The sequence below is a fragment of the Kitasatospora sp. NPDC022856 genome (assembly GCF_055561235.1).
Map to the genome: position 1 here is coordinate 1 of NZ_JBVHHE010000028.1, position 95,556 is coordinate 95,556.

Here is a 95,556-nt window from a genome sequence, read left to right on the forward strand (position 1 = left end):
TGGGCGTGCGGGACGTCGGGCACGCGCTGGCGGTCACCCGGGCGGCGCTGCCGGAGCGGGCCGCGGTCCTGGGCGCGGACCGGGCGGCGCTGCTGCACGGCCTGGACGCGCTGGCCGAGGGCCGGCCCGCCGCCGCGGTGGTCCGGTCCGCCGTCACCGAGCACGACGGCACCGTCTTCGTCTTCCCGGGCCAGGGCTCGCAGTGGCTCGGGATGGGTGTCGAGCTGCTGGCGGAGTCGGAGGTCTTCCGGGACCGCATGGCGGAGTGCGCCGAGGCGCTGAAGCCCTTCGTCGACTGGGACCTCCTGGACGTCCTGCGGGGCGCGCCCGGAGCGCCGTCGCTGGACCGGATCGACGTCGTCCAGCCTGTGCTGTTCTCCGTCCTGGTGTCGCTGGCGGCGGTCTGGCGCTCCTTCGGGGTGGAACCCTCGGCCGTGGTGGGGCACTCCCAGGGCGAGGTGGCGGCGGCCTGCGTGGCCGGTGTGCTGACGCTCCCGGACGCCGCCCGGCTGGCCGCGCTGCGCAGCCGGGCCCTGGCCCGACTGGCCGGACTCGGTGGGCTGGCCCCGGTGTTCCTGCCGGTGGAGCAGGTGCGCGAACGCCTGCGGGCCTGGGAGGGCCGGCTCTCGGTGGCGGCCGTGAACGGGCCGGGCACCGTGGTGGTGTCGGGGGACCTCGACGCGCTGGGCGCCTTCGTGAAGGACTGCGAGGCGGACGGCGTCCGGGTCCGCCGGGTCCAGGCGGGCGTCGCCTCGCACGGGCCGCAGATCGATCTGGTCCGGGACGAGCTGGCCGGGGTACTGGCGCCGGTCGTGCCGGGCCCGGCCGCGATCCCGTTCTACTCCTCGGTCACCGGGCGGCTGATGGAGGGGCGGGAGCTGGACGCCGCCTACTGGTACGCCAATCTGCGCCGGCCGGTGGAGTTCGAGGCCGCCACCCGGGCGCTGCTCGACGACGACCACCGGGTCTTCGTCGAGGTCAGCCCCCACCCGGTGCTGGCGGCGAGCATCCAGGACACCGTCGAGAGCGCGGAGGCCACGGCGACGGTGACGGGCACGCTGCGCCGCGACGAGGGCGGGCCGGAGCGCTTGCTGGCCTCGGTGGCCGGGCTCTGGGCCGCCGGTGTGCCGGTCGACTGGAGCGCCGCCACCGCCGGCGGGCGCCCGGTCGAGCTGCCCACCTACGCCTTCCAGCGCCGCCGCTACTGGCTCGACGCCGAGCCGGAGGAGGAGCCGGAGCCGGGCGGCCGGCCGCTCGCGGACCAGCCGTTCTGGGCGGCCGTCGAGCAGGGCGACATCGAGGCCCTGGCCCGCGCGCTGGGCGCCGGACCGGACGGCGGGGCGGCCGTCGACGCCCTGGCGCCCGCCCTGCCGCTGCTCGCCGCCTGGCGGCAGCGGCAGCGGACGCTGTCCGTGGTGGACGGCTGGCGGTACGTCATCGACTGGCAGCCGCTCCGCGAGCCGTCCGGGCCGGCCCTGTCCGGCACCTGGCTGGTGGTGGTCCCGGCCGGTGACACCGGTGACCCGTGGGCCGCCGAGGCCGAACGCGCCCTCGCCGAGCACGGCGCCCGGGTGCTGCGGATCGCGCTCGACCCGGCCGCGGACCGCGCCAGGCTGGCCGACCGGCTGCGCGAACTCGCGGGCGGGCCGGAGCCCTTGGCGGGCGTGCTGTCGCTGCTGGCGCAGGCCGGGCAGCCGCACCCCGAGCACCCCGCGCTGTCGGTGGGCCTGGTGCTCACGCTGACCCTGGTGCAGGCGCTCGGTGACGCCGGTGTCGCGGCCCCGCTCTGGTGCGCGACGCGCGGCGCGGTCACGGTCGGCGCCGCCGACCCGCTCGACAGCCCCGGCCAGGCCGCCCTCTGGGGCCTGGGCCGGACGGTCGCCCTGGAGCACCCCGACCGCTGGGGCGGCCTGGTCGACCTGCCCGGGCAGCCGGACGACCGGGCGCGCGCCCGGCTGTGCGGCGTGCTCGCGGGCATCGCCGACGAGGACCAGGTGGCCGTCCGGGCCGGCGGCCTGTACGCGCGCCGGCTGGTCCGCGCGTCGGCCCCGGCCCCCGGGGCGGACGTCGCGGCGGGGGCCGGGGCCGAGCCGGGGACGGCGGCCGAACCGGCCGGCTGGCGGCCGCGCGGCACCGTCCTGCTCACCGGCGCCACCGGGGCGGTCGGCCCCTATCTCGCCCGCTGGCTGGCCCGCAGCGGGGCCGAGCACCTGGTGCTCACCAGCCGCTCCGCCGCCGGCGGTCCGGCCACCGACGCGCTGCGGGCCGAACTCGCGGCCGCCGGTACCAGGTTGACGGTCACCGCGTGCGACGTCGCGGACCGGTCCGCGCTCGCCGCGCTGGTGGCCCGGCTGGCGGCGGACGGCACGCCGGTGCGGGCCGTCGTGCACGCGGCCGCCTTCATCCGGCTGAGTTCGCTGGACGCCACCACCCCGGCGGAGTTCGCCGAGGTGGTCGCGGCCAAGGCGGACGGCGCCCGCCACCTCGACGAGATCTTCGACCGGGACGACCTGGACGCCTTCGTGCTCTTCTCGTCCGTCGCAGGGGTCTGGGGCAGCGGCGACCACGGCGCCTACGCGGTGGCCAACGCCTACCTGGACGCCCTCGCGCAGCAGCGCCGGGCGCGCGGGCTGCGGGCGACCTCGGTCGCCTGGGGGCTCTGGAACACCCCGGACCGCTGGGGCACCGAGGGCCCGTCGAAGGAGGCCGAGCGCCGGCTGTTCCGGCAGGGGCTGCCGCTGATGGACCCCGAACCGGCCGTCGCCGCCCTCCAGCAGGTGCTGGACCGCGACGAGACCTTCGTCGCCCTGGTCGACGTGGCCTGGGACCGCTTCGTGCCGACCTTCGCCTCCGCCCGGCCGCGGCCGCTCCTGGACGCCATCCCCGAGGCCCGCCGGGGCCGCCGGAGCGAGCAGCCGGAGCCCGGGCACGCGGCGGACGCCCTCGCCCGGTGGCGCGACCGCCTGGCGGGCCGCCCGGCGGCGGAGGCCGACCGGGAGCTGCTGGAACTGGTCGCCGGGACGGTGGCGGCGGTGCTCGGCCACGACTCGCCCGAGGCGATCGCGACCGGGCGGCCCTTCCGCGAACTCGGCTTCGAGTCGCTGGCCTCGGTCGACCTGCGCAACCGGCTGAACGCCGCGACCGGCCTGCGGCTGCCGACCACCGTGGTCTTCGACCACCCGACGGTCCGGGCGCTCGCCGACCGGCTGCGGACCGAGATCCTGGGGGAGTCGCCCCAGGTGGCCGAGCACCCGGCGCCCGCCGGTGCCGCGGCCGGGGACGACCCCGTCGCGATCGTGGCGATGAGCTGCCGGCTGCCGGGCGGCGTCCGGACGCCCGAGGACCTCTGGCAGGTGCTCGACGCCGGTACGGACGCCGTCTCCGGGCTGCCCACCGAGCGCGGCTGGGACCTCGCGGGCCTCTACCACCCGCAGCCCGGACGCCCCGACACCACCTGCACGCGGGAGGGCGGATTCCTGCACGACGCCGCCGAGTTCGACCCCGGGTTCTTCGACATCGGCCCGAGCGAGGCGCTGGCGATGGATCCGCAGCAGCGACTGCTGCTGGAGGCCTCCTGGGAGGCCGTCGAGCGGGCCGGCATCGACCCGCACGCCCTGCGCGGCAGCCGAACCGGCGTCTACATCGGCTCCCGCTACCAGGGCTACGGCGCGCGGGCCGAGGTCACCGACGAGCTGTCGGCGCACCTCGGTCTCGGCGACGTGATCAGCATCCTCTCCGGCCGGGTCTCCTACACCCTCGGCCTGGAGGGCCCGGCGGTCACCGTCGACACGGCGTGCTCGTCCTCGATGGTCGCCCTGCACCTGGCCGCCCAGGCGCTGCGCCAGGGCGACTGCTCGCTCGCCCTGGCGGGCGGGGTCACCGTGATGTCCTACCCCTCCGAACTGGTCGGGCTGAGCCGGCTGGGCGAGCTGTCGGCGGACGGCCGCTGCAAGTCCTTCTCGGCGGAGGCCGACGGCATGGGGATGGCCGAGGGCGTCGCCGTCGTCCTGCTGGAGCGGCTGTCGGACGCCCGCCGGCACGGGCACCCGGTGCTGGCCCTGGTCCGCGGCTCGGCCGTCAACCAGGACGGCGCGAGCAACGGGCTCACCGCACCCAACGGTTCGGCGCAGCGGCGGGTGATCCAGCAGGCCCTGGCCAACGCCGACCTGACGCCCGATCAGGTCGACGCGGTGGAGGCGCACGGTACCGGTACGGCGCTGGGCGATCCGATCGAGGCCACCGCGCTGCTGGCCGCCTACGGCGCCGGCCGCTCGCCCGAACGGCCGCTCTGGCTGGGCACCATGAAGTCCAACATCGGCCACACCCAGTCGGCGTCCGGCGTGGCCGGAGTGATCAAGATGGTGCTGGCCATGCGGCACGGCGTGCTGCCCAGGACCTTGCACGCGGACCGGCCGTCACCGCAGGTGGACTGGGACGCCGGCGCGGTCCGGCTGCTGACGCGGGCGCGGTCCTGGCCGGAGACCGGTCGGCCCAGGCGGGCCGGGGTGTCCTCGTTCGGGATGAGCGGCACCAACACCCATGTCGTGCTGGAACACGTGGCCGAGGACGCCCCGGACTCCGGGGGCGCTCCGGCTCGGCAGCACGGGCCGCTGCCCTGGGCACTGTCGGGCCGCACCGCGGCCGGGCTGGCCGCCCAGGCGGCGCGCCTCGCCGCCTTCCTGGAGTCCGGGGCCGAGCCGTCCGCCCTGGACGTCGCCTTCTCGCTGGCCACCGGCCGGGCGGGCCTGGAGCACCGCGCGGTGGTGTTCGCCGCCGACCGGGAGGGGTTCCTCGGCGGGCTCAAGGCGGTGGCCGAGGGGGCGCCGGCCGAGAACGTGATCGACGGCCGGCCGGAGGCGGACACCGCGGCCCCGGCGACCGGGACGGCCGGCGGACTGGAGGCGCTCGCCCGGCGGTGGGTGCGCGGCCAGGACGTCGACTGGCGGACCGCCCTGCCGGGCGGGCGGCGGGTGGACCTGCCCACCTACGCCTTCCAGCGCGAGGCCTTCTGGCTGACGCGCTGACGCGCTGACGCGCTGACCCCCCGGCACCCGCGCGGGCCGGTCCGGACGGGAGCACCGTCCGGACCGGCCCGCGCGGTTCGGCTCAGGTGCGGGCGGCCGTCTGCCGCTCGGCCCAGCCGGCCAGCTCCTCGCGCCCGATCTTCGCGTTGTGCCGGATGTCGACCGGGAACCCCGGGTGCCGCAGGAACTCGCGCAGCCCGGCCGTCAGCGGCCGGTCGGCGCCGAGCCGGCGCAGCTCGGTCAGCAGCTCCGGCCACTGCTCCTCGGAGACGCCGTCCTCGGTCTCCACGCACACCACCGGGCGCTGGGCCCCGAGGGCCCCGATGCCGACCAGCGCGCTGCGCCGGACCAGCGGGTGCGCGTTGAAGACCCCCTCGCAGCGGACGGTGTGCAGGTCGCCCCCGGCGGTGCGCACCCGCTGGGCCCGGCGCCCGCAGAACCAGAGGCGCCCGGCGTCGTCCAGGTAGCCCAGGTCACCGGTCCGGTGCCAGGTCCGCTCGGGACCGTCGGCGGGCCGCTCGCGGATCTTGTAGTGGGCGTTGGCGTCCGCGGTGGCGTGGTAGCGCGGGCTGACCACGTCCCCCGCCACCACGATCTCGCCGATCTCCCCCGCGGGGACCGCCAGGTCGTCCTCCCAGTCCGGCAGCGGGCCGTCGTCGACCCGCACCAGCCGCACCAGCGTCCCGTCGACCGGCCGGCCGACGCAGGTGCCGTCGCCCAGCGCGCCCCGGGCCGCCGTCTCGCCGAGGATCTCGGCGGACTCGATCGAGGAGATCGGCATCGCCTCGGTGGCGCCGTAGGCGACGTGGATCCCGGTCCGCTCGTCCAGCACCCGGCGCAGCGAGGCGACCAGGTCGGGCGGGACGGGTGCGCCGGCGGACACCACGCCGCGCAGCTCGGGCAGCGGGACGCGCTCGCGCTCCAGGTGGGCGGCGAGGACGCGGAACAGCGCCGGGGAGCCGAACACGGTGGACACCCGGAACCGGGTCAGGGCCGCCGTCAGCAGCTCCGGGTCCGCCTGCGCCACCTTGGCCGGCGCGATCGGCGCCAGCACCATGGTCGAGCCGTAGATGAGGTCGAACAGCCCCCAGATCGGGACGGTGACCAGGGATATGTCGTCACGGTCGCGCCCGTGCGCGGCGTGCATCTGGCGGGCCGTCGCGGTGGCCATCCGGTGGACGCTCTCGACGCCCTTGGCGGCCCCGGTGCTCCCGGTGGTGAAGGCGATCATCATCAGGTCGTCGCCGGTCACCGGCCGGGCCGGCGCCGAGCCGGAGCCGCCGAGCAGCCCGTCCAGGGTGTGGCCGCCCCAGAACCAGCGCCGGCCCAGCGTGACCTTGATCCGGACGGTCGCGAAGGTGCGGCGGCCGAGCACTCGGACGGCGTGCGCGACCGAGGGTCCGACGAAGGCCTCCGCGCCCACCGCGCGGTAGCAGTTGAGCATGCGCTTGATGCCCATGCCCGGGTCCACCACCACCGGTACCGCGCCGATCCGCAGCAGCGCGAAGACGAGGATGTACAGATCCGGTCCGGGCTTGGGCATCAGGATGGTCCGCATGCCCGAGGTGATCCCGATCCGGCTGAACCCGGCCGCCAACTCCTCGACCCGGCGTTGCAGTTCGCCGTAGCTGAGCTCGCGGTAGCGGATCGCGCCGTCCGGCTCCCGGCCGTCGGGGTGGATGATCGCGGTCTTCTCGGGGGAGGTGCGGGCGTGCCGTTCCAGGTAGTCGGCGAGACCGGCCTCGGCCTCGAAGGGGTGCCGGGGTGCGACGGTCATCGGCGGGCCGCCCGTCCGGCGGTGGCCTCGACTCCACGGTGGCGCCTGGCAGTCATCACTGGTTCTCACTCCTCGGGGTCCACACGAAGGCGCGCTCCCCGTAGCGCCGCCCTGACATGTCGCACCGGGCGGCACACGGTGCCCGTGCGGCAGCCGGTGCCGGTGGGCCTCGGACGACAGGAGTGACGCTACCGGCCGGGCGATCATCGCGGTCGAGAACCGTCAAAAAGGGTCGTGCGCGGTGCAGATGGACCGCCCGGCCCGGATCACCGGCCGCACGCGAAGCCAATGAGACGATACGTCTCGTCTTGACGAGAAGGCGGAGCGGGAACGATAGTGGAGCCATCAAACGAGACGAACCGTCTCGTCTCTCGCAAGTGGAGGAGTACCGGGTATGCGCACCTCAGCCGCAAGCACCGACCGGGTCTGGTTCATCACGGGCGCCAGCCGGGGCCTCGGCCGCGCCTTCGCGGACGCGGCACTCGCCGCGGGGGACCGGGTCGCGGTCGCCGCGCGCACCACCGGGCCGCTGGAGGAGCTGGCGGCCGCCCACCCCGGGCGGGTGCTGCCCCTCGGGCTGGACGTGACCGACCGCGGCGCCGTCTTCGCGGCGGTCGACGAGGCCGTCGGCCACTTCGGCCGGCTCGACATCGTCGTCAACAACGCCGGGATGCTCTCGATGGGCATGGTCGAGGAGTTCGGCGAGGCCGAGGCCCGGGCCCACCTCGACGTCAACTTCTTCGGCGCGCTCTGGGTGAGCCAGGCGGTGCTGCCCGTGCTGCGCGGGCAGGGCTCCGGGCACCTGGTGCAGATCTCCAGCGTCGCCGCGCTGGGCGGATTCCCGAGCACCGGGCTCTACAGCGCCGGCAAGTTCGCGCTGGAGGGCCTGAGCGAGGCGATCGCGAGGGAGGTGGCGGGCTTCGGCGTGAAGGTGAGCATCGTGCAGCCCGGTGGCTACTGGACCGACCTCTACACGGCGATGCACAGCACCGACACCCTGGACGCCTACGACCCGCTCCGGGCCGAACTGGCGAAGCAGTTCGCCGAGGGCTCGGTCGACAGCGACCCGAAGCTCGCCGCCGAGGCGCTGCTCCGGCTCGTCGACAGCGACGAGCCTCCGCTGCGCCTGCTGCTGGGGAGCATGGTCTACGACCTGGCGTTCGACATCGCGCGGACCAGGATGGAGACCTGGGCCGGCTGGGAGGAGGTCAGCCGTGCGGCGGAGCGCGCGGTGCCCGCGCCCGGCCCGGCCGCCGGGGTGCGGTGACCGCCGGGGCGGCCGCCGGCGCGCGGCGTCAGGCGTCGGTCGGCAGGACCGGGGTGAGGCGGCGCGGTGGCGCCGTGCGCGGCTGGGCGGGGAGCGGGAGGGCGAGGGCGTCGCGGCTGCCGGCCGGCAGCGCCAGCGCGGCCCCGACCTCGGCGGGCAGGTCGCGCAGGCCGAGCAGTCCGGTGCAGAGCCGGGCGGTGGCACGGTGCCAGTCACCGGAGCGCCGGAGGAGGGTGTGACCGCTGCCGACCACGGTGTAGCCGCAGACCCCGGCCCCGGCCGAGCGGGCGCGGGCGGCGAAGGCGCGGGTGTCGGCCGGGCCGGTGACCTTGTCGCGGTCGCCGTGCAGCATCAGGACGCTCCGGCCGGCGAGCTGTTCGCACGGATCCTCCGCCGGGCACCAGGGCGCCAGCGCGACCACGCCGGTGACGTTCGGGTGGCCCGCCGCGCGCAGCGCCGCCCGGCCGCCCATCGAGTGGCCGACCAGCAGGGTCGGCACGTGCCCCAGCTCCTCGGCCAGGTCGCCGAGCGCGGCCCGGGTGTCCCGGGCGGCGTCGGCGCGCTCGCCGTTCCAGCCCTGGTGGCGGTAGCGGACGGTGCCGATCGCGACCCCGGCCCCCGCCGTCTCCCGGCGCAGGGCCCGGACGAAGCCGGTCATCCGCAGACCGGGCAGGTTGACCGGGCCGGGCCGGCCGAGGCCGTGCTCCCGGCCGCCGTGCAGGACCAGCACCGCGGCCACCGGGCGCTCGGGCAGCTCCCGCCAGACCAGCGCCCGGTGGCCGGTCGCACCGCTCTCGCGACCCGCCCGGACCGTGCTCCCCGTGTCGCCGTTCACCCTGTACCGTCCCGCCCCCGCCGTCCGTCCGTTGGACCGCCACTGTACGCGTCGACCCGCCGGCGCCGGGCCCGCCCGGGAGGATCGCCCCGGCCGCGCCCGTCCTCAGCGGGTGAGCAGGCCCTGCTCGCGCACCAGCCAGCAGATCGCGGTCAGCCGGTGCACCGCGAAGTCGTACCCCACCGGCTCCCGCCAGCCGATGTCGATCAGCGCGTCGACGAACTCCGCCGCGTACTGCGACAGCTCCGCGCGGTCCAGCGCCAGGGGCAGCAGCTCCGGGCCCTGCGCGTAGAGCAGCTCGCGCAACTGGGCGACGTGCTGGTCGACCGCGGCGACGAAGCCGGGCTCGAAGGCGAACTCGGCCAGCCGCGGCGTGAAGGCGGCGACGATCCCGGGCAGCGGGCAGCCGGCCGGCTGGTCGGGGGAGTCGCGGTGGGACTCGTCGGGCGTGGCGAACATCCGTCCAAGGTAGGCGAGCGGCGGCGGGGGAGCGGCCGCGCGGGCTGAGACCTTGGCCACCCCGCCGCCCGCGGCCCGGCCGGTCCCGCCCCCCGCCCCGCCGCGTGGCCGAAAGCGCGGATCGCCCGGAAGCACGGGGCGATCTGCCCCAGAATGGACCGCATGGATCTTCGAATCTTCACCGAGCCCCAGCAGGGCGCGAGCTACGACACGCTGCTCCGGGTGGCGCGGACCACCGAGGAGCTCGGCGCCTTCAGTGCCTTCTTCCGCTCCGACCACTACCTCAAGATGGGCGGGGTGAGCGGCCTGCCCGGCCCGACCGACGCCTGGATCACGCTGGCCGGCCTCGCCCGCGACACCAGCACCATCCGCCTGGGCACCCTGATGACCGCCGCCACCTTCCGGCTGCCCGGGGTGCTCGCCATCCAGGTCGCCCAGGTCGACGCGATGAGCGGCGGCCGGGTCGAGTTCGGCCTCGGCGCCGGCTGGTTCGAGGAGGAGCACACCGCCTACGGCATCCCGTTCCCCAAGGAGAAGTTCGGGCGGCTGGAGGAGCAGCTGGCGATCATCACCGGCCTCTGGAACACCAAGGTCGGCGACACCTTCGACTTCGCCGGCGAGTACTACCGGCTGACCGAGTCGCCGGCGCTGCCCAAGCCCGCCCAGGAGAAGATCCCGGTGCTGGTCGGCGGCACGGGCCCGACCCGGACGCCGGCGCTGGCCGCCCGCTTCGCCGACGAGTTCAACCTGCCCTTCGTCTCGGTCGAGCAGAGCGCCGCCCAGTTCGGCCGGGTCCGGGCCGCCGTCGAGCGGGCCGGGCGCCAGGCCGACGACCTGGTGTACTCCAACGCCCTGGTCGCCTGCGTGGGCCGGGACGACGCCGAGGTGGCCCGCCGGGCCGCCGCGATCGGCCGCGACGTGGACGAGCTGAAGGCCAACGGTCTGGCGGGCACCCCCGACGAGGTGGTGGCGGCGATCGGCCGCTACGCCGCCGTCGGCTCCGAGCGCTTCTACCTCCAGATCCTCGACCTGGACGACCTCGACCACCTGGAGCTGATCGCCTCCCGGGTCGCCCCGCAGCTGGGCTGACCCGCCCCGCGACCGTCCGGCTCCCCTGCCCGCCCCTGCCCACCTCCGCCCACCTCCGCCCGCCTGCGCCGCCGGGCGGGGGCGGGCTGGCGGGCGCGGGGGCGGCGCGCTCTGCCCCGGGCAGCCGGGCCGAAACAGCCGGTACGAACGGCCGGGGCGAATGCGTCGGTCCCGAGGGCGTGGTGCGAGGGCGTTGTGCGGGAGGCGCCGCCGCGGCGCGGGAGGGCTCGGCCGCACCGGCGCTGACCACTAGTCTTTACTCTCTCTTGAAGGGGGAAGGTTTCTTCGAGAGGCGGAGGCCGGGGAGCCGGGGCCGCGGAGTCAGGGGGAGTGCCGGTGGTTGAGGTCGGGGTGTCCGGGGCCAAGGTGCCCGTACCGAGATCGGCGTGCGCCGCCGAGGTCCGCCCGGCCGCGGCGGTGCTGCGCCCGCGCGGCCTGCACGACCTGCGCCGGGGGCCCGGCACGGCCGGGTGCCCCGAGGCGGGGGCCGCCGCGGGGCCCGCGCAGGCGCTGCACTACCGCGCCGACGACCTGCTGGTCGTGTCGGGCCTGCCGGGCAGCGGCAAGAGCACCCTGATGCGCCGCTGCGTCCGCGCCCCGCTGGTCGACTCCCAGCAGGTGCGGGAGGAGTACGCGGCCCGGGTCCCCGGCTGGCTGCCCTATGCCGCCTACCGCCCGCTGGTGCGGGCCGCGCACTACCGGCGGCTGCGCCGCGCCGTCCTGGCCGGCGGCCCGCTCGCGGTGCACGACTGCGGCACGCTGCCCTGGGTGCGGTACTGGCTGGGCCGCGCGGCCGCCCGGCAGGGGCGCCGGGTGCACCTGATCGTGCTGGACGCGAGCGCGGAGGAGGCCCGGGACGGCCAGCACGCCCGGGGCCAGCGCGTCTCCGCGTACGCCTTCGCCCGGCACCGCGAGTCCGCCCGGCGGCTGCGCGGGCGGCTGGCCGGGACGGGCGAGCCGCCGGCGGGCTGTGCGTCGGCGGTGGTACTCGACCGGGCCGGTGCGCGCGCCGTGCGGGAGATCGTCTTCGTGGCGTCGTAGTCTCGGCGAGGCGGTGCGGGGCCGCCCACCCGACCGGTCCGGTCGGCCTTCCGAGGCCTGTCCGGCGGACGGAGCGTCAACTTTCGGACAACCCGGGGGCGTTGCCCCGACCGTGCGGCACCGGAAATGCTCCACCTGTGACCGGGGTCACTCGATCGGGCTTCCGGGTTATGTCCGATATGTCGTCAGGACTTTGCGGCCGGAAGAAACCTGACGCGTACACGCGGCCCTGCGTAGCCTAGGCTCGGCGGCCCCCCTCCGCCACCCCCCACAACTCCCCCTCAGGAGCGCAGATGCGTCGTTCTGCCCGCGTACCCTCGCGTGTCCCCCGCAGATTCCTCAGCGCCGCAGCCCTCGTCACGGCCCTCGGGCTCACCCAGTTCGCCGCCCCCTCGGCGTTCTCCACCGCCGCCGCGCAGGCCCCCGGCGCGGTCGCCGCCCCGTGCGTCGGCGGGGAGAGCCAGGACGCCGGGGCCCGCAAGCCCGCCGGCAGCCCGGGCGGCCAGGAGCCCAACGCCGTCACCGAGGCCCAGGCCCAGGCGATGGACGCGGACCTCAGCGCCCGGGTCGCCCAACTGGCCCACTCCTCCCAGGGCAGCGCGCTGCTCGCCCCGGGGACGCTCGCCGCCACCACGACCATCCCGGTGTACGTCCACGTGGTCCACGCCGGATCGACGGGCAAGCTGACCGCGACGGACATCAGCCGGCAGATCTCCGTCCTCAACGCCGCCTACGGCGGCCAGGGCGCGGGCAACACCGCCAGCCAGTTCCAGTTCCAGCTGACCGGCACCGACTACACCGACAACTCGTCCTGGTACAACGGCATCACCCCGGGCTCCTCGGCCGAACGGTCGATGAAGAGCTCGCTGCGCAAGGGCGGTGCCAACGCCCTCAACCTCTACACCGCCAAGCTCGGCCAGTCGCTGCTCGGCTGGGCGACCTTCCCCAGCTCCTACCGGTCGAACCCGAGCGACGACGGCGTGGTCATCCTCGACAGCTCGTTCCCCGGCGGCTCGGCCACCAACTACAACGAGGGCGACACCGTCACCCACGAGGTCGGCCACTGGCTCGGGCTGTACCACACCTTCCAGGGCGGTTGCGGCGGCCAGGGCGACTACGTCTCGGACACCCCGGCCGAGAAGACCGCCGCGTACCAGTGCCCGGCCGGTCGCGACACCTGCACGGCCACCGGCGTCGACCCGATCCACAACTTCATGGACTACACCTACGACTCCTGCATGACCCAGTTCACCCCCGGCCAGGTCGCCAGGATGTCCAACTCCTGGGCGGCCTACCGGGCCTGACGGGCCGTCCGTCCAGGAGACCCTGGCGGGTGCGCGGGCAACGAGGCCCGCGCACCCGCCAGTACCAGTCTCCGCCCCCGGGCCGCCCGTCCGCCGGACCCGCGGGCGCGTCACGCTTCTTGGGTCCCGGGGCGGGACCGCACAGGGTTCGAAAGTGTTCGACGTCTTCGGCGTGGCAATTAGCGGCCATATGCCCGTATTGATCTATGTTTGCCTGGTCAGCGGCAGGTGAAGCCGAGGTAGTCGAACAAGGAGCAGCGGCATGGCCGACAGCGCGGAACCCCTGATCGTCGTCGGCGTGGACGGCTCGCCCGCCTCGGAGCGGGCGCTGCGCTGGGCGATCGACTACGCCAGGCTGGCCGGCGGCGGCGTCCGGGCGGTCGCCGCCTGGGAGTACCCGGCGTTCTACGGCTGGGCCGGGCTCGCTATGCCCCCGGCCGAGGGCTTCAATCCCGAGGAACTGGCCGGGCGGACGCTCTCCGAGACGGTCGCCAAGGTCGCCGGGGCCGACGCCGGGGTCCGGATCGCCGAGACGGTGATGCCCGGCAACGCCGCGCAGGCCCTGCTGGAGGCGGCCCAGGGCGCCGCCCTGCTGGTGGTCGGCAGCCGGGGCCTCGGCGGATTCTCCGGCGCCCTGCTCGGATCCGTCAGCCGCCACCTCACCGAACACGCCCCCTGCCCGGTCGTCGTGGTGCGCGAGAAGTAGGCCCCGCCGACCGTGTCGGCGCCGGCCGGCGGGGGAGGATGGGGGCATGCCTGAAGGTGACTCCGTCTACCGTGTGGCGGCCCGGTTGCACGAGGAACTGGCCGGCCGGGTGCTGACCGCGGCCGATCTGCGGGTGCCCGCGCACGCCACCGCCGATCTGACCGGGCGGCGGGTGCTGGAGGTCGCCCCGCGCGGCAAGCACCTGCTGACCCGGCTCGACGGCGGCCTCACCCTCCACACCCATCTGCGGATGGACGGCCGCTGGGCGGTCTACGGCCCCGGCGAGCGATGGTCGGGCGGACCCGCCTGGCAGATCCGGGCCGTCCTCGGCACCGAGCACAGCACGGCGGTCGGCTACCGGCTGCCCGTCGTCGAGCTGCTGCGCACCGCCGAGGAGGAGCGGGTCGTCGGCCACCTCGGGCCCGACCTGCTCGGCCCCGACTGGGACGCGGGCGAGGCCGTCCGCCGGCTCCTGGCCCAGCCCGGTCGGCCGCTCGCCGAGGCGCTGCTCGACCAGCGCAACCTGGCCGGCATCGGCAACGTCTACGCCAATGAGCTCTGCTTCCTCGCCGGGGTCACCCCGTGGACGCCGGTCGGCGAACTCCCGCGCCCCGAAAGGCTGGTGGAGCGCTCCCAGCAGATCCTCGACGCCAACCGGCTGCGCCCCGGGCACGTCACCACCGGCGACACCCGGCCGGGCCGCCGGCACTGGGTGTACGGCCGGGCCGGGCGGCCGTGCGCACGCTGCGGCACGGTCGTCCGGACGGCGACCCAAGGCACGCCGCCGCAGGAGCGGGTGGCGTTCTGGTGCCCGCACTGCCAGCGCGGGCCGGCCCCCGGGGCGCGGACCGCTACTCGACCAGGGCCGGGTGGCGCGGGTCGTCGACCCGGACGGTGAGGTCGGCCGCCTCGGCGGGGACGGTCTCGGCCGCGTAGCGGGCGAACGCGGGCAGCGTCCACTGCTCCTGGGCCGGAGTGCGGCGGGCCAGCGCGGCCGGGGTGAGCGCCAGGTGGACGGTCAGCTCCAGCGGCAGCCAGCGGCCGAGCAGCAGCGCGCCGTCCAGCAGCAGCACGCCGCCGGGCGGCAGCGGCGTGTACGGCGCGCGGGTCGCCCGGTCGGTGACCGGGTCGCGCAGCGACGGCAGGACGAGGCCGGTGCCGCCGGGCTCCAGCGGGTCCAGCACCTCGCGCAGCAGGGCGCCGTCGTCCAGCCAGAGGTCGTGGTAGGCGTCCGGGTCCTGCTTGCCGTACTCCAGCCGGACCGAGGCCGGGCGGAGGAAGGCGGCCGCCGACACCCGCAGGGTGGGGCGGCCGCGCTCCCGCAGCGGCTCCACCAGCGCGTCGGCGAGTGCGTCGGGCCGGGCGGCCGGGGCGCCGTCCACGGCGACCCGCAGCCACCGCTCACCGGCTCCGGGCAGGGCGGTGACGCGGTCGGCGAGGCGCTCGGCGAGCCGGTCGGGCGAGATCGGGTGTACCTGCACGCCGCCATCCTCCCCCGTCGCCGGGGCGGCGGCGGGACCGGGGCCGCGCAGCGGTGACCGCGGGTCAGGCGAGCGGGAGCGCGTGCAGGACGTCGTCGTGGCCGGCGTACAGGCGGGTCGCGTCGTGGGAGAGCGACCAGACGTCCACCCCGGGGCCGGAGTCGCGGAAGGTCCAGCGCTCCTCGCCGGTGGCGGCGTCCAGGGCGCGGACGCCCGCGGCAGCCGGACCGGGCACGTAGAGGACCGGCCCGGCGAGCAGCGGGCTGCTGCGGCGGTCCAGCCGGAACGGCAGGCGGTGCTCCCAGACCTGGGCCCCGGTGTCCGCGGCGTGGGCGGTGACCAGGCCGTTGTCGCGGAACAGGTGGACCAGGGCGCCACCGGCGACCGGCGGCAGCAGCCGCCACTCGTCGGCCGGCCCCGGGACGACCGACCAGTGCGGACCGCCGTCCGCCACCCGCAGGGCCCGCAGCCCGGCCGGGCCCTGCGGGGCGTAGACGTGCTCCGGATCGGTGACCGCCCAGCCCGTGCCCCTGTCGGTGGGCACCGTCCAGAGCCGCTTGCCGGTGGCGGCCTCCAGCAGGCGCAGGCCGCCGGCCGAGCCGTCGAAGGCCGGCACCCGGCCCCCGGCCGCGGTGAGCGGGGAGAGCGGCCGCTCCCCCTCGGACGGACGGGACCAGAGCACCCGGCGGTCCGTGACGTGCACCGCGAAGAGCCGGCCGTCCCCGGTGAACGGCCGGGGCTGGAACTCGCCGTACACGACGTCGCCCGCGCAGCCGAACAGCGTGACGGTGCCGTTGCCCAGCTCCTCCGGCAGCGGCAGGCTCCACTCGGCGGCCGGGTCGGTGAGGTGGTGGCTGTCGAGGTGGCCGTTGGAGGTGGTGAACACCCGGTCGGGGCCCACCACCACATGGGCGCCCGGCTGCTGCACGTCGTTCGGCCAGTCCGCCTTGGCCGCGGCGAACGACAGCAGCCGCAGCGGCCTGCCGTCGGCCGGGTCGAGCACCTGGAGCCCCTCGCGGGTGAGGAAGACGGGGACGGCCGGGCGGCCGGTCAGCCGCTCGGACGCCATCGCCTCCCGGCCCCGGTACGTCCAGAGCGGCTGCGGTCCGGCGACGCGGGTCGGTAGCGGCCGGGGCGGAGCGGGCGCCGGTCCGTCCGCCGAGCGGGCGAACGCCCAGACCGCGGCGCCCGCCGCGAGCACCCCGGCGCCGGTCAGCAGCCGCCGCCGGGTCAGCCGCGGCCCGCCGCCCGCCTCGGAGCCGCCGCTCAGCACGTCGGCCGGTTCGGCCGGCCGGTCGTCGCTCTCGCCGTCCCACTGCCAGGCGGCGCCGGCCTCCTCGGTCTGCGCCGGTCGGGCACGGTCGGACGGTGCCGGCTGCATGGACGTACTCGTTTCCCCGGGGCGGCCGCTGCGCTGCGCTGTCCGAGTGAGGATATCGAAGCGCGTCCGGACGGTTCGCGGGCGGCCGGTGCCGGGGGCGGCGCCCGGCCACCCGGACGAGGGCCGCCGGCCCCGGCGGGCCGCCTCAGCTGCCGTGGTCGGCCAGGTCGGCGAGCACCTGGGCGTGGCAGGCGAGCGGGACGCACCAGCAGCCGAGCCGGCGGCCGCGCAGCTCCGGCAGCAGGGCGAGCAGGTCCGGCCGGTCCAGCAGGTAGGCGCGGTACTCGACGAGCATCCGCTCCCGGCTGAGGTCCGGTCCGGGCCGGTAGGGGCAGTGCAGCGGGGACTCGTCGAGGTGCCAGCCGCCGCGGTGCATCGCCCGCCCGACGTAGACGACGTCGGCGTAGTCGGGATCGTCGCGATGGCCCTTGAGGTTGACCACGGTGGTGCGGCCCGGATCGGTCGGCATGGTGACCATGCTGGCGCGGTCCGGCCCGGGCGGCACGCGGGGCTCGCCTTGACAGTCCCTTGACCCGGGCGTAGCAAGAGAAGATGCGCCAGGGTGTGCCGGCGGACCGGCCCGGTCCGCATGTGACCGGCGGGACTCGGGCGACGCGACCCGACGCGCGCCGCCCCCGGGAGCGCGATGCCGTGGCCGGGGCGACGCACGAGCGGGACGCGCTGCTCGCGACCGCCGTCCGCAGGGTGCTCGCCGAGACCGACGCGTACGGCGGGATGGTCTACCTGCGGGCCCGGGACCGGCGCTCACTGGTGCTCTGCACCATCGCGGGCGTGCCGCTGTCGATCATCGCCCAGTTCCGGCGGATCGCCGCGGCCGGGCCGATGCCGGTGGCGGTCAGCTTCCGCACCGGCCGGGTGATCGCGCTGGCCGACACCGAGGACACCATGCGGCGCTTCCCGCAGATGGCCGTCGGCATGCCCTACGACTTCGCCTCCGCCTGCGTGCCCGTCAAGGCGGGCAAGGAGACGTACGGGGTGATCGGCGTGCTCTGGGCCGCCTCGGACGAAGGCGTGCCGGCGGGCGCGCAGCGGCACCTGCGGTCGGTGGCCGACGGGCTGGCCGCCGCGCTGGCGGCGCTGGACGGGAACGGGCGGCTGATCGAACCCAATGGCGAGACCGCCGTGGTCGAGCTGGCGCCACCGTCCCCGCCGACCACCAGGGTCGGCCTGTTCGACTGGAACCTGGCCACCGGGGCGCTCGCCGTCGACGAGCCGTTCTGCGAGATCTTCGGGATGTCGCCCGCCGAGTTCGACGGCCGGGCGGCCACCCTGACCACCCGGATCGCCCCCGGCGACCTGCCGGAGCTCCGGGCCGCCGCCCGGGCCGCGCTGGACGAGGGCCGGATGCTGGCCGCCCGGGTCCGGGTGCTCGACCACGACGGCCACCCCTATCCGGTCGAGCTCTGGGGCCGGGTGCCCGAGACGGCCGGGCCGGACGGCCGCACCCACCTGGTCGGCGCCGTGCTGGACACCCGGACCGGCACCGCCGCGGCCGAAGCCGTCGAGCGGCTGCGCGACGGCGTCTTCTCGCTGGACCCGGACGGCCGGATCACCTACGCCAACCGCAGCGTCGAGCTGCTGCTGCACGCCCGCCGCGAGGACCTGGTCGGCCACCACCCGTGGGACGTGCTGCCCTGGCTCTCCGACCCGGTCTACGAGAACCGCTACCGCGCCGCGATGGTCTCCCAGCAGCCCACCGCCTTCCTCGCGGCCCGCCCGCCGGACGGCTGGCTGGCGTTCTCGCTCTACCCGGACACCCACGGCGTCACCGGTCGGGTGGTCGCCGCCGAGCCGCCCGCCGGCGCGCCGGAGCCGCCGGCCGAACCCCCTCCCGGCGCCCGGACCAGCGTCGGGGCCATGTACCACCTGCTCCAGCTGGCCAGCGCGCTGAGCGAGGCCGTCACCGTCCGGGAGGTCTGCCGGGCCGTCGCCGACCAGATCCTGCCGGCCTTCGGCGGCCAGGAGCTCGCCATCTACACCGTCCGCGACAAGCGCCTCCACCTGGTCTCCCAGAGCGGCTACCCGGACGGCTTCCTGGACCGCTTCGAGGGCACCCCGATCGGCGCCCGGGTGCCCGGCGCCGAGGCGCTCAGCTCCGGCACACCGATCTTCTTCGAGTCCGTCCACGAACTCGCCGCCGCCTACCCCGGCATCGCCCTGGACGAGATGCGCGCCTGGGCGTTCCTGCCGCTGATCGCCTCCGGCCACCCGGTCGGCAGCTGCATCATCGGCTTCGACGAGTCCCGCGCCTTCACCCTGGAGGAACGCGGGCTGCTCACCGCCCTCGGCGGCTTCATCGCCCAGGCCCTGGAGCGGGCCCGGCTCTACGACGCCGAGTTCGCCCTCGCCCGCGGCCTCCAGCAGGCCCTGCTGCCGCACCGGCTGCCGCGCCTGGAGAACGTCCGGATCACCGCCCGCTACCTGCCCGGCACCCAGGGAATGGAGATCGGCGGCGACTGGTACGACGCCATCGTCACCGGCCACGACCTCAACCTGGTGATCGGCGACGTCGAGGGCCACAGCGTCGGCGCCGCCGCCACCATGGGCCAGCTGCGCAGCGCGGTCCGGGCCTTCGCCGCCAGCGGCCACCCGCCGGACCAGGTGCTCGCGCAGACCAACCGGCTGCTGCTCGACCTCGACCCCGGGCTGCTCGCCAGCTGCTGCCTGATCCGGCTCACCCCCGCCGACGGCACCGCCAGGATCGCCCGGGCCGGCCACCTCCCGCCGGTGCTGCGCCACCCGGACGGCAGCACCGAGGCGCTGTACGTGGCGGGCGGGCCGCTGCTCGGCGTCGACCACTGGGCCGAGTACCCGGTGAGCGAGTTCCGGATGGCGCCGGGCTCGCTGCTCGCGCTCTACACGGACGGGCTGGTCGAGGACCCCGCGGTGGAGATCGACCACGGCGTGGACCGGCTGCGCGACGCCCTCACCGGACCGGCCGGCGCGGCCGGCGACGCGGAGGACGGGCTGGAACGGCTGGCGGAGCGGCTGCTGCAGGAGGTCGGCTCCACCGACCGGGTGGACGACGTGGCGCTGATGCTCACCGCCTACGGGTGAGCCGGCCGCAGCCGCCGACGGAGCCCGCGACTTTCGTCGGGGCGGGCAACGACGAACGGTGGCGGTGCCCGGGCGGGCCGCTTCGCTAACCTCGCGGCGTGGACGCGATAGCGAAGGCCTGGTCGAGGGCGGTACGAGCGGCGCTGCCCGGGCCCTGGCGGCCCTGGACGGTGGCCCGGGAGGCCGTCGGCGCGCTGCTGGTGGGCGCGCTCGCGGCGCTGATCGAGATGGTCTCCCACACCTGCCTCTGGCCGGTCGTCGGCCTCGGCGCGGCCGTGCTCTTCCTGCTCCGGCGCGCCCTGCCCTCGACCGTGCTGCTGCTCGCGGCCGGCGCCTGCGGCTGGTTCGGCGGGACACTGCCGCTGCTGGTCTTCGCCGGCTGGTCGGCCGGCGCCCGGGTGAAGCGGGTCGGCGTGCTGGCCGGCTCGTTCGCCGGTGCCTTCCTGCTGACGACGGCCGTCAGCGCCGTGAAGGAGGCCGGGTCGACGCCGATCAAGCTGACGATCGGGCTCTCGCTGGGCGGGTTCCTGCTGATCGCCGTGCTGCCCGCGCTCTGGGGCCGCTACCGGGCCCAGCGCCGGGCACTGCTGGACGCGCTGCGCGAGCGCAACGAGCAGCTGCTGCGCGAGCGTGCCATGGTGGCGCACCAGGCCAGGCTGCGCGAGCGGCACCGGATAGCCCAGGACATGCACGACAGCCTGGGCCACCAGCTCGCCCTGATCTCCGTCCACTCCGGCGCGCTGGAGGTCGACCGCACCCTGTCCGACCGGCAGCGGGAGGCGGTCGGCGTGCTGCGGCTGGCCGCCGTCACCGCGATGCGCGAGCTGCGCGAGGTGGTCGGCGTGCTGCACGACGAGTCGAGCGCCCGGGAGCCGGCCCCGGTCGGCGGGCCGGCCGGCGCCACCGTGCGCACCGGTGGCACGGAGGGCATCGAGAAGCTGGTCGAGTCCTCCCGGGCGGCCGGGACGACGGTCTCCTTCGGCGAGGACGGCGAGCGCCGACCCGCGGCCGCCAGCGTCGGCCAGGCCGCGTACCGGATCGTCCAGGAGGCGCTCACCAACGCGCACAAGCACGCCCCCGGCGCGCCCATCTCGGTGGCGCTGCGCTACGAGCCGGACGCCCTGGTGGTCGAGGTGGCCAACCCCCGCGCCCCGGAGCCGGCCGAAGTGCCGGCGGGTGGCCGGGTCGCGCCGGTCAGCGGCGGTCAGGGGCTGACCGGACTGCGTGAGCGGGCCCGGCTGGTCGGCGGGATGGTGCACGCCGGGCCGACCGCCGAGGCCGGGTTCCGGCTCGCCGCGGTGCTCCCCTACGAGGGGGCCGGCGGCGATCCGGCCGCCGCCCCGGGCGCGGCCGGGGAGGAGGAGGCCTGGGTGCGGGACGTGCTGCCGGAGGTCGGGAGCGGGTCCGGCGACCGGCGGCGGCGCAGCCCGGCGATCGGCTGCGCGGTCGGCGGGGTGGTGGTGCTGCTCACCGTGCTCGGCCTGCTGGTCTGGGGTGTGGTGGCCTTCATCGGCGCCGCGGGCGACGCGACCGTGCCGCGCGGGCTGTACGACTCGCTCCAGGAGGGCACTCCCGAGGCCGAGGTGGGGGGCCGCCTCCCGATCGGCAACAGCCTCTTCACCCAGGACTACGAGGGCAGCGGCCCGACCCCGCCGGCCGGTTCCTCCTGCCGCTACTTCGTCTACGGGACCACGGGCGGCCTGGGGAGCGAGGAGGAGGTGGCGCGGTTCTGCTTCAAGGACGGCGTGCTGCTGGAGAAGCAGCACTACCCGGCCCGGTCCTGACGCCTCGCCACCGGGGCCGCCCGGGCCGGTGACCGGTCGGCCCGCGAGATGTGAGGATGGTGGCGAGCAGCGCCACCCGCACCACATCGAGGGGATGACCAGCAGTGATCCGAGTCCTCGTCGCCGACGACGAGCCGCTCATCCGGGCCGGGATCAGGATGATCCTGTCCTCCGCCGACGACATCGACGTGGTCGCCGAGGCCGCGGACGGCCGGCAGGCCCTCGACCTCGCGCTGGCCCACCGGGTCGACGTCGTCCTGCTGGACATCCAGATGCCGGTCATGGACGGGCTGACCGCCCTCGGCGAGCTGCGCCGGGTGGTGCCCGGCGCGCGGGCGCTGATCCTCACCACCTTCGGGGAGCGCGACAACGTCCTGCGCGCCGTCACGGAGGGCGGGGCCGGGTTCCTGCTCAAGGACACCGCGCCGGCCGAGCTGATCCAGGCCGTCCGCGCCGCCGCCACCGGCAACGCCTTCCTCTCTCCCGCCGCGACCAGGTACATCGTGGACTCGCTGGCCGGCGCCCGCAGCGGCCCGGCCGCGGCCCGGGGCGCGTCCGCCCGGCAGCGGCTGGAGGTGCTGACCGCGCGCGAGCTGGAGGTGCTGGCCCTGCTGGGCGAGGGGCTCTCCAACGCCGACGCCGGCGCCCGGATCCACATGAGCGAGGCGACGGTGAAGACGTACGTCAGCCGGATCCTGGCCAAGCTGGGCTGCGAGAACCGGGTGCAGGCGGCGCTGCTGGCGCGCGACGCGGGGCTGGGTGGCGGGATCTGACCCGGCCGGGTGCCCGGTGCCGGGTTCCCGGTCAGCGGGTGGCGATCCGCAGGGCGAGCCGGGTGTTGGAGTGGGCGACACCCGCCTCGTGCTTCAGCCGGCGCAGCAGCTGGTCGAGTCCGGCGGCGTCGGCCACCCGGGCGCGCAGCAGGTAGTCGTACTCGCCGGTGACATGGGCGGCCTCGGTGACGCCGGGCAGTCGTAGCGCGGTGGTCTCGAAGGCGTCGCTGTCCGTCTCCGGGCGCAGCCGGACGTCGACGAAGACGGTCAGGCCCGGACGGGCGGTGTCGGCGGCCGGGTCGACCAGGGCGGTGAAGCCCCGGATCACACCGCTGCGGACCAGCCGGCGGACCCGGTCGGCCGTCGCGTTGGCACTCAGGCCCACCCGGGCGCCGAGGTCGCGGTAGGAGATCCGCGCGTCCGCGCGCAGTTCGCCGATGATTTCGCTGTCGAGGGCATCCATACCGCGATTGTCGCGGCCCTGGCCGGTTTCCGGCCGCCGTTGTCGCGGCGGGTGGGCCACGGTGGCGCCATGACTTTCGGGACGGCCCTCGGGGCCGGGGTGACGGCGACGGACCCGATCCAGGCCGTGGCGGCCGCGGCGGGGCCCGCGGCGGCGGCGCTGGCGGGCGTCGGGGCGGGGCTGGGCGTGGCGGTGCCGCTGGGGGCGGTCGGGGTGCTGCTGCTGGAAGAGGGGCGGCGCGGGCGCGCGGCCGCGGTGAGTGCGGCGTGCGCGGTGGCCTGCGTGGACGCGGCGTACGCGGCGCTCGCCACGGCGCTCGGCTCCCGATGGGCATCTACCTCCGCCGACTGGGAGTCCTGGGCCCGGATCGGCTCGGCGGTGGTGCTGATGGTGGTGGCGGTCCGGGGGCTGCTCGGGCTGCGGCGGGCACCGGGCGGGCCGGCGGGCCCGGGCAGGGCGAACCGGGGCGGCAGGGCGGGCCGGGGCGGCGGGGCCTTCGTGGGCGCGGCGGGCGTGGGTGGGGCGGGGCCGGCGGGCCCTCCGGTCCGGGCTTTCCTGCGGTTCACCGCCCTGACCGCGGTGAATCCGACCACCGCGCTCTACTTCGCCGCCCTGGTCACGGGCGGTAGCGGCCCGCGGGGCGGCCCGGGTGGCGCGGCCTTCGTCGCCGGGGTGCTGGTGGCCTCGCTGCTCTGGCAGCAGGGGCTGGCGGCGGTGGGCGTCTCCGTGGGCGCGCGACTCTCGCCGCGGGCCCGGGCGCTCAGCTACTGCGTCGGGTACGGACTGGTCGTGTGCTACGCGCTGCGCATGGCGTGGCCACGCTGAGTGACAGGTGTGGGCGACGCCACGGGGGCGGCCCGCGGAACCGGGAACTCCGGTGGCGGTGGTGACGGTCCGTCGACCCGCCATCGCTCTGGGTCGACGGCGTGGGAGGCCTCACAGATGGGCAGGTGTGAGCGATGGCACGGAAATTGATCATTCGATCTTGGAAATGCGGTCAAACACGTAAATTTCGGGCACAGTTTCATGATCGATACCGCCGGTAACAGTCAACTGACCTGCGGCGTCCAAGAATTGCTTGAAGCCGCCCCGGGTGGGGCCGTAGCTTCATTGGCGGTGCAACGAGCACCACCCGGGTTCACCCCCGACGCACAGCCCGCCGACTGACCCCCGGCGCGAGGGCCGTGCCCGTTGACGCGACCGGCTCGAACAGGCCGTCGGCGAGCGAGGGTGGCCGGGGCGGCGCGGCACGTCCGACACGTGCCCGGCCGCCCGTCGAGTGAGGTGAGCGCGAAGGCCCTGCCAAGGGTCTGGTTCCGCCTGCCCGCCCGGGGCTTGTCGAGAGGACTTTCATGACGATCCGTAACGAGACCGCCGCTGCCACCACCAACACCACCACCGCCGGGAAGCGCCGCAGCCGTGCCCGTCTGGTGCTGGTCGGCGGGGCCGTCGCGGCCCTCCCGGTGGCCGGCCTCGTCACGGCCACCTCGGCCTCTGCCGCGTCCACCTCGACCTGGGACGCCGTCGCCCAGTGCGAGAGCGGTGGCAACTGGAGCATCAGCACCGGCAACGGCTTCTCCGGCGGACTGCAGTTCACCCCGTCCACCTGGGCCGCGTACGGCGGTACCGCCTACGCCTCGCAGGCCAACCAGGCCACCAAGGCGCAGCAGATCTCGGTCGCCGAGAAGGTGCTCGCCTCGCAGGGTCCCGGCGCCTGGCCGGTCTGCTCGGCGAAGGCCGGTCTGGCCAAGGGCGGCGCCCCGGCGGCCGTCGACACCGCCGCCCAGGCCGCCCCCAAGGCGCAGCAGCCGGCCAAGCCCGCCAAGCCCGCGCAGACCCCGCAGGCGAAGCAGGCCCCGGGCAAGGCCGCGCAGGGCGACCAGGCCCAGAAGTCGCAGAAGACCCAGTCCTGGAAGTCCCAGGACACCGCCAAGCCGGCCAAGCCGGCCGCCGCCGACCGGAACGGCTCCGGCGGCAGCTACACCGTCAAGAGCGGCGACACCCTGAGCGACATCGCGGCCAAGTTCAGCACCGACACCGCGAGCCTGCACGCCAAGAACGTCAAGGCGATCGGCGGCAACCCGGACCTCATCTTCCCGGGTCAGACCCTCAGCGTCTGACGCCCGCCCCGCACCTCGCACCGAGCGGCCGCCCCGTCCAGGGGCGGCCGCTCGGGCGCGTCGGTAGGGTCGACGCCATGCCCCGACTGATCGGTGACGGCGAGTTGACCAGCTCGGACGTGGTCGCCAACAACACCATGAACCGCGAGCGAGGGCTCAGCGGCGTCAACAGCTACACCCGGGAGCTGGGCTTCGACCCGGCCGGGTGGCTGGGCGGCCGCTGCGGCGCCCCCAGCTGGCTGGACCTGTGCAGCGGGGAGGGGCGGGCGCTCGTCGAGGCCGCCCACCGGCTGCCGACCGCGAGCGTGCTGACCGGTGTCGACCTGGTGGGCCCGTCGGCCCCGCCGGCCGCCCTGCCGGCGGGTGCGGCTCGGCTGGAGCTGGTGACGGCGGCGGTGGCGGACTGGGTGCCGGAGCGCGCCTACGACCTGATCACCTGTGTGCACGGACTGCACTACCTCGGCGACCAGCTCGGTGCGATCGCCCGTGCGGCGGCCCGGCTGGTGCCGGACGGGCGGTTCGCCGCGCACTTCGACCCGGATTCGGTGCGCCGGGCGGACGGATCGAGCGCCGCGCGCGCCGTCCTGACGGCGTTGCGCGCGGCTGGGTTCGAGTACCGGGCCCGGCGGCACCTGCTGGTGCTGGACGGTGGGCGGACCGTGCGCCTGCCGTTCGGGTACCTGGGGGCTGACCCGGCGGCCGGTCCGAACTGGACCGGCCAGCCCGCGGTGGCCTCGTACCACCGGGAACAGCCGATTGTTGAAGATTGAACGCGACGTCCGAATACCGCCGGACTCGTGGGCGGCGCCGGTCGAGGATTGAGTCATGTCCGCGAACGAGTCAAGGAGTTCTGACGATATGACGATGACCCAGCTTGCGAAGCTCGACGGCAAGGTGGCCCTGGTGACCGGCGGCAGCCGGGGGATCGGGGAGGCGGTGGCCCTGCGGCCGGCCGAGGACGGCGCCGACGTCGTGGTCACCTACCAGGGCAGTGCGGAGCGGGCCGAGGCGGTCGCGGTCAAGATCACCGGCATGGGCCGGCGCGGCTGGGCCGTCCGGGCGGACAGTGCCGACCCGCAGGCCGTCCGGGCCGTGGTCGAGGCCGTGGCCGAGCGCTTCGGGCGGCTCGACATCCTGGTCAACAACGCCGGCGTCGGCGTGCTCGGCCCGATCGAGGAGCTCACGCTCGACGACGTGGACCGGGTGCTGGAGGTGAACGTCCGGGCGCCGTTCCTCTACGCCCAGGCGGCCTCGGCCCACCTGGCCGAGGGCGGGCGGATCGTCACGATCGGCAGCTGCGTCGCGAAGCACGTGGCCTTCCCCGGTGCCACGCTCTACGGGACGAGCAAGGCCGCCATGATCGGTCTCACCAAGGCGCTCTCGCGCGAGCTGGGCCCGCGGGGGATCACCGCGAACGTCGTCCACCCCGGCCCGATCGACACCGAGCTGAACCCGGCGGACGGTCCGTCGGCGGAGTTCCAGCGCGGGCTGACGGCACTCGGCAGCTACGGCCGGGTCGAGGACGTCGCGGCCACCATCGCGCACCTCGTCGGTGAGGACGGCCGGTACATCACCGGCGCCGAGATCGCCGTGGACGGCGGCCTCGCCGCCTGATCGGGCGTGGTCCGGTCCGGTCGGGCCTGATCGGGCGTGGCCCGGCGTGGCCCGGCGTGGTCCGGCCCGTTCAGGGCGAGCGGTCGGCGGGCCGGTCGAACGGGGGCGACGGGCGGCCCGGCGCGGTGTTGCGCCGGGCCGGTGTCGGTCCCCCCGCTTACGATCGGCCGGTCCGACCGCCCGCCCCGAATCGAAGAGGTGTGCCATGACCGCAACGGAAGACCCGATCGACCTGCTCGCCCGGGCCCTCGCCCAGACCGCCGGGCTGATCGACGGCATCGGTGCCGAGCAGGGCATCCACCCGAGCACCTGCCGCTCCTGGGACGTCACCCAGCTCGTCAGCCACCTCCTGTTCGACCTACGGCAGTTCACCCTCCGGGCCGAGGGCGGCGACCCGGACTGGTCACGGCCCTTCGACCGGGTCGAGGGCGACTGGCTGCACGCCTTCGAGGCCGGCGCCGAAGAGCTGGTGGCCGCCTGGCGCGCGGCCGGCGACCTGGACGGCGTCATCGAACTCCCCGGGGGGAAGCACCTGCCCGCCCGCTTCCCGCTGGACCAGCAGATCGCCGAGTTCGCCGTGCACGGCTGGGACGTGGCCCGCTCCACCGGCCAGTCCACGGCCGGCCTGGACCAGGAGGTCGGGCGGGCCGCGCTCGACTGGGGGCGCGGCGCGCTGCGCCCCGAGTACCGGGGCAGCGAGGAGGAGCACCACTCCTTCGGCCCCGAGGTGGCCGCCCCCGAGGACGCTCCGGTCTACGACCGGTTGGCCGCCTTCTTCGGCCGGGACCCTGAGGCCCGCTGAGCCGCGGGCGGGGTGGCCGGTCGCCGGTGGCCGGCGCCCGGACCAACCGGCTCCGGCTCCCACCCGTACGGAATCCGGCAGGATCCGCTGATGACCCGATCCGCGGTGACTTTGCGCAAGCCCGTGCTCGACGACCGGCAGGCCGTGCACTCCCGGGGCCGGCCTTGAGGAGGCTTGTCGCTACCAGGCCTGGGGGCCGAACACCGAGGACCAGACGCGCGCGTTCGTGCAGACCGCCGTCGACGCCTGGTCGCACGCCCGTCAGCAGCGATACGTCTACGTCGCCCGCTTCGAGGGCGAACTCGTCGGCATGGGCGAGCTGCACATTCGCAGCCGTCGCCATCGGCAGGGCGAAATCGCCTACATCGTGCACCCGAGGGCCTGGGGGCGTGGCGTGGGCACGGCGATCGGACGGGAGCTACTGTCGCGCGGGTTCGGGGAGTTGGGGCTCCACCGGATCTACGCGACCTGTGACCCCCGCAACCTCGCGTCGGCCCGGTTGCTGGCCGGGCTCGGCATGACGTACGAAGGGCGGCATCGGCACACCGCGCTGATCCGGGACGGCTGGCGGGACTCCGAGATGTTCGGCATCCTCGAAGCGGAATGGCGGCCGAACCCCGGCGATGGACGGTGATCTCGCTGGTGCGGGCCCATTCGGGCAAGGGCGCGGCCACCGTTGTCGGCACGGGCCGGGCCGAGACGTTCCGGTTCGGCAGCGGTGTCGCCGGTCCGTCCCGGGCCGGGATCAGGGCGTGGGGCGCGGTGCGGGCCCGGCCGTGGCCGGGGTGGTGAACACGGGTACGAGTCCGGGTGCGAAACCGGTCGTCGCCGTGGGTGCCGGCGCCGCCTGGGCGGCGGCGGCCTTCTTGATCGCCTCGCGGATCCGCGGGTAGGTGCCGCAGCGGCAGATGTTCTGGATCCCGTCGATGTCGGCGTCGGTCGGCGCCGGGGTGCGGCGCAGCAGGGCGACGGCCGTCATGATCTGGCCGGGCTGGCAGAAGCCGCACTGGGCGACGTCGCACTCCAGCCAGGCCTCCTGGACGGGATGCAGGACCTCGCCGTCGGCGAGGCCCTCGATGGTGGTGACCGTCCGTCCGGCGCAGTCCTTGACCGCCGCCGTGCACGGCTGGAACTCCTCGCCGTCCAGGTGGCTGGTGCAGGCGCGGCAGACGCCGACCCCGCAGCCGTACTTGGGGCCGGTGACGCCGAGCTTGTCGCGCAGCACCCAGAGCAGTGGCATGTCGTCCGGCGCCTCGACGGTGACCGGCTGCCCGTTGAGGACGAAGGTGTGGCTGGGCATGGGGAGTCGGGCCCTTCGAAGAGGTCGGTGGCGGCGGCGGACCGGGGCCACCGGGGGAGTGCGGGCGGCGGGTTCAGAAGTCGAGCGGGAAGGAGCGCGGGGCGGTTCCGGTCGCGCGGGCGTAGGCGTTGGCGACCGCGGCCGAGGCCGCCGGGACGCCCAGCTCGCCCGCGCCGCCGGGTGGACCGCTCGGCGGCAGCAGGTGGATCTCGACCGAGGGCGGAGTGTCCCGCTGCCGGGCGTAGCGGAAGTCCGAGAAGCTGCCCTCGCGGACGGCGCCGTGGTCGATGTGGTTGCCGGCCCGGAGGATCACCGAGATGCCGTCGATCAGCGCGCCCGTCAACTGGGCCTCCAGACCACTGGGGTTGATCACGCGGCCCACGTCGGCGGCGATCACCGCCCGGGTGACCCGCGGCCGGCGGGGGTCGGAGGCGTCCAGCTCGACCAGGTAGGCGACCCGGCCGCCGTTCTCGTCGTGGTAGCCGATGCCCTGGGCCTGGCCGGCGGGCATCGGGCGGCCCCACCGGCCGGCCTGGGCGACCTTGTCCAGGACGGCCCGGCCCTGGGCGTCGCGCAGCCGGGCCCGGCGGAAGGCGACCTGGTCCTGGCCGAGCCGCCGGGCCAGTTCGTCCATCATGATCTCGTCGGCGACCCGGACGGTGCCCGAGTAGACCGAGCGCCAGCTGCCGGTGGGCACCTCCAGCGGCACCTCGGAGAGCAACTGGGTCGGGACGCCGACGTTGTACGGGTTCTTCTCACTGAGCAGGAAGAAGGCCTGGGCGAGGCTGATCCCGGCCACCGAGAGGTTGAACCCGGCGGCGGTGAGCGCCTCGCCGAGGCCGTGCCGGAAGTCGGTCCGCACGGTGGCGACCCGGTGTTCGTAGCTGAGCACCTGCCCCAGGCCGTAGGTGGCGCGCACCCGATGGTGGCTGGCGGGGCGCATCCGGCCGTGGCGCATGTCGTCGTTGCGGGTCCACATCAGCTTGACCGGGCGGCCCGCCGCCCGGGAGATCTGGGCGGCCTCCAGTGCGGCGTCGAAGAACAGCCGCCGGCCGAACGAGCCGCCGCCGCGCACCACATGGACGGTGACGGCGTCCTGCGGCAGGCCGAGTTCGGCGGCGATCGTCTGCTGGGCCACGATCGGGGTCTGCGACGCGAACCAGATCTCGGCCCGGTGGGGGCGCACGTCGGCGACGGCGGTCAGCACCTCCATGGGGGCGTGGTTGACGAAGGCGAAGTCGAACTCGCCGTCCACGTACTGGGTGAGCAGCGGCGGGACGAGGAACGGGGCGTGGGCGGCGCGGAGTCGGGCCCGGATGTCGGCGTCGGAGAGCGCCGCGACCGGACCGGGGTTCCAGGACGTGCGGAGCGCGTCGCGGGCCTTGAGCGCCTGGTCGAAGGTTTCTGCCAGGACGGCCACGCCGCTCGGGATCCGCACCACGCCGAGGACGCCGGGCATGGTGCGGGCGGCCGAGGCGTCCAGGGACTTGAGGGTGCCGTTGATGGTGGTCGGGCGGGCGACCACGGTCGGCACCGCGCCGGGGACGGCGAGGTCGCCGGCGTACTTCGCGCGGCCGGTGACGATGGACCGGGCGTCGATCCGCCCGGTCCGCCGGCCCACCAGGCGCTGCTGGTCGGCCGGCTTCGGGGTGGCGGGCACGGCCGGGACGGCCACGGCGGCTGCCTCGGCGGCGAGTTCGCCGTAACCGGCCCGACGGCCGTCGGGGGCGAGGACGGCGGAGTCGGCGGTGCGCAGCGTGTCGGCCGGCAGCGACCAGCGGCGGGCGGCGGCGGTGACCAGCCGGGCACGGGCGGCGGCGGCCGCCGCGCGGACCGGGTCGTACAGCGAGCGCACCGAGTTGGAGGCGCCGGTGAGCTGGTTGAACAGCAGGTCGGGGCGGCCGTCGGAGAGCGGGACGTCGACATCGCCGAGCCGGGCGTCGAGTTCGTCGGCGACGAGCATCGCGATGGTGGTGGTGAGGCCCTGGCCGACCTCCAGCCGGGGGAGGTGGAGCGCGGCGCGACCGCCGGGGGTGATCTCCAGGACCAGCAGGTGGGCGGTGGGCAGTCCGGCCACGATCAGCGCGTCGCCGAGGTCCAGGATGTCGGGGATGCCGGGCAGACCGAGCAACTGCGGTGCCTCGGCGGCCTGTTCGGCGGCGGCGTGGGCGGTGGCGGGTGCGGCGGCGTCGAGTCCGGCCCGGGCGGCGACGGTGAGGGTGGGGGCGGCCAGCAGATAGGTGAGGAAGCGGCGGCGGCCGGTGGGCCTGGCGGCACGGTCGGCGGCGGCCTGGGCGGCGGTGTCCCGCCCGCTGTCCGGGGATGCGGCGGAGGTGCTGATGGCAGGAGCCCTTCGAGCCGGGGTCGGCTCCGGCCGGGCGGCCTCGGCGGCCCCGGCCCCGGTGCCGGATCACGAACGCGGTCGAGCATAGGAGGGGGTTACTGGCCGGTCAACACGGGCACTTCGGGCCGGAACGGGCATCTGCGGGGATGTCGGATGGGGCGGATACGGACGGCACCGCAGGGCGTGGCGGCGGCCGCGGTACCGCTGTCCGGGTGACGGCCGGGCCTTGCCCGTACGGGGGTTCGCCGCTCGGCCGCGGGTCCGGCCCGGGGTGTCCGCGAGTCCGCCGGCGAGCGGGACCGCGAAGCCGCAGGAGGCGCCCGTGCGGGTGGTCGGAGCGGACCGGGGCGGCCCGCTCCGACCACCCGCGGGCGTCAGCCCTCCTCGGGCGCCGGGAACCCGAACCGCGCCAGCAGCTCGGCGGTGTCGAGCAGTTGGACACCGAGCCCGGCGACCTCGACCAGCCCCTGCTCGCTGGTGCGGGAGATCGCGTCGGGCACGGCCACCACCCGGTAGTCCCGCTCGCTGGCCTGGATCAGGGTAGCCCGGGGGCAGTTCGGGAAGTTGCAGCCGACGAGGACGACGGTGTCCACGCCGTGCCCCTCCAGCAGCTCCTGCAGGGGCGTCCGGTAGAACGCGCCCCAGCGCGGTTTGAAGATCGCGTACTCGCTCGGACCCAACTCCTGGGCCCGCCCGGCCAGCAGGAGCTCGGGGTCGAGCGGGGGCGCGCCGAGCGGGGCGAGCGCCGGGGCGAGCCCGCTCCCCTCGGAGCCGGGCGAGACCAGGTCGGTGCCGGAGGCCAGCAGCGTCCGGCGGACCAGGTCGGCGTTGCCGCCGCCCTTCTCGTACAGCCGGACGACGTGGACCACCGGGCGGCCGGCGGCGCGGAAGGCCTCGACCGTCCGGCGTACCTGCGGCAGCACCTCGGTCGTGCCGGGGATGCCGTAGGGGCTTTCGGAGAGGAAGTCCCGCTGCAGGTCGATGGTGACCAGGGCGGAGGACGCCGGGTGCGGGGCGAGGTGCGGGTCGGCCGTCGTCATGCCGCCTCGATCAGGTCGGCGAGGAAGCGCTGCTCGATCCGCTCGACCGTGCGGAAGTCGTCGACGCTGACTTCCTGGAGGTCGATGGTGCGGCCGGAGATGCTCTCCAGCAGGTAGATGAACTCAAGGAAGTCCAGGGAGTCGATGAGGCGGCCCTCGATGAGGTCCTCCTCGCGGTCGATCTCCCGGTCCAGCTCGGGGTTCTTGGCGTTGATCCACTCGATGATCTGCTGCATGACAGCTCCTGGGAGGTTTCGAAGGTGCGCCGGCGACGCGTCCGTGACGGAGTCCGCGGGGACGGCGCCGGCCCGGCAGGCGGTAGGACGGGCGGGCGGTACGGGCGGCGCTCAGGCGGTGGTGCCCCCGGCGCGGCCCACCAGGAGGCGGGCCGACTGCTCGGCGGTGGGCAGCACCTCGATGTCCGACAGCCCGGCCGCCGTCATCAACTCCGCCATCTCGGCGGTGGTGTAGCTGCGGCCGCCGCTCCAGAGGGCGAGGGCGGAGAGGTTGTGCAGGGTGGTGAAGACCGGCGCGGTGCGGGACTCCTCCAGGAAGTGGCCGTGCACCAGGACCCGGCCGCCGGTGCGCAGCGCCGCCGCCGAACGCCGCAGGATGGAGAGGCAGTTCTCCGGGCTCTCCTGGTGCAGCACGTTGGAGAGCAGCACGACGTCGGCGTCGGTGCCGAAGGCGTCCCGGTAGTAGTCGCCGGTCCGGGCGGTGATCCGGTCGGCCAGACCGGCCTCGCCGATCACCTTGCCCGCCAGCTCGGCCACCGGCGCGAGGTCGACCACCTCGGCCCGCAGCCCCTCCCAGACCCGGCAGAACGCGATGCTGTAGCTGCCCGCGCCGCCGCCGACGTCGATCAGCCGCCGGGCGTCCTCGGGCGGCAGCGCCCGGGCGACGGCCTCCGCCGTCCGGGAGTTGTACTCGTGCATGCCGAGGATGAAGTCCTCGACGTACGCCGGGTCGTCGGTGAGCCGGCCGCTGCGGTCCTCGACCGCGCGGCCCTGCTCCAGGGCCTGGCCGAGCCGGCCCCAGGGCTGGTACCAGCGGCCCATCACCCGGACCCAGCGCACCAGCGACTCCGGCGAGCCGGTGGTGAGCAGGCGCTCGGCGGTGCGGGTGTTGCGGTACCCGCCGTCGGGGTCCCGGGTCAGCAGCCGCAGGGCGGTCGCGGCGTCGAGCAGCCGCAGCGCGGAGTCCGCGGGGACGGCGCAGCGCTCGGCGACCTCGTCGACGCCCAGCGGGCCGTCGGCGAGTGCGTCGAACACCGCGAGCTCGACCGCGGCGATCAGTACCTGGGAGTGCCAGTAGCCGAACGCCAGCTGGCTGACCTGGGTCAGTCCGAGGTCCAGGGCCATGGGGTCACGTCCTTTCGGAGGGTCGGAGGGAGTCGGGGACCGCGTCGCCGGTGAGGGCGGCGTCGCCGGCGAGGGCGGCCCGGAACTCCTCGCGGAGCCGGGCGACCACCCGCCCGGCGGGCTCGACGGCCGTGATCCGCCCGCTGCCGAGGCCGGCGTAGCGGGCCATGGCGTCGATCCGGCCCTCGGCCTCGACGGTGGGGGCGGCCGCGGAGCCGCGCGGCACCGGACGGCGGACCCCCATCACGGTGGTCCAGGCGATCAGGGTGGCCGGCGGCGGCTCGGGCGAATCGGTGACCGGCCCGCGCAGGACCCGGTGCGGACGGCCGGGCCAGCCGATCGAGAAGCGGTCGGTGATCAGGGTGTCCGCGCCGGTCGCCGCGACGACGGCCGTCTTGTAGTCGTCGTGCGCGGCGGACTCCGCGGTGGTCACGAAGACCGTGCCGCACAGCGCCCCGCTCGCCCCGGCCCGGAGCGCGGCCAGCAGGCCGGCGCCGTCGGTGACGGCGCCGGACGCCAGCGCGGGCGGCTCCTGGTCGTAGGCGGCCAGCAGCTCGGCGAGCGGCCGGGTGCCGAGGTGGTGGCCGCCGGCCTCGGTGCCCTGCAGCACGACGGCGTGGGCGCCCAACGCCGCGGCGGCGGCCGCGTCCTCGGGCGTGCCGACCTGGACGACCAGCCGGTGGCCGGCGTCGAGCACCCGGCGGGCCTCGGCCTCCGGCGGCAGGCCGTAGCTGTTGAGCACGAGCTGCCGGTCGGCCGCCTCGATCAGCGCGCCGATCTGCTCCGGGAGCAGCCGGCCCGACACCTCGGGGATCAGATTGACGCCGAAGGTGCGCGCCGTGCGGCGGGCGGTGTCGCCGATCAGCTCGACGGCCAGCGCCCGGTCGCCCTTGTAGAGCGCGACCGTGCCCAGCGCGCCCGCCTCGCTGACGGCGGCCGCCAGGGCCGGTCCGGCGATGCCGCCCATACCGGCCTGCACCAGGGGGAACTCCACGCCGAGGGCGGCGGCGCCGCGCTCGGCCGCGGCGAGCACCCGGGCCCGCTCCCCGGTGTCAGGCGCGGACATCGCGCACCCGGGCCAGGGCCTTCTCGGCGGTGCCGTGGGCGAGGAGCATCGCGTGCACCCAGCGCTCGACGCCGAACGCGGTGCAGCTGCTGTGCGCGGTCTCGCCGCCCGAGGTGATGCCGAGCCGCTCGCCGAAGAAGTTGCGGTGGCGGTTGACCGAGGCGATCGCGGTGCCGTCGGTGGCGACGAACTCGTACTTCACCGGGTCCAGGGCCATCAGCTTCGCCCGGGAGCCGGTCCGGTCGTAGAACGGGTCGTTGGCGGGCTGGTACGACAGCTCGACGCCGAGGCGCCCGGCCAGCTCCTCGACGAAGACCCGGGAGGTGGCGAGGTGGTCGCGGGCACCGTCGGCCGAGCCGAAGTACACGACCTCGCGCATGTGGAAGCCCCAGAGCCGGCGCAGGCCGTCGTAGTGGTCCTCGTTGCGGAAGCAGCGGCCGACGGCGGTCAGCCGCAGCTCCTCGCCGACCTCCTGGCCCTCCAGCGAGAGCAGCACGCCGTAGCAGGTGGCCGAGGGCAGCACGTAGCCGGTGGGCTCGACGGGCTGCCGGCCGGCCTCCGCACCGGCCGCCAGCTCGTCGACGGCCTGCTCGGACAGGCGGGCCGCGAGCACCCCGAGGTGGGGGAAGTTCCGGAAGTAGTCGAGCTTGGCCAGGCCCTCGACGGGCAGCAGCGGCGGGCCCACCACGGCGGGCGCGGCGACCTGGTCGGCCAGGCCGGTGAAGAGCGCGTCGAGCTCCAGCAGCAGCGCGGCCCGGTCGGGGTCGAGGGCGACCAGGCCGGGGCCGGGGTCGCGCAGCCGGACGGCGGCGGGCTCTACGGTCGATGTCATGCGAGCGGTACCTCGTTCTCGTGGATGGGGCCGGAGGGCTGGTGGTTCCGGTGGTTCTGGCGGTTCTCGTGTGCCGGTGGTCCCGGCGGGGCCGAGGGCTCAGGCGGCCTTCGGTGCGAGCACGCCGATCCGGCGGTAGAAGGCGGTGGTGCGGCTGACGATCGCGTCGTGGACCGGCCCCCGGGCCGGGTCGGCCAGCAGGCGGGTGCGGAAGGCGAACGGGTCGGGGATGCCGGCGTCCCGGTAGACGTCCACGCTGTAGAGCTGCTGGATCGAGGCGTTGATGTACTTCTCGATGTACTGCCGGGCGGCGCTCAGCTCCTGCTCGTCGCCGGCCTCGCGCAGCCGGTCCCAGAGCGCCCGGACCAGCTGGGCGCCGAACGCGATGTGCCGGGACTCGTCCTGGTGGTGGACCCGGTTGATCGCCCGGATCGTCTCCGGCAGCGCGGTGTCACCGGCCATCTTGCTGTTGAAGTGGTCCACGATCTGCTCGAAGATCAGGATCCGGCTGAACACGATGAAGTTGTCGAACAGCGCGGAGTGCTTCCGGTCGCCGAAGCTCATCGCCCGGTTGGGGTAGAGCTTCCCGCCGTAGCGCAGGCAGAACTCGGCGAAGAACCACATGTGTTCGTTCTCCTCCCCCAGGAAGTGGTGGAAGAACGGCGTGGGGATCTCGTAGCCCGGGGCGTGGATGCGCGCCACGACCTCCTGCATCAGCTCGCGGATGCCGTGCACGTTCAGGCTGTAGAAGTTGACGCTCTCCCACTTGGCCAGCGTCAGGTACTGCTCGCGGGTGAGTTCGGCGGCCGCGTCGGTGCCGTGGACCGTCATCAGGTCCTCGCTCATCCACAGGGCGCCCTCGGGGATGCTCTCCGGCCAGTCGAAGGTCTGGTACGGGTTGTAGTACTCGTTCTCGGCGGCGGTGGTCAGGCGCTCGACGGCGGCGCTGACCTCCTCGTCCCAGATGGCGGGTGCGGTGCTGCTCATGGGTGCGTGCTCCTGTGCGACGGATGGCTTCTGGGGTACTTCGGGCGTACTCGGGCGTACTCGGGCGTACTCGGGCGTACTTCGGCCGGGCGTACTTGGGCGAACGTCGGGCGCGGTCCGAGGTACGTGGACGTACTTCGGGCGTGACCGGACCTACGCCGGGCGTACTTCGGCCGGGCGTACTTCGGTGGTGTGGGGAGGGAGGTCGGGTCAGGAGCCGGCGACCGGGAGGGTGTCCAGGCCCGGCAGGCCGGCCGCGCTCTCCACGAGTAGCCGCTCGAAGGCGCGCAGCAGGCGCTCGATCTCCGGACGGGGGATCAGCGCGGTGTCGGCCATCAGGTACAGCAGGCAGGTGTCCGGCTCGTAGGTGGTGTGCACGAAGAAGTCGGCGTCCTGGCGCTCCCAGGTGCCGATCAGCGAGACCTCGGTCTTCCCGGTGAGCGCCTGCAGCTGCTCCGCGGAGCCGTCGGTGGCCGGCAGCCGCTCCCAACGGTCGTGCAGGCGGACGTCGTTGAAGAAGGACGCGAGCCGCAGGGCGCCGCCGCTCGCCTCCCGGGCCGCGTCGATCACCCCGTCGACCACCAGCGGGTCGTACTGCGCGAAACGGTAGGCGTTCATGCCGGCGAGGAAGGTGGCGCGGATGACCTCCTCGAAGGTCGGCCGGGCCACGTCCAGCGAGAACAACGCGTTGGCGGTCATCGCGGCCACCAGACGGCGGCTGCGCTCGTCGTGCCGGTTGACGGCGATCAACTGCAGGACGGCGGTGCTGTTCCCGGTGTACGCGCCGAGCAGCGCGGCCGTCCCGGCGAGCAGGACGGTACCGGTGCTGACCCCGCAGCGGTCGGCGAGCGCACTGGCGGCCACCGCTGTGGCGGGCGAGTCCATGCGCAGCCGGACGAACCGCTCGGCGGCGTCCGTGACCGGGGAGGCCTCGCCCGCGACCGGCGGGAACCGTGCGGCCGGGAACATCGTGGGCGGCAGGCCCGCGAGGCTCCGGCGCCAGTAGTCGACCGAGGCGGCGCCGCGGGCGGCGCCCGGGCCCTCGGTCTCGAACCCCGCCTGGTCCAGCGGCTGCCAGGCCGGCGGCTCCGGGTCCTGCCCGGCGAGCAGGTCGCGCAGGTCCTGCTCGACCTGCTGCACGCCCCAGAAGTCGACGCCCAGGTGCGAGAAGACCAGCGCGACCTGGACCGGCTCGCCCTGCTCCGTCACCACGGCGCAGCGGAACGGCCACTCCTCGCGGTGCCGGAAGGGTTCGGCCGCCAGCGCCCGGGACACCTCGTCGGCGACCGTCGCGCCCTCGCCCGGCGGGGCCTCGTGGACGGGGACGGCCAGCTCGCCGGAGGCCGACACGTGCTGCACCGGCCCCTGCCCGGTCTGCTCGAACCGGGTGCGCAGTGCCTCATGGCGCGAGAGCAACCGGCCCAGTGCGTCTTCAATCTGATGGAGCGTCAGACTCGTTGGTGCGGACACGACCCGGGGGATGTTGTAGTAGTGGGCGCCTTCGTCGAGCCACTGGATGGACTTCCAGATGGCGCGCTGACCCCAGGTCATCGGGGCGCTCCCGGTCCGGTCCCCGTGGAACCGGAGGGAGCCGACACGACGTTGTTCCATGCCTATGCCTCTCGGGGCTGCGCCGCGTCAGCGGCGCGGTCGGTTGACGGCGTGGTGCGGTGCGGTGATGCGGTGGGGCTGCCGCGTCCTCGGCCGGGCGCCACGGCAGTGGGGCGCCTCGGGGGTGCGGTGCATCGCTCGGGGACGTGCGGGCGGGCCCGGTCGACCGCCGTACGCGGCCGGCCCGGCGGAACGCGAGGCGGGAGCGGTGCGGCGTGAAGTCCGGTGGAGGGTGGGACGCCGCGGAGGGTGGGGCTGGCTGTGGGCCTCGCCCTCGGTCCGGCTTCCAGAGGTGCGGGGCCACCGATCGGGCGGCGGCCCACGTCGACCCCGGTCCGAGGTGAAGGACGGAGACACCGACCCGGCCGGCCGGTTTGCTCCCTTCCGCTTCGGACCCTAGCGACCACCGCTTCGGGTTGTCCAGCATCTTCCGGCGGCCCGCGCCGCCCCTCGGCCGGGCGGGCCGAACCACCCGGCCCGCCCGGAACCGGCAGTTCCACGAATTCCTTGACGTGACCACTGGTCTAGTCCAAGCTGATCGCGGCGCACGATCATGAGCAGCAGCGGAACAAAATCGGTTGTCACCCACGCCCGCCGCTCCGCCGACCGCCCGGGTACCCCGTGGCTCCTGCTCGCGCCGAACCGCACAGCCGCCGGTCCTGCTTCGGGGTGTCTTCCAGCACCGGTACGAACGACCGCGGTCGACGACGCGTCACGCGTCCGCTCCCTTCCTCGCCGGCCCGGCAGTCCGCCGGTTCCGTCCGTCCTTCCGGTCCACGTCCTGTCGTTCGCCCTGCACGTCGTTCGCCCGGCTCGTCGGGCCGGTGCCTCACCGGTCCGCCGGCTTCGTCAGCACACTTGTCCACGGGGGTTTTCAAGGTGTCGTCATCCGTTCCGTCTGCCGACGCCGGCTGGCTCGGCAGCCGCGTCAGGCGCTGGCGCGCCGTCGTCGAGCTGCTGCGCCATGCCGGCGCCGGCCTGCTCGTGTCGGGCGCCGTGGTCCACCTCGTGGTCGGGCTGCTGCCGATCGCGTTCATCGCCTGGACCAGCCGGGTCATCGCGGACATCCCGGCCGCCGCGGCGGCCGGGGGCACCACGGGAGCGGACTGGGAGAAGGTCGCCGCGGCGCTCGGCATCGCCGTCGGGGCGTTCGTGCTGCAGCAGTTGCTGACCCCGTTCCAGACCGTGGTCAGCGAGGTGGTCACCCGCCGGGTGGACGGCGCCTGCATCGGCCGGCTGATGGACGGCGCGCTGAACGACCTGCCCGCGGCGGAGCTGGAGCGGCAGGACGTGCTCGACCTGCTCTCGGACGCCCGCAGCGCCTTCGACCGGGCCCGGCCCACCCCGGGCGACGCCGCCGCCGGAGCCCTGGCGCTGATCGCCCGCTACGCCCAACTGGCGGGCGCCGCCGTGATGGTGGCGGTCACGCTGGGTGTCCTCCCCGGGGTCATGGTGGCCCTCACCGCCCTGGTCATCCGCTTCGGCCAGCGCGGCTCGCTGGGCCGCTTCGCCACCCTGCTGGGCTCGCTGGCCGGCCCGCGCCGCCAGGTCGGCTATCTGCGGCGGGCCGCCGGCGGGCCCGAACTCGCCAAGGAGACGCGGATGCTGGGGCTGCTGCCCTGGCTGCTCTGCCGTCACGAGCGGGAGGCCCGCGAATACCTCGAACCGCTCTGGACCGGGCGCCGCCGGCTGCTCTTCTGGCCCTTCGTCGGCCTCGCGGTGGTCGGTCTGCTCGGCGGCGGCACCGCGCTCGTGGTCCTGGCCCGCAGCGGGGTCGACGGCGCGCTGTCGCTGCTCCAGCTCTCGGTGGCGCTCCAGGCCGTGCTGATCCCGATGCGCTTCGGTGTCTACTTCCCGGAGAGCGACGTCCAGACCCAGTACGGGCTGGCGGCCTACGACTCCCTGGTCCGCTTCGAGGCCCTGGCCCGCGCCCGCGTGCCCGCGCGGCCCGGCGTCGGCCCCGCGTCGGACTCCGCCGGGGCCTCGCCCGCCGGGACCTCGCCCGCCGGTATGTCGCCCACCGGGGCCTCGCCCGCGATCGACGGTCCGATCCGCTTCGAGAACGTCGCCTTCCGCTACCAGGAGGACGGCCCCGACGTGCTGCGCGGCCTGGAGCTGGAGCTGCGGCCGGGCCGGTCGACCGCGATCGTCGGCCTCAACGGCTCCGGCAAGACCACCCTGGTCAAGCTGCTGGCCGGGCTCCACGAGCCGACCGAGGGCCGGGTCACCGCCGGCGGCACCGACCTCGCCGGGCTGCCCGCCGAGGCGTGGCAGCGCCGGATCGCCGTCATCTTCCAGGACTTCACGCGCTACCAGCTCACCGCCGCGGAGAACATCGGGATGGGCCGGCCGGAGCTGCTCGGCGACCGCGAGGCACTGCTCGCCGCCGCCGAACGGGCCGGAGCGGCCGAGATCGTCGCGCGGCTCCCGAAGGGCCTGGACACCGTCCTGTCCACCCAGTACGAGGGCGGCAGCGACCTCTCCGGCGGGCAGTGGCAGCGCATCGCGCTGTCCCGCGCCCTGCTCGCGGTGGACGCCGGCGCCTCGCTGCTGATCCTCGACGAGCCCACCGCGCAGCTCGACGTGCGGGCCGAAGCGGCCTTCTTCGACCGCTTCCTGGAGATGACCGAGGGCATCACCAGCGTGATCATCGCCCACCGGTTCTCCAGCGTGCGCCGCGCGGACCGGATCGTCGTGCTGGCCGACGGCGGCGTGGCGGAGAGCGGCACCCACGAGCAGCTGATGGAACTCGACGGCCGCTACGCCGAGCTGTTCAGGATCCAGGCGGAGCGGTTCGCGCGCGACGAGGAATCCGGCGACGGCCCGACCGACGCGCAGGACCCGGACGGACAGGAAGAGGACCGCACCATGCGCCCGGTGGGTGCCCGATGACCACACTGTTCCACGCCGTGCGCCGGCTGCTGAGGCTCGCCGTGCACTGCGATTCCCGCCGGCTGACCCACGCCGTTCTGCTGATGACCGTCGGCTACCTGGCCACACCGCTGATCGCGGTCAGCCTCAAGGAGCTGACCACGGCCGCGATCGACGGCACCGGCTCGGCCGCCACCTGGCTGGCGCTGACCACGGCGCTCCTGCTGGTCGTCGAACTGACGATGAATCACTTCGCCCACCTCTCCTACTTCGAGCTGGGTGAGCTGGAGGAGCTCAGCCTGCAGGCCGAGGTGATCTCGCTCGCCCACGGCGACCGCGGCCTGGAGAAGCTGGACCGCGCCGACGTCGCCGACGCCCTGACCCTGATCCGCGAGGAGCTGCCGCGCACCCGCGCCGCGCTCGAAGCCGTACTCCAACTCGGCGGCCTGGGGCTTCAGATGGCCGTCACCGCCGTCCTGCTCGGACTGCTCAACCCGTGGCTGCTGCTGCTCCCGCTGTTTGCCGTGGTGCCCGTGCTGGTCGGCAACCGGGCCCAACTCCTGGTCGATCGGGGCAAGGAGGCCACCGCGCCGGAGAACCGGCTGGGCCGGCACCTGCTCGAACTCGCCACCACCCACGCCTCCGTGAAGGAGGTGCGGCTGTCCGGCGCCGCGTCGGTGCTCATCGAGCGCCACGGCCGCGACTGGCGGCGCGCCACCGGCACTCTGGCCCGCGCCCACGCCAAGGCCGGACTGCTGCGCGCGATAGGGCAGTTGGCCTTCGCCGCCGCGTACGGTGGTGCGATCTACCTGGTCGCCCGGCAGACCGTGAACAGCGGCGCCGGCGCCGGCATCGGCGACGTCATCCTGGTCATCACGCTGGCCGCGCAGGTCAGCCTGCAGGTCTCCAGCGCGCTCACGCTGCTCTCGGTGCTCCAGGGCGCCGGCCGCACCCTGCAGCGGCTGGACGGGCTCCGCGAGCCGCGCCGGGAGGAGGCGGCGGGCGGCGCCGTCCCCGAGGCCATGACGGCCGGCATCCGCCTGGAGGGCGTCACCTTCCGGTACCCCGGCCAGCAGCGGGCCGTCCTGGACGACGTCACCCTGGACATCCCGGCGGGCGCGGCGCTCGCCGTGGTCGGCGAGAACGGCGCCGGCAAGAGCACCCTGGTCAAGCTGCTGTGCGGCCTCTACCGGCCCACCTCCGGCCGGATCCTGATCGACGGCGTCGACCTGGAGGAGTGCGACCCGCAGCTCTGGCAGCGCCGGGTGGCCACGCTGTTCCAGGACTTCGCCCGGCTGGAGCTGAGGCTGCGGGACAACGTGGGCATCGGGGACCTGGAGCGGCTGGACGACGACGCGGCGCTCACCCGGGTTCTGGAGAGCGCCGACTGCGGCCCGGCGCTGGCCCGGGTCGACGGCGACCTCGACGGGCTGCTCGGCCGCGGCTACGGCGACGGGGCCGAACTCTCCGGCGGCCAGTGGCAGAAGCTCGGCCTGGCCCGGGCCCTGCTGCGCCGCCGCCCGCTGCTGGTGGCGCTCGACGAACCGGCCTCCGCCCTGGACGCCACCGCCGAGCACGCGCTGTTCGAGCACTTCGCCGACCTCGCGGCCCAGGCCCGGGCGGACACCGGAGCGGTCACCCTGCTGGTGTCGCACCGCTTCTCGACGGTGCGGATGGCGGACCTGATCGTGGTGTTGGAGGGCGGCCGGGTCTCGCAGGTCGGCAGCCATGCCGAACTCGCCGCCGCGGAGGGCCTGTACGCGGAGCTCTACCGTCTGCAGGCCCGCGTCTACCGCTGAGCTCTGCCGTCGGCGGGTCCGAGTTCGCCGCTGGGCTCTGCCGTCGGCGGGTCCGCGTTCGCCGCTGGGCCGACGGCCCGGTCCCGCCCGCTTCGCCGGGGCCGGGGCCGGGGCCGGACCGGCCCCGGCGGCGAAGTGGCCCACTCCTGTGCCATACCACTGGCCCTGTTGGCCGGTCCACCCGCTCCCTAGCATTGATCCTGTCAGTGCGACCGAGCGGCCGACGGCCGCCCGACCCGGGAGAGCTGTGTCGATTCGATCCGTCCCACCGGCAGGGGCCCGGCGGACCCTCGCCGCCGCCCAGTTGATCAGCTCGATCGGCGACGGCGCGTACTTCACCTGCTCGGCGCTGTACTTCACCCACGTCGTCGGCCTCTCGCCCGCCCGGCTCGGCCTCGGCCTGGCCGTCGCCTGGGCGATCGGCTCGCTGGCGGGAGTCCCGCTCGGCCACCTCGCCGACCGGCGCGGGGCGCGGGGCACGGCGGTGCTGCTGGCCCTGGCCACCGGTGCGGCCGTCGCCTCCTTCCTGGTCGTCCACTCCTTCGCGGCGTTCCTGCTAGCCGCCTCCGTGTACGCCACGACGCAGTCCGGGCTCACGGCCGCGCGCCAGGCGCTGGTCGGCGGCCTCGTTGCGCGCGAGGAGCGCACCGAACTGCTCGCCCGGCTGCAGTCCACCCTCAACGCGGGACTGGCGCTCGGCGCGGCCCTCGGTGGCGTCGTCCTGACCGTCGGCACGCGGACGGCCTTCCTCGCCGCCTTCCTGGTGACCGCGCTGGGCTTCCTGGGCGCCGGACTGATGATGCTGCGACTGCCCGCGGTGGCGCCCGGCCGGGACCGGACCGGCGCCGCACCCCGGCTGGAGGTGCTCTCGGACCGGCCGTTCGCGGTGGTGACCCTGCTCAACACCGTCCTGCTGCTGCGGATGCCCCTGCTCAGCCTGGTGATCCCGCTCTGGATCGCCGAACGGGCGCCCGGGCTCGGCTGGTTGGGATCGGGCCTGTTCGTCCTCAACACGGTCGGGGTGATGCTCTTCCAGGTGCGGGTGGCCCGCCGGGTCACCGGACTGCGGACCGCCTCGCGGGCCGTGCGCGAGGCCGGCGTGGTCCTGCTCGTCTCCTGCGTGGTCTTCGCCGTGGCCGCCGCCGCGGGCCTGCCGCCCTGGGCGCTGGGCGGGCTGCTGGTCGCCGCCGCGGCGCTCCAGGTGGCCGGTGAGCTGCGGCAGTCGGCCGGCTCCTGGCAGATCGCCTTCGACCTGGCGCCGGCCCATCAGACCGGCCAGTACCAGGGGTTCTTCGGCTCGGGTGTGGCCGTGGCACGCACGGTCGGGCCGCTGCTGCTCACCACGCTGCTGCTGAGCTGGGGCACGCCGGGCTGGCTGCTGCTGGGCGCACTGTTCGCGGCGGCCGGTTGGGCGATGGGGCCGGCGGTGCGTTGGGCGGAGCACCGCCGCCCGGGAGCGGTGGCGGCGCCACCGGCGGCGCGGGCGCTACCCGCGCGAATCTGACGGGACATCACCAGCGGGCGGGCGCTGTCCGGATGGTGAGGGGGTGCGGACGGCCCGCGGCGGATTTTGCGCCAGATCCTGTTCCGATAACGGAAATTGCCGGACAGATGGCGTCGCACCAGAAGAATCCACGGTGGTACGTGGTCTTCCCCTCCCGAGGAGCGGCTGCCAGGCTGACCGGGTTTGCAGAACCGGAGGAGGTTACGTGTCCCGTATCACCAGTCTCGCGCTGGCGGTCGCCAGCGCGTTCGCGCTCGTCGCCGGCACCACCGCCGCCGCCTCGGCGGCACCCGACCCGGTCGCGGCGGCCGCCGAGGCCCGGGTCGACCCGGTCGCCTGGGCACCGTGCAATCCCGACCCGTCCAAGCCGGACCCCGGGATATACGACTGCGCCGTCTACCCGGTGCCGCTGGACTACGCGCACCCGTCCGGCGAGAAGATCGGCATCGCCATGATGCGCCGGCGCGCGGGTGACCCGGCGAAGCGGATCGGCTCACTGTTCCTCAACCCCGGCGGCCCGGGCGGCAGCGGCTACCTCTGGGCGACCACGACCCGCTTCGAGCCCGAGGTCCAGGCCCGGTTCGACCTGATCGGCTTCGATCCGCGCGGCGTCGGCCTGAGCAACCCGCTGAAGTGCTTCGGCACCGACGAGGAGGCCAACGGCGTCTTCGACCGGCTGACCGGGGTGCCCGTCACCAAGGCCGAGATCGACGGCACGCTGGCCGCCACCCGGGACTACACCGACGCCTGCGACCGCAACGCCGGACCGCTGATCGAGCACATGTCGACCGAGAACGTGGTCCGTGACCTCGACCGGATGCGCCGCGGGGTCGGCGACCGCCAACTCTCCTTCGCCGGCTTCTCCTACGGCACGCTGATCGGCGCCACCTACGCCAACATGTACCCCGACAAGGTCCGCGCGGTGATCATCGACGGCAACGTCGACCCGAACCTGCGGCTGCACGACGGCCTGGAGTACGACCGGCAGCGCGCGAACGGCTTCGAACTCGCCCTGGACGAGTACCTGAAGCGCTGCGAGGCGGCCGGTGCGCCGCGCTGCGCCTTCGGCGCGGGCGACACCCGGGCGAAGTTCGACGCGATCCGCGACCACCTGCGCACCTCCCCGGTCACCCTGCCGAACGGCACCCGGGTGACGCTGTCCAGCTTCACCAGCCAGGTCGCCAACGCGCTCTACGCGCAGAGCCGGCAGGCCCCGCTGGCCACCTCGCTGCAGGCGCTGGACGACGTGCTCCGCCAGCAGAAGGCCCCGTCCCTGGCCGTCCCGAAGAACGCGGCCGACGCCGACCCGCTGGCGGTGACCGTGCCCGCCGCGCTGCGCGAGGCCCCGGCGGACACCCCGTACTCGGCGGACGACTCCTACTACGGCGTCAACTGCCAGGACAAGCCGTACCCGTCCAACCCGCGGGCCTTCGTCAACGCGGCCCGCTCCTGGGAGCGCGACGCGCCGACCTTCGGGCGCTACCAGGCCTTCGACGCGCCCGCCTGCGCGACCTGGCCGGCCCCGGCGCGCGACGTCGAGCGGTACACCGGCCCGTGGAACCGGCGCACCGCCACCCCGGTGATGGTGATCGGCAACCTCTACGACCCGGCCACCCAGTACACCTTCGCCAAGCGCATGCAGCGCCAGCTCGGCAGCGCCGTCCTGGTCAGCGTCGACGTGATCGAGCACTGCGCGGTCGGCCGGAGCAAGGAACTGAACAAGCTGGTCACCTCCTACCTGGTGAGCCGGCAGGTGCCGGCTCCCGGCCAGCTCCTCAAGCCGGACGCCGAGGCCTTCCCGCCGGTGGCCTGACCCCGCCGGGTCGGCAGGCAGCCGACGGGCGACCGGCCCCCCGTCCGTGCGGCGGGGGGCCGGTGCGCGGTCCGGCCCCGGCCCGGGGGAGGGGCCGGTGCTCGGGCCGGCTCGGGCATGGCGTAGGTTTCCCTTCGGAACTGAGTCAGTACTGAAAGGGAACTCGCGATGACCACGGAGACCGGCCGGCCGACCCCGCAGCAGACCTGGACCGCCGTCGACGGCTACTTCAACGGCCTACTGGTCGAGGAGGACGCCGCCCTGCTCGCCGCCGTCGCCGACAGCGAGGCGGCCGGGCTGCCCCCGCACCAGGTGGCACCCAACCAGGGCAAGCTGCTCGCCCTGCTGGCCCGCGTGCACGGCGCCCGCCGGGTGCTGGAGATCGGCACCCTCGGCGGCTACAGCACCATCTGGCTCGCCCGCGCGCTGCCCGAGGGCGGCCGGGTGGTCACCCTGGAGGCCGACGAGCGGTGCGCCGCCGTCGCCACCCGCAACCTCGAACGGGCCGGGCTCGCACCGGTCGTGGACCTGCGCACCGGCCCGGCGCTGGACACCCTGCCGCAACTGGAGCAGGAGGGTGCCGAGCCCTTCGACCTGGTCTTCATCGACGCCGACAAGCCCAGCAACCCCGACTACCTGGAGTGGGCGCTACGGCTCACCCGGCCCGGCAGCCTGATCATCGGCGACAACGTGGTCCGCGACGGCGCCGTCACCGACGGGACCAGCACGGACCCCCGCGTCCAGGGCGTGCGCCGCTTCACCGAGCTGATCGCCGCGCACCCCCGGCTGACCGCCACCGCCGTCCAGACCGTGGGGGAGAAGGGCTACGACGGCTTCGTCGTCGCGCTGGTCACCGCCTGACCGGCGGGGCCCGTCCGGACGCGCGGGGGTCTCCCCCGGCGGCCCGTGGTTTGACAGGGTGGGGTCGGCGCGGCCGCCGCCCGGGACCGGCCCGGACGGACCGGCCCCAGGAGAGGACGGCGACCGGTCATGACGGGGCAGCAGTTCGGGGACTACCAGAACGAGATCTACTTCGACGCGCTGTTCGGCAGGCAGCCGAAGCTCCCGATGGCCTTCGCCGAGCTGGCGGCGCGTGCCGAGGCCGCGCTGCCGCCGACGCTGCTGTCCTACGTGGCCGGCGGCGCCGGTGACGAGCGGACCCAGCGCGCCAACGCGGCCGCCTTCGACCGGTGGGGCCTGGTGCCCCGGATGATGGTCGGCGCCGCGCGGCGCGACCTGTCGGTGGACCTCCTCGGAATGCGGTGGCCCGCACCGCTGTTCCTGGCGCCGATCGGCGTGATCGGCCTCTGCGCCCAGGACGGCCACGGCGACCTCGCCGCCGCCCGGGCCGCCGCGCGCACCGGCGTGCCGATGGTGGCCTCCACCCTCTCGGTCGACCCGCTGGAGCAGGTCGCCGCCCAACTCGGCGACACCCCGGGCCTGTTCCAGCTCTACACCCCCACCGACCGGGCGCTCGCCGAGAGCCTGGTGCGCCGAGCCGAGGAGGCCGGCTACCGGGGCATCGTGGTCACCCTGGACACCTGGGTGACCGGCTGGCGCCCGCGCGACCTCGCCACCGGCAACTTCCCCCAGCTGCGCGGGCACTGCCTGGCCAACTACACCTCCGACCCGGTCTTCCGGGCCCGCCTCGCCAAGGCCCCGGAGGAGGACCCGGGCGCCGCCGTGCTGGAGTGGGCGGGTGTCTTCGGCAACCCGCTCACCTGGGCCGACCTGCCCTGGCTGCGCTCGCTCACCGAGCTGCCGCTGATCCTCAAGGGCCTCTGTCACCCGGAGGACGTCCGCCGCGCCCGGGACGGCGGCGTGGACGGCGTCTACTGCTCCAACCACGGTGGCCGGCAGGCCAACGGCGGCCTGCCGGCGCTGGACGCGCTACCCGGCGTGGTCGAGGCCGCCGACGGCCTGCCCGTGCTCTTCGACTCCGGTGTGCGCAGCGGCGCCGACGTGGTCAAGGCACTCGCCCTCGGCGCCACGGCGGTCGGCGTCGGCCGCCCGTACGCCTACGGCCTGGCCCTCGGTGGCGAGGACGGCGTGGTGCACGTGCTGCGCTCGCTGCTCGCCGAGGCCGACCTGATCATGGCGGTGGACGGCTACCCGACGCTCGCCGACCTGCGTGCCGAGGACGCCCTGCGCCGGGTGTGGAGCTGACGACGAGCCGCCGGGCCGTGGAGGGGGGCCAGGATCGGCAGGGCCCGCTGCTCGTCCTGGCGGACACGGTGGCGCTCGGCAAGGGAGTGCGGCCGGCGAAGGTGGTTCGCACCGGTGTGAGGCGACGCGAATCGTGTACTATGTCATCCCTATGATGACAAGCATCCAGTCATCGAAAGGGTGACAAGATGGACGGCCAGGACACCGGCGCGGCCGGGGTGGGGCCGGCCTCGTTCCTGGCCGCCGCCGCCGCGCTGGGCACGATGGACGCCGCCGCCCGCACCGCCCGCCACGCACCTCCGGACGACACCGGACAAAACGATCCGCAGCAGGCCCTTTCCGCACTCCTGCTGCTGCGCCACCTGCGCGCGGAGCTCGCCGACTGGGAGTCCGGCCTGATCGAGACCGCCCGCGACGCGGGCGCCACCTGGGCCGAGCTCGCCGAACCGCTGGGCGTCCAGAGCCGCCAGGCCGCCGAACGCCGCTACCTGCGCCTGCGCCCCAACGCTGACGCCGGCACCGAGGCGGGCAGCACCGGCGAGCAGCGCGTCCAGGCCACGCGCAGCCAGCGCGCCGCCGACCGCGCGGTGGCCACCTGGGCCCGCGACAACGCCGCCGACCTGCGCCGCCTCGCCGGACAGATCGGCGCCCTGGACGGCCTCGGCCCCCAGGCAGCCCCCGCCGTCGAACGCCTCCTGGAGGCACTGGGCCACCACGACCCTGCCCGTCTGCTCGCCCCGCTCGCCGAGACCCGGCCCCTCCTGGAGGCGGCCCACCCGAAGCTCACCGACCGCCTCGATCAGCTCACCGCCCGCGCCGACCAGCTGCGGGACGACAGCGCTCGGCAGCGCCGCACACCGCCAGCCGGCCCGTGACCGCGCCGGGCAGGCCGCTGCCGGTCCGCGACCCGCACGCCAGTGGCCCCGCGCCCACCGTCACCACCGGCGACGGCGACGGCGGCGTGGTGGTGCCGGACCTGACGGGCTCGTCGGTTCCGGTGGCCCTCGTCGAGCAGGCCCTGGCCGCCGCCGCCGTCGCCGCCGTCGCGGCCGACGACGCGGCCGGCGGGATCGTGCGCGTCGACCGGTACAGCACGCGCCCGGACCCGCCCGTGGTCCGCTACGGCGCGACGCTGGAGTGCCGAGACGGCTGGAAACTCTTCCTGTCCTGCGACGGCATCGCCCGGCCCGGCCACACCCGCCCCGAGCAGCCCTACCAGCCCCTCAGCCACATCTGAACACCCCGGGGCCGGCCACGCGGTACACCCGCCGGCCCCGGGGGCCTGACCGGATACGAACCCTTTCCACCACTCGAAGGAGAAGCCTCCCGTGGCCAGTCCGACCCAGACGCTGGAGTTCCAGGCGGAGACCCGCCAGCTGCTGCAGCTGGTGATCCACTCGATCTACTCCAACAAGGACATCTTCCTGCGCGAGCTGATCTCCAACGCCTCCGACGCCCTCGACAAGCTCCGCCTGGAATCCCTCACCGACTCCACCCTTGAGGCCTCCGACCCGCACATCGTCCTGGAGGTCGACAAGGACGCCCGCACCCTGACGGTGCGGGACAACGGCATCGGCATGACCCGCGACGACGTCGTCGACCTGATCGGCACCATCGCCAAGTCCGGCACCGCCGGCCTGCTGGCGAAGATCAAGGAGGCGAAGGACGCGGACGCCGCGCAGCACCTGATCGGCCAGTTCGGGGTCGGCTTCTACTCGGCGTTCATGGTCGCCGACAAGGTCACCCTCCACACGCGTCGCGCCGGCACCGAGCAGGGCACCGTGTGGGAGTCCGACGGCGAGGGCACCTACACGATCGCGGAAGTCGAAGGTCTGCCGGTGGGCACCTCGGTCACCCTGCACCTCAAGGCCGAGGACAGTGAGGACGGGCTGGGCGACTACCTGGCCCGGTGGAAGATCCGGCAGATCGTCAAGCAGTACTCGGACTTCATCCGCTGGCCGATCCGGATGGCCACCGAGCCCGGCAGTACCACTGCCGACGACAGCGCCGACGCCGACGCCGACGGTGTGGCTGCGGGCGAGCCGGAGACGCTGAACTCGATGAAGGCGCTGTGGGCCCGTCCTCGCAGTGAGGTGACCGAGGCCGAGTACAGCGAGTTCTACCAGCAGATCAGCCATGACTGGCAGGCCCCGGCCGAGACCGTTCACATGCGCGCCGAGGGTACCTTCGAGTACGAGGCGCTGCTGTTCATCCCCGCCCAAGCCCCGTTCGACCTGTTCTCCCGGGACACGAAGCGGGGCGTGCAGCTGTACGTCAAGCGGGTGTTCATCATGGACGACTGCGACGCGCTGATGCCGAACTACCTGCGGTTCGTCAAGGGCGTGGTGGACGCCCACGACCTGTCGCTGAACGTCTCCCGCGAGATCCTGCAGCACGACCGCCAGATCACCGCCGTGCGCCGGCGCCTCGTCAAGAAGGTCCTCGGCGCTCTCAAGGACATGCGGACCAAGAACGGCGAGACCTACGCGAAGGTGTGGGAGCAGTTCGGCCGGGTCCTCAAGGAGGGCCTGATCGAGGACCGCGACAACACCGACGCCCTGTTGGAACTGGTCAGCGCCGCCTCGACCTATGACGCGGAGAAGCCGACCACGCTGCGCGACTACGTCGCGCGGATGAAGGACGGCCAGGACACCATCTACTACCTGACCGGCGAGAACCGGGCGATGGTGGAGAACTCCCCGCACATGGAGGCCTTCACCGCCAAGGGCTACGAGGTCCTGATCCTCACCGACCCCGTCGACGAGGTCTGGACCGACCAGATCCCCGCCTTCGACGGCCACCGCTTCCAGTCCGTCGCCAAGGGCCAGGTCGACCTCGACGACAACGCCGACGGGGAAGGCAGTGACGAGGCGAAGGCGGAGAAGGCGCAGCGCGAAGAGGACTTCGCCGCCCTCCTCGCCTGGCTCCAGGCCACGCTGGCCGAGCACGTCAAGCAGGTCCGGCTCTCCACCCGCCTGACCACCTCCGCCGCCTGCCTGGTCGGCGACGCCCACGACCTGACCCCCACCCTGGAGAAGATGTACCGGGCCATGGGCCAGGAACTTCCCCAGGTCAAGCGCATCCTCGAACTCAACCCCAGCCACCCCCTCATCACCGCCCTGCACCAGGCCCACCAGGCCGGAGCGGACGACCCGGCGCTGGCCGAAACCGCCGAACTCGTCCACGGCAGCGCCCTGCTCGCCGAAGGCGGAGACCTGCCCGACCCGGCCCGCTTCACACGCCTGCTGGCCGACCGCCTCACCCACGCCCTGTAGCCCCCGCCGGGGCGCGGCCCGCCGGTCAATCGACCAGTCCGGCCGGCCGCGCCCCGCACCGCACTCGGCCGTCCCCGCCCGGCGCGCGCCGCCGGGAAGCGCCTTGGGGCGCTGCCACGGCCGGGCACACCGAGGACGCGGACCGCATCGCCTCACACAAACGGCACGCATACGCGATCCCCGCACACCCCGGCCTCCGGGGCAACGCGGAACCCAAGGACCGGCCCAGGCCGGTAGATGGTGTTGTACCCCTTCGGGGCCCCGGAGCCGACACGGCGCCGGGGCCCCTCAATGCGTTCTCGCAGAACCAGGGGGGTTCAGTGACGACGCCCACCCCCATTGGCGCCGGCCGCCTGCCGCATCGTCATCCCCGACCGAACGGGTAGGGGATGAACGCCCCGGAAGTGACTTCCGGCGGGGAGGAGAGCTGTCCTACCGGGCGGCGTGGAACCAGCCTGCGCCGGTGAGGCGGGCCGTGCGGTGGGAGTGGCCGGCCGGCGGTCGGGGGTGACCGGGGCGGCCTGCGGTGAGCACCTGCCGCTCACCGCGGGCCGGTCTCGTCGGCCTGGTGGGTGGATCAGGTGTCGGCTGCGGGTTCCTGTCCGGCGTCGCGGCGGAGCTGTTCGTTGATGCGCAGGGCTTCTTCGAGTTGGTCTTCGAGGATGATGATGCGGCAGGCGGCGTCGATGGGGGTGCCCTGGTCGACGAGGTCGCGGGCGCGCATGGCGATCCGTAGTTGATAGCGGGAGAAGCGGCGATGGCCGCCGTCGGAGCGCAGGGGTGTGATGAGGCCCTGGTCGCCGAGGGCGCGTAGGAAGCCGGGGGTGGTGCCGGTCATCTCGGCGGCGCGGCCCATGGTGTAGGCGGGGTAGTCGTCGTCGTCGAGGGAGTCGGGGGTATGCGGTCGAATGGCTGTCGTGGTCACTGCACCTCTTCTAGTTGTTGTGCCCGGGGACTTCTAGTTGTTGTGCCCGGGGACGCGCTGAGGGGCCCCGGGGCCGTTGCGGCTCCCGGGGCCCCGAAGGGTTTTACACCATCTACCGGCTCTGGGGCCGGGGTCCTTGTGTCCGCACTGCCCCGGGGGAGGGGGTGTGCGGGGATCGCGTATGCGTGACCGGAAACCACCGTCCTTGCGTTGGGGTCTACGGAGTCCGCCCGGGCTGTTTCCTCACGGGCCGGGCGATCCTGATGGCGCGTTGTCCCTCCATTCATCCTCTGTACGGGCCGGTTACTGCGAACTGCGGTACTTCCCACTGCGTGGTAGTGCCAACTACCCGGTCCTGCTGCGGCGGTCCCTGGCGGTCCCGCCGACTCCGGCAGCCAGCCCCGTCGCCCGTCCTGCTCAACCTGCTCGGCTTGGAACCCCACTGCCGGACTCCCAGTGCGCGCGCCCGCAGCCTGGGCGCCTTCACCGGGATACCGCGCACTGCGACTGCCGGTACTGCCGAACTCAACTTCACCTACGAGTAGTGCACTTGCTGAACTGCGGTACCGCTCGGTGGTGTCCCCTGATACCTGCGGGCCACCCGGCCCGGCCGCCAGTCCCGTCGCCTACTGCACCATCCATGGCTTCAGAACCCTGCAACCGTGCCGACCTGCGCACCTCTGAACTGCTACCCGCCAGTTCGTGTCTGGCGGGTATCGCTTGATCTCGTCTACGAGAGAAACACTAACCACGGTGCGCGGCAATGTCTACTTTAGCGGGCATAGATTTTCCGCGCCGGTCGAGGAGGCAGTCTTCGCCCCGCAGGAGGCGGGGCGCCCCGCCTCGCCGCGGTCAGGCGGAGATGGCCTCGCGTTCGCCTTTCGCCGTGATGGCGATCTTGCGGGGGCGGGCCTTCTCGCTGATCGGCACGCGCACGCTCAGCACGCCCTGGTCGTAGTCGGCCTCGATCCGGTCGGTGTCCAATGCGTCGCCCAGGAACACCTGCCGGGAGAAACGGCCCAGCACCCGCTCGTCCGCCAGCACCTCCGCGCCCTGCGGCAGCCCGGACGCGCGCTCCGCGCGCACGGTCAGGACGTTGCGCTCCACGTCCAGGTCGATGCTCTTCGGGTCGATGCCCGGCAGGTCCAGGCGCAGCACGAACACCTCTCCGTCGCGGTAGGCGACCAGCGGCATCCCCGCCGGCTGGGAGGCGGTACCGACCAACTGCTGGGTCAGCCGGTCCAGGTCGCGCATTCCGCGCAGGGAGTCGGTACGCATCAACAAAGGGATCAGCTCCTCACGGTCGTGAACGGTCACGGGCGCCCAGAGGCGCCATGGCGCCGGACCTGCCCGGCTCTGTCCTCCTGCCTGGGCACCTCGACGAGAAAGTTATAGCGACGCCAGAGCTTTCTTGACAAGCTGACGCTCAACTTTGGCGAGCTCGGTGCGCGCGACCTTCGGCGTGGCGAGGTCTGTGCGGCGAGCGTGTCGGACGTCGAGGGACGGACTCGTCCCGGTGCCGGCTGGGCCACGCCCCCCTTGACGAGGGCGTTCACGCCCGCCGGGTGGAGCCCTGGCCACCGAGCCGGGTCCCGTTCGTCGCCCGCGGCGATTGATCGGGTGGCTTCTCGCCGGCCAGGGCTCTTGTTGCGCCTCAGAGCTCGCCGAGGGGAATCTTGGGATCCGTCAGGCGGTCGGCGTCCACCACGCGCTTGGAGACGATCAGTTCGCGGATCGGATCGGTGACGTCCCAGACGTTGACGTTCATCCCCGCGAGCACCCGGCCGTCGGCGAGCCAGAAGGCGATGAACTCGTTGGCCTTCACATCGCCGCGGAAGACCACCCGGTCGTAGCCGCCGGGCTCCACGTAGCCGGTGTACTCCATGCCGAGGTCGTACTGGTCGGTGAAGAAGTACGGCACCCGGTCGTAGGGCGTGTCCTGGCCGAGCATCGCGCGCGCGGCGGTCTGCGGTTGGTTGAGTGCGTTGGCCCAGTGCTCCACCCGGATGTGGCGGCCGTACAGGGGGTGGAAGGCGTTGGCGACGTCGCCCGCCGCGTGGATGTCCGGGTCGGAGGTGCGCAGGTACTCGTCGGTCTTCACGCCGTTGTCGAGCGCCAGCCCGGCCGACTCGGCCAGCGCGGTGTCGGGGGCGATGCCGATGCCGACGATCACCGCGTCCGCCGCCACCGTCGTGCCGTCGCCGAGCCGGACGCCGGTGACCGTGCCGCCCTCGCCCGTCAACTCCTCCACCTGGGCGCCGAACCGCAGGTCCACGCCGTGGTCGCGGTGCAGGTCGGCGAAGACCTGGGCGACCTCGCGGCCGAGCACCCGCAGCAGCGCGAGCTCGGCGGCCTCCAGCACGGTGACCTCGGCACCCGCCGTCCGGGCCGCCGCCGCCGTCTCCAGGCCGATCCAGCCGGCCCCGATCACCACGACCCGGGCACCCGGTACCAGCGCCGCCCTGATCCGGTCGCTGTCCTCCACCCGGCGCAGGTAGTGCACGCCGTTCTGCTCCGCGCCGGGTACCGGCAGCCGGCGCGGCACCGAACCGGTGGTGAGCAGCAGCTTCGCGTACTCGATCCGGCCGTCGTCGGCGAGCGTGACGGTGTGCGCGACCGGGTCGACCGAGGTGACGGCGGTGCCGAGCCGCAGCGTGACGTCGTGGTCGGAGTACCACTGCGGCGGGTGGACGTAGATCTTCTCGCGCGGCGTCTTGCCGAGCAGATAGCCCTTGGAGAGCGGCGGCCGCTCGTACGGGCGCTCGTGCTCGGCGCCGATCAGGACGATGTCGCCTTGGTGGCCGGCCTCGCGCAGGGCCTCGGCCGCCTTCGCGCCGGCGAGGGAGGCGCCGACGATGACGTACGGGCGCCCGCGCCCGTCGGCCGTACCCGCTGTGTCCGTGCTCATGCTGAACTCCTCGCTCTCCGGCCGGAATCACGGACAGCCTGCCGCCGGTCGGAGGGCCTGTCGAGGCCACGCCAGGCGCGCCGTGACAGGCTCCCCCGAACGGGTGAAGCGAGGGCGTTCGGGGTTTGCGGCGGCCAGCAGGCGGACGTGAGGGCGCCCCGCGTAAGGGCACCTGCGTCAGGGCACCCGCGTCACGGCGTGTGTGTCATCGCCTCGCGGACCAGTGCGGTGTCGACGAACTGCTCGAAGCGGACGATCCGGCCGCCACGCACCGTGAAGTGGTGGGCCACCCGGACGTCGAGCGGTCGGCGGGTGGCCCGGTTGACCGCGGTGTAGCGGGCCAGCACCACGACGTTCTCGCCGGCCACCACGTAGCTGTCGTCGTGGGCCGTCCAGTCCTCCCAGTCGGCGGCCAGCCGCTCCATCACGCCGCCGGTGACGCCCTTCGGCGTCCGGTAGGTGCCGCCCAGCGGGAAGCCGGCCATCTCCGTCCACTCGACGTCCTCGGCCAGGGTGGCCCGCAGCGCGGCCAGATCGCCGCGTGCCGAGGCCAGGTACTGGCGGCGCACCACGTCCGCGGGCGCGTCGGACTCGGCGAACGACATCTCGGACCTCGGGATCTCGATCATCGCGGCTCAGCCCCAGACCATCTCGCCCTTGGCGACCTTCGTACCGAGGTCGACCGCCAGTGCCATGCCCAGCCCCGGGTAGCGGTGCTCCAGCGCCTCCTTGGCGGCGGCCGCGTCGGGGGCCCGGCCGATCTCGGTCTCGAAGGAGCGCAGGTAGTCGCGGGTGTGCGCGATCGCCGTGGTGTCGGTGGGCGCGTCGGCGGTCCGGTGGCCCGCCACCACGAACTCCGGCTCCAGCGCCTCCATGCCGTCCAGCAGGTCGATCCAGGCACCCCGCTGCGCCGGGGTCGGGGTGTCGGCGGTCCAGACGTGCAGGCCCTCGAAGAGCAGGACCCCGCCGAGGAGCGCCCGGTGGTGGTGCTGCCAGAGGTAGTGCCGGTCCGGCAGGTGGAAGTCGGCGCCGCGCAGTTCGAACCGGTGCCCCTCGAAGACGAGCTCGTCACCGTGCAGCGGCTCCGGCCGCACCAGGCGGGTCGGCAGCTCCGGTCCGAGGTGCGCCCAGGCCTTGAGCTTGCCCTCGTAGGACTCCTGGATGTGCTCGACGGTGGACGCCGTGGCCAGGAACCGCGCCTGCGGGAAGGCGTCCTGCACCTCCTGCGCGCCGAAGTAGAAGTCCGGGTCGCCGTGGCTGACGAACACCGTGGTCAGCCGCTTGCCCGAGGCCCGGATCCGGTCGACCAGCCGGCGCCCGTCGGAGCGGGTGAACCCGGCGTCCACCAGCAGGGCGTCGTCGGGCCCGGTCACCAGCACGGAGGTCTTGTTGAGCGAGCTGTCGGGGCTGTCGATGACCTCGAAGTCGAGTGAGCTCATGCGGGTGTCCTTCCTCGGGCCGGGCCGGCCGCCGTGCAGCGCGCGCGTCGCCGCCCAGCATCGGCGACCGGAGCGCGGCCCGCACCTCGGGCGGGAGCCGGACCGCTCACCGGCCCCGCAGGTCGGGGCGGCTCCAGAGGGTGAGGTCGCTGCTGGTGGCCACGGCCAGGGTCCGCCCCGAGGGGGAGAACCCGGCGGCGCGGAAGGTCGACCAGGAGGAGTGGAACACCTGCCACCAGGTCTCGCCGTGGTCGCCGGTGTACGGTCCGCCGCCGGTGCAGAGCAGGACCCGCTCGTTGGGCCATTCCGGGACGAGCACCTCGACGTGCCAGCCGTCGTCGGTACCGGTGTGCAGGCCGCCGCCGTGGAGGCCGGCCACCGGGACGCGGACGCCGGCGACCGGGCCGATGCCGGGGCAGGCGAGGTCCGGACCGTCCGGCTCCTCCTCGGGGTCGTACACCCGGGCGATCTTCTCGCCGGTCGTCGCGTCGAAGAGGCCGTGCCCGGCGGTCGAGACCGCCAGGACGAGGTCGTGGCCGGTGGCCGGGTCGGTGGCGAAGCCGATCCCGAGCAGCCCGCCGACAGCGATCATGCCGGGACCGACGGGCTGCCAGGGCGCCGGCGGCGGCGTGACGGTGGCGGCGAGGAAGCGGTCGCGGAGCTGCTGCTGGAAGACGGTGACGGCCATGGGGGGATCCTCCCACCGCCGACCGGTCAGCCCCGCGGAGCCAGCCTGGTCACCGCCCCGGCCGCGAGCAGGGTGGCGGCCGCCAGCGCGGGCCAGAGCACGCCCGGCCCGGCGGCCAGCAGCGCGGTCAGCACGGCCGGGGCCAGCGCGCGGCCGACGCCCGTCGACAGCTCCCAGCGGGCGAGCGCCCGCCCGAGCAGCCGGGGCGGCGCGACGGCGGCGACCAGGGCCGTCCCCGAGCCGCTGTAGAGGATCTCGCCCAGCGTGAACAGCACCGAGACGGCCGCCACGGTAGCCGCACCAGCGGTGCCGCCGATCGCCCACGCCGCCCAGAAACCCAGGTAGGCGAGCGCCAGGACCGCTCCGGCGGAGGCCAGCACGGCCCGTCGCGAACGGCGGGCGAGCCGGAGCACGATCGCGAGCTGAAGCGTGATCACCAGCACGGTGTTGCCCACGAACACCCCGGAGGACCAGGCCGGGGACGCGTGCAGATGGAGGACCAGCAGCGCGGGCAGGGCGACCTCCAGGACGTCGAAGCAGAACGCGTAGGGGAGGGCGGCGATGCTGAGCAGGCCGATCCGGCGCAGCACCGGAGCGGCGGCGGAGCCGGCCGTCGGGTCGGGGGCCCGGTCGGCGGCCGGGGCCGGGGCCGGGTCCGGTGCATCGGCCGGGTCCGGTGCGGTGGCCGGTGCGGGGCTCGGGTCGGCCGCGTCGCCGGGAACGGTGACCCGGAGCGAGTGCACCAGCGCCGCCGCGACCAGGCACGCGGCGGCCGTCGCCCCGGCCAGCAGCCGGATCGCGCCCGACCCGCCGGTCACCGCCAGGGTGGCGAGCAGCGCGCCCGCACCCAGACCCGCGTTGCGCAGCGTCCGCCCGGCGGCCAGCGCGGCGTCCCGGGTGCGCCCCTCGGTGAGGGTGCTGACCAGCGCCGCGTGGGTGGTCGGCCAGTTCTGGCCGCCGATGCCGAGTAGCACGGCGGCCGCCGTGAACCCGCCGAGGCCGTCCGCGCACAGCAGCACCACCGAGCCCACCGCCCTGATCAGCAGGGTCGCCGCCGCCGGGAGGCTGCGCGCGCCGCGGTCGATCCAGCGGCCGGTCAGCGGGAGCACCAGCAGGCCCGCCAGCAGACCGGCGGAGAGCGCGAGGCCGACCGTGCCCGCGCCGAGCCGCAGCACCCCGATGCCGTAGAGGAGCATGAACGGGCGGAGCAGACCGGTGCCGAGCGCGTCCACCAGCAGCGCGGTGGCGTAGCGGAGGCCACCGGCGGCGGTGAGCAGCGCGAGCAGGGCGGCCGGCCCGGGCCGGGCGGCGGTCGGGCTCGGCGGCCGGCCGGCCCGGGCGGAGGCCTCTGCGGAGCGGGACTTCTGCTGGAGCTGGTTCATGGCCGGTACCGTGCGGCCGCGCACCGCCCCGGAGCACGCCGATTGACGACTCCCGTCAATCGACGGCGCTGCCGTCGTGACGGGCTGGCAGGATCACCGGAGTGAGCCTCAGCATCGACATCACCGCGCTGCCCGACGACCGCGTCTTCTTCACCCCCTCGCCGCTGGCCGAGCTGAGCTCGATGCTGCACGTCCTCGCCGAGCCCGCGCACCACCCCGGGCTGCACGGCTGGGCGGCGAGCACGGCCGCCTCGCTCCCCCCGGAGCTGTCCGAACGCCTCTCCGAGGCCGACTTCCTCTGGCGCTCCTCGCGGGCCGACTTCCTCGTCCCGGGCCGGCCGGGGGCCACCCTGGCCGAGGAGCTGGACGCCGTCGACCGGATCGACGACGAGCTGTACGTCCGGGCGGCCTCCTTCATGACCTGCGGGACGTCCCGGCTCTCCGAGCGGCGCGACTCGCCGCTCAGCGACCCCGTGGCGCAGGAGCGGGCCCGGGAGCTCGCGATGGCCCGGGGCCCTCGCCAGGCGGCCTTCGCCGACCGGCTGTTCGCCGACCCGCCGGCCGTCCGGGCCCTGCTCCGCCGGCTGCTGGAGGACTGCGGGGAGGCGTTCTTCGCGGCTGCCTGGCGCCGGGTGCTGCCGGACCTCGCGGCCGACGCCCGGCACAAGGCGGACCGACTGGCCCGGCACGGCCTCGGCAGCGCCCTGGCGGCGGTGTCCTCCTCGATCGCCCTGGAGGAGCGGGCGGACGGGCGGCGGCGGATCGTCATCGACAAGCTGCAGGACAGCGCCACCCGGTCCGACGCCGGGGGAGTGACCTTCGTGCCGACCGCCTTCGGGCACCCGCACCTGCTGGTGGTGCACGAGCCCGGGTGGCGGCCGGTGGTGCAGTACCCGATCGCGGAGGGCGGGCTGCCCGAGCCGGTCTCGCTCGCCGTGGTGCAGCAGCGGTTGGAGGCGCTGGCCCACCCGGTCCGGCTCCGGCTCGCCCGCACGATGGCGCGCGGTCCGCACACCACGGGGGAGCTGGCGGCGGCCTGGCAGCTCAGCGCGCCGGAGGTGTCGCGGCACCTGGCGGTGCTGCGTCGGGCCGGGCTGCTCACCACCCGGCGGCGCGGGCGGTACATGCTGTACCAGCTCGACCTGGCGGGCAGTGCCCGGCTGGGCTCGGACCTGCTGGAGGCGGTGCTGCGCTGACGGTGCGGTGCCGGTGCGGTGCCGGCGCGAGGGAGGGCTCCGGGACCGGACGGGACGGGACGGACCGGCGGGTCGTCGGCGGTGGTGTGTCGGGGGCGCGTGGGCCGGGGAGGGGCGTGCGACGTGCGGCGCACCACCGATCGGGGCCGGCGGGTGGGAACAGGCGGCCGAACGACGGTGTTCGACCGGGCATGATCACTGACGACGCGCCCGCAGCAGCTCCCCAGAGCGACGTCCTGCGCTACGCGGCCTTCTCCACCGACCCCGGCGGCGGCAACCCGGCCGGTGTGGTGCTCGACGCCTCCGGCCTGTCCGCGGAGCGGATGCTCGCCATGGCCGCCGAGCTCGGCTACTCCGAGACGGCCTTCCTGATACCGGCCGCGGCCGGCTCCGTCGCGGGCCCGGCCGGGGCCGGTTACACCGTGCGGTACTTCAGCCCGCTGCTGGAGGTGCCGTTCTGCGGCCACGCCACCGTCGCCTCCGCCGTCGCGCTCGCCGAGCGGACGGGCCCGGGCCGGTTCGTCTTCGCCACGCAGGCCGGCGAGGTGCCGATCGAGGTGGACAAGGGCGCGGACGGCGTCCTGCGCGCCACGCTGACCAGCGTCGAGCCCCACGTCGAGGAGGTGAGCGGCGCGGACGTCGAGGAGGCGCTCGCCCTGCTCGGCTGGTCGGCCGACGAGCTGGACGCGGCGCTGCCGCCCCGGATCGCCTACGCCGGCGCCCGGCACCTGGTGCTGGCCGCCGCCACCCGTGACCGGCTGGCCCGGCTGGACTACGACTTCGACGGCCTCGCCGCCTACATGACGGCCCGCGGGCTCACCACCGTGCAACTGGTCTGGCGGGAGAGCGAGCACGTCTTCCACGCCCGTGACCCGTTCCCGGTCGGCGGCGTCGTGGAGGATCCGGCGACGGGCGCGGCGGCCGCCGCCTTCGGCGCCTACCTGCGGGAGCGGGGCGCGGTGACCGCACCGGCCACCCTGACGATCCACCAGGGCGAGGACCTCGGCCGCCCGGGCGTGCTGGGCGTCGAGCTGCGCGCGGACGACACCCGCGTCCGGGTCTCAGGTGCGGGGGTGGTGATCCCGTAGCGGCCGAGGGGCCCTCGGACCGTCGGGGTCCGGCGTCGGGGTCCGGGCGGCCTCGTCCGTCCGGACCCCCGGAGGGTGGGCGGCGACGGGGAGCCGGAGGCGCGGCTGGGCCCGGCAGCCACTGGATGCCGCCTCCTCCCAGGGCCGCCGGCCGCCCGCGTCCGGCCACACCAGCAGGACGACGGGCACCGGCACCCGCATGTAGAAGCCGACCGCGCTGCCGAACAGCGGCCGGTGCCGGCCCGGATCGACCGGCCTGACCATCAGCGGGTGGCCGTCGAGGAGGCCGTCCGGTTCGGCCGGGCTGGTCGCGCAAAGCCGTGCGGCGGCTTCCTCGACCCAGCTCATCGGGTCCTGCACGCGCACTCGAACATGGCTACCTTCGGCAGGCGGTGGGAGTGCCGGAGACCCACGGTGAGCGCCCGGTCCGGCACGTCACCGCCTGCCACCCCGACGATGTGCCGGCCCCTGCTCCGGACGTCCGCCACCTCGGGCGCCCAGTGCAGTCGGCGGTGGCGCTCCGTCACCTCGGGCGCGCAGAGCACGCAGGGGCAGTGGGGGAGTCAGCCTGGTCGGTCGGTCGGTCGGTCGCTCGGTTCGGTGGCGCGGCCGAGGCGGAGGTGGTGGGCGGAGGCGGTGCGCGGAAAACCGATTGCGCACGTCGAACGGGTGGGGGACCCTGCGCGGATGGAACAGGCGAACGGTCGGACGGTCAGCATCCACGTCACCCACGGCAGTGAATACCTCGGCCCGGTAGGGCCGTTCGAGGTGGACGGGGCGTGGTGGTCGTCGGCCGCGCCGGTCGTCGAGCGGCTGTCCGAGGAGCTGGGGGTGCCCGTGCTGGTGCTCCGGCTCGCCGAGGTGGCGGCGGGTGGCGGCGGCAGCGGCGGGCACGTGGTCTACCACGCGGAGGCACTGGAGCGCCCGGCCGCCCTGGTGCCGCGTCAGGCGGGTGCCGAGGCGGCCGCCCTGCTCGGGCCGGCCGAGCGGCGGGCCGGCTGGGCCACCCAGGCCGGGCTGCGGGCCACCCTCGACTGGGCGGAGCGGACGCTGCACCGGGTGGGCCGTCCGGTGGCCGGCCCGGTGGAGCAGGTCCGGACGTGGAACCTGTCCGGACTCTTCCGCTACCGGACGGCGACCGGCGTCGACGCCTGGCTGAAGGTCACCAACCCGGCGTTCAACGCCGACGAGGGCGCGGTGATCGCGCTGCTCGGCAGCGTCGATCCCACCCTGGTGCCGCGGCTGCTCGGCACCGACCCGGTGCACGGGCGGCTGCTGCTCGACCACGCGCCCGGGGAGGACTGCTGGGGTCCGTCCGGGGAGGAGGTCGCTGCCGTGGTGCCCCGGCTGGTCGCCGCCCAGGCGGCGCTCGCCGCCGACGGCCGGGCCGCCGCGGCCGGCCTGCGGGACCGCACCCCGCGCACGCTGGTCGCCCAGGTGGGCGCGTTGCTCGACCGTCTGGAGCGGGAAGCGGAGGGCGCCGCGGAGCCGGCCGGCCCGGGAGCGTCCGGCGAGCCGCTTACGGCCGAGGAGTTCGCCGCCGCCCGGGCGCTCGCGGACCGGCTGCCCGCGCTGGTCGCGGAGCTGGCCGCCTGCGGGCTGCCCGAGACCCTGGTGCACGGGGACTTCCACCCCGGGAACTGGCGCTCCGACGGCACGCGGGCGGTGGTCGTCGACTACGCGGACTCCTGCTTCGGGCACCCGGCGCTGGACGGGCTGCGCCCCCGGCAGTACGTGTCCGACGAGCGCTGGGCGCAGGTCGCCGCGGTGTGGGCCGGTGCCTGGCGGGAGCACGCCCCCGGGTCGGATCCGGAGCGCGCCCTGGCGCTGGTCGAGCCGCTCTACCACCTCGCCTACGCGGTGCGGTACCAGGAGTTCCTGGACCACATCGAGACCAGTGAGCGGCCGTACCACGAGGGGGACCCGGTGAGCGAGCTCCGCGCCGCGCTGGCCTGCGCGGAAGCCGCCGCCCGGGCCTGAGCGGCCGTCCGGGGCGGTCGGCGCCGCCGCTCCCCGGGCCGGAGGGCGGCGCCGGCGGTCTCAGTCGGACGGCGCGACCCGGCGGCCGTCCCGTGCCGAGTGCAGGGCGAGCGCCTCGACCGGGCAGCAGTCGACGGCCTCGGCGAGTCGCTCCGTCAGCCGCTCGCCGGCCGGTCCGCCGTCGGGCGCGGATCCCCGCAGGGGGTGGGCCACGCCGTCGGCGCCCAGCGCCAGCGAGCCGGGAGCGGTGTGCGCGCACATGCCCGAGCCGATGCAGCGGTCCCGGTCGACCCGGACCACCACCGGGTCGTCCTCCCCGGGCGGGCCTCCGGCCGCAGCCGCCGCAACCGCGGCCGCGGGAGCGGTCGGGGAGGACGGCTGCCGGGAGCCCGACCGCCGGGTGTCCGGCGCGGGCCCGGCCGAGTCCGGTGTCACCAGGAGACCTGGAGCGTGTTCGGACTGCGCGTCAGCAGCCCGCGCCGCCAGTCGATGGAGTCCGTCGGCCCGACGAGCCGCAGCGCGGGCAATCGGCGGGCCAGCCGATGCAGGGCCAGCTCCAGTTCCATCCGGGCGAGCCAGGCGCCCAGGCAGTGGTGCGGCCCGGCGCCGAAGGTGTACATCGGCGCGGCCAGCGGCGAGAAGAGCTCGGTCAGCAGATCGCCGGTGAAGACCTCGGGGTCGTGGTTGGCGGTCGTGGTGTCGGCGGCGACCACGCTGCCGGCCGGGATCAGCACGCCGCCGATCTCCACCTCCTCGACGGCGCGCCGGAACAGACCGGGGAGTGCGTCGCCGTCCCCGAGCGGGACGCCGCGCAGCAGCTGCTCGGTGGCGGCGGCCGCGCTCTGCTCGTCGGAGGCCAGCCGGTGCCAGGCCTCGCGGCCGTCACTCAGCAGATAGACCAGGGCGTTGCCGAGCATCGTCATGGTCGTCTCGTGCCCGGCCACCACGAGGCCGATCACCAGCGAGACCAGCTGCCGCTCGGTGATGCCTCCGCTCTCCCGGGCCGCTGCGAGCAGGCCGCTGACCAGGTCGTCACCGGGCGCGGCCCGGCGTTCGGCGATCAGGCCGGCCCCGAAACCGGCGAACTCCTCCATGGCCACCCGGACCGACTCGGTCGAGTGCGCGGTGGTGGAGAGCGCGTGGTCGCTCCAGTGGGCGAGGCGCTTGCCGTCCAGGCCGTCGAGGCCCAGCAGCCTGCTGATCACGGCCACCGGCAGCGGGCGGGTGTAGGCGGCGATGATGTCGGCGGGGGAGCCCTGGTCGATCAGCTCGTCCAGCAGGGCCTCGACCACCGAGGCGACCCAGGGCCGCCAGCGGGCTATCGCGCGCGGGGTGAACGCCCGCTGCACCGTGCGGCGCAGCCGCTGGTGGTCGACGCCGTCGAGGTTCAGCATGCCCTCCGGGTTGTCCAGGAGGTTCGGGGTGAGCGTGAGCGGGGGTGCCTCGGGCGCGTAGAGCGGGGCGCGGCCCAGGCGCGGATCGGTCAGCACCTGCCGCACGTCGGCGTGCCGGCTGACCAGCCAGACCGGGGTGCCGGTGGGCAGCGCCCCGAGGCGCGGCGGGCCCGGTTCGAGGCGCCGCAGGCAGTGCAGCGGCGGCAGCGCGGGCAGGGCAGGTGGGCCGGCCAGCGCGGGCGGCGCGGCCGGGTGGGACGCCGGGGCCGGACGGGGCGGGCCGGGCGCATGGGTCTCGGCGGGGCCGGTCGTGGCACGGGTGGCACTGTTCTCGGCGGACATCCGTACTCCAGACTCCAGGGCGGTGGGCCGCGGGGGCGGCCCGACGGGGGGTGGATCCGGGGAGGTGCGCGGGGGTGGGGCATGCGGTCGAGGCGGGCGGTCTGGATGGGCGGTCGGGACGGCGCAGGGGGTGTCGGGGTGGTGCGGAGCGGGGCGGATCGGCGGAAACGGTCGGTCGGGGAGGCCTGGCACGGTGCGGCCGGTCCGGGCGGCGACGCGGGCGGACGGGGCAGGTGAGTCGGACGGGTCGTTACGACCGTACGTGGGCGCCGAGCCACAGTCAGCAACCATTCCAGCCAACGCGGGGTGGTTGAGGGGCCGATGACGGGCGCTCGGTCGCGCCCGCGCGCCCCCGCCGCCCGGGGGCGGTGAGCGGCATCACCGGGGCCGTTCGCCGGGCGCGCCCCGCACCGGGCGATACGCTTCGTGGGCAAGTCGTTTGACGCAGGTCACGCCGGTGCAGAGCCGCACCGGCCGACGGAGGTGGAATCGGATGGCCCAGCAGGTGAAGGCAGTCATCGCGCGTGCCAAGGGCGCGCCCGTGGAGGTGACGACGATCGTCGTACCCGACCCCGGGCCGGGCGAGGCGGTGGTGCGGATCCAGGCCTGCGGCGTCTGCCACACGGACCTGCACTACCGGGAGGGCGGCATCAACGACGACTTCCCGTTCCTGCTGGGGCACGAGGCGGCGGGGATCGTGGAGTCGGTCGGCGAGGGCGTCACCGAGGTCGTGCCCGGTGACTTCGTCGTCCTCAACTGGCGTGCGGTCTGCGGCCAGTGTCGCGCGTGCGAGCGCGGGCGCCCGCAGTACTGCTTCGACACGCACAACGCCAAGCAGAAGATGACGCTGCTGGACGGCACCGAGCTGTCCCCGGCGCTGGGCATCGGCGCGTTCGCGGAGAAGACCCTGGTCGCGGCCGGCCAGTGCACCAAGGTCGACCCGAGGGCCGAGCCGGCCGTCGCGGGCCTGCTGGGCTGCGGTGTGATGGCGGGCATCGGCGCCGCGATCAACACCGGCAACGTCGGCCGGGGCGACTCGGTCGCGGTGATCGGCTGCGGCGGTGTCGGCGGCGCGGCCGTGCTCGGCTCGCGGCTGGCCGGCGCGGGGAAGATCATCGCGGTGGACATCGACGACCGCAAGCTGATCACCGCGGAGAAGCTCGGTGCCACCCACACCATCAACTCCCGCACCGCCGACCCGGTGGAGGCGATCCGCGAGCTGACCGGCGGCCACGGCGCGGACGTCGTGATCGATGCGGTCGGTCGCCCGGAGACGTACAAGCAGGCGTTCTACGCCCGTGACCTGGCCGGCACGGTCGTCCTGGTCGGCGTCCCGACGCCGGAGATGACGCTGGAGCTGCCGCTGCTGGACGTGTTCGGCCGGGGCGGCGCGCTGAAGTCCTCCTGGTACGGCGACTGCCTGCCGTCGCGGGACTTCCCGATGCTGATCGACCTCTACCTCCAGAGCCGGCTGGACCTCGGCGCGTTCGTCAGCGAGACCATCGAACTCGACGGCGTGGAGCAGGCGTTCGCGCGCATGCACGAGGGTGATGTGCTCCGTTCGGTGGTGATCCTGTGAGCGGCGCGCGGATCGACCGGCTGGTCACGGCCGGCACCTTCGACCTCGACGGCGGCAGCTGGGAGGTGGAGAACAACGTCTGGATCGTCGGTGACGACGACGAGGCCGTGGTGATCGACGCGGCACACGACGCCGAGGCGATCGAGGCGGCCCTCGGCGGGCGCCGCCTGCTGGCGATCGTCTCCACCCACGCGCACAACGACCACATCGACGCGGCCCCGGCGCTCGCCGACCGCACCGGTGCGCCGATCCTGCTGCACCCGGACGACCTGCCGCTCTGGAAGCTCACCCACCCGGACCGCCTGCCGGACGGCGAACTCGCCGACGGACAGCGGATCGAGGTGGCCGGCACCGAGCTGACCGTGCTGCACACCCCCGGCCACGCGCCCGGTGCGGTCTGCCTCCACGCGCCCGGGCTCGGCACGGTCTTCACCGGCGACACCCTCTTCCAGGGCGGCCCGGGCGCCACCGGCCGGTCGTTCTCGCACTTCCCGACGATCATCGACTCGATCCGGGACCGCCTCCTCTCGCTCCCCCCGGAGACGGTGGTCCGCACCGGCCACGGCGACCCGACCACGATCGCCGCCGAGGCGCCCGCACTTCCGGAGTGGATCGCGCGCGGCCACTGACCGCGATGGTCCCCGGTCACCGGCCGGAGCCGGCCCCGGCCCCGGTAGCCGGCTCCGGCAGGTGACCGGGGGCGATGCCCGGCCCGGTGCCCCGCGCACCGGGCCGGGCGCCGTACGATCGCGGGCATGGCCCATGATCCGCACGCACTCGACGAAGCCTTCCTCGCCTTCTGGCGGGAGCGGCACATCTCCACCCTGACCACCCGGCGCCCCGACGGCTCGCCGCACGTGGTGCCGGTGGGGGTGACGTACCAGCCGGAGACCGGGACGGCGCGGGTGATCAGCAGCCGGACCAGTCGCAAGGTGCGCAATGTGCAGGCCGCCGGAGCCGAGGGCATGCGGGTGGCTGTCTGCCAGGTGGACGGCGCGCGCTGGTCGACGCTGGAGGGCGTGGCCGTGGTGCGGGACGAGCCGGACGCGGTGGCCGATGCCGTCCGGCGGTACACCGAGCGGTACCGCGAGCCCCGGGTGAACCCGGACCGCGTGGTCATCGAGATCACCGTCGACCGGGTGCTCGGCCGGGCGTAACGGCCGCGACGGCAGCGGCCCGTCGGTGTGCCCGGAGCTTCGTGGTACCCGTGGTGCCTGCGTGATGTGGGTGTTTATCGGCCGTTGATCGCCGACGCCTAGCGTTGGCGGCATGAACGAGGGAACGGTCGAGGAGCAGGGCGGGCGGGCGCTGCCCGACGGGCGGATGACGGAGCAGGACACGGAGCGCTTCCGGGTGCTGCTGGCGCGCCTGGGCGACTCGCTGACGGCGGACCGTCGGGCGGCCGCCGAGGCGGGGTTCGATGCGTGAGTCCGGGGTGACGACGGCCGGTGAGCGCGGGCCGGTCGCCGTGCTGCCGCTCTGGCAGCGCGGGCCGGTGTCCGCTCCCTGGTCGGGTTCGCTGCCGGACCCGCTGTCCGGTTCGGCGACGGGCGGGCTGCCGGTGGCGGGACCTGTCCCGCTGCCGGACCCGGCCGGGCCGGCCCGGGGCGGGGGAGCCGGCTGCTCGGGAGTCGGCGCCGGCGCGGGTGTCGCTGTCGGCGCCGGTGGCGGCGTGGCCGTGGCCGCCGGTGCGGGCGTGGACTACTTCACGAAGCGGACCTCCGGGTAGTCCGCAGAGGGGCCGTTCAGCAGTGCGCTCGGGCGGCCGAGCAGGTGCCGGTCGAAGAAGGCGCCCAGACAGGCCCGGGACGCGGCGAGCGCGCGTTCGCCGCGGAGGATGCCGTACTACGGGCGTGCCGTCTCCGGCGGTATCCGGTCGCGCACCCCGAAGGCTTCCAGCACCCAGGGCAGGTCACAGAAGGACAGGTGACCGCCCTCGGGCAGGTCCAGCCAGCGCCGCCAGCCCGTCAGCTGCTGCCAGGTTCGCTCCCAGTCGGCCGCCGCCTCCGGCGCCTCGTCGCCGCGCCGCGCGCTGGGCAGGAGTACCGCCCGGCGAGGCCCTCGGCGGGCAGCGGGGCGAAGAAGTCCCGGAGCCGTGGTCCGTCGCAGGTCGGAGCCGCCGCGCCGGGCGGCCCGGCCTCGCGGACGACGCCGGCTCCGCCTGAGGTGGGGTCAGCGGCCCTGCGCGGGCGGCGATCGCGCCCGGCCCGCGCAGGGCGGGGGTGCTCAGCAGTCGCAGCCGCAGTCGCACCCGTCGCATCCGCAGCCGTCGCAGCACCCGCCGTCTCCACAGCAGTTGCAGCAGTCACCGCAGTTGCTGCAGCAGTCCCCGCAGTCCCCGCAGTCGACGTCCTGCCGTGCGCACCACCCCTCCTTGCGCTCGCGCGAGAACGGATCGTCGTGCGAGCAGCACATCAGCTGGCAGGTGCAGGCCATCAGCGCCCAGACCGCGCAGCCGGCCAGCAGGTTGCGCCGGTGCGGGGGGCGGCCGCCGGGCGGGGTGAACCCGGGGCCCTGCGGCACCCAGGGCGGGATCGGCGCGCCGGGACCGGCGGGCGGCGCCTGCCCCGGGTCCTGCCGGGGCGCCGACCGGTACGGGTCGGAGCCGTACGGGTCGGAGCCGTGCCCGACGCCCCCGTGCCCGACGGAACCGTGCCCGGCGGCGCCGTCGGCGGGCGCCGTCCGGGTCCGGCAGGTGGCGGTGTGCGCGGCCGGGCCGAAGACGCGCTCCACGGCCCGCTCCGTCTCGTGCGCGAGCAGGGTGTGCACCAGGGCCCGGTCGGTCAGCTCCACCTCGCGCAGCGCGAGCCGGATGCCGTGGACGGCGTCCCGGCAGAGGCGTTCGGCCTCGGCCCGGTCGGTGCCGGTCGCCGTGAGCGGGTTCCAGGCTCCGCTCGCGGCGTCCTCGGCCTGGTCCTCGGCGGCGTCCAGCAGGTGGGCGAGCCGGCCGAACAGACGCCCCGCCTCCGCCAGCGGTTCGGCGTTGCCGGGCCGGCCGGCCAGGACGGCGGTGTGGGCGAACGCCGCCGAAGTGGCGCTCTCGGTCGGCTCGGTGACCAGCAGGACGGACCCGCCCGGCGGCAGCGCACGCTCCAACGCGCCCTGGCGGGAGGCCGCGTCGAGCAGGACGGCGGTGTCGAAGCCGACCGCCGAGGCGCCGCCCGCGCTCTTGCGGTCCCAGCGCCTGGTGACGGCGCGGGCCCCGGCGGCGACCGGGCGCCGGGCGAACACGCCGTCCCGGTCCTCGACATGGTCGCGGATCTTCACCGAGGCGAGCGCCAGCGAGACGGCGGCCGCCAGCCGGGCGCCCTCGCCCGTGGCGACCGGGGCGGTGCGCATCCCGCGCAGCGGGCAGGGCCCGGCGGTGCGGCGCCAGGAGGCGTCGTCCTTCGCGCTCTGTGCCTCGACCAGCACCGAGATGATCAGACCGTCGTAGTTGGTGGCCGTCCGGGCGAGTTGGCCGTGGTCGTCCCTGAGTGCCAGGCAGAGTCCGCACAGATGAGCCATCCACGAGGCCTGCAGCCGCTCGGAGAGCCGGTGCCGACACGGCCTGATGATCCCGAACATGATCCCCCTTGGTGCGCGGGCCCTGGTCGGCCCCCGATCGCGGACATCATATGACCGGCAGTTCACGGCTTTGGAAGGGTCGTGAACCAGGTGGGTAACACCGGCGGGAGGCCGTCCGCCGTAGGTCGCGGCGCAGGCCGCAGGCGTGCGGGACCGGCTCCGCGCCCGGCGCGGGCCGGTCAGCCGGTGAGGACGCCGGAGAGCTCGGTGACCGCGCTGGTGCTCTTCGCCGGGGGCGGCGACACCTTCACCGGCTTGCCCAACTCGGTGAAGGCGACCGTGGTGACGGCGTGGATCGGGTCCATGTCCAGGACCAGCCGGACCTTCGCCGCCCGACCCTGGGGGTCGACCCAGACCTCGGCCGGGATCCGGAGGTCGCCGCCGCCGAGGCTCCGGTAGGTCGCCAGCTTGGCCTGGACCTCCGGTGCCAGGCGCAGGACGACGGCGTCGTCGGCCAGCACGCCGCTGTACCGCACGGTGCGGACGCCGTCCAGCTCCTCCTCCCCGTTCCGGACGACCCGGGTCAGCGTGGAGAGCTGCTGCAGGACGTGCTCCGGGTCGTTGACCGGCGACCGGAGCAGGGCGTGCGCGACGGTCCGCTCGCGGTCGATCGCCGCCCAGGACCCCGCGGGCACTCCCGCCGAGCCGCGCACGTACACCTGGCCGTCGGCGAAGACCTCGTCGAGGTGGCTGATCGCGCCCCCGGGGAGGTCGACGCCGAGCTGCCCCCGGTCCGCCGCCATGTCGAAGTCCCCGGCCACGGCCAGGTTGTACGTGGTGTCGCCGTTGGTGAGCTGCACGGTCTGGCCGACCCTGGCGCTGGTGCGGCCGGTGGCGGCCGCGGCCTCGCGCACGGCGGCGGCATGCTCCGCGGACGGCCCGGCCGGGGCGCTCGTGGCACCCGCGGGCGTCGCCGGAGCGCCGGACGGCGGCGGGGTGCTCGCGGCCGCGGTGCTCGCCGCCGGTGCGCCCGCCGACGCCGAGACGCTCGCCGAGCCGCTCGCCGACGGCCCGGCGGCGCTCCCGCCGGCGGCGGACGAGCAGCCCGCCGCGCACAGCAGCGCGAGCACGGTACTGACGAGACCTGTGGAACGGCGCACTTCTTCCCCCGACCTGGTGGTGACACGGTGACGACGGCCGGGCCCGCCGCGCGGTGCGACGTCCCCGTGGTGGTGCGTGCTCCGCACCCGCCCGGCCCACCGACCCTATCGGGCCAGGTCAGGGGCGTTTCGGCGGGGTGGTTCCACCCGGCCCCGGGCGGTCGCGCGGTGGCCCGGGGCCTATCGGGTCGGGTCCGAGCGGAAGGCCCGCCGGTAGGCGGCGGGCGTGGTGCGCAGTGCCTCGTGGAAGCGCCGGCGCAGGTTGACCGCCGAGGAGAGGCCGACCCGGTGCGCGATGGTCTCCACCGGCAGGTCGGTCTCCTCCAGCAGGGCCCGGGTGGCGGCGATCCGCCGGTCCAGCAGCCAGCGTCCGGGACTGATGCCCAGTTGCTCGGTGAAGCGCCGGGTCAGCGTGCGGCCCGAGACCTGGGAGTGGAGCGCCATCTCGGCGACGCTGACCTGCTGGTCCAGCCGCCCGCCCAGCCACTCCAGCAGGGGGGCCAGCGAGTCGGTCACCGGTCCGGAGGTCGGCAGTTCGGCGTACTGCAGCTGGCAGCCCTCGCGGTGCGGCGGCATCACCATCTGCCGGGCGATCCGCATCGCGTGCGCGGCGCCGTGGTCGGTGCGCACCAGGTGCAGGCAGAGGTCGACGCCGGCCGCCGATCCGGCGCTGGTGGCGACATCGCCGTGGTCCACGTAGAGCACCGCGGGGTCGACCCGGACCTGGGGGAACCGGTCGGCCAGTTCGGCGGCCCGGGCCCAGTGGGTGGCGGCCCGTCGGCCGTCCAGCAGTCCGGCGGCGGCGAGCACGAAGGCGCCCGAGCAGATGCCGACGATCCGCGCGCCGCGCCGGTGCGCCCGGCGGACCGCCTCGACCACCGCCGGCGGCACCTCGGTGCCGGCCGGCTGCTGCCAGCCGGGGACCAGGACGGTGTCCGCGCGCTCCAGCGCGTCCAGGCCTGCCGTGACCAGCAGGTCGTAGCCGACCTGGGTCCGCACCGGGCCGGGGTGCTCGGTGCAGACCTCGACCGTGTAGCGGGCGGGGATCGCCGGGCCGTGGTCGCCCAGCACCTCGGTCGCGCAGGCCAGCAGGAAGGTCGACTGCGGGGGCTGGAGCAGGGCCACGACCCGGTGCGGCGCCGGGGATCCGGGCGGCGGACGAAGCGTCATGGCGCGAAAGTACCCCATCATGTCGTTCGGGACACTGGGGTGGTCGAATGGTCCAGACCACCATCGTGCTGTGACCACCTCGCAGACGCACACCCAGAACGCACAGAACGCACAGAACAGCCAGAACACCAAGGACGCGCAGAACAGTCGGACCACCCGGAACGTCCGGACCGCTCGCGCCGCCCGGACCGGTCCGCCGCCCGCCCGGCCCCCGTTGTGGGACCGGCGCTTCACGCTCTACTTCGTCGCCCGCGCGGTCTCGCTGGTCGGCGACGCGATGATGCCGGTCGCCACCGCACTCGCGGTCGGCGCGCTCTACGGGATCTCCGGGGTCGGCATCGTCCTCGGCATCTGGACCGGGACGGTCGTCGCCCTGGTCCTGTTCGGCGGGGTGCTCGCCGACCGGGTCGGTGCGCGCCGGATGATGGTCGGCGCGGACCTCGCCCGGGTGCTCACCCAGGGGGTGCTGGCCGCCGCGTTCTTCGCGGGACCGCCGCCGTTCTGGCTGCTGGTGACCATGGCGGCGCTGGCGGGTGCGGCCACCGCGATGTTCCAGCCCGGGGTGAACGGGATGGTCCCGCTGGTCGCCCGCGAGCCGCAGCGGGCGAACGCCACGCTCAAGGTGGCCGACGCGCTCGCCCAACTGCTCGGCCCGGCCCTGGCGGGCCTGCTGATCGCGCTGACCGGCGCCGGGACGGTCTACGCGATCGACGGCGCCACCTTCCTGCTCAGCGCCCTGTGCCTGGCGCTCATCCGGCTCGCCCCGGCCGGCGCGCCCGAGGCCGCCCCGCCCGCCGCCGGCTCCCCGGCGGGCGCCGACCCCGGTGCCCGCACCGGCGGTTCGCTCCGCCGCGACCTGCGCCAGGGCTGGCAGGAGTTCCGTGCGCGCACCTGGATGTGGTCGGTGATCCTGATCTGGGTGGGCTACGGCGTGCTGCTCTTCGGTCCGCTGGTGCCGCTCAGCTCGGCGCTGGTCGGTGCCCGGCTCGGCCCGAACGCCTACGGTCTGGCGGTCTCCTTCCTCGGCGTCGGAACGGTGCTCGGCGGGCTGCTGGCCCTGCGGGTGCGCCCGGCCCGGCCGTTGGCCGCCGGTGCGGCGGCGATGGCGCTGTACACCGTGCTGCCGCTCTGCGTCGCACTGGACACCGGCCTGCCGGTGCTGCTGGCGGGCCACGTGCTCGGCGGCGGCGCCTGGGCGTTCTGGTCGGTGATGTGGGCGACCAGCGTGCAGACCCACACCCCGCCCGCGGTGCTCAACCGGGTCAGCGCGTACGAGCTGGCGGGCTCGGTGTCCGGGATCGCGCTCGGTCAGATCCTGGCAGGACCGGCCACCGCGCTGGCCTCCCCGGGGCGGCTGCTGCTGCTGTCGGCGGGTGCCTGCCTGGCGGGCTGCGTGGCGCTGTTCGCGATCCCGGCGATCCGCACGCTGGGCCGTGCCGCTCCCGCGGGCGGCACGCCGGAGGCGCCGGGCCGACCCCGACCTGCGGCCTCGGAGGCCCCGGACTGCTGACGTACCGCCGGGTGGGCGCCGGGGTGCGGAGCGGCCGGTGCCGCCGGGGTGGTCGCGCCGCGCACCGGCCGCACACCGGTGGCACCGCCGGGGTGCGGCCGTGCACGCCACGCGCCGGCGCCCCCCGCCGGGCCGCTTGACCGGGGCCCGCGCCCTGTAGGTGATCCCATATCCGGGATAGCATCGCGAATATGGGAATCGATACGGCCGCCGACGAGCGGCTGGCCATCCGACTGGCCGAACTCCGCGTCGAACGCGGTTGGACGCTGGAGGAGTTGGCGCGCCGGGCAGAGGTGAGCCGGTCCACGCTGTCCCGGGTCGAGCGGGCGGAGGTCAGCCCGACGGCCGCCCTGCTCGGCCGGCTCTGCGCCGTGTACGGGCGCACGATGTCGCGGCTGCTCGCCGAGGTCGAGTCGGCCCCGGCCGGGCTGGTCCGGGCCGGGGAGCAGCGGGTCTGGCGTGACGAGGCGACGGGGTTCGTGCGGCGTTCGGTGTCCCCGCCGGACGGCTCGCTGCGGGCCGAGATCATCGAGGGGCTGCTGCCGGCGGGCGCCGACATCGCCTACGACCGGCCGTCCGTCCCCGGCCTGGAGCACCACCTCTGGCTGCTGGAGGGCCGGTTGGAGCTGACCGTCGACGGCGAGCCGCAGCAGCTCGCGGCCGGCGACTGCCTGCGGTTCACCGCCGACAGCACCCGGTTCCGCAGCCCGGGGCCCGAGGCCGCCCGCTACGTCCTGGTGGTGGTCGAGCCGTGACCCCCGCCCCCGGCCCGGCGGCGCCGCCCCGGGAGCGCTTCGACGCGGCCGGGCGCCGCGTCCTGCTGGTCTGCGTCGCGGGCGGGTTCACCACCCTGCTCGACCAGTCCGTCCTCAACACCTCGATACCCGCCCTCCGGGAGAGCCTGCACGCCGGCCCCGCCCATCTGCAGTGGATCGTCGCCGGCTACTCGCTCGCCTTCGGCCTGGCCCTGGTCCCGGGCGGGCGGCTCGGCGACGTCCGCGGCCGCAAGTGGTTCTTCGTCACCGGCCTGGCCGTGTTCACCGCCGTCAGCGTGCTCTCCGCGACCGCGACCGAGCCCTGGGTGCTGGTGGCCGCCCGGCTGCTCCAGGGCGCCGGGGCCGGGCTGGTCAACTCCCAGATGATCGGCACCATCCAGGACGTGTTCGACGGCCAGCTGCGGGCCCGGGCGCTCGGGATGTACGCCGTCACCGGCGGCCTGGCCTTCGCGCTCGGGCCGCCGATCGGCGGCGCCGTCCTGGCCGCGGTCGGACCGGGGTTCGGCTGGCGGCTGACGTTCCTGCTCAACGTGCCGTTCGGGCTGGCGACCGTCGTGCTGGCGGCCCGCTGCCTGCCGCGCCCGCGCCCCAGTGCCCGCAACGCCGACCTCGACCTGGTCGGGCTGCTGCTGGTCGCCGCGCTGACCCTGGTGCTGATGCTGCCGTTCGTGCAGCCGCCCGCCTGGACCGGCTGGCTGGCCTTCGGCGTCGGCGCGGCCCTGCTGCTGGGCGCGCTGGTGTGGTGGCAGCGCCGCTGCGCCCGGGCCGGCGGGCACCCGTTGATCCACCCGGCGCTCACCCGGTCCGCGCCGTACGCGCTCGGCACGGCGGTGGCGATGGCCCAGTTCGGCTCGTCCGTGGCGGCCGGGCTGGTGCTGGCGATGTTCCTGCAGGACGGGCTCGGCCTCTCCCCGATGGGCGCGGCGCTGGTCGCGCTGCCCTCGGCGGTCTCGATGGGCGTCGCCTCGGCGCTCGCCTGGCGGGTGGTGCAGCGCTTCGGCCGGCGGACCGTCACCGCGGGCCTGACGCTCGCGGCGCTGGTGATGCTCACCGGCGGCCTGGTCGTGCGGTGGGCGCCGACGGGTGGGCTGCCCTGGCTGCTGGCGGGGCTGCAACTGCTCGGCGGCGCGGCCGCGGGCGTGATGGGCGCGACCAACCAGGCGTACGTGCTGCGCCATGCGCCCGCCGAGGCGGCCGGGGTGAGCGGGGCGATCCTGCAGATGGCGCAGCGGATAGCGGCGGCGGTCTGCGTCTCGGCGCTCTCCGGTGTCTACCTGCGCGCGACGGGCGGCGGTGGCGGTCACCGGGCCGCGTACACCTCCGCCAGTGCCGTCTGCGCGGCGGTGGCCGCCCTGGCGGTGCTGGCCTCGGTGCTCGCGAGCCGGGCGGCGGCCCGGGAGGACGGCGGCCCGGTGGCGGCCCGGGAGGACGCGCGACCGGTGGCGGTACCGCTGCCCGGGCAGGCCGGACCCGGAGCGCCCGCCCCCGGCCGGATCGGCGAGGTGCGGGCCGGCGAGGTCGGCGAGGTGCCGGTCGGCGAGGCACAGGCCGGGAAGGTGCGGCCCGGCGAGGTACGGGCCCGGGGATAGGACCGGGACCGGCCGGGTTGAGCGGTGGGCGAACGGCCTGTCGGCAGCCGGGGGCCACGGCATACGGTGATCGGCATGACCGATCATCGGACCGTGGAACTGCCGGAGGTCACCCTCGCCTACCGCGAGTCCGGCCCGCCGGGTGCCCCGCCGCTGCTCCTGCTGCACGCGCTCGGCGAGCGGGCCACCGACTGGGCCGGCGTGCTGCCGGACCTCGCGCCGCGCCACCGCGTCCTCGCGCTCGACCTGCGCGGCCACGGGGACAGCGGCCGGCCCGGCCGGTACGGCGTCGAGCCGATGCGGGACGACGTCCTCGCCTTCCTGGACGCGCTCGGGCTGGACCGGGTCGATGTCGTCGGGCACTCGATGGGCGGTGTGGTGGCGTACCTGCTGGCGCAGGAGCACCCCGAGCGGGTCGGCCGGCTGGTGCTGGAGGACGTCCCCGCGCCCTACCCGCGGCCGGCGGCCCCGGTGGCCGACGCGCCCCCCGGGCCGGTGGACTTCGACTGGGCGGTGGTGAAGCCGGTCAAGGCGCAGCTGGACACCCCCGAGCCGGTCTGGCTGGAGCGGATGGCCGCGATCACCGCACCCACCCTGGTGGTGGCCGGGGGCCGGGCGAGCCACGTCCCGCAGGACCGGATCGCCGAGATGGCCGGGCGGATCCCCGACTGCCGGGTGGTCACCGTCGAGGCCGGGCACCTGGTCCACCACACCCGGCCGGCGGAGTTCGTCGCGGTCGTCGCGCCGTTCCTGGACCTCGCCCGGCGCTGAGGGGCGAGCGCGGCGCCGCCCCGGGCGACCGGGGCGGCGCCGGGCCCGGGATCAGACGCCGTGCTCGGCCGGGAGCCGGCCCGCCCGGACGGCCGTGACCAGGTCGGCGTGGTCCGCCTCGGTCCGGTCCGCGTACGCCACCGCGAAGGTGGCGACCGCCTCGTCCAGCTCCTCGTTCTTGCCGCAGTAGCCGGTGATCAGGCCCGGGTCGGCGGTGTGCGCATGGGCCCGGGCGAGCAGGGCGCCGGTGATCCGGGCGTAGTCGTCGAGCTGGGCGGGCAGCAGCGCCGCCGGGTCCACACTGCCCTTGCGGTTGCGGAACTGCCGTACCTGGTAGGGCAGTCCGTCCACGGTGGTCCAGCCGAGCAGGGTGTCGCTGACCACCTGCATCCGCTTCTGGCCGAGGACCACCCGGCGGCCCTCGTGGCCCTCCGGCGCGGTCACCGGGTACCCGGCGCGGGCCAGGTGCGGCAGCAGGACCGACGGCCGGGCCTCCTTCACCTGGAGCACCAGCGGCTGCTCCCGGTGGTCGGTCAGCAGCACGACGTACGAGCGGGTGCCGACGCTGCCGGTGCCCACCACGCGGAACGCCACGTCCTGCACCCGGTAGCGGGCGAGCAGCGGGTGCAGCTCCGCGGGTACCGTGCCGACGTAGGGGCCCAGCGCGGCGGCCACCGCGGCGGCCGTCGCGTCCGGGACCTCGCTGAGCACCGGGGGCGCCGCGGTGAACCGCAGGCCGCCGTCCTGCGCGCGGACGGTGGACTTGGCCGCGAACCTGGCGCTCGTGTTGCCCAGCGCCTTCGCGCCGACCTTCTGCAGGGCGTCGGCCAGGTCGTGCGCCTGCGCGAACGAGACCAGCTGGTCGTCGGCGACGGCGTTCCAGGCGTCCAGGACGGGCAGCTTGGCCAGCGCGCGCATGGTGCGGCGGTACGAGCCGGCGGCGTCGAACGCGGCCTGGCGGGCGGTGGTCTCGTCGGCCCCGACCTCGCGGCCGGCCAGTACCAGGCTGGCGGCGAGCCGCTTGAGGTCCCACTCCCACGGGCCGGGCACGGTCTCGTCGAAGTCGTTGATGTCCATCACCAGCTGCCCGCGGGCGTCGCCGTACAGGCCGAAGTTGGCCGCGTGCGCGTCGCCGCAGAGCTGGGCGGTGATCCCGGAGGTGGGTGTCGGGGCGAGGTCGGCGGCCATCAGGCCGGCCGAGCCGCGCAGGAAGGCGAACGGCGTGGCCGCCATCCGGCCCAGCCGGATCGGGACCAGCTCGGTGATCCGCCCGGCGTTGGACGCCTCGATCGCCGCTATGGCGGTCGGACGGTCGTCGGCGGTGGCGAACTCGGCGTGCCGCTCGCGCGGGATGCGCTCGCGCAGGGCCTTGCCGCGCTCGCGGGAGCGGCCGTCGTGGTGCGGCGCGAACCCGTCGACGGCGAACCGCCGCCCCCGGCCGGCCGCTTCCGCCCGTACGCCGGACTCCTCCACCGCTTCGGTGAGCTGCGTCATGGTGCCCCGCCCCGTCCTCTGTCGTTCCCGCCCGCGACCTGCGCGGACCCGGCCCGTCGGCGGGCCGGGCAGCAGGTTACCCGCCCGCCCGGACAACCCGTCGGGAGGGATGGACGCCCGGGGCGGTGCCGCGGTTGCGGGGGCGGGGCGCGGCGTCAGCCCCCGAGAAGTGCTTTGTGGGCGCCGTACGCCTCGATGAAGCCCTGGACGGCCCGCAGGTCGCCCGGGAAGGACGCGGACCGCCACTTCGCCTTCGTGCCGTCGCGGTACTGGAGGTCGATCCACACGGCGAGGTTCACCATGGTGCTGTCGGAGAAGCTCTGCCCCCTCACCTGGAGGGTGATGTCGGTGAGGGCGTAGAAGTCGACGACGGCCGGCGGGTGGCGCTCGTCCGTGTACTCGACGGTGCCGTCCGGGGTGATGACCAGCAGCGGGTCCGGATCGTCCGACGTCCCCCGGAAGAACCCCTTCAGCTTGCCCCGTCTCTTGGTGAAGACGTGCCAGTCCGTCGGTACGGGGCCTCGGCGTGCCTGCCAGAGGATCGTGTGCGGATCGGTCATGCCAGCTCCGGATCGTGCCACCACCGCCGACCGGTGGACGCCCCCGATGAGGCGTGCGCGTACGGGTCGGCGACGGCGCCCGCCGACCGCGCGCGGGGCGGCTCCGGACCGACCGGGACCACCAAGGATTCTCCGTCCCCCACCGACCGGGCGCCACCGCGGCACCGGGTGGTCCCCGGCTCGCGACACCCCCTAGGGTGGCCCGATGGGTGAGCTTCGGGGGAGTGGCGGGGTCCGGGCGGTGGCCGGGGTGGCGGCGGTGCTGGTAGTGGGGGCCGGGCTCGGGGTGCGGGCGGTCGGCGGGGGCGAGTTCGCCAAGTACGCGGGCGACGCGCTGTACACGGTGCTGGTGTACGCCCTGGTGGTGCTCGTCGCGCCGCGGCTGCGTCCGGTGGCCGCCGGTGCGGTGGCGGCGGGGCTGAGCTGGGCGGTGGAGCTGTTCCAGCTCACCGGCGTCCCCGACGACCTGGCGCGGCGCAGCACGGTGGCCCGGCTGGTGCTCGGGTCCACCTTCAACGCGCCGGACCTCTGCTGGTACCTGGTCGGCGCGGCGGCCGCCGCGCTGCTGCACGCGGGGGCGGCCCGGCTGGTGCGGTCCGCTTCCGTGGGGAGGGGGACCGCACCCGGCCGGGCCTGACGATCCGTCAGAGCGGGAGCAGCTCCGGCCGCTTCGCCTCGACGTGGTCGCCGGAGGACTCGCCGCGCAGTCGGCGGCCGACCCACGGCAGCAGGAACTCGCGCGCCCACTGGAGGTTCTCCCGGCGCTGGTCGGCGGCGGACTGGTACGGCAGGACCGGCCAGGGCGCCTCCGGGTCCTGCTCGGTGCGCAGGCCCAGCGAGCGGGCGGCCAGCAGGGCGACCCGCTGGTGGCCGTCGGGCGAGAGGTGCAGGCGGTCCTCGCTCCACGCCCGGCGGTCCTGCACCGCGCGCAGTGACCAGAGGTCCGCGACCTTGCAGCCGTTGCGGTCGGCGACGGCCCGCATGTGGCCGTTGTACGTGGCGATCTTGCCGCGCAGGTGCTTCAGCAGCGGCACGCCCCGGGTGTCGAAGCCGGTGCAGATGAGCACCGTCCCGGCGGACTCGGTGAGTTGGACGATGGCGCGCTCGAAGCGCTCGGCGACCTCGTCCGGGTCGCTGCCGGGTCGCAGGATGTCGTTGCCGCCGGCGCAGAAGGTCACCAGGTCCGGCTGGATGCGCCGGACCTGCGGCACCTGTTCCGCCGTGACCTGGTCGAGCAGCCGGCCCCGCACCGCGAGGTTGGCGTAGCGGAACTCGCCCGGCGGGCGTCCGTCGGCGAGCAGGCCGGCGAGCCGGTCGGCCCAGCCGGCGAAGGCGCCGCCGACGCCGGGGTCGTTGAGCCCCTCGGTGAAGCTGTCCCCGAGGGCCGCGTACGAACTGAGGTCAAGAGTCTCCTGGAGGTTCGGCATGAAGGAGATAGTTCACTGTCTCAAGTGACCTACGCCACCGTAGGTGGCCCCCGGGGGGACGTGAGATGGGCCACGTACGGATTCAGCAGGTTCCGGGAATATCGCGGGGGGCGGGGCGCGCCGGGGGCGGCGGGCGGTCGAACCGACCTGATGGACCGTCAGGGCGGTGAGCCAGATAGCTCCGTCGGAGAAATGACAGGATCGTGACCCCCTTCCGCTTCCGGTCCGCCGGTGCCCACCCTGGAAGGGCCCCGCCGTTCGGCGGGCGCCCCGCCACAGGAGGGCGCAAGCATGACCGACACCGATCCCCTCACCGCGTCCAGGACCCCCGGAACGGGCTGGTACGTCGACGACCGCTGCACCAACTGCGACGTCGCCCGCCAGCTCGCCCCCGATCTGATCCACGAGCGCGACGGCCGCTCCGAGGTCGTCCGCCCGCCCCGCGACGAGGCCGAGCTGCGGCAGCTGTACGCCGCCGCCCACGCCTGCCCCACCCGTTCCGTCCGCCTCCGCGGCCGGCCGCTCGACCCGGCACGGGACCCGTTCCCGCTCGCGCTCGACGAGGACCTGCTGCTGTGCGGCCACAACTCCCAGCACACCGCCGGCGCCAACGCGTACCTGCTGCGCCGGCCCGGCGGGTACCTGATGGTGGACACGCCCCGGTACGCCGAACCGCTGGCAGCCCGCTACGAGGCGCTCGGCCCGGTGACCGACGTGCTGCTCACCCATCGCGACCACGCGGCGCACGGCCGCGCGTACGCCGACCGGTTCGGCGCGCGGCTCTGGATCCACGAGGGGGACCTCGGCGCCGCGCCCGACGCCGACCGGGTGCTGCGCGGCCGGGAACCCGTGGAGATCGCCCCCGGGGTCGTGGCCCACCCGTTCCCCGGGCACACCCTGGGCAGCGTCCTGTACGTGGCCGACGACCGGTACTGCTTCAGCGGCGACAGCTTCTACTGGTCGCGCACCACCGGCGACCTGGAGGTGGCCGACGGGGTCACCTGGTACTCGATGGAGGAGCTGGCGGCCTCGCTCGCCCGCGGCGTCGGGCGCCTGCGCTTCGAGTGGGTGCTTCCGGGGCACGGCGACCGGCGGCGGATGCCGGCCGAGGAGGCCGGCCGGCGGCTGCGGGCGCTGGCCGAGCGGTGCGCCGGGCTGCGGACGAGGCCGGTCGACTTCGTCCTGCGCTGGTAGGCCGGCGGCCGGGCGGCGGCGCCCCGGCGTCGTGACGGAGCCTCCGCGCACCCGCGCCCCGGTGCCCGGCGCCCCCGTGCGCCGGGGTGCGCGCCGGGTGCGCGGGGTGTTGCACCCGGCGATGGTGTCCGCTCATGTGTGCGAACGGATTCGCGTGGGCAGCCGCCCTCTGAGGTGCGATACGCACCGGCACGCCCCCACGTGCTCCGGTACCCGAGGCCGCGTTCTCCACCGCCCCGGCGCCCCAGCGCACAGCATCCCGATCCCAGCAGTCCCGGACGGCGGAGGTAGCCGCATGCCGAACCGAACCCCGGAGCGCACCGCGAGGCCGCGGCGCTACCTGATGTGCCGGCCGACGCACTTCACCGTCGACTACGCGATCAACCCCTGGATGGACCCGGCCCGACCGACCGACACCGAGCTCGCCGTCCGCCAGTGGGAGCGGCTCTGTTCGATCTACCGGCGGCTCGGCCACACCGTCGAGCTGATCGAGCCGGTGCCGGGCCTGCCCGACATGGTCTACACCGCCAACGGGGCCACCGTCCTGGACGGCCGGGCCCTGGTCGCGACCTTCCGGCACCCCGAGCGGGCCGGCGAGTCCGACGCCCACGAGGCGTGGTTCCGGTCCGCCGGCTACCGCGAGGTCCACCGGGCCGGGCACGTCAACGAGGGGGAGGGCGACCACCTGGTGGTGGGCCGCCGGGTGCTGGCCGGCACCGGGTTCCGTACCGATCCGGCGGCGCACGCCGAGGCCCGGGCCCTGTTCGGGGTCCAGGTGCTCGGCCTGACCCTGGTCGACCCGCGCTTCTACCACCTGGACACCGCGCTCGCCGTCCTCGGCGACGACCACGTCATGTACTACCCCGAGGCCTTCACGCCCGACAGCCAGGCGCTGCTGCGCAGCCTCTACCCCGACGCGATCCTCGCCGACCGAGCGGACGCCGAGGTGTTCGGCCTCAACGCGGTCTCGGACGGGCGGCGGGTCCTGCTGCCGGAGGCCGCCAAGGCGCTGGCCGGCCGGCTGGCCGAGCACGGCTACGACCCGGTGCCGGTGGACGTCTCCGAGCTGCTCAAGGGCGGCGGCGGCGCCAAGTGCTGCACCCTGGAGCTGCGGCCGGCCTGAGTGCCCCCGGCCGTCCGCTGAGCGCCCCCGGCCGTCCGGAAGGCACTCGGGCCGGGGTCACTCGGGCAGCGGTGGTCCGGTCAGTGGTCGCTCAGGCAGTGGCCGCCGGGGCTCAGGCGTCCTGTCCCAGCCAGAGGTCGGGGCCGAACACCTCGTAGTGGATGTCGGCGGCCGCCACGCCCGCGGTGAGCAGCTGGGCCCGCACCGAGCGCAGGAAGGGCAGCGGCCCGCACAGGTAGGCGACGGTCCCGGCCGGGACCGGCACCGTCGAGAGGTCGACCAGGCCGGTGCGCTCGGCGGGCCAGTCGCCCACCGGCCGCTCGTAGAAGACGTGCGCGACGGCGTTCGGCAGCTCGGCGGTGAGCCGGTCGAGCTCGGCCCGGAAGGCGTGCGCGTGCTGGTCCCGGTCGCCGTGCACGGAGATCACCGTCCGGGGGGAGCCGGTGGCGGCGAGGTGGTCCAGCATGGCCGTCATCGGCGTGTTGCCGATTCCGGCCGAGGCCAGCAGCACCGGTCCGGCGCCGTCGGCGAGGGTGAGGTCGCCGAGCGGCGGGGCGAGTTCGACGACGTCGCCGGTGTGCAGGTGGTCGTGCAGGTGGTTGGACACCTCGCCGGCCGGTGCCCCGTCGGCCCCGGCATCGACCCGCTTGACGGTGAACCGGAGCGCGCCGCCGGAGCTCCCCGAGAGGCTGTACTGGCGGATCTGCCGGGCGCCGTCCGCCATCGTCGCGTGCACCGAGACGTACTGGCCGGGCCGTGCGGGCGGGACGGGGCCGCCGTCGGCGGGGCGGACCAGGTAGGTGGTCACGTCGTCGGTCTCCCGGCGCCGGGCGATCACGGTGAAGCGGCGCCAGAGGTCGTCCGGGTCGCCCGACTGCGCGGCGGCGGTCTCGGCGCGCAGCCGGTCCTCGATGGCGATCAGCGCGTTGGCCATCAGCCAGTACACCTCGTCCCAGGCGGCGGCGACCTCCGGGGTGACGGCCTCGCCGAGCACCTCGACGATGGCGGCGAACAGGTACTTCTGGACGATCGGGTACTCGTCGTTCCGGATGCCGACCGAGACGTGCTTCTGGGCGATCCGGGCGAGCATGGCGTCCGGCCGCAGGTCGGGGTGGGTGATCAGGGCGGACGCGAAGGCGGCTATCGAGCCGGCCAACGCCTGCCGCTGGGTGCCGTTGGCCTGGTTGCCCCGGTTGAACCGGTCGCGCAGCAGCTCCGGGTGGTCGGCGAAGAGCGTGTCGTAGAAGAGCGGCGTGATCTCACCGATCGCGCCGCCCACGGCGGGCAGGGTGGCTTCGACGATCTCGGCGGACTTGGCGGACAGCATGGGGCTCACTCCGAACTGGCATCTGAAATGCGCATTAAAGGTCGTGCGGAGGCGCGACCCGGCGGGTCGGTGAACGGGGGTGTGGGGTCAGCCGGCGGGTCTGCCGGAGAGGCTCAGCAGGACCGGCCCGGTGGGCGGGCCGACCAGGTCGTCGATCGAGAGCGGATCGAGCGAGGCGAAGAACGCCTCCTGCGCGGTCCGCAGCGCCCCGCGCAGCCGGCAGGCGGCCCGTAGCGGGCAGGGCGGCTCGTCCTCGCAGCCGACCACGTCGCCGACGCCCTCCAGCTCGCGCACCAGCACCCCGAGCGAGCCGGTCCGGCCGGCGGAGGTGAGCGCGAGGCCCCCGCCCCGCCCGCGCCTCGCCTCGACCGCACCGAGGTGCTGGAGCCGGCTGACGACCTTGGCGGCGTGGGTGTACGGCACGCCCACCGACTCGGCCACCTCGCGGGTGGTCGGGTTCGCGTCCTCGTCGAGGACCGCCAGCCGCATGGCGATGCGGAGGGCGATGTCGGTGCTCTTGGTCAGCCTCACGCCCGGCAGGCTATCGAATGCGAATCCTGGAATCCAATTTGGGGTGCGCCCTCGGCGCCCGGGTGGAGCGCCCGGGTGGAGCTGCACCCGGTGGCACACGGACGCGCCCCGCCGGGAGCCGGCGGGGCGCGTGGTGGGCGGCGGGGCGGGCGGGTGACCCGGTCAGCTCCGGACCGCCTCCGGCCGGGCCGGCGCGCCCGCGACCGGGTCGGCGGCGGCCGGGCCGCCGATCACGAACGGTGCGGGCCGACGGGCCGGGACGAGCAGGGCGGCGACGGCCGCCGCCAGGCAGAAGGCGGCGAGCAGGGCGAACCCGTGGGTGTAGCCCGATTCGTAGGGGTGGCCGGAGGGCTGCAGGTGGCCGGTGACCAGGCTGGTCATCAGCGCGGCGCCGATGGAGCCGCCGATGGTGCGGATGTTGGCGTTCATGCCGGTGGCCGCGCCGGTCTGCGCGGCGGGCACGCTCTGGACGATGAGGTTGCTCATCGAGGCGAAGGCGAGGCCGATGCCGAGCCCGAAGACCCCCGCCGCCAGGGCGACCTGCCACGGCCGGTCGTGCCAGGCGGCGAGCATCGCGCAGGCGGCCGAGCCGAAGACGGCGCCCGCGGTCAGCTGGGCCTTGGCGGGGAACCGGCCGGCGAGGCGCCCGCTGAGGATCCCGGCCACGAACATGGTGACCAGCATGGGCAGCATCAGCAGCCCCGCGCCGGTGATGCTCGACCCGAAGCCGTAGCCGGCCGAGGTCGGCGTCTGCGCGAAGCCGGGGAGGAAGGCCCAGACCGCGTACATGCCGCCGCCGAAGAGCAGGGCGGCGGTGTTGGTCGTCCAGACCGCCGGGAGGCGCATGATCCGCAGGTCGATCAGCGGGTTGCGCGAGCGGGCCTCGACCAGGGCCCAGAGGCCGAACAGGACGACGGCCGCGACCAGCAGGCCGATCACCGTGTTGGAGCCCCAACCCCACTTCGAGGCCTGGCTGATGGGCAGCAGCAGGGCCACCAGCCAGCCGGAGAGGAGGACGGCGCCGAGCCAGTTGACACTGCCCGCGCCGCCGGCGCCCTCGGCGCGCTTGGGCGACTCCGGGACGTAGCGCTGGGCGATCACGGCGGTGACGGCGACGATGATCACCGGGAACCAGAAGAGCCAGCGGTAGTCCAGCGCGCCGACGATCGGTCCGGCCAGGACCATGCCGAGGCCGCTGCCCACCGCGATGACGGCGGACAGGTTGCTGATGCCGGTCGCCACCCGGGAGGCGGGGAACTCGTCGCGGATGATGCCGAAGGACAGCGGGAAGAGTGCGCCGGCGATGCCCTGGATGACCCGGGCGATGATCAGGACGGTGATGTTGGGAGCCAGGGCGGCGACCAGGCAGCCCACCAGGAGCGCGCCGAGCGCGGCGACCAGGGTGCGCTTCTTGCCGACCAGGTCGCCCACCCGGCCGAGGATCGGCGTGAAGATCGAGGCGGAGAGCAGGTAGGCGGTCATCACCCAGGTGACGGTGGCCTGCGAGGTGTTCATCGCGTGCTGGACGGTGGGCAGGGCGGGCGTGATCAGCGACTGGAGCAGGGCGAACACGCCCGCGCCGGTCGCGAGGACGCCGAAGGTGAGGCGATTGGACGGGCGGCTCATCGAACCTTCTCGGGGCATGGGGCGCGCAAGGGGAGCGCGCCCACGGGCTGCGGGCGGAAGCGCTGTGCGTGGTGCTTGCTGTGCGTGGTGCGTGGTGCGTGGTGCGTGGTGCGTGGTGTGCTGTGTGCTGGGTGGCGCGCGCTGTGCGGTGCCGGCGCCGGTGCGGTCGGAGCTGTGGTGCGTACCGCCGGAGGCGCGGCGAAGTGCGAGGTGTGGAGAACGGGCCAACAGGGCCGGTGCGTACGGCGCGGGCCGGCGGGTGCGCTCGGGATCCGGTGCCGGATCGACGGACGTGCTGGTGCCTCCACCGGGTGTGCCGGCAGGGGCGGGGACAGGACCTCACTGCTAAAGTTGAGGCATGCCTCCAGATTAGCGGAGGCGTACCTCCGCTTCAACCCGGTGTCCGAAAAGAGAGCCCCAGTGACGGAACAGGTCGTGGTCGGCGAGTTTGTGGCGGCCCAGCGCCCGCGCCGCGCCGATGCCGCGCGCAACTTCGACGCGCTGCTGGTCGCCGCCCGCGAGGCCTTCGCCGAGCACGGCGCCGAGGCCTCGCTGGAGGACATCGCCCGGCGGGCCGGCGTCGGCATCGGCACCCTCTACCGCAACTTCCCCACCCGTCGGCACCTCTTCGAGACGGTCTACGCCAACGAGGTCAATGAACTGAGCCTGGCCGCAGGGGAGTTGTCGGGCGAGTCGCCCTGGGAGGCGCTGACCGGCTGGCTGCGCAGGTTCGTCGCCTACACCCTGACCAAGCGGGCGATCCGCGAGGCGCTGGAGGGGGAGGAGTCGGACATCTTCCTGGCCTGCCGGCAGTCGATGTTCGACGCGAGCGCACCGCTGCTCAGGCGCGCGCAGGACGCGGGGGTGGCGCGGGCGGACATGTCCATCGACGACCTGCTGCGCCTCGTCTCGGGTGTCAGCTCGGTCGCGTTCCCCGACGAGGAACAGCGCGACCGCGTCCTGGCCATCGCCCTGGACGGCGTGCGGACCACCGCCTGACCGGCGACCGGCGCTCCCCGGCGGGCCGTTCGCACCCGCCCGCTCGCCCGCGACCGGGGAGAACCGGGTGCGGGCCGTCCCGGCCACCGGCGTGTCGGCGGCGTCTCCTACGATGACGGGCATGAACGCTGACGGGTCGGACGCACGGCTCATCGACGGCCGGTTCGAGCTGCTGCAACGACTCGGCGGCGGAGGCATGGGCCTGGTCTGGCGCGCCCGGGACAACGCGCTCCACCGCGAGGTGGCGCTCAAGGAGGTCCGCCCGCCCGACCCGGCGATGGCGGCCGCCAACCCCGAGGACGCGTTGGAGCTGCGCGAGCGGGTGCTCCGCGAGGCGCGCTCCCTGGCGCGGCTCCAGCACCCGAACGTGGTGATCATCCATCACATCGTCGACACCGCCGACCATCCGCACCCCTGGCTCGTGATGGAGCTGGTCACCGGCGGCAGCCTCGCCGACCGGCTCTCCCGCGGCCCGCTCACCGTGCCCGAGGCGGCCCGGATCGGCCGCGGTGTGCTCTCCGCCCTGCGCGCCGCCCACGCCGCCGGCATCCAGCACCGCGACGTCAAGCCCGGGAACGTACTTCTGCGCCCGGACGGCACGCCCGTCCTCACCGACTTCGGCATCGCCGCCATGCAGGGCGCCACCGCCCTGACCAGCACCGGGGCCCTGATCGGCTCGCCCGAGTACATCGCCCCCGAGCGGATCCGCGGGGCGGAGGGCGACCCGTCGTCCGACCTGTGGTCGCTCGGCATGATGCTGTACGTCGCGGTCGAGGGCCACCACCCGCTGCGCCGCGCCACCACGCTCGCCACCCTCGCGGCCGTCCTGGACGAGCCGCTGCCGCCGCCGGCGCGGGCGGGGCAGCTCGCCCCGGTGCTGGCGGCCGTGCTCGCCAGGGATCCGGCGGTCCGTCCGAACGCGGAGCAGCTCGACCAGGCGCTCGCGGCCGCGGAGGCCGGGGCCGCCCCGGGCCCGGCCTCCGGTCCGGTGGCCTGGTCGCCGACGGGTCTGGACCTCCCGCGGCCCGCGGCGACCCCGTGGCCCGGTGCCGACCCGGCGATGAACGCCTGGACCGGATCCGCGCCCGGATCCGCCCCCGGCACCGGGGGCGGTCCCGGGTACGACAGCGGCTCCGGCGCCGGTCCCGGGTACGGCCACGGGTACGGCTACGGCGCCGCCCCGGCCGACACGTTCGGTCACCCCGGCGCTGCCGGGCCGGGCCGCCCCGGCTTCCCCGGGCACCCGGTCGACGCGGTCCCGGCGGACGCCGTCCCGACCGGCGCGACCACGCACGGCCCGGCGGCCCCGGTGCCTCGGGGCGGGCGGGCGCGGGCGGTCACCCTCTCGGTCGTCGCCGTCGCACTGGCGGGTGCCCTCACCTGGACCCTCCTGCCCGACTCGGGCGCCGAGAACGACGCGGGCGCCGCCCCGGGCCCGTCGGCGTCCGGCCCGGCGGCGACCGGCAGCACGGGCCCCACCACCCCCGCCGCCGCGTCGACCGCGCCCGAGCCGGCCGCCGCCCCGTCGGTGACGGCCAAGACCGCGCCCCCGTCCGCCGTCCCCCCGGACTTCCTCACCCCGGCCGGGGTCCGCACGACGGTCGAGGCCTTCCGCCCGTCGCTGGCGGATTCCAAGATCACCCAGCTCACGGTCTACCCCACCTACGCGAGCGCCGAGGGGCCGACCGCGGCCGACCCGACGGTGTTCGACCGGCTCAACTACCGCGACGGCAAGGTCACCCGCACCCCGGGCGGCACCATGACGTCCCGTCAGAAGACCGTCGACCTGCGGAGCTACGACTGGGACATCATCCCGGCCCTGCTCCAGAAGGCCCAGGACACCCTCAACGTCCCCAACCCGACCAGCCGTTACCTCATCATCGGTCCGGACAGCTCCGACGGCACGCCCAGCATCAAGGTCTACCTGTCCGGCGAGTACGGCGGCGGCTACCTCTCCGCCGACACCAAGGGCACCGTGAAGCGGTCGTTCCCGCGCGGCAGTTGAGCGCGGCGCCCGGCGGCAGCGCCTGAGCGCGGTCCCCGAGACCGGTACCCGAGCGGCACCCGAGCCGCGCCGGCCTCAGACGGGCGGCGCGGCCAGTGCGCGGAAGGCCAGCAGGGCGATGTCGTCCCGGGTCTCGGCGACCTGGGCGAGCACGTGGTCGCAGAGTTCGTCCAGCGGCCGGTGGCCGACCGCGCCCGCCGCCTGCGCCAGCCGGTCCAGGCCGACGGTCAGGTTCTCCCCGGGCACCTCGACCAGCCCGTCGGTGTAGAGGAGCACGGTGTCCCCGGGCGCGATCCCGGTGCTGTGGGTGTGGCGCCGCTCGGCGGGGGCCACGCAGAGCGGCACGTCGGTCTCCTCGGTCACCAGGAAGCGCGGCTCGCCCGAGGCGGGTACCAGCAGTGGCGGCGGGTGCCCGGCGTTCGACCAGGTCATCCGCCAGCCGTCGCCGACCCGGGTCAGGTTCAGGTGGACGGCGGTGGCGAAGGCGGCCACGCCGAGGCCGTCGGCGGCCGTGTCGAGCGCGGCGAGGGTGTCGGCCGGGGTGTGCAGATGAGTGCGGTTGTAGGCGACCGACCGCAGCATGCTGCGCAGCTGCCCCATGGTGGTGGCCGCGGTGAGGTCGTGCCCGGCCACGTCGCCGATGGTCAGGGCGAGCGAGCCGTCTGGCAGCAGGAAGGCGTCGTACCAGTCGCCGCCGACCTCGGCCGCCCGGTTGCCGGGCTGGTAGCGGGCGGCGAGCTCGGCGCCGAGGACGACCGGCGGGGCGGTGAGCAGCGCCCGTTGGAGGACGAGTGCCACCTGCCGGGTGCGCTGGAGCTCCAGGGTCTGGCGCAGCGTGGCCTGGGCGCGCTGGAGGACGTCCTGGAGCAGGTCGATGTCCGGCCGGCCGGGCGGCGGGGTGTCCTCGCAGCCGGCCGCCGCGGCGAGGGCGACGGTGATGCCGTCGATGACGATCGGCAGCAGGGTGAGGCTGGTGGCGCGGGCCCGGGTGAGCCACTGGGCCGACTCCCGGGGGACGACGCCCGGGGGGATCTCGCCGACCGGGAAGGTCAGGAGCGCGGGGGCCTGGCGGGCGACGACCCGCAGGGCGGCCGGCCCGAGCCGGTAGCTCTGCTGGCGCAGCGCGGGCAGCGGAGGCAGGCCGGGCCGGGCGGTGGAGGCGATCCGGGTGCCGAGGATCTCGTCGGGCCGGGTGGCGTGCTCGCGGGTGGAGAGCAGGAACACCGTGCAGGCGTCGGTGAGCTCCGGGACGACGAGGTCCGCGACGGCGGCGAAGGCGTCGTCCGGGCGGGCGGTCTCGGTCACCGCGAGGGCCCCGGCGAGCAGCCGCTCGCGGAGCCGGTTGCGCCAGCGGTCCTCGATGTCGGAGGTGGCCCCGACCCACTCCACCGGCCGGCCCTCGCGGACGATCGGCACCGCGCGGGCGGAGACGTGCCGGTACTCCCCGGTGACGGTGCGCACCCGGAAGGAGTGCTCGAACATGGTCGGCTCGGCGTCCGCCGCCTTCAGCCACTGCTCGGCCAGCCCGGCCCGGTCCCGGGGGTGGATGAGCTCGAACCAGGCCTCGTCCATGGTCTCCCGCCAGGGCTGCCCGGTGAGCCGCTGCCAGCCGGGCACGAGCTCGGCCATGCTGCCGTCCGCGCGGACGATCCAGACCAGCTGGGAGACGGCGGAGATCAGCGCCTCGTACCGCTCCAGGGTGCGCAGGCGGTCGGTGGAGAGCTGTTCGGCCTGCTGGGCGGCGTGCACCTCGGTGGTGGTGTCGATCGCGGCGATCAGGATGCCGGGGCCGAAGCGGGAGGAGATCGGGGAGCAGCTGTAGACGAAGTGCCGGTGGTCGCCGTCACCGTCCCCGGGCCGTTCCACCGTCCGGGGCGTGGTCACCTGGCGGGCGGTGCCGTCGGCGAGGACGTTGTCGAGCGTCTCGAAGAACCGCTCCACCCCGGGTTCGGCGAACAGCTCCCGGACGGGGACCCCGATCGACCGCGGCCCGAACAGCTCGCGGAAGGCGTCGTTGCGGTAGACCAGGCGGTGTTCCCGGCCCGCGGTCAGGGCGATCGCCACGATCGCCCGGTCGAAGACCTCGGGTGTCAGCTGCGGCTCGACCACCCCGTGGTGCCCCCTTGTCCGGTGTTGTGTCGTGCGGCAACCGCGTCCCCGTACCCGGGGTGTCCGGCTGCCTCCGGCCGGCTGCCCTCGGGTCTGCCCTTGCGGCGATCGCCCGCGGCCGTCCTTGGCACGATACGGTCTGGCCGGTACATCTGTACCGTTATGCCACGATTGTCGCCCTTGCCGGGGGTGACGCGTGAGTGCCCGGCGGCCGCGAGTTCGGCCGGGGCCGCCCGGGGCACCCGCTGCGCTCGCCTGCTGCGCTCACCCGGCCGGCAGCACGTTGGACAGCGGGAGGCCCTCGAAGAAGGCCACCGCCTCCTCGCGCCAGTGCGGGCGCCAGCCCGAGGCCTCCCCGGCGGCGGCCTCGGCGCAGCGGCGGATGCCGGCGCGGAGCCTGCCGTCCACGCCCAGCGACCGGGCCAGCTCGCGGACGCGCCCGACCGTCGCCGCGGAGCAGTCCGGATCGCCGAGCGCGGACTCCACCACGGCCCGCTGCGCGTCGTCCGCGGCGGCGAGCAGGGCGCTCACGGCGTAGCTGCGGCGGCCGGACCGGAGGTCGGCGCCGGTCGACTTGCCGGTGGCCGCCTCGTCGCCGAACAGGTCGAGGTAGTCGTCGCGCAGCTGGCCGCCGATGCCGACCAGCGTCGCGTACCGGCGCAGGCGCGCGTCGTGCGCGGCCACGTCCTCGCCGGCCGCCAGCAGGCCCAGCCGCAGTGGGGCGAGGACGGAGTAGCGGGTGGACTTGTACTCGCAGACGGTGTGCAGGAACTCCTCCTCCGGAAGCGCCCGGAAGTCGCGTTCGAGGTCGACGATCTGGCCGGTGACCGTCTCCGCGGCGGCGTTCAGCTGCACCTCCAGCATCGCCTGGCGCAGCTCGGCGGGGACGTCCGCCTCCAGCAGGACGCGCATCGAGAGGAAGGCGGCGAGGTCCCCGGCCAGGACGGCCAGGCCCAGCGCGGTGCGGTCCGCCGCCGGGAACTCCTCGCGGTAGGCGTAGTAGGTGGAGGGGCCGCCCCGGCGTAGCGGCGCGTCGTCGATGATGTCGTCGTGGACGAGCCCGTGCGTCTGGAGCAGTTCGATGCTCAGCGCGGCCTCCGCCAGACCGGGCACCGGCTCGGTGGTCACCAGCCGGGCGGCCTCGTACAGCAGGGCGACCCGCAGCCGCTTGCCGCCGCGCAGCGAGAGGTCCCGCAGCAGCTCCAGGCAGCGGGGGGTGAAGCGGCTGAGCGGTGGCGTGTCGAGGCGCTCCGGCAGGGAGGCGAAGTAGGCCTCGAAACGGAGGTCGAACCGCCGCCGGTGTCCGGCGGCCCGTTCGCGGGCGGCTGCCATGATCGTCTGGTTCACGTGCCCTACCCTCGCACCCCCGCGCCCGGGCCCGCCGACGGGGGCCGGGCGCCTCGCGGGCGGCGCGCGCGGCGCGGCTACGGACAGGCGCGGTTCGTGTCCCGTGGAGCTTTGCCGGGTCGGCCGGGCTCCCCGACCTTCGGCCGGGAGGTGGCCTCGGCACCCTTGCTCCGGCCGCGATCCCGACCTGTCGGCCGCCGCCCGGGTCGGCCCCGGGTGGCCCTGACGCCGAGTCGGGGGAGTGGGAAGTCGGCGGGGCCGACTTCCCGGTCGGCCCCGCGTGCCGACGGCACTTCGCCGAGCTCGATCTCCTCGGCGGCCGGGGGCGCTTCCGCGGCTACTCGGTCCGCCCGCCGAGCCGGTCGCGGAGGAGGAACGCGGCCTCGGCCTCCTCCGCCTCCGACCGACGGGTGTCCTCCTCCCAGACCACGGTTCGGAAGAGTCGGGTGTCCCGCCACTGGGCCAGCGGCCGGTCGAGGTCCTCGTCGTTGGCCTCGTCGAGGTAGCGGCTCGCAGCGGTGTAGACCAACCGGAGTTCGGCGCCCACCACGTGGTACTGGTCGCACTGCGGAAGGAGTTCCCGCTGCATCGGCAGGGTCCTGTCCAGCTCGACGCCACCGAGATAGCTCGGCATCTCCGCCCGCATCAACTCGTCGAGGTCCCCGAGCTGCCCCGTGGTGAGCCCGGTGACGGTCGACACGGCGAGGTTGCGCGAACGGATCAGCGCGGTGAGCCCCGGGACGGTGAGGGACTTCCAGAGCGGGGGCGTGCGGGCGAGCAGGTGCGCGGCGATGTCGCCCGGGGTGGCTCCCGCGGCGAAGGCGGGCCCCGGTGACAGGCTCGCGACGGCCACGCCGAGGTCGCGACGGTACTCCGGGGCGATCCTGGTCGACTGGGTCAGCACGGCGCGGTCGATCTGGCCCGGGATCACCCGGTCCTCGTCGAAGAGCAGGGCGATACCCGTACGGCTCACGGCAGTTCCTTCTCGGGTGCGGGGAATGGCGACCCCTTCCCCGGGGCGGGTGGAGAACTCGTTGCGGAAATCGGCGGCGGTGAGTCCGGCCGGCGTGCGCAGTGCGGACGCGCCCATGTGCTTGAGGTGTGACTGGAACGGGGTCTCGGGCTGGCCGAAGACGAGCGCGGAGACGCGGATCGTGCCGTCGTCCAGGACCGCGGCCACGGTACCGAGGCCGGAGTAGACCAGCGGGTTCCGCGCGGCGTCGTGGAGCGTGCCCGAAGCGGTGGCCGTCGTGAGCCAGTGCGGGTCGAAGGTGATGACGACGCTGCGTCCGCCGATGTCGAAGCGGAGGTGCGGGTCCTTCGCGAGGACTCCGGTGGGCTCCGACGGAGGCATCGTCGGCGGATTGCGGCAGCGCATCCGCGCTTCGAAGGAGACCAGCAGGCCGCGGTGTACGTGGTCGATCGTGCTCTCGCACAGCCTGGTCGCCGACTCGGCGTCCCACGTCTCGAACAACGGTCTGACACGGGAGACGAAGAGCCCGGGGGCCAGCCCCTGGCCCCGGAACGGCTTGGTGGTGTCGAGCTCCGCGTTCCTCGCCGCGCCGAGGATCGCGCTGCCGTCCGAGAGCATCGCGATTCGTGGCAGGTTGACCAGATCGACGCTGGAGAAGCGTGCTCGCCAGCTGTGCGAGGACTTCCGCAGCGCCTCGGCGACGGCCTCGTCGGGAGGGCCGCTCTCCGGTGCCGCGTTCACCACCACGACGTTCACGCCGCCGTGGATGTCCCCCGCCTGAACGGCTGCCCCGGTGACCCGGCCGGAGAGGTCGTTGCGAACGTTCGGCGACGCCTGGTCGTGTGTCGTGCCGTCCCCCGCCGGTTCCACGTCGCTACCTCGCTCGGACTCGCACCGGTCTGCTGGGGCACACACATTACCCACGAGAGGTCGGGTCGGCCGACTTCCTGTGCTCGGGCCGCCGCTCCGGTGGTGTCAGGAGGCGCCGAAGACCTGTTCCAGGGCCTTGCGTGCGGCGAGCCGCCCTGCTTCACGAAACGCGCGGGGGTGGGAGTCGACGGGGTGGACGACCATGGACCGCAGCACGGCCCGGCAGTGGAGGGTGATCCGCCCGTCCTCGGCCAGCACCTCGCGCATGCCCTCGTCGAGCGCTTCGAGGAGTGAGAAGACATCGCGGTAGTCCTCGTCGCCGCCGGCGGGGCCGAAGCGGAACCGGACGTCGTCCGGGAGGGTGAGCTCGAAGCGGGTGGGGCCGGTGCACGGCTCGAAGTCGACCGTCACGACGGCCGCTCCGCCTCCGCACCCGCCGGCCTGCCGGAGGTGCCGCGCCTGCACATCGCGGAGGGGCCGGGGCGGGAAGCGCATCGGTTCTGCGGGCATCCGGCCATCGTAGAGCGGGGCTGCGAGGACCGGTCGCCCCGGCCGCTCCCTGCCAGGGTGACGGCACCCTGTGAGTCAGGGGGAACGCCCGGACGTGCACAGGAAGTCGGCCATACCGACTTCCTGTGCACCGCGTTCTGTGGGCACCGGACCGTCAGCCGTCGCCGGGGGCCTGCGCCTCGGCGGTGAGGAGGGCGAGCAGGCCGGGGAAGCGGGCGTCGATGTCGGTCCGGCGGAGGGCGGCCATCCGGCTGTTCCCCCGGTCGACCTGCCGGATCAGGCCGGCCTCGCGCAGCGCGCGGAAGTGGTGGGTGACGGTGGCCTTCGAGACGGGCAGCGCGAAGGAACTGCAGGTGCGCGCGGTGCCGTCCGGCGAGCAGGCCAGCTCGCGGACCACTCGGCGGCGCAGCGGGTCGGCGAGCGCCGCCAGCACCTTGCCGAGCTCGATCTCCTCGACGGCCGGGTGCCCTTCCTCGTCGGGCATGGGTGACCTCCCTCAGGTACGGCTTGAATCGTACCTCTCGGCAGCGGTACTGTCCCCGAGGTATGAGATTCGTCGTACCTCGGGTGAGGGAGAAATCGCATGGATCAGCTGGTCACGCTCGTCGGGATCGCCCGCCCGAAGCCCGAACGGGCCTTGGAGCTAAAGGAGTTGCTGCTCTCCTTTGTGGCCCCCACCCGGCGGGAGCCGGGCTGCCTGGAGTACCACTTCCACGAGGATCGCGAGGAGCCCGGCGTCTTCGTGTTCTACGAGGCGTGGCGAAGCCAGGCCGACCTCGACGCCCACCTGGCCCTGCCGCACCTGAGCGCCTTCTGGGAGCGGCGGATGGACTACCTGGCCAGTGACCTGGAGATCCGCTTCCTGACGATGCACAGCCCCTACGGCCGGGAGTAGCCCGCCGCCGGCTGCCATTCGGCGGCTGTTATTCGGCGGGGATGCCGCGGAGGAGGAAGGGGAGGTGGGCGCCGCGGGCGAGGGCGTCGAGGGCCTGGGCGACGCGGTGGTGCTGGTCGGGGTCCATGGTGTCGGCGAGGTGGTCGGGGTGGATGAAGTGGAGGCCGGTGATGTGGTGCGGGGGTCGGTGGTGGG

The 95,556-nt window shown here is 75.0% G+C and carries 82 protein-coding genes and 1 pseudogene; 43 read left to right on the forward strand and 40 right to left on the reverse strand.

All coding sequences use genetic code 11. The features are described from left to right. The coding region (locus ACZ34W_RS28720; RefSeq protein ID WP_465608196.1) for an SDR family oxidoreductase at positions 1-5,024 on the forward strand (5,024 nt) is incomplete at its 5' end. An 82-nt stretch (positions 5,025-5,106) separates the two neighbouring features. Here ACZ34W_RS28720 and ACZ34W_RS28725 read toward each other — a convergent pair. Then, positions 5,107-6,801: a fatty acid CoA ligase family protein gene (locus tag ACZ34W_RS28725; RefSeq protein ID WP_465608197.1), complete on the reverse strand. Its 1,695-nt coding sequence runs from the start codon at positions 6,799-6,801 to the stop codon at positions 5,107-5,109. A gap of 394 nt (positions 6,802-7,195) precedes the next feature. On the opposite strand from ACZ34W_RS28725, the gene ACZ34W_RS28730 reads away from it, so the two are divergent. Then, positions 7,196-8,068, forward strand: a complete 873-nt coding sequence (locus ACZ34W_RS28730) for an SDR family NAD(P)-dependent oxidoreductase (protein ID WP_329491096.1) — start codon at positions 7,196-7,198, stop codon at positions 8,066-8,068. 28 nt (positions 8,069-8,096) lie between these two features. Here ACZ34W_RS28730 and ACZ34W_RS28735 read toward each other — a convergent pair whose 3' ends face one another. Next, on the reverse strand, positions 8,097-8,903 hold the full coding sequence (locus ACZ34W_RS28735) for an alpha/beta hydrolase (RefSeq protein WP_465608199.1): 807 nt from the start codon (positions 8,901-8,903) through the stop codon (positions 8,097-8,099). 105 nt (positions 8,904-9,008) lie between these two features. Beyond that, positions 9,009-9,362 (reverse strand): DUF6401 family natural product biosynthesis protein, encoded by a 354-nt coding sequence (locus ACZ34W_RS28740; protein ID WP_329491097.1) that lies wholly within the window; start codon positions 9,360-9,362, stop codon positions 9,009-9,011. A 162-nt stretch (positions 9,363-9,524) separates the two neighbouring features. Between ACZ34W_RS28740 and ACZ34W_RS28745 the strand changes: the two genes are divergently transcribed. The 5 genes from ACZ34W_RS28745 to ACZ34W_RS28765 all read left to right on the forward strand — a co-directional run bounded on the left by ACZ34W_RS28745 (position 9,525) and on the right by ACZ34W_RS28765 (position 14,400). Further along, positions 9,525-10,451 carry an LLM class F420-dependent oxidoreductase gene (locus tag ACZ34W_RS28745; RefSeq protein ID WP_465608202.1) on the forward strand — a complete coding sequence of 309 codons (927 nt, stop codon included), beginning with the start codon at positions 9,525-9,527 and terminating at the stop codon, positions 10,449-10,451. 336 nt (positions 10,452-10,787) lie between these two features. Further along, positions 10,788-11,492 carry an AAA family ATPase gene (locus ACZ34W_RS28750; protein ID WP_465608204.1) on the forward strand — a complete coding sequence of 235 codons (705 nt, stop codon included), beginning with the start codon at positions 10,788-10,790 and terminating at the stop codon, positions 11,490-11,492. Between the two features lie 293 nt (positions 11,493-11,785). Next, positions 11,786-12,796, forward strand: a complete 1,011-nt coding sequence (locus ACZ34W_RS28755) for a zinc metalloprotease (RefSeq protein WP_329491100.1) — start codon at positions 11,786-11,788, stop codon at positions 12,794-12,796. 262 nt (positions 12,797-13,058) lie between these two features. Beyond that, positions 13,059-13,502, forward strand: a complete 444-nt coding sequence (locus ACZ34W_RS28760; protein WP_465608206.1) for a universal stress protein — start codon at positions 13,059-13,061, stop codon at positions 13,500-13,502. A 46-nt stretch (positions 13,503-13,548) separates the two neighbouring features. Next, positions 13,549-14,400 carry a DNA-formamidopyrimidine glycosylase family protein gene (locus ACZ34W_RS28765; protein ID WP_465608208.1) on the forward strand — a complete coding sequence of 284 codons (852 nt, stop codon included), beginning with the start codon at positions 13,549-13,551 and terminating at the stop codon, positions 14,398-14,400. Here ACZ34W_RS28765 and ACZ34W_RS28770 read toward each other — a convergent pair. The 3 genes from ACZ34W_RS28770 to ACZ34W_RS28780 all read right to left on the reverse strand — a co-directional run bounded on the left by ACZ34W_RS28770 (position 14,354) and on the right by ACZ34W_RS28780 (position 16,833). Beyond that, positions 14,354-14,983: a nucleoside/nucleotide kinase family protein gene (locus tag ACZ34W_RS28770; protein WP_329491103.1), complete on the reverse strand. Its 630-nt coding sequence runs from the start codon at positions 14,981-14,983 to the stop codon at positions 14,354-14,356. The genes ACZ34W_RS28765 and ACZ34W_RS28770 overlap by 47 nt on opposite strands. Before the next feature lie 64 nt (positions 14,984-15,047). After that, on the reverse strand, positions 15,048-16,364 hold the full coding sequence (locus ACZ34W_RS28775; RefSeq protein WP_329491104.1) for an outer membrane protein assembly factor BamB family protein: 1,317 nt from the start codon (positions 16,362-16,364) through the stop codon (positions 15,048-15,050). 145 nt (positions 16,365-16,509) lie between these two features. After that, a complete protein-coding gene (locus ACZ34W_RS28780; RefSeq protein ID WP_465608211.1) occupies positions 16,510-16,833 on the reverse strand; it encodes a DUF4326 domain-containing protein in 324 nt (107 codons plus the stop codon). A gap of 182 nt (positions 16,834-17,015) precedes the next feature. On the opposite strand from ACZ34W_RS28780, the gene ACZ34W_RS28785 reads away from it, so the two are divergent. The 3 genes from ACZ34W_RS28785 to ACZ34W_RS28795 all read left to right on the forward strand — a co-directional run bounded on the left by ACZ34W_RS28785 (position 17,016) and on the right by ACZ34W_RS28795 (position 21,999). Next, positions 17,016-19,442 (forward strand): SpoIIE family protein phosphatase, encoded by a 2,427-nt coding sequence (locus tag ACZ34W_RS28785; RefSeq protein ID WP_465608213.1) that lies wholly within the window; start codon positions 17,016-17,018, stop codon positions 19,440-19,442. Positions 19,443-19,540: 98 nt separating this feature from the next. Continuing rightward, the gene (locus ACZ34W_RS28790) at positions 19,541-21,226 is read left to right on the forward strand and encodes a histidine kinase (protein ID WP_329491107.1); all 1,686 of its coding nucleotides are present in this window, start codon (positions 19,541-19,543) and stop codon (positions 21,224-21,226) included. A gap of 104 nt (positions 21,227-21,330) precedes the next feature. Beyond that, positions 21,331-21,999 (forward strand): response regulator transcription factor, encoded by a 669-nt coding sequence (locus ACZ34W_RS28795; RefSeq protein ID WP_329491108.1) that lies wholly within the window; start codon positions 21,331-21,333, stop codon positions 21,997-21,999. 31 nt (positions 22,000-22,030) lie between these two features. Here the strand turns inward: ACZ34W_RS28795 and ACZ34W_RS28800 are convergent, their stop codons facing one another. Next, positions 22,031-22,462 (reverse strand): Lrp/AsnC family transcriptional regulator, encoded by a 432-nt coding sequence (locus ACZ34W_RS28800; protein ID WP_329491109.1) that lies wholly within the window; start codon positions 22,460-22,462, stop codon positions 22,031-22,033. Between the two features lie 69 nt (positions 22,463-22,531). Between ACZ34W_RS28800 and ACZ34W_RS28805 the strand changes: the two genes are divergently transcribed. The 6 genes from ACZ34W_RS28805 to ACZ34W_RS28830 all read left to right on the forward strand — a co-directional run bounded on the left by ACZ34W_RS28805 (position 22,532) and on the right by ACZ34W_RS28830 (position 27,632). After that, positions 22,532-23,287 carry a LysE family transporter gene (locus ACZ34W_RS28805; RefSeq protein ID WP_465608216.1) on the forward strand — a complete coding sequence of 252 codons (756 nt, stop codon included), beginning with the start codon at positions 22,532-22,534 and terminating at the stop codon, positions 23,285-23,287. Between the two features lie 527 nt (positions 23,288-23,814). Next, the gene (locus tag ACZ34W_RS28810) at positions 23,815-24,582 is read left to right on the forward strand and encodes a LysM peptidoglycan-binding domain-containing protein (protein WP_329491111.1); all 768 of its coding nucleotides are present in this window, start codon (positions 23,815-23,817) and stop codon (positions 24,580-24,582) included. Between the two features lie 77 nt (positions 24,583-24,659). Then, positions 24,660-25,352, forward strand: a complete 693-nt coding sequence (locus ACZ34W_RS28815; protein ID WP_465608219.1) for a class I SAM-dependent methyltransferase — start codon at positions 24,660-24,662, stop codon at positions 25,350-25,352. 94 nt (positions 25,353-25,446) lie between these two features. After that, the gene (locus tag ACZ34W_RS28820) at positions 25,447-26,196 is read left to right on the forward strand and encodes an SDR family NAD(P)-dependent oxidoreductase (protein WP_465608221.1); all 750 of its coding nucleotides are present in this window, start codon (positions 25,447-25,449) and stop codon (positions 26,194-26,196) included. Positions 26,197-26,401: 205 nt separating this feature from the next. Then, positions 26,402-26,998, forward strand: coding sequence for a TIGR03086 family metal-binding protein (locus ACZ34W_RS28825; RefSeq protein WP_465608223.1), 597 nt, complete (start codon positions 26,402-26,404; stop codon positions 26,996-26,998). Positions 26,999-27,224: 226 nt separating this feature from the next. Then, entirely contained in the window at positions 27,225-27,632 is a 408-nt protein-coding gene (locus tag ACZ34W_RS28830; protein ID WP_465608225.1) for a GNAT family N-acetyltransferase, read from the forward strand. 219 nt (positions 27,633-27,851) lie between these two features. Here the strand turns inward: ACZ34W_RS28830 and ACZ34W_RS28835 are convergent. The 9 genes and pseudogenes from ACZ34W_RS28835 to ACZ34W_RS28875 all read right to left on the reverse strand — a co-directional run. Then, positions 27,852-28,298 (reverse strand): annotated as a pseudogene (locus ACZ34W_RS28835) ((2Fe-2S)-binding protein); the annotation flags it as partial. A gap of 73 nt (positions 28,299-28,371) precedes the next feature. Continuing rightward, positions 28,372-30,429 carry a xanthine dehydrogenase family protein molybdopterin-binding subunit gene (locus tag ACZ34W_RS28840; protein ID WP_329491116.1) on the reverse strand — a complete coding sequence of 686 codons (2,058 nt, stop codon included), beginning with the start codon at positions 30,427-30,429 and terminating at the stop codon, positions 28,372-28,374. Positions 30,430-31,016: 587 nt separating this feature from the next. Then, entirely contained in the window at positions 31,017-31,682 is a 666-nt protein-coding gene (locus tag ACZ34W_RS28845; protein WP_465608227.1) for a cysteine hydrolase family protein, read from the reverse strand. Continuing rightward, on the reverse strand, positions 31,679-31,918 hold the full coding sequence (locus ACZ34W_RS28850) for an acyl carrier protein (protein ID WP_329491118.1): 240 nt from the start codon (positions 31,916-31,918) through the stop codon (positions 31,679-31,681). The genes ACZ34W_RS28845 and ACZ34W_RS28850 overlap by 4 nt, the downstream gene beginning before the upstream one ends. A 111-nt stretch (positions 31,919-32,029) precedes the next feature. Beyond that, positions 32,030-33,043, reverse strand: a complete 1,014-nt coding sequence (locus ACZ34W_RS28855) for a class I SAM-dependent methyltransferase (protein ID WP_329491119.1) — start codon at positions 33,041-33,043, stop codon at positions 32,030-32,032. Positions 33,044-33,047: 4 nt separating this feature from the next. Continuing rightward, positions 33,048-34,109 carry an NAD(P)H-dependent flavin oxidoreductase gene (locus tag ACZ34W_RS28860; RefSeq protein ID WP_465608229.1) on the reverse strand — a complete coding sequence of 354 codons (1,062 nt, stop codon included), beginning with the start codon at positions 34,107-34,109 and terminating at the stop codon, positions 33,048-33,050. Beyond that, entirely contained in the window at positions 34,096-34,941 is an 846-nt protein-coding gene (locus tag ACZ34W_RS28865) for an aminoacyl--tRNA ligase-related protein (RefSeq protein ID WP_465608231.1), read from the reverse strand. Before ACZ34W_RS28865 ends, ACZ34W_RS28860 begins: the two co-directional genes overlap by 14 nt. A 99-nt stretch (positions 34,942-35,040) precedes the next feature. Then, entirely contained in the window at positions 35,041-35,928 is an 888-nt protein-coding gene (locus ACZ34W_RS28870; RefSeq protein WP_465608233.1) for a diiron oxygenase, read from the reverse strand. A 210-nt stretch (positions 35,929-36,138) separates the two neighbouring features. Beyond that, positions 36,139-37,479, reverse strand: coding sequence for a condensation domain-containing protein (locus ACZ34W_RS28875; protein WP_465608235.1), 1,341 nt, complete (start codon positions 37,477-37,479; stop codon positions 36,139-36,141). A gap of 939 nt (positions 37,480-38,418) precedes the next feature. Here ACZ34W_RS28875 and ACZ34W_RS28880 point away from each other — a divergent pair. The 9 genes from ACZ34W_RS28880 (at position 38,419) to htpG (ending at position 50,967) form a co-directional block, all read left to right on the forward strand. After that, positions 38,419-40,431, forward strand: coding sequence for an ABC transporter ATP-binding protein (locus ACZ34W_RS28880; RefSeq protein WP_465608237.1), 2,013 nt, complete (start codon positions 38,419-38,421; stop codon positions 40,429-40,431). Further along, positions 40,428-42,209, forward strand: a complete 1,782-nt coding sequence (locus ACZ34W_RS28885; RefSeq protein ID WP_465608239.1) for an ATP-binding cassette domain-containing protein — start codon at positions 40,428-40,430, stop codon at positions 42,207-42,209. The genes ACZ34W_RS28880 and ACZ34W_RS28885 overlap by 4 nt, the downstream gene beginning before the upstream one ends. A gap of 247 nt (positions 42,210-42,456) precedes the next feature. Next, the gene (locus ACZ34W_RS28890) at positions 42,457-43,713 is read left to right on the forward strand and encodes an MFS transporter (RefSeq protein ID WP_465608241.1); all 1,257 of its coding nucleotides are present in this window, start codon (positions 42,457-42,459) and stop codon (positions 43,711-43,713) included. A 205-nt stretch (positions 43,714-43,918) separates the two neighbouring features. Next, complete coding sequence (locus ACZ34W_RS28895) at positions 43,919-45,526, forward strand: alpha/beta hydrolase (RefSeq protein WP_465608243.1); 1,608 nt, start codon at positions 43,919-43,921, stop codon at positions 45,524-45,526. A 168-nt stretch (positions 45,527-45,694) separates the two neighbouring features. After that, a complete protein-coding gene (locus tag ACZ34W_RS28900; protein WP_329491129.1) occupies positions 45,695-46,387 on the forward strand; it encodes an O-methyltransferase in 693 nt (230 codons plus the stop codon). Positions 46,388-46,516: 129 nt separating this feature from the next. Continuing rightward, complete coding sequence (locus ACZ34W_RS28905; RefSeq protein WP_465608245.1) at positions 46,517-47,692, forward strand: alpha-hydroxy-acid oxidizing protein; 1,176 nt, start codon at positions 46,517-46,519, stop codon at positions 47,690-47,692. A 188-nt stretch (positions 47,693-47,880) separates the two neighbouring features. Further along, complete coding sequence (locus ACZ34W_RS28910) at positions 47,881-48,567, forward strand: type III effector protein (RefSeq protein WP_465608247.1); 687 nt, start codon at positions 47,881-47,883, stop codon at positions 48,565-48,567. Then, positions 48,564-48,929 (forward strand): hypothetical protein, encoded by a 366-nt coding sequence (locus ACZ34W_RS28915; RefSeq protein ID WP_465608250.1) that lies wholly within the window; start codon positions 48,564-48,566, stop codon positions 48,927-48,929. Before ACZ34W_RS28910 ends, ACZ34W_RS28915 begins: the two co-directional genes overlap by 4 nt. Before the next feature lie 91 nt (positions 48,930-49,020). After that, the gene (gene htpG / locus ACZ34W_RS28920) at positions 49,021-50,967 is read left to right on the forward strand and encodes a molecular chaperone HtpG (protein ID WP_465608252.1); all 1,947 of its coding nucleotides are present in this window, start codon (positions 49,021-49,023) and stop codon (positions 50,965-50,967) included. A gap of 577 nt (positions 50,968-51,544) precedes the next feature. Here the strand turns inward: htpG and ACZ34W_RS28925 are convergent. From ACZ34W_RS28925 to ACZ34W_RS28955, 7 genes are all read right to left on the reverse strand, one after another. Beyond that, positions 51,545-51,823 carry a helix-turn-helix domain-containing protein gene (locus ACZ34W_RS28925; RefSeq protein ID WP_329492369.1) on the reverse strand — a complete coding sequence of 93 codons (279 nt, stop codon included), beginning with the start codon at positions 51,821-51,823 and terminating at the stop codon, positions 51,545-51,547. 921 nt (positions 51,824-52,744) lie between these two features. Continuing rightward, a complete protein-coding gene (locus ACZ34W_RS28930; RefSeq protein WP_465608254.1) occupies positions 52,745-53,170 on the reverse strand; it encodes an Hsp20/alpha crystallin family protein in 426 nt (141 codons plus the stop codon). A 376-nt stretch (positions 53,171-53,546) separates the two neighbouring features. Then, positions 53,547-54,800, reverse strand: coding sequence for an NAD(P)/FAD-dependent oxidoreductase (locus ACZ34W_RS28935; protein ID WP_465608256.1), 1,254 nt, complete (start codon positions 54,798-54,800; stop codon positions 53,547-53,549). Between the two features lie 191 nt (positions 54,801-54,991). Further along, on the reverse strand, positions 54,992-55,429 hold the full coding sequence (locus tag ACZ34W_RS28940; RefSeq protein WP_329491137.1) for a nuclear transport factor 2 family protein: 438 nt from the start codon (positions 55,427-55,429) through the stop codon (positions 54,992-54,994). Between the two features lie 6 nt (positions 55,430-55,435). Continuing rightward, positions 55,436-56,239 carry an MBL fold metallo-hydrolase gene (locus tag ACZ34W_RS28945; protein ID WP_329491138.1) on the reverse strand — a complete coding sequence of 268 codons (804 nt, stop codon included), beginning with the start codon at positions 56,237-56,239 and terminating at the stop codon, positions 55,436-55,438. Positions 56,240-56,345: 106 nt separating this feature from the next. Next, positions 56,346-56,927 (reverse strand): hypothetical protein, encoded by a 582-nt coding sequence (locus tag ACZ34W_RS28950; RefSeq protein ID WP_465608259.1) that lies wholly within the window; start codon positions 56,925-56,927, stop codon positions 56,346-56,348. A 26-nt stretch (positions 56,928-56,953) separates the two neighbouring features. Beyond that, positions 56,954-58,309, reverse strand: a complete 1,356-nt coding sequence (locus tag ACZ34W_RS28955; RefSeq protein ID WP_465608261.1) for an MFS transporter — start codon at positions 58,307-58,309, stop codon at positions 56,954-56,956. 101 nt (positions 58,310-58,410) lie between these two features. Here ACZ34W_RS28955 and ACZ34W_RS28960 point away from each other — a divergent pair, with 101 nt between their 5' ends. Then, positions 58,411-59,505 (forward strand): DUF5937 family protein, encoded by a 1,095-nt coding sequence (locus ACZ34W_RS28960; protein WP_329491142.1) that lies wholly within the window; start codon positions 58,411-58,413, stop codon positions 59,503-59,505. 191 nt (positions 59,506-59,696) lie between these two features. Then, the gene (locus ACZ34W_RS28965; protein WP_465608263.1) at positions 59,697-60,593 is read left to right on the forward strand and encodes a PhzF family phenazine biosynthesis protein; all 897 of its coding nucleotides are present in this window, start codon (positions 59,697-59,699) and stop codon (positions 60,591-60,593) included. Here the strand turns inward: ACZ34W_RS28965 and ACZ34W_RS28970 are convergent. After that, positions 60,567-60,959, reverse strand: a complete 393-nt coding sequence (locus ACZ34W_RS28970) for a DUF4262 domain-containing protein (RefSeq protein WP_465608265.1) — start codon at positions 60,957-60,959, stop codon at positions 60,567-60,569. The two genes, ACZ34W_RS28965 and ACZ34W_RS28970, sit on opposite strands and share 27 nt — an antisense overlap. A 321-nt stretch (positions 60,960-61,280) precedes the next feature. On the opposite strand from ACZ34W_RS28970, the gene ACZ34W_RS28975 reads away from it, so the two are divergent. Further along, positions 61,281-62,573, forward strand: a complete 1,293-nt coding sequence (locus ACZ34W_RS28975; protein WP_465608267.1) for a phosphotransferase — start codon at positions 61,281-61,283, stop codon at positions 62,571-62,573. Positions 62,574-62,633: 60 nt separating this feature from the next. Here the strand turns inward: ACZ34W_RS28975 and ACZ34W_RS28980 are convergent, their stop codons facing one another. Together ACZ34W_RS28980 and ACZ34W_RS28985 are read right to left on the reverse strand one after the other, a co-directional pair. Continuing rightward, positions 62,634-62,876, reverse strand: coding sequence for a ferredoxin (locus ACZ34W_RS28980; protein WP_465608269.1), 243 nt, complete (start codon positions 62,874-62,876; stop codon positions 62,634-62,636). A gap of 128 nt (positions 62,877-63,004) precedes the next feature. Continuing rightward, positions 63,005-64,309, reverse strand: coding sequence for a cytochrome P450 (locus tag ACZ34W_RS28985; protein WP_465608271.1), 1,305 nt, complete (start codon positions 64,307-64,309; stop codon positions 63,005-63,007). Between the two features lie 493 nt (positions 64,310-64,802). Between ACZ34W_RS28985 and ACZ34W_RS28990 the strand changes: the two genes are divergently transcribed. The 5 genes from ACZ34W_RS28990 to ACZ34W_RS29010 all read left to right on the forward strand — a co-directional run bounded on the left by ACZ34W_RS28990 (position 64,803) and on the right by ACZ34W_RS29010 (position 67,617). After that, positions 64,803-65,888, forward strand: coding sequence for an S-(hydroxymethyl)mycothiol dehydrogenase (locus tag ACZ34W_RS28990; protein WP_329491148.1), 1,086 nt, complete (start codon positions 64,803-64,805; stop codon positions 65,886-65,888). Then, positions 65,885-66,517, forward strand: a complete 633-nt coding sequence (locus ACZ34W_RS28995) for an MBL fold metallo-hydrolase (RefSeq protein ID WP_329491149.1) — start codon at positions 65,885-65,887, stop codon at positions 66,515-66,517. The genes ACZ34W_RS28990 and ACZ34W_RS28995 overlap by 4 nt, the downstream gene beginning before the upstream one ends. A 126-nt stretch (positions 66,518-66,643) precedes the next feature. Then, positions 66,644-67,045, forward strand: a complete 402-nt coding sequence (locus tag ACZ34W_RS29000; protein ID WP_352296660.1) for a pyridoxamine 5'-phosphate oxidase family protein — start codon at positions 66,644-66,646, stop codon at positions 67,043-67,045. Positions 67,046-67,157: 112 nt separating this feature from the next. Next, positions 67,158-67,316, forward strand: coding sequence for a hypothetical protein (locus ACZ34W_RS29005; protein WP_329491152.1), 159 nt, complete (start codon positions 67,158-67,160; stop codon positions 67,314-67,316). After that, entirely contained in the window at positions 67,309-67,617 is a 309-nt protein-coding gene (locus ACZ34W_RS29010; protein ID WP_465608275.1) for a hypothetical protein, read from the forward strand. Before ACZ34W_RS29005 ends, ACZ34W_RS29010 begins: the two co-directional genes overlap by 8 nt. 497 nt (positions 67,618-68,114) lie before the next feature. Here the strand turns inward: ACZ34W_RS29010 and ACZ34W_RS29015 are convergent, their stop codons facing one another. The 3 genes from ACZ34W_RS29015 to ACZ34W_RS29025 form a co-directional block, all read right to left on the reverse strand. After that, the gene (locus tag ACZ34W_RS29015) at positions 68,115-69,455 is read right to left on the reverse strand and encodes a DUF5685 family protein (RefSeq protein ID WP_465608277.1); all 1,341 of its coding nucleotides are present in this window, start codon (positions 69,453-69,455) and stop codon (positions 68,115-68,117) included. Between the two features lie 179 nt (positions 69,456-69,634). Further along, entirely contained in the window at positions 69,635-70,642 is a 1,008-nt protein-coding gene (locus tag ACZ34W_RS29020; RefSeq protein WP_465608279.1) for an SCO4651 family lipoprotein, read from the reverse strand. Positions 70,643-70,735: 93 nt separating this feature from the next. After that, positions 70,736-71,725 carry a GlxA family transcriptional regulator gene (locus ACZ34W_RS29025; RefSeq protein ID WP_465608281.1) on the reverse strand — a complete coding sequence of 330 codons (990 nt, stop codon included), beginning with the start codon at positions 71,723-71,725 and terminating at the stop codon, positions 70,736-70,738. Between the two features lie 70 nt (positions 71,726-71,795). Between ACZ34W_RS29025 and ACZ34W_RS29030 the strand changes: the two genes are divergently transcribed. From ACZ34W_RS29030 to ACZ34W_RS29045, 4 genes are all read left to right on the forward strand, one after another. Continuing rightward, a complete protein-coding gene (locus ACZ34W_RS29030; protein ID WP_465608283.1) occupies positions 71,796-73,235 on the forward strand; it encodes an MFS transporter in 1,440 nt (479 codons plus the stop codon). 191 nt (positions 73,236-73,426) lie between these two features. Next, positions 73,427-73,990, forward strand: coding sequence for a helix-turn-helix domain-containing protein (locus ACZ34W_RS29035; RefSeq protein ID WP_329491159.1), 564 nt, complete (start codon positions 73,427-73,429; stop codon positions 73,988-73,990). Continuing rightward, positions 73,987-75,600, forward strand: a complete 1,614-nt coding sequence (locus ACZ34W_RS29040; RefSeq protein WP_465608286.1) for an MFS transporter — start codon at positions 73,987-73,989, stop codon at positions 75,598-75,600. The genes ACZ34W_RS29035 and ACZ34W_RS29040 overlap by 4 nt, the downstream gene beginning before the upstream one ends. Before the next feature lie 75 nt (positions 75,601-75,675). Continuing rightward, a complete protein-coding gene (locus ACZ34W_RS29045) occupies positions 75,676-76,371 on the forward strand; it encodes an alpha/beta fold hydrolase (protein WP_329491161.1) in 696 nt (231 codons plus the stop codon). A 51-nt stretch (positions 76,372-76,422) separates the two neighbouring features. Here ACZ34W_RS29045 and ACZ34W_RS29050 read toward each other — a convergent pair whose 3' ends face one another. Further along, positions 76,423-77,865 (reverse strand): DUF2252 domain-containing protein, encoded by a 1,443-nt coding sequence (locus ACZ34W_RS29050; protein ID WP_465608288.1) that lies wholly within the window; start codon positions 77,863-77,865, stop codon positions 76,423-76,425. Positions 77,866-78,020: 155 nt separating this feature from the next. After that, the gene (locus ACZ34W_RS29055) at positions 78,021-78,425 is read right to left on the reverse strand and encodes a hypothetical protein (protein ID WP_465608290.1); all 405 of its coding nucleotides are present in this window, start codon (positions 78,423-78,425) and stop codon (positions 78,021-78,023) included. A gap of 205 nt (positions 78,426-78,630) precedes the next feature. Between ACZ34W_RS29055 and ACZ34W_RS29060 the strand changes: the two genes are divergently transcribed. Continuing rightward, entirely contained in the window at positions 78,631-79,062 is a 432-nt protein-coding gene (locus ACZ34W_RS29060) for a ribosomal maturation YjgA family protein (protein WP_465608292.1), read from the forward strand. Positions 79,063-79,069: 7 nt separating this feature from the next. On the opposite strand, the gene ACZ34W_RS29065 is transcribed toward ACZ34W_RS29060, so the two are convergent. Beyond that, positions 79,070-79,852: an SGNH/GDSL hydrolase family protein gene (locus ACZ34W_RS29065; protein WP_329491165.1), complete on the reverse strand. Its 783-nt coding sequence runs from the start codon at positions 79,850-79,852 to the stop codon at positions 79,070-79,072. Positions 79,853-80,143: 291 nt separating this feature from the next. On the opposite strand from ACZ34W_RS29065, the gene ACZ34W_RS29070 reads away from it, so the two are divergent. Both ACZ34W_RS29070 and ddaH read left to right on the forward strand, forming a co-directional pair. Continuing rightward, on the forward strand, positions 80,144-81,046 hold the full coding sequence (locus tag ACZ34W_RS29070) for an MBL fold metallo-hydrolase (RefSeq protein ID WP_465608294.1): 903 nt from the start codon (positions 80,144-80,146) through the stop codon (positions 81,044-81,046). A gap of 295 nt (positions 81,047-81,341) precedes the next feature. Further along, on the forward strand, positions 81,342-82,169 hold the full coding sequence (gene ddaH, locus ACZ34W_RS29075) for a dimethylargininase (protein ID WP_465608296.1): 828 nt from the start codon (positions 81,342-81,344) through the stop codon (positions 82,167-82,169). 112 nt (positions 82,170-82,281) lie between these two features. Here ddaH and ACZ34W_RS29080 read toward each other — a convergent pair whose 3' ends face one another. The 3 genes from ACZ34W_RS29080 to ACZ34W_RS29090 all read right to left on the reverse strand — a co-directional run bounded on the left by ACZ34W_RS29080 (position 82,282) and on the right by ACZ34W_RS29090 (position 85,653). Beyond that, positions 82,282-83,496 carry a globin domain-containing protein gene (locus ACZ34W_RS29080; protein WP_465608298.1) on the reverse strand — a complete coding sequence of 405 codons (1,215 nt, stop codon included), beginning with the start codon at positions 83,494-83,496 and terminating at the stop codon, positions 82,282-82,284. An 87-nt stretch (positions 83,497-83,583) separates the two neighbouring features. Then, positions 83,584-84,027 carry an RrF2 family transcriptional regulator gene (locus tag ACZ34W_RS29085; protein WP_359807808.1) on the reverse strand — a complete coding sequence of 148 codons (444 nt, stop codon included), beginning with the start codon at positions 84,025-84,027 and terminating at the stop codon, positions 83,584-83,586. A 162-nt stretch (positions 84,028-84,189) separates the two neighbouring features. Continuing rightward, entirely contained in the window at positions 84,190-85,653 is a 1,464-nt protein-coding gene (locus ACZ34W_RS29090; protein WP_465608301.1) for an MFS transporter, read from the reverse strand. Between the two features lie 420 nt (positions 85,654-86,073). Between ACZ34W_RS29090 and ACZ34W_RS29095 the strand changes: the two genes are divergently transcribed. Beyond that, positions 86,074-86,652, forward strand: coding sequence for a TetR/AcrR family transcriptional regulator (locus ACZ34W_RS29095; RefSeq protein ID WP_329491171.1), 579 nt, complete (start codon positions 86,074-86,076; stop codon positions 86,650-86,652). 121 nt (positions 86,653-86,773) lie between these two features. Beyond that, positions 86,774-88,657 carry a serine/threonine-protein kinase gene (locus tag ACZ34W_RS29100; protein ID WP_465608303.1) on the forward strand — a complete coding sequence of 628 codons (1,884 nt, stop codon included), beginning with the start codon at positions 86,774-86,776 and terminating at the stop codon, positions 88,655-88,657. A 75-nt stretch (positions 88,658-88,732) separates the two neighbouring features. Here the strand turns inward: ACZ34W_RS29100 and ACZ34W_RS29105 are convergent, their stop codons facing one another. The 5 genes from ACZ34W_RS29105 to ACZ34W_RS29125 form a co-directional block, all read right to left on the reverse strand. Further along, complete coding sequence (locus ACZ34W_RS29105; protein ID WP_465608305.1) at positions 88,733-90,766, reverse strand: SpoIIE family protein phosphatase; 2,034 nt, start codon at positions 90,764-90,766, stop codon at positions 88,733-88,735. Positions 90,767-91,030: 264 nt separating this feature from the next. Further along, entirely contained in the window at positions 91,031-92,098 is a 1,068-nt protein-coding gene (locus ACZ34W_RS29110) for a polyprenyl synthetase family protein (protein WP_465608312.1), read from the reverse strand. A gap of 352 nt (positions 92,099-92,450) precedes the next feature. Beyond that, on the reverse strand, positions 92,451-93,956 hold the full coding sequence (locus tag ACZ34W_RS29115) for a hypothetical protein (protein ID WP_465608307.1): 1,506 nt from the start codon (positions 93,954-93,956) through the stop codon (positions 92,451-92,453). 105 nt (positions 93,957-94,061) lie between these two features. Beyond that, positions 94,062-94,367 carry a hypothetical protein gene (locus ACZ34W_RS29120; protein WP_465608309.1) on the reverse strand — a complete coding sequence of 102 codons (306 nt, stop codon included), beginning with the start codon at positions 94,365-94,367 and terminating at the stop codon, positions 94,062-94,064. 253 nt (positions 94,368-94,620) lie between these two features. Next, the gene (locus ACZ34W_RS29125) at positions 94,621-94,950 is read right to left on the reverse strand and encodes an ArsR/SmtB family transcription factor (protein ID WP_329491176.1); all 330 of its coding nucleotides are present in this window, start codon (positions 94,948-94,950) and stop codon (positions 94,621-94,623) included. A gap of 99 nt (positions 94,951-95,049) precedes the next feature. On the opposite strand from ACZ34W_RS29125, the gene ACZ34W_RS29130 reads away from it, so the two are divergent. Continuing rightward, positions 95,050-95,361, forward strand: coding sequence for a putative quinol monooxygenase (locus ACZ34W_RS29130; RefSeq protein WP_329491177.1), 312 nt, complete (start codon positions 95,050-95,052; stop codon positions 95,359-95,361). Positions 95,362-95,556 lie beyond the last annotated feature (195 nt).

Coding starts and splice junctions, on each gene's coding strand:
- ACZ34W_RS28725 (WP_465608197.1), bottom strand. CDS start 6,801: ATGACCGTCGCACCCCGGCACCCCTTCGAGGCCGAGGCCGGTCTCGCC.
- ACZ34W_RS28730 (WP_329491096.1), top strand. CDS start 7,196: ATGCGCACCTCAGCCGCAAGCACCGACCGGGTCTGGTTCATCACGGGC.
- ACZ34W_RS28740 (WP_329491097.1), bottom strand. CDS start 9,362: ATGTTCGCCACGCCCGACGAGTCCCACCGCGACTCCCCCGACCAGCCG.
- ACZ34W_RS28745 (WP_465608202.1), top strand. CDS start 9,525: ATGGATCTTCGAATCTTCACCGAGCCCCAGCAGGGCGCGAGCTACGAC.
- ACZ34W_RS28755 (WP_329491100.1), top strand. CDS start 11,786: ATGCGTCGTTCTGCCCGCGTACCCTCGCGTGTCCCCCGCAGATTCCTC.
- ACZ34W_RS28760 (WP_465608206.1), top strand. CDS start 13,059: ATGGCCGACAGCGCGGAACCCCTGATCGTCGTCGGCGTGGACGGCTCG.
- ACZ34W_RS28765 (WP_465608208.1), top strand. CDS start 13,549: ATGCCTGAAGGTGACTCCGTCTACCGTGTGGCGGCCCGGTTGCACGAG.
- ACZ34W_RS28775 (WP_329491104.1), bottom strand. CDS start 16,364: ATGCAGCCGGCACCGTCCGACCGTGCCCGACCGGCGCAGACCGAGGAG.
- ACZ34W_RS28780 (WP_465608211.1), bottom strand. CDS start 16,833: ATGCCGACCGATCCGGGCCGCACCACCGTGGTCAACCTCAAGGGCCAT.
- ACZ34W_RS28800 (WP_329491109.1), bottom strand. CDS start 22,462: ATGGATGCCCTCGACAGCGAAATCATCGGCGAACTGCGCGCGGACGCG.
- ACZ34W_RS28805 (WP_465608216.1), top strand. CDS start 22,532: ATGACTTTCGGGACGGCCCTCGGGGCCGGGGTGACGGCGACGGACCCG.
- ACZ34W_RS28810 (WP_329491111.1), top strand. CDS start 23,815: ATGACGATCCGTAACGAGACCGCCGCTGCCACCACCAACACCACCACC.
- ACZ34W_RS28815 (WP_465608219.1), top strand. CDS start 24,660: ATGCCCCGACTGATCGGTGACGGCGAGTTGACCAGCTCGGACGTGGTC.
- ACZ34W_RS28820 (WP_465608221.1), top strand. CDS start 25,447: ATGACCCAGCTTGCGAAGCTCGACGGCAAGGTGGCCCTGGTGACCGGC.
- ACZ34W_RS28825 (WP_465608223.1), top strand. CDS start 26,402: ATGACCGCAACGGAAGACCCGATCGACCTGCTCGCCCGGGCCCTCGCC.
- ACZ34W_RS28845 (WP_465608227.1), bottom strand. CDS start 31,682: ATGACGACGGCCGACCCGCACCTCGCCCCGCACCCGGCGTCCTCCGCC.
- ACZ34W_RS28850 (WP_329491118.1), bottom strand. CDS start 31,918: ATGCAGCAGATCATCGAGTGGATCAACGCCAAGAACCCCGAGCTGGAC.
- ACZ34W_RS28855 (WP_329491119.1), bottom strand. CDS start 33,043: ATGGCCCTGGACCTCGGACTGACCCAGGTCAGCCAGCTGGCGTTCGGC.
- ACZ34W_RS28860 (WP_465608229.1), bottom strand. CDS start 34,109: ATGTCCGCGCCTGACACCGGGGAGCGGGCCCGGGTGCTCGCCGCGGCC.
- ACZ34W_RS28865 (WP_465608231.1), bottom strand. CDS start 34,941: ATGACATCGACCGTAGAGCCCGCCGCCGTCCGGCTGCGCGACCCCGGC.
- ACZ34W_RS28870 (WP_465608233.1), bottom strand. CDS start 35,928: ATGAGCAGCACCGCACCCGCCATCTGGGACGAGGAGGTCAGCGCCGCC.
- ACZ34W_RS28875 (WP_465608235.1), bottom strand. CDS start 37,479: ATGACCTGGGGTCAGCGCGCCATCTGGAAGTCCATCCAGTGGCTCGAC.
- ACZ34W_RS28885 (WP_465608239.1), top strand. CDS start 40,428: ATGACCACACTGTTCCACGCCGTGCGCCGGCTGCTGAGGCTCGCCGTG.
- ACZ34W_RS28900 (WP_329491129.1), top strand. CDS start 45,695: ATGACCACGGAGACCGGCCGGCCGACCCCGCAGCAGACCTGGACCGCC.
- ACZ34W_RS28905 (WP_465608245.1), top strand. CDS start 46,517: ATGACGGGGCAGCAGTTCGGGGACTACCAGAACGAGATCTACTTCGAC.
- ACZ34W_RS28910 (WP_465608247.1), top strand. CDS start 47,881: ATGGACGGCCAGGACACCGGCGCGGCCGGGGTGGGGCCGGCCTCGTTC.
- ACZ34W_RS28925 (WP_329492369.1), bottom strand. CDS start 51,823: ATGGGCCGCGCCGCCGAGATGACCGGCACCACCCCCGGCTTCCTACGC.
- ACZ34W_RS28930 (WP_465608254.1), bottom strand. CDS start 53,170: ATGCGTACCGACTCCCTGCGCGGAATGCGCGACCTGGACCGGCTGACC.
- ACZ34W_RS28935 (WP_465608256.1), bottom strand. CDS start 54,800: ATGAGCACGGACACAGCGGGTACGGCCGACGGGCGCGGGCGCCCGTAC.
- ACZ34W_RS28940 (WP_329491137.1), bottom strand. CDS start 55,429: ATGATCGAGATCCCGAGGTCCGAGATGTCGTTCGCCGAGTCCGACGCG.
- ACZ34W_RS28945 (WP_329491138.1), bottom strand. CDS start 56,239: ATGAGCTCACTCGACTTCGAGGTCATCGACAGCCCCGACAGCTCGCTC.
- ACZ34W_RS28950 (WP_465608259.1), bottom strand. CDS start 56,927: ATGGCCGTCACCGTCTTCCAGCAGCAGCTCCGCGACCGCTTCCTCGCC.
- ACZ34W_RS28955 (WP_465608261.1), bottom strand. CDS start 58,309: ATGAACCAGCTCCAGCAGAAGTCCCGCTCCGCAGAGGCCTCCGCCCGG.
- ACZ34W_RS28965 (WP_465608263.1), top strand. CDS start 59,697: ATGATCACTGACGACGCGCCCGCAGCAGCTCCCCAGAGCGACGTCCTG.
- ACZ34W_RS28975 (WP_465608267.1), top strand. CDS start 61,281: ATGGAACAGGCGAACGGTCGGACGGTCAGCATCCACGTCACCCACGGC.
- ACZ34W_RS28985 (WP_465608271.1), bottom strand. CDS start 64,309: ATGTCCGCCGAGAACAGTGCCACCCGTGCCACGACCGGCCCCGCCGAG.
- ACZ34W_RS28990 (WP_329491148.1), top strand. CDS start 64,803: ATGGCCCAGCAGGTGAAGGCAGTCATCGCGCGTGCCAAGGGCGCGCCC.
- ACZ34W_RS29000 (WP_352296660.1), top strand. CDS start 66,644: ATGGCCCATGATCCGCACGCACTCGACGAAGCCTTCCTCGCCTTCTGG.
- ACZ34W_RS29005 (WP_329491152.1), top strand. CDS start 67,158: ATGAACGAGGGAACGGTCGAGGAGCAGGGCGGGCGGGCGCTGCCCGAC.
- ACZ34W_RS29010 (WP_465608275.1), top strand. CDS start 67,309: ATGCGTGAGTCCGGGGTGACGACGGCCGGTGAGCGCGGGCCGGTCGCC.
- ACZ34W_RS29015 (WP_465608277.1), bottom strand. CDS start 69,455: ATGTTCGGGATCATCAGGCCGTGTCGGCACCGGCTCTCCGAGCGGCTG.
- ACZ34W_RS29025 (WP_465608281.1), bottom strand. CDS start 71,725: ATGACGCTTCGTCCGCCGCCCGGATCCCCGGCGCCGCACCGGGTCGTG.
- ACZ34W_RS29035 (WP_329491159.1), top strand. CDS start 73,427: ATGGGAATCGATACGGCCGCCGACGAGCGGCTGGCCATCCGACTGGCC.
- ACZ34W_RS29045 (WP_329491161.1), top strand. CDS start 75,676: ATGACCGATCATCGGACCGTGGAACTGCCGGAGGTCACCCTCGCCTAC.
- ACZ34W_RS29050 (WP_465608288.1), bottom strand. CDS start 77,865: ATGACGCAGCTCACCGAAGCGGTGGAGGAGTCCGGCGTACGGGCGGAA.
- ACZ34W_RS29055 (WP_465608290.1), bottom strand. CDS start 78,425: ATGACCGATCCGCACACGATCCTCTGGCAGGCACGCCGAGGCCCCGTA.
- ACZ34W_RS29060 (WP_465608292.1), top strand. CDS start 78,631: ATGGGTGAGCTTCGGGGGAGTGGCGGGGTCCGGGCGGTGGCCGGGGTG.
- ACZ34W_RS29065 (WP_329491165.1), bottom strand. CDS start 79,852: ATGCCGAACCTCCAGGAGACTCTTGACCTCAGTTCGTACGCGGCCCTC.
- ACZ34W_RS29070 (WP_465608294.1), top strand. CDS start 80,144: ATGACCGACACCGATCCCCTCACCGCGTCCAGGACCCCCGGAACGGGC.
- ddaH (WP_465608296.1), top strand. CDS start 81,342: ATGCCGAACCGAACCCCGGAGCGCACCGCGAGGCCGCGGCGCTACCTG.
- ACZ34W_RS29080 (WP_465608298.1), bottom strand. CDS start 83,496: ATGCTGTCCGCCAAGTCCGCCGAGATCGTCGAAGCCACCCTGCCCGCC.
- ACZ34W_RS29090 (WP_465608301.1), bottom strand. CDS start 85,653: ATGAGCCGCCCGTCCAATCGCCTCACCTTCGGCGTCCTCGCGACCGGC.
- ACZ34W_RS29100 (WP_465608303.1), top strand. CDS start 86,774: ATGAACGCTGACGGGTCGGACGCACGGCTCATCGACGGCCGGTTCGAG.
- ACZ34W_RS29110 (WP_465608312.1), bottom strand. CDS start 92,098: ATGGCAGCCGCCCGCGAACGGGCCGCCGGACACCGGCGGCGGTTCGAC.
- ACZ34W_RS29125 (WP_329491176.1), bottom strand. CDS start 94,950: ATGCCCGACGAGGAAGGGCACCCGGCCGTCGAGGAGATCGAGCTCGGC.
- ACZ34W_RS29130 (WP_329491177.1), top strand. CDS start 95,050: ATGGATCAGCTGGTCACGCTCGTCGGGATCGCCCGCCCGAAGCCCGAA.